This is a genomic window from Kitasatospora sp. NBC_01302, from assembly GCF_035976515.1.
In the GTDB taxonomy this organism is placed as follows: domain Bacteria; phylum Actinomycetota; class Actinomycetes; order Streptomycetales; family Streptomycetaceae; genus Kitasatospora.
In genome coordinates this window covers 113,097-224,933 of the sequence record NZ_CP108404.1, presented here as the reverse complement: position 1 = coordinate 224,933, position 111,837 = coordinate 113,097, and the positions used below count along the sequence as shown (strand labels likewise).

The 111,837-nt window shown below is 71.1% G+C and carries 105 protein-coding genes and 9 pseudogenes (2 of these 114 running past the window's edge); 57 read left to right on the top strand and 57 right to left on the bottom strand.

Features of this window, described 5'->3' with window-relative positions; all coding sequences use genetic code 11:
• Positions 1-469, bottom strand: the 5' end (the start) of a protein-coding gene (locus tag OG294_RS01125) for a helix-turn-helix transcriptional regulator (RefSeq protein ID WP_327064452.1). The gene continues 545 nt to the left of window position 1, outside the view; the window shows 469 of its 1,014 coding nt (coding positions 1-469); the start codon lies at positions 467-469; its stop codon lies beyond the left edge, outside the window.
• Between the two features lie 206 nt (positions 470-675).
• On the opposite strand from OG294_RS01125, the gene OG294_RS01120 reads away from it, so the two are divergent.
• The 3 genes from OG294_RS01120 (at position 676) to OG294_RS01110 (ending at position 1,629) form a co-directional block, all read left to right on the top strand.
• Positions 676-861, top strand: coding sequence for a hypothetical protein (locus tag OG294_RS01120; protein ID WP_327064451.1), 186 nt, complete (start codon positions 676-678; stop codon positions 859-861).
• Between the two features lie 176 nt (positions 862-1,037).
• Positions 1,038-1,397 carry a hypothetical protein gene (locus OG294_RS01115; RefSeq protein WP_327064450.1) on the top strand — a complete coding sequence of 120 codons (360 nt, stop codon included), beginning with the start codon at positions 1,038-1,040 and terminating at the stop codon, positions 1,395-1,397.
• A 97-nt stretch (positions 1,398-1,494) separates the two neighbouring features.
• Complete coding sequence (locus tag OG294_RS01110) at positions 1,495-1,629, top strand: hypothetical protein (RefSeq protein WP_327064449.1); 135 nt, start codon at positions 1,495-1,497, stop codon at positions 1,627-1,629.
• Positions 1,630-1,725: 96 nt separating this feature from the next.
• Here OG294_RS01110 and OG294_RS01105 read toward each other — a convergent pair whose 3' ends face one another.
• On the bottom strand, positions 1,726-2,115 hold the full coding sequence (locus OG294_RS01105; protein WP_327064448.1) for a lytic transglycosylase domain-containing protein: 390 nt from the start codon (positions 2,113-2,115) through the stop codon (positions 1,726-1,728).
• Positions 2,116-2,793: 678 nt separating this feature from the next.
• Positions 2,794-4,143, bottom strand: coding sequence for an APC family permease (locus tag OG294_RS01100; protein WP_327064447.1), 1,350 nt, complete (start codon positions 4,141-4,143; stop codon positions 2,794-2,796).
• Between the two features lie 361 nt (positions 4,144-4,504).
• On the opposite strand from OG294_RS01100, the gene OG294_RS01095 reads away from it, so the two are divergent.
• Together OG294_RS01095 and OG294_RS01090 are read left to right on the top strand one after the other, a co-directional pair.
• Entirely contained in the window at positions 4,505-5,554 is a 1,050-nt protein-coding gene (locus tag OG294_RS01095; RefSeq protein ID WP_327064446.1) for an SPFH domain-containing protein, read from the top strand.
• A complete protein-coding gene (locus tag OG294_RS01090) occupies positions 5,551-6,453 on the top strand; it encodes a hypothetical protein (protein WP_327064445.1) in 903 nt (300 codons plus the stop codon). The genes OG294_RS01095 and OG294_RS01090 overlap by 4 nt, the downstream gene beginning before the upstream one ends.
• 89 nt (positions 6,454-6,542) lie before the next feature.
• On the opposite strand, the gene OG294_RS01085 is transcribed toward OG294_RS01090, so the two are convergent.
• Positions 6,543-7,319 carry a hypothetical protein gene (locus OG294_RS01085; RefSeq protein ID WP_327064444.1) on the bottom strand — a complete coding sequence of 259 codons (777 nt, stop codon included), beginning with the start codon at positions 7,317-7,319 and terminating at the stop codon, positions 6,543-6,545.
• Between the two features lie 298 nt (positions 7,320-7,617).
• Between OG294_RS01085 and OG294_RS01080 the strand changes: the two genes are divergently transcribed.
• Complete coding sequence (locus OG294_RS01080; RefSeq protein WP_327064443.1) at positions 7,618-8,613, top strand: aldo/keto reductase; 996 nt, start codon at positions 7,618-7,620, stop codon at positions 8,611-8,613.
• 137 nt (positions 8,614-8,750) lie between these two features.
• On the top strand, positions 8,751-9,893 hold the full coding sequence (locus OG294_RS01075) for a low temperature requirement protein A (RefSeq protein ID WP_327064442.1): 1,143 nt from the start codon (positions 8,751-8,753) through the stop codon (positions 9,891-9,893).
• A 115-nt stretch (positions 9,894-10,008) separates the two neighbouring features.
• On the opposite strand, the gene OG294_RS01070 is transcribed toward OG294_RS01075, so the two are convergent.
• On the bottom strand, positions 10,009-11,121 hold the full coding sequence (locus tag OG294_RS01070) for an FAD-dependent oxidoreductase (RefSeq protein WP_327064441.1): 1,113 nt from the start codon (positions 11,119-11,121) through the stop codon (positions 10,009-10,011).
• A gap of 123 nt (positions 11,122-11,244) precedes the next feature.
• Between OG294_RS01070 and OG294_RS01065 the strand changes: the two genes are divergently transcribed.
• On the top strand, positions 11,245-11,838 hold the full coding sequence (locus OG294_RS01065) for a TetR/AcrR family transcriptional regulator (protein WP_327064440.1): 594 nt from the start codon (positions 11,245-11,247) through the stop codon (positions 11,836-11,838).
• A gap of 463 nt (positions 11,839-12,301) precedes the next feature.
• Here OG294_RS01065 and OG294_RS01060 read toward each other — a convergent pair whose 3' ends face one another.
• Positions 12,302-13,294, bottom strand: a complete 993-nt coding sequence (locus OG294_RS01060; protein ID WP_327064439.1) for an SDR family oxidoreductase — start codon at positions 13,292-13,294, stop codon at positions 12,302-12,304.
• A 489-nt stretch (positions 13,295-13,783) separates the two neighbouring features.
• Between OG294_RS01060 and OG294_RS01055 the strand changes: the two genes are divergently transcribed.
• The 3 genes and pseudogenes from OG294_RS01055 to OG294_RS01045 all read left to right on the top strand — a co-directional run bounded on the left by OG294_RS01055 (position 13,784) and on the right by OG294_RS01045 (position 15,706).
• A complete protein-coding gene (locus tag OG294_RS01055) occupies positions 13,784-14,590 on the top strand; it encodes a C45 family peptidase (protein ID WP_327071413.1) in 807 nt (268 codons plus the stop codon).
• Positions 14,554-15,219 (top strand): annotated as a pseudogene (locus tag OG294_RS01050) (amidohydrolase family protein); the annotation flags it as partial. The gene OG294_RS01055 and the pseudogene OG294_RS01050, both read left to right, overlap by 37 nt.
• A gap of 13 nt (positions 15,220-15,232) precedes the next feature.
• Positions 15,233-15,706, top strand: a complete 474-nt coding sequence (locus OG294_RS01045) for a DIP1984 family protein (RefSeq protein WP_327064438.1) — start codon at positions 15,233-15,235, stop codon at positions 15,704-15,706.
• A 356-nt stretch (positions 15,707-16,062) separates the two neighbouring features.
• On the opposite strand, the gene OG294_RS01040 is transcribed toward OG294_RS01045, so the two are convergent.
• The 9 genes from OG294_RS01040 to OG294_RS01000 form a co-directional block, all read right to left on the bottom strand.
• Complete coding sequence (locus OG294_RS01040) at positions 16,063-16,812, bottom strand: sulfite exporter TauE/SafE family protein (RefSeq protein ID WP_327064437.1); 750 nt, start codon at positions 16,810-16,812, stop codon at positions 16,063-16,065.
• A 54-nt stretch (positions 16,813-16,866) separates the two neighbouring features.
• Positions 16,867-16,992 (bottom strand): hypothetical protein, encoded by a 126-nt coding sequence (locus tag OG294_RS01035; RefSeq protein WP_327064436.1) that lies wholly within the window; start codon positions 16,990-16,992, stop codon positions 16,867-16,869.
• A gap of 377 nt (positions 16,993-17,369) precedes the next feature.
• Positions 17,370-18,509: a serine hydrolase domain-containing protein gene (locus tag OG294_RS01030; protein WP_327064435.1), complete on the bottom strand. Its 1,140-nt coding sequence runs from the start codon at positions 18,507-18,509 to the stop codon at positions 17,370-17,372.
• A gap of 310 nt (positions 18,510-18,819) precedes the next feature.
• Positions 18,820-19,242 carry a hypothetical protein gene (locus tag OG294_RS01025; RefSeq protein ID WP_327064434.1) on the bottom strand — a complete coding sequence of 141 codons (423 nt, stop codon included), beginning with the start codon at positions 19,240-19,242 and terminating at the stop codon, positions 18,820-18,822.
• 201 nt (positions 19,243-19,443) lie between these two features.
• Positions 19,444-19,869 carry a S26 family signal peptidase gene (locus OG294_RS01020; protein ID WP_327064433.1) on the bottom strand — a complete coding sequence of 142 codons (426 nt, stop codon included), beginning with the start codon at positions 19,867-19,869 and terminating at the stop codon, positions 19,444-19,446.
• Positions 19,866-21,815: an ABC transporter ATP-binding protein gene (locus OG294_RS01015; protein WP_327064432.1), complete on the bottom strand. Its 1,950-nt coding sequence runs from the start codon at positions 21,813-21,815 to the stop codon at positions 19,866-19,868. The genes OG294_RS01020 and OG294_RS01015 overlap by 4 nt, the downstream gene beginning before the upstream one ends.
• Positions 21,816-21,823: 8 nt before the next feature.
• Positions 21,824-22,390 (bottom strand): hypothetical protein, encoded by a 567-nt coding sequence (locus tag OG294_RS01010; RefSeq protein ID WP_327064431.1) that lies wholly within the window; start codon positions 22,388-22,390, stop codon positions 21,824-21,826.
• Positions 22,391-22,404: 14 nt separating this feature from the next.
• Positions 22,405-22,941, bottom strand: coding sequence for a MauE/DoxX family redox-associated membrane protein (locus tag OG294_RS01005; protein WP_327064430.1), 537 nt, complete (start codon positions 22,939-22,941; stop codon positions 22,405-22,407).
• Positions 22,942-23,047: 106 nt separating this feature from the next.
• Positions 23,048-23,263, bottom strand: coding sequence for a hypothetical protein (locus OG294_RS01000; protein WP_327064429.1), 216 nt, complete (start codon positions 23,261-23,263; stop codon positions 23,048-23,050).
• 185 nt (positions 23,264-23,448) lie between these two features.
• On the opposite strand from OG294_RS01000, the gene OG294_RS00995 reads away from it, so the two are divergent.
• Positions 23,449-25,995: an AfsR/SARP family transcriptional regulator gene (locus tag OG294_RS00995; protein ID WP_327064428.1), complete on the top strand. Its 2,547-nt coding sequence runs from the start codon at positions 23,449-23,451 to the stop codon at positions 25,993-25,995.
• A gap of 104 nt (positions 25,996-26,099) precedes the next feature.
• Here OG294_RS00995 and OG294_RS00990 read toward each other — a convergent pair whose 3' ends face one another.
• From OG294_RS00990 to OG294_RS00965, 6 genes are all read right to left on the bottom strand, one after another.
• Entirely contained in the window at positions 26,100-27,227 is a 1,128-nt protein-coding gene (locus tag OG294_RS00990; RefSeq protein ID WP_327064427.1) for an NADH:flavin oxidoreductase, read from the bottom strand.
• A gap of 394 nt (positions 27,228-27,621) precedes the next feature.
• Positions 27,622-28,662, bottom strand: coding sequence for a sugar ABC transporter substrate-binding protein (locus OG294_RS00985; protein WP_327064426.1), 1,041 nt, complete (start codon positions 28,660-28,662; stop codon positions 27,622-27,624).
• 3 nt (positions 28,663-28,665) lie between these two features.
• Entirely contained in the window at positions 28,666-29,445 is a 780-nt protein-coding gene (locus OG294_RS00980; protein WP_327064425.1) for a FadR/GntR family transcriptional regulator, read from the bottom strand.
• Between the two features lie 173 nt (positions 29,446-29,618).
• On the bottom strand, positions 29,619-30,644 hold the full coding sequence (locus OG294_RS00975) for an ABC transporter permease (RefSeq protein WP_327064424.1): 1,026 nt from the start codon (positions 30,642-30,644) through the stop codon (positions 29,619-29,621).
• Positions 30,628-32,199: a sugar ABC transporter ATP-binding protein gene (locus OG294_RS00970; protein ID WP_327064423.1), complete on the bottom strand. Its 1,572-nt coding sequence runs from the start codon at positions 32,197-32,199 to the stop codon at positions 30,628-30,630. Before OG294_RS00970 ends, OG294_RS00975 begins: the two co-directional genes overlap by 17 nt.
• Before the next feature lie 95 nt (positions 32,200-32,294).
• Complete coding sequence (locus OG294_RS00965) at positions 32,295-33,338, bottom strand: sugar ABC transporter substrate-binding protein (RefSeq protein ID WP_327064422.1); 1,044 nt, start codon at positions 33,336-33,338, stop codon at positions 32,295-32,297.
• Positions 33,339-33,843: 505 nt separating this feature from the next.
• On the opposite strand from OG294_RS00965, the gene OG294_RS00960 reads away from it, so the two are divergent.
• The 9 genes from OG294_RS00960 to OG294_RS00920 are packed head-to-tail and all read left to right on the top strand — an operon-like array spanning position 33,844 to position 41,777.
• A complete protein-coding gene (locus OG294_RS00960; protein ID WP_327064421.1) occupies positions 33,844-34,695 on the top strand; it encodes a fumarylacetoacetate hydrolase family protein in 852 nt (283 codons plus the stop codon).
• Between the two features lie 11 nt (positions 34,696-34,706).
• Positions 34,707-36,044 carry an L-fuconate dehydratase gene (locus tag OG294_RS00955; protein WP_327064420.1) on the top strand — a complete coding sequence of 446 codons (1,338 nt, stop codon included), beginning with the start codon at positions 34,707-34,709 and terminating at the stop codon, positions 36,042-36,044.
• Positions 36,041-36,802: an SDR family NAD(P)-dependent oxidoreductase gene (locus tag OG294_RS00950; RefSeq protein ID WP_327064419.1), complete on the top strand. Its 762-nt coding sequence runs from the start codon at positions 36,041-36,043 to the stop codon at positions 36,800-36,802. The genes OG294_RS00955 and OG294_RS00950 overlap by 4 nt, the downstream gene beginning before the upstream one ends.
• Positions 36,799-37,782: an aldo/keto reductase gene (locus OG294_RS00945; protein ID WP_327064418.1), complete on the top strand. Its 984-nt coding sequence runs from the start codon at positions 36,799-36,801 to the stop codon at positions 37,780-37,782. The genes OG294_RS00950 and OG294_RS00945 overlap by 4 nt, the downstream gene beginning before the upstream one ends.
• Entirely contained in the window at positions 37,783-38,523 is a 741-nt protein-coding gene (locus OG294_RS00940; protein ID WP_327064417.1) for a (Fe-S)-binding protein, read from the top strand.
• A complete protein-coding gene (locus tag OG294_RS00935) occupies positions 38,520-39,968 on the top strand; it encodes a LutB/LldF family L-lactate oxidation iron-sulfur protein (RefSeq protein WP_327064416.1) in 1,449 nt (482 codons plus the stop codon). Before OG294_RS00940 ends, OG294_RS00935 begins: the two co-directional genes overlap by 4 nt.
• Entirely contained in the window at positions 39,965-40,612 is a 648-nt protein-coding gene (locus OG294_RS00930; protein ID WP_327064415.1) for a LutC/YkgG family protein, read from the top strand. Before OG294_RS00935 ends, OG294_RS00930 begins: the two co-directional genes overlap by 4 nt.
• A complete protein-coding gene (locus OG294_RS00925; protein WP_327064414.1) occupies positions 40,609-40,920 on the top strand; it encodes an L-rhamnose mutarotase in 312 nt (103 codons plus the stop codon). Before OG294_RS00930 ends, OG294_RS00925 begins: the two co-directional genes overlap by 4 nt.
• Positions 40,917-41,777: an amidohydrolase family protein gene (locus OG294_RS00920; protein WP_327064413.1), complete on the top strand. Its 861-nt coding sequence runs from the start codon at positions 40,917-40,919 to the stop codon at positions 41,775-41,777. The genes OG294_RS00925 and OG294_RS00920 overlap by 4 nt, the downstream gene beginning before the upstream one ends.
• Before the next feature lie 42 nt (positions 41,778-41,819).
• On the opposite strand, the gene OG294_RS00915 is transcribed toward OG294_RS00920, so the two are convergent.
• The 4 genes from OG294_RS00915 to OG294_RS00900 form a co-directional block, all read right to left on the bottom strand.
• Complete coding sequence (locus OG294_RS00915) at positions 41,820-42,494, bottom strand: FadR/GntR family transcriptional regulator (protein WP_327064411.1); 675 nt, start codon at positions 42,492-42,494, stop codon at positions 41,820-41,822.
• 252 nt (positions 42,495-42,746) lie between these two features.
• Positions 42,747-43,229, bottom strand: a complete 483-nt coding sequence (locus OG294_RS00910) for a hypothetical protein (RefSeq protein WP_327064409.1) — start codon at positions 43,227-43,229, stop codon at positions 42,747-42,749.
• Positions 43,230-43,320: 91 nt separating this feature from the next.
• The gene (locus OG294_RS00905) at positions 43,321-44,430 is read right to left on the bottom strand and encodes a glycoside hydrolase family 16 protein (RefSeq protein ID WP_327064408.1); all 1,110 of its coding nucleotides are present in this window, start codon (positions 44,428-44,430) and stop codon (positions 43,321-43,323) included.
• A gap of 251 nt (positions 44,431-44,681) precedes the next feature.
• Positions 44,682-45,923 carry a DUF2254 domain-containing protein gene (locus tag OG294_RS00900; RefSeq protein WP_327064407.1) on the bottom strand — a complete coding sequence of 414 codons (1,242 nt, stop codon included), beginning with the start codon at positions 45,921-45,923 and terminating at the stop codon, positions 44,682-44,684.
• Here OG294_RS00900 and OG294_RS00895 point away from each other — a divergent pair.
• From OG294_RS00895 to OG294_RS00885, 3 genes are all read left to right on the top strand, one after another.
• Positions 45,922-46,590 (top strand): Type 1 glutamine amidotransferase-like domain-containing protein, encoded by a 669-nt coding sequence (locus tag OG294_RS00895; RefSeq protein WP_327064406.1) that lies wholly within the window; start codon positions 45,922-45,924, stop codon positions 46,588-46,590. The two genes, OG294_RS00900 and OG294_RS00895, sit on opposite strands and share 2 nt — an antisense overlap.
• 219 nt (positions 46,591-46,809) lie before the next feature.
• Entirely contained in the window at positions 46,810-48,423 is a 1,614-nt protein-coding gene (locus tag OG294_RS00890) for a flavin-containing monooxygenase (RefSeq protein ID WP_327064405.1), read from the top strand.
• A 1,100-nt stretch (positions 48,424-49,523) separates the two neighbouring features.
• The gene (locus OG294_RS00885; RefSeq protein ID WP_327064403.1) at positions 49,524-49,913 is read left to right on the top strand and encodes a lytic transglycosylase domain-containing protein; all 390 of its coding nucleotides are present in this window, start codon (positions 49,524-49,526) and stop codon (positions 49,911-49,913) included.
• A 140-nt stretch (positions 49,914-50,053) separates the two neighbouring features.
• On the opposite strand, the gene OG294_RS00880 is transcribed toward OG294_RS00885, so the two are convergent.
• Entirely contained in the window at positions 50,054-50,974 is a 921-nt protein-coding gene (locus tag OG294_RS00880) for an SDR family NAD(P)-dependent oxidoreductase (protein WP_327064402.1), read from the bottom strand.
• Positions 50,975-51,005: 31 nt separating this feature from the next.
• A complete protein-coding gene (locus tag OG294_RS00875; RefSeq protein ID WP_327064401.1) occupies positions 51,006-51,572 on the bottom strand; it encodes an SDR family NAD(P)-dependent oxidoreductase in 567 nt (188 codons plus the stop codon).
• Positions 51,573-51,666: 94 nt separating this feature from the next.
• Between OG294_RS00875 and OG294_RS00870 the strand changes: the two genes are divergently transcribed.
• A complete protein-coding gene (locus OG294_RS00870) occupies positions 51,667-52,272 on the top strand; it encodes a TetR/AcrR family transcriptional regulator (RefSeq protein WP_327064400.1) in 606 nt (201 codons plus the stop codon).
• Positions 52,273-52,655: 383 nt separating this feature from the next.
• Here the strand turns inward: OG294_RS00870 and OG294_RS00865 are convergent, their stop codons facing one another.
• Positions 52,656-53,156 (bottom strand): hypothetical protein, encoded by a 501-nt coding sequence (locus OG294_RS00865; RefSeq protein WP_327064399.1) that lies wholly within the window; start codon positions 53,154-53,156, stop codon positions 52,656-52,658.
• A gap of 536 nt (positions 53,157-53,692) precedes the next feature.
• Between OG294_RS00865 and OG294_RS00860 the strand changes: the two genes are divergently transcribed.
• Positions 53,693-54,601: a hypothetical protein gene (locus OG294_RS00860; protein ID WP_327064398.1), complete on the top strand. Its 909-nt coding sequence runs from the start codon at positions 53,693-53,695 to the stop codon at positions 54,599-54,601.
• Between the two features lie 319 nt (positions 54,602-54,920).
• Here OG294_RS00860 and OG294_RS00855 read toward each other — a convergent pair.
• Positions 54,921-55,559: pseudogene (locus tag OG294_RS00855) on the bottom strand (LysR substrate-binding domain-containing protein); the annotation flags it as partial.
• 143 nt (positions 55,560-55,702) lie between these two features.
• A pseudogene (locus tag OG294_RS00850) lies at positions 55,703-55,831 on the bottom strand (helix-turn-helix domain-containing protein); the annotation flags it as partial.
• Between the two features lie 112 nt (positions 55,832-55,943).
• Here OG294_RS00850 and OG294_RS00845 point away from each other — a divergent pair.
• Positions 55,944-56,987, top strand: coding sequence for a zinc-dependent alcohol dehydrogenase family protein (locus OG294_RS00845; protein ID WP_327064397.1), 1,044 nt, complete (start codon positions 55,944-55,946; stop codon positions 56,985-56,987).
• Between the two features lie 63 nt (positions 56,988-57,050).
• On the opposite strand, the gene OG294_RS00840 is transcribed toward OG294_RS00845, so the two are convergent.
• Positions 57,051-58,775: a histidine decarboxylase gene (locus OG294_RS00840; RefSeq protein ID WP_327064396.1), complete on the bottom strand. Its 1,725-nt coding sequence runs from the start codon at positions 58,773-58,775 to the stop codon at positions 57,051-57,053.
• A 182-nt stretch (positions 58,776-58,957) separates the two neighbouring features.
• Between OG294_RS00840 and OG294_RS00835 the strand changes: the two genes are divergently transcribed.
• Positions 58,958-59,449 carry an Lrp/AsnC family transcriptional regulator gene (locus OG294_RS00835; protein ID WP_327064395.1) on the top strand — a complete coding sequence of 164 codons (492 nt, stop codon included), beginning with the start codon at positions 58,958-58,960 and terminating at the stop codon, positions 59,447-59,449.
• A gap of 684 nt (positions 59,450-60,133) precedes the next feature.
• Here the strand turns inward: OG294_RS00835 and OG294_RS00830 are convergent.
• The 3 genes from OG294_RS00830 to OG294_RS00820 all read right to left on the bottom strand — a co-directional run bounded on the left by OG294_RS00830 (position 60,134) and on the right by OG294_RS00820 (position 61,901).
• Positions 60,134-61,273, bottom strand: a complete 1,140-nt coding sequence (locus OG294_RS00830; protein WP_327064394.1) for a methyltransferase domain-containing protein — start codon at positions 61,271-61,273, stop codon at positions 60,134-60,136.
• The gene (locus OG294_RS00825; protein ID WP_327064393.1) at positions 61,273-61,404 is read right to left on the bottom strand and encodes a hypothetical protein; all 132 of its coding nucleotides are present in this window, start codon (positions 61,402-61,404) and stop codon (positions 61,273-61,275) included. The genes OG294_RS00830 and OG294_RS00825 overlap by 1 nt, the downstream gene beginning before the upstream one ends.
• 176 nt (positions 61,405-61,580) lie before the next feature.
• Positions 61,581-61,901 carry a PhzF family phenazine biosynthesis protein gene (locus tag OG294_RS00820; RefSeq protein ID WP_327064392.1) on the bottom strand — a complete coding sequence of 107 codons (321 nt, stop codon included), beginning with the start codon at positions 61,899-61,901 and terminating at the stop codon, positions 61,581-61,583.
• A gap of 123 nt (positions 61,902-62,024) precedes the next feature.
• Here OG294_RS00820 and OG294_RS00815 point away from each other — a divergent pair, with 123 nt between their 5' ends.
• Positions 62,025-62,822 (top strand): thymidylate synthase, encoded by a 798-nt coding sequence (locus OG294_RS00815; RefSeq protein ID WP_327064391.1) that lies wholly within the window; start codon positions 62,025-62,027, stop codon positions 62,820-62,822.
• Entirely contained in the window at positions 62,819-63,349 is a 531-nt protein-coding gene (locus tag OG294_RS00810; RefSeq protein ID WP_327064390.1) for a dihydrofolate reductase, read from the top strand. Before OG294_RS00815 ends, OG294_RS00810 begins: the two co-directional genes overlap by 4 nt.
• Positions 63,350-63,881: 532 nt before the next feature.
• Here OG294_RS00810 and OG294_RS00805 read toward each other — a convergent pair.
• On the bottom strand, positions 63,882-64,289 hold the full coding sequence (locus OG294_RS00805; protein WP_327064389.1) for a hypothetical protein: 408 nt from the start codon (positions 64,287-64,289) through the stop codon (positions 63,882-63,884).
• Between the two features lie 411 nt (positions 64,290-64,700).
• A complete protein-coding gene (locus OG294_RS00800; RefSeq protein ID WP_327064388.1) occupies positions 64,701-65,498 on the bottom strand; it encodes a GAF and ANTAR domain-containing protein in 798 nt (265 codons plus the stop codon).
• 533 nt (positions 65,499-66,031) lie between these two features.
• Here OG294_RS00800 and OG294_RS00795 point away from each other — a divergent pair.
• Both OG294_RS00795 and OG294_RS00790 read left to right on the top strand, forming a co-directional pair.
• On the top strand, positions 66,032-66,955 hold the full coding sequence (locus OG294_RS00795) for a slipin family protein (RefSeq protein ID WP_327064387.1): 924 nt from the start codon (positions 66,032-66,034) through the stop codon (positions 66,953-66,955).
• Between the two features lie 62 nt (positions 66,956-67,017).
• Entirely contained in the window at positions 67,018-67,926 is a 909-nt protein-coding gene (locus tag OG294_RS00790) for a helix-turn-helix domain-containing protein (protein WP_327064386.1), read from the top strand.
• Positions 67,927-68,054: 128 nt separating this feature from the next.
• Here OG294_RS00790 and OG294_RS00785 read toward each other — a convergent pair whose 3' ends face one another.
• Positions 68,055-68,390, bottom strand: coding sequence for a MerR family transcriptional regulator (locus OG294_RS00785; RefSeq protein WP_327071411.1), 336 nt, complete (start codon positions 68,388-68,390; stop codon positions 68,055-68,057).
• Positions 68,391-69,784: 1,394 nt separating this feature from the next.
• Here OG294_RS00785 and OG294_RS00780 point away from each other — a divergent pair.
• Positions 69,785-69,976, top strand: coding sequence for a hypothetical protein (locus OG294_RS00780; RefSeq protein WP_327064385.1), 192 nt, complete (start codon positions 69,785-69,787; stop codon positions 69,974-69,976).
• 206 nt (positions 69,977-70,182) lie between these two features.
• Entirely contained in the window at positions 70,183-70,545 is a 363-nt protein-coding gene (locus tag OG294_RS00775; protein WP_327064384.1) for a hypothetical protein, read from the top strand.
• A 104-nt stretch (positions 70,546-70,649) separates the two neighbouring features.
• Here OG294_RS00775 and OG294_RS00770 read toward each other — a convergent pair whose 3' ends face one another.
• Genes OG294_RS00770 through OG294_RS00760 form a run of 3 tightly spaced genes read right to left on the bottom strand, consistent with a single transcriptional unit; the run spans position 70,650 to position 73,074 of the window.
• Positions 70,650-71,003: an STAS domain-containing protein gene (locus OG294_RS00770; RefSeq protein WP_327064383.1), complete on the bottom strand. Its 354-nt coding sequence runs from the start codon at positions 71,001-71,003 to the stop codon at positions 70,650-70,652.
• Entirely contained in the window at positions 71,000-72,271 is a 1,272-nt protein-coding gene (locus OG294_RS00765; RefSeq protein ID WP_327064382.1) for a PP2C family protein-serine/threonine phosphatase, read from the bottom strand. The genes OG294_RS00770 and OG294_RS00765 overlap by 4 nt, the downstream gene beginning before the upstream one ends.
• Complete coding sequence (locus OG294_RS00760) at positions 72,271-73,074, bottom strand: alpha/beta fold hydrolase (RefSeq protein ID WP_327064381.1); 804 nt, start codon at positions 73,072-73,074, stop codon at positions 72,271-72,273. Before OG294_RS00760 ends, OG294_RS00765 begins: the two co-directional genes overlap by 1 nt.
• Before the next feature lie 435 nt (positions 73,075-73,509).
• Here OG294_RS00760 and OG294_RS00755 point away from each other — a divergent pair, with 435 nt between their 5' ends.
• From OG294_RS00755 to OG294_RS00745, 3 genes are all read left to right on the top strand, one after another.
• Positions 73,510-74,031 (top strand): hypothetical protein, encoded by a 522-nt coding sequence (locus OG294_RS00755; RefSeq protein WP_327064380.1) that lies wholly within the window; start codon positions 73,510-73,512, stop codon positions 74,029-74,031.
• A gap of 352 nt (positions 74,032-74,383) precedes the next feature.
• Positions 74,384-78,976: a HAMP domain-containing protein gene (locus tag OG294_RS00750; protein ID WP_327064379.1), complete on the top strand. Its 4,593-nt coding sequence runs from the start codon at positions 74,384-74,386 to the stop codon at positions 78,974-78,976.
• A gap of 90 nt (positions 78,977-79,066) precedes the next feature.
• Positions 79,067-81,562 (top strand): SpoIIE family protein phosphatase, encoded by a 2,496-nt coding sequence (locus OG294_RS00745; protein ID WP_327064378.1) that lies wholly within the window; start codon positions 79,067-79,069, stop codon positions 81,560-81,562.
• 67 nt (positions 81,563-81,629) lie between these two features.
• Here the strand turns inward: OG294_RS00745 and OG294_RS00740 are convergent, their stop codons facing one another.
• A complete protein-coding gene (locus tag OG294_RS00740; RefSeq protein ID WP_327064377.1) occupies positions 81,630-81,800 on the bottom strand; it encodes a hydrophobic protein in 171 nt (56 codons plus the stop codon).
• Between the two features lie 134 nt (positions 81,801-81,934).
• Between OG294_RS00740 and OG294_RS00735 the strand changes: the two genes are divergently transcribed.
• Together OG294_RS00735 and OG294_RS40985 are read left to right on the top strand one after the other, a co-directional pair.
• On the top strand, positions 81,935-82,108 hold the full coding sequence (locus OG294_RS00735) for a CsbD family protein (RefSeq protein ID WP_327064376.1): 174 nt from the start codon (positions 81,935-81,937) through the stop codon (positions 82,106-82,108).
• A 128-nt stretch (positions 82,109-82,236) separates the two neighbouring features.
• A pseudogene (locus OG294_RS40985) lies at positions 82,237-82,504 on the top strand (DUF4158 domain-containing protein); the annotation flags it as partial.
• 310 nt (positions 82,505-82,814) lie between these two features.
• On the opposite strand, the gene OG294_RS00730 reads toward OG294_RS40985, so the two are convergent.
• The 3 genes from OG294_RS00730 to OG294_RS00720 all read right to left on the bottom strand — a co-directional run bounded on the left by OG294_RS00730 (position 82,815) and on the right by OG294_RS00720 (position 85,071).
• Positions 82,815-83,945 (bottom strand): AI-2E family transporter, encoded by a 1,131-nt coding sequence (locus OG294_RS00730; protein WP_327064375.1) that lies wholly within the window; start codon positions 83,943-83,945, stop codon positions 82,815-82,817.
• 178 nt (positions 83,946-84,123) lie between these two features.
• The gene (locus OG294_RS00725) at positions 84,124-84,594 is read right to left on the bottom strand and encodes an ATP-binding protein (RefSeq protein WP_327064374.1); all 471 of its coding nucleotides are present in this window, start codon (positions 84,592-84,594) and stop codon (positions 84,124-84,126) included.
• Between the two features lie 102 nt (positions 84,595-84,696).
• Positions 84,697-85,071 (bottom strand): STAS domain-containing protein, encoded by a 375-nt coding sequence (locus OG294_RS00720; protein ID WP_327064373.1) that lies wholly within the window; start codon positions 85,069-85,071, stop codon positions 84,697-84,699.
• Between the two features lie 245 nt (positions 85,072-85,316).
• Here OG294_RS00720 and OG294_RS00715 point away from each other — a divergent pair, with 245 nt between their 5' ends.
• From OG294_RS00715 to OG294_RS00705, 3 genes are all read left to right on the top strand, one after another.
• Positions 85,317-86,195: a SigB/SigF/SigG family RNA polymerase sigma factor gene (locus tag OG294_RS00715; RefSeq protein WP_327064372.1), complete on the top strand. Its 879-nt coding sequence runs from the start codon at positions 85,317-85,319 to the stop codon at positions 86,193-86,195.
• Positions 86,196-86,502: 307 nt separating this feature from the next.
• Positions 86,503-87,852, top strand: coding sequence for an alpha/beta hydrolase family protein (locus OG294_RS00710; RefSeq protein ID WP_327064371.1), 1,350 nt, complete (start codon positions 86,503-86,505; stop codon positions 87,850-87,852).
• Between the two features lie 637 nt (positions 87,853-88,489).
• The gene (locus OG294_RS00705) at positions 88,490-89,149 is read left to right on the top strand and encodes a PRC-barrel domain-containing protein (RefSeq protein WP_327064370.1); all 660 of its coding nucleotides are present in this window, start codon (positions 88,490-88,492) and stop codon (positions 89,147-89,149) included.
• Between the two features lie 496 nt (positions 89,150-89,645).
• Here the strand turns inward: OG294_RS00705 and OG294_RS00700 are convergent.
• Positions 89,646-89,816: pseudogene (locus OG294_RS00700) on the bottom strand (DUF4265 domain-containing protein); the annotation flags it as partial.
• A 275-nt stretch (positions 89,817-90,091) separates the two neighbouring features.
• Between OG294_RS00700 and OG294_RS00695 the strand changes: the two are divergent.
• On the top strand, positions 90,092-90,778 hold the full coding sequence (locus OG294_RS00695) for a DUF4158 domain-containing protein (RefSeq protein WP_327064369.1): 687 nt from the start codon (positions 90,092-90,094) through the stop codon (positions 90,776-90,778).
• A 278-nt stretch (positions 90,779-91,056) separates the two neighbouring features.
• On the opposite strand, the gene OG294_RS00690 is transcribed toward OG294_RS00695, so the two are convergent.
• From OG294_RS00690 to OG294_RS40980, 3 genes and pseudogenes are all read right to left on the bottom strand, one after another.
• Entirely contained in the window at positions 91,057-91,758 is a 702-nt protein-coding gene (locus OG294_RS00690) for a poly-gamma-glutamate hydrolase family protein (protein ID WP_327064368.1), read from the bottom strand.
• 217 nt (positions 91,759-91,975) lie between these two features.
• Complete coding sequence (locus OG294_RS00685; protein ID WP_327071410.1) at positions 91,976-94,288, bottom strand: lectin; 2,313 nt, start codon at positions 94,286-94,288, stop codon at positions 91,976-91,978.
• Positions 94,289-94,832: 544 nt separating this feature from the next.
• A pseudogene (locus tag OG294_RS40980) lies at positions 94,833-94,937 on the bottom strand (transposase); the annotation flags it as partial.
• A gap of 242 nt (positions 94,938-95,179) precedes the next feature.
• Here OG294_RS40980 and OG294_RS00675 point away from each other — a divergent pair.
• The 3 genes and pseudogenes from OG294_RS00675 to OG294_RS00665 all read left to right on the top strand — a co-directional run.
• Complete coding sequence (locus tag OG294_RS00675; RefSeq protein ID WP_327064367.1) at positions 95,180-95,641, top strand: RICIN domain-containing protein; 462 nt, start codon at positions 95,180-95,182, stop codon at positions 95,639-95,641.
• 281 nt (positions 95,642-95,922) lie between these two features.
• The gene (locus OG294_RS00670; protein ID WP_327064366.1) at positions 95,923-96,396 is read left to right on the top strand and encodes an RICIN domain-containing protein; all 474 of its coding nucleotides are present in this window, start codon (positions 95,923-95,925) and stop codon (positions 96,394-96,396) included.
• A gap of 125 nt (positions 96,397-96,521) precedes the next feature.
• Positions 96,522-97,210: pseudogene (locus OG294_RS00665) on the top strand (helix-turn-helix domain-containing protein); the annotation flags it as partial.
• Here the strand turns inward: OG294_RS00665 and OG294_RS00660 are convergent.
• Positions 97,177-98,151 (bottom strand): LysR family transcriptional regulator, encoded by a 975-nt coding sequence (locus OG294_RS00660; protein WP_327064365.1) that lies wholly within the window; start codon positions 98,149-98,151, stop codon positions 97,177-97,179. The pseudogene OG294_RS00665 and the gene OG294_RS00660 overlap by 34 nt on opposite strands.
• A gap of 112 nt (positions 98,152-98,263) precedes the next feature.
• Between OG294_RS00660 and OG294_RS00655 the strand changes: the two genes are divergently transcribed.
• On the top strand, positions 98,264-98,557 hold the full coding sequence (locus OG294_RS00655) for a DUF1330 domain-containing protein (RefSeq protein WP_327071408.1): 294 nt from the start codon (positions 98,264-98,266) through the stop codon (positions 98,555-98,557).
• Between the two features lie 121 nt (positions 98,558-98,678).
• A complete protein-coding gene (locus OG294_RS40975) occupies positions 98,679-99,029 on the top strand; it encodes a transposase (protein WP_442789301.1) in 351 nt (116 codons plus the stop codon).
• Here the strand turns inward: OG294_RS40975 and OG294_RS00650 are convergent.
• Positions 98,918-99,604, bottom strand: a complete 687-nt coding sequence (locus OG294_RS00650; protein ID WP_327064364.1) for a hypothetical protein — start codon at positions 99,602-99,604, stop codon at positions 98,918-98,920. The genes OG294_RS40975 and OG294_RS00650 overlap by 112 nt on opposite strands.
• Positions 99,605-99,678: 74 nt before the next feature.
• On the opposite strand from OG294_RS00650, the gene OG294_RS00645 reads away from it, so the two are divergent.
• The 4 genes and pseudogenes from OG294_RS00645 (at position 99,679) to OG294_RS00630 (ending at position 102,651) form a co-directional block, all read left to right on the top strand.
• Positions 99,679-99,813, top strand: coding sequence for a hypothetical protein (locus OG294_RS00645; RefSeq protein ID WP_327064363.1), 135 nt, complete (start codon positions 99,679-99,681; stop codon positions 99,811-99,813).
• Between the two features lie 73 nt (positions 99,814-99,886).
• Positions 99,887-100,810 carry a phosphotransferase family protein gene (locus tag OG294_RS00640; protein WP_327064362.1) on the top strand — a complete coding sequence of 308 codons (924 nt, stop codon included), beginning with the start codon at positions 99,887-99,889 and terminating at the stop codon, positions 100,808-100,810.
• Between the two features lie 198 nt (positions 100,811-101,008).
• A pseudogene (locus OG294_RS00635) lies at positions 101,009-101,464 on the top strand (SRPBCC family protein); the annotation flags it as partial.
• A gap of 767 nt (positions 101,465-102,231) precedes the next feature.
• Positions 102,232-102,651, top strand: coding sequence for a hypothetical protein (locus OG294_RS00630; RefSeq protein ID WP_327064361.1), 420 nt, complete (start codon positions 102,232-102,234; stop codon positions 102,649-102,651).
• 230 nt (positions 102,652-102,881) lie between these two features.
• Here OG294_RS00630 and OG294_RS00625 read toward each other — a convergent pair whose 3' ends face one another.
• The 3 genes from OG294_RS00625 to OG294_RS00615 are packed head-to-tail and all read right to left on the bottom strand — an operon-like array spanning position 102,882 to position 105,484.
• Positions 102,882-103,895 (bottom strand): NAD(P)/FAD-dependent oxidoreductase, encoded by a 1,014-nt coding sequence (locus OG294_RS00625; RefSeq protein ID WP_327064360.1) that lies wholly within the window; start codon positions 103,893-103,895, stop codon positions 102,882-102,884.
• On the bottom strand, positions 103,892-104,413 hold the full coding sequence (locus OG294_RS00620) for an isoprenylcysteine carboxyl methyltransferase family protein (protein WP_327064359.1): 522 nt from the start codon (positions 104,411-104,413) through the stop codon (positions 103,892-103,894). Before OG294_RS00620 ends, OG294_RS00625 begins: the two co-directional genes overlap by 4 nt.
• A 6-nt stretch (positions 104,414-104,419) precedes the next feature.
• On the bottom strand, positions 104,420-105,484 hold the full coding sequence (locus OG294_RS00615) for a type III polyketide synthase (protein ID WP_327064358.1): 1,065 nt from the start codon (positions 105,482-105,484) through the stop codon (positions 104,420-104,422).
• A 133-nt stretch (positions 105,485-105,617) separates the two neighbouring features.
• Between OG294_RS00615 and OG294_RS00610 the strand changes: the two genes are divergently transcribed.
• Together OG294_RS00610 and OG294_RS00605 are read left to right on the top strand one after the other, a co-directional pair.
• The gene (locus OG294_RS00610) at positions 105,618-106,508 is read left to right on the top strand and encodes a UbiA family prenyltransferase (RefSeq protein ID WP_327064357.1); all 891 of its coding nucleotides are present in this window, start codon (positions 105,618-105,620) and stop codon (positions 106,506-106,508) included.
• Positions 106,509-106,615: 107 nt separating this feature from the next.
• Positions 106,616-106,765, top strand: a complete 150-nt coding sequence (locus OG294_RS00605; protein ID WP_327064356.1) for a hypothetical protein — start codon at positions 106,616-106,618, stop codon at positions 106,763-106,765.
• A 187-nt stretch (positions 106,766-106,952) separates the two neighbouring features.
• Here the strand turns inward: OG294_RS00605 and OG294_RS00600 are convergent, their stop codons facing one another.
• From OG294_RS00600 to OG294_RS00590, 3 genes are all read right to left on the bottom strand, one after another.
• Complete coding sequence (locus tag OG294_RS00600; protein ID WP_327064355.1) at positions 106,953-107,615, bottom strand: class I SAM-dependent methyltransferase; 663 nt, start codon at positions 107,613-107,615, stop codon at positions 106,953-106,955.
• A 55-nt stretch (positions 107,616-107,670) separates the two neighbouring features.
• Positions 107,671-108,108: a VOC family protein gene (locus tag OG294_RS00595; protein WP_327064354.1), complete on the bottom strand. Its 438-nt coding sequence runs from the start codon at positions 108,106-108,108 to the stop codon at positions 107,671-107,673.
• A gap of 89 nt (positions 108,109-108,197) precedes the next feature.
• Positions 108,198-108,743 carry a COG4315 family predicted lipoprotein gene (locus tag OG294_RS00590; RefSeq protein WP_327064353.1) on the bottom strand — a complete coding sequence of 182 codons (546 nt, stop codon included), beginning with the start codon at positions 108,741-108,743 and terminating at the stop codon, positions 108,198-108,200.
• A gap of 700 nt (positions 108,744-109,443) precedes the next feature.
• Here OG294_RS00590 and OG294_RS00585 point away from each other — a divergent pair.
• Positions 109,444-109,569: a hypothetical protein gene (locus tag OG294_RS00585; RefSeq protein WP_327064352.1), complete on the top strand. Its 126-nt coding sequence runs from the start codon at positions 109,444-109,446 to the stop codon at positions 109,567-109,569.
• Positions 109,570-109,579: 10 nt separating this feature from the next.
• Here OG294_RS00585 and OG294_RS00580 read toward each other — a convergent pair.
• Positions 109,580-111,187 (bottom strand): annotated as a pseudogene (locus OG294_RS00580) (CYTH and CHAD domain-containing protein).
• Positions 111,188-111,340: 153 nt separating this feature from the next.
• On the opposite strand from OG294_RS00580, the gene OG294_RS00575 reads away from it, so the two are divergent.
• Both OG294_RS00575 and OG294_RS00570 read left to right on the top strand, forming a co-directional pair.
• Positions 111,341-111,511 (top strand): hydrophobic protein, encoded by a 171-nt coding sequence (locus OG294_RS00575; protein ID WP_327064351.1) that lies wholly within the window; start codon positions 111,341-111,343, stop codon positions 111,509-111,511.
• A gap of 108 nt (positions 111,512-111,619) precedes the next feature.
• Positions 111,620-111,837, top strand: partial view of a DUF6479 family protein gene (locus tag OG294_RS00570; RefSeq protein WP_327064350.1) — the 5' portion only. Its footprint extends 64 nt past the window's final position; only the first 218 of its 282 coding nucleotides appear in the window; the start codon lies at positions 111,620-111,622; its stop codon lies off the right edge, out of view.

Below are 111,837 nucleotides of genomic sequence, written 5' to 3'. Positions count from 1 at the left end.
CCGGCGGGCGGCCGCCGCCGGGCTGGCAGGCCATGATCTCCCTCTCGCAGGTCGCGGTCAGGTCCGCGATCAGCGCCCGGACCGCGAACATGTCCGTCAGCACGTCCACTCCGCCCGACCGCTCCAGGTGCAGCGGATCGGCATAGGTGGGCTTCAGCGCCGCCAGGCGGGAGCGCAGCCGCACGGTGCGTTCCCGCTCGGCCGCGAGATCGGCCTCGGCCCGACGGTGCGCGCTCTCCCGCGGGCCCACCAGGGCCGCGATGGCGACCTCCGGGCTCGCGGCGACCACGCCCTGCGCGCCCACCACCAGCACGTGCCGCTCCACCAGTGCCGCCACGGCCGCCCTGGCCGCCTCGTCCCCGCACCCCACCTCACGCCCCACCCGGGTGAGGTCCTGCTCCGAGGGGCGGCGCTGTGCCACCACCCACGCGTAGACGTCCGACACGACGTCCTCGTCGATCAACTCCACTGACGAGCCCCCGAACTTCGCTACGGCTTCACCCGGTTCGGGCGTTTTTGGCAGCCGTCCTGTTGTGCCCCCGTCACATGATGATCCCCCAAGTCCATGGCGGCCGATACCCGTTGCACGGCACTGTGGGGCCGGCCGATCGGTGCGGCCTCCGGGGGCCGGAACGACCGCTCGACCTCACCAAGTCTCAAAGGGGGATCTTCGTCATGCGCAAGCTCGTGTTCCTGGGTCTGGCGGCCGTCGCGCTCTTCGGCGTGACGGCCGGGGTGCAGGGCGGCACCGTCACGGCGTCCCACGCGCACACCGTCCTGGCGGACACCGGCTGGGGCCACCCGTGCACCCGTTCGGGTTCACCGGAGATCAGCTGCGGCGGTCCCCGCGTCAACCACTGAGCGACCGGTGTCCGCACCCGGGCTCGCTGATCGGCGGGGGCCGACGGGGCCCGGGGGAGTTCGACAGAACCACCAGGATCCACAGCCGGCGGCACACGCCGCCACAGCCGAGGTGCCCGGCCGCGAACGCGGCCGGGTCGGCTGACCTCACGACCCACACGAAGGAGAAGATGACCATGGGCAAGAAGACGATCGGGACCGCGGTCGCGGCGGCAGGCATCGTGGCGGCGCTCACGATGGGTGGCGGCACGGCGTTCGCCAACGGCCAGACCGTGGGCACCCCGGGCGACAACGTGCCGAGCCCCACCATCGCCTCCAACACCAGCACCCACTGCCTGAGCTACACCGCCAACGAGCACGACGGCTGGAACTGGGGCGGATTCCGCGTCGTCGACAACGACACCCACGTCCAGGTCGGCGGCGGCAACATCGAGGCGTTCAGCCTGGATGTGACCGGCAACATCTGCGGCCTGTACGGCAAGCACTACTACATCCAGGTCTGGGGCGGCAGCGGCTTCGGCAGCCTCTCCAACTGACGTCCCACCGGACCGACGCCGGGGCCACCGAGGTCCCGGTGCGGGGCGCGCCTGCCACCGCGGGGCAGGCGCGCCCCTCCCGCATGCCGTGCCGCGCGTGACGGCCCGGCCCGGCAGCAGCCGCCCGCACCCCGATCGCCGCCTGGCCGACCGGTGCCGCAACCGGAACCGCAAACCCGCCCCGCGCCCCTTCGCCGACTGGGCCGTGCGCAACATCGCCGCGTTCCGCTGAGACCGCAGACTCTCCGGGAACGCCTGAGGGGCCCGGCGCGCGGGTCGCGTGCTGGGCCCCTCAGGGGTGACCCGCTGGGGGTCGCTGGTCGGGTGATCAGTAGTTGTGGTGGACCTGCCAGTAGGCCCAGGCCTGGTTGGGGCTGCCGTAGCGGCTGTTCATGTAGTCGTAGGTCCACTTGATCTGGGTGGAGGCGTTGGTCTGCCAGTCGGCGCCGGCGGAGGCCATCTTGTTGCCCGGCAGGGCCTGGCCCAGGCCGTAGGCACCCGAGGACGGGTTGGTCGCGGTGACGTTCCAGCCGCTCTCGTGCGAGACGATCTGGTCGAAGGAGGCCAGCTGGTCGGCGGGGACGATGCTGGCGGCGATCTGCTGCGGGGTGGCGGCAGAGGCGGCGGTGGGGGCCACGGCGGCGCCGATGGCGACGATGCCGGCGGCGGAGGCGAGCAGGGCGGCGGACTTGCGCATGCGGGTGGAGATCACGGGCATGTGGAGTTCGACCTCAGATCACTTGGGCACCTGTCCCGCGGCTCGGCGGACCCGGTGGGGCCCGGCGGGCGGGTGTCGGTGCCGGGGCGGTCGCTCTCACAGTGAGCGACCGCCGGACGGGAGTGCGGCAGCGGATCGAACCGCCGCCGCAGCTGGCGACTCAGCCATTGTTAGCGGGCCGGTCGGCCGGCTCCAAGGGGTGCCCGCTACGACGGTGCGTCGTAGCGGTGCCGGGTGAACGTGCCGGTGGGGCGCGGGCGGCTTGGTGTGGTTCGGGCGGTTAAACCTGCTCTGGCGCGGCTTTTTGGGCGATTTGCAACGTTTTGACCTGCAGAAACGGTGCGGACCAGGCCGCAGGCGCGGGAGCGCGGCCATGACGATGTCCGGCCCGGCGGGCCCGGTGGGCGGGAGTGGTGAACGGTCTACGAGGAAGGGTAGGAGGTGCCCCCAGCGCGTGAGGACCATCACGGCCCACCCCCGTCCGGCACCCGCCCCAAGGGGACCCAGCTCACATCATGGTGACTGTCGGCAACCGCTCGATGGCGGCGGTCCGTACCCGGGGGGCTCAAGGAGGTCGGGCCCGCCGGGGTGCGCCGGTGGTTGCGGCTTCGTACAGGGCCCGGGTGGCGGAGCCGACGTAGGCGCTGTAGGACACCTGGGGGTGTTGCCACGGCTTGGTCAGGCATCGAGTTTCAGGTCGACGGAGCGGCCGGTCCGATGCCGGACGATCAGGATCACGATGCCGATGACCAGCCAGCAGGCCCCGCCGATCTGGGCATGGGGGCTGGCCTTGGCCAGCACGTAGCCGATGATCAGGAAACCCAGCAGCGGTACCACCAGGTGCATGCCGTACGTGCGTTGACGCTTGCGGAGCAGGAAGTGGCACGCGACCGACAGGTGCAGCAGCAGGAAGGAGAACAGTGCGCCGAAGTTCACCAGCGACGAGAGCAGCGCTACCTGGCCGACCAGGCTGAGCCCGAGTGCCAGGCTGATCAACGAGACCAGGAGGATGGCCCGTTCGGGGACCTGGCGGTCGGCGTCGACGTGGGACAGGAAGCGCGGCAGGAAGCCGTCCCGGGCCATCGAGAACAGGAGGCGGGAGGTGGCGGCCTGGGCGACGAGCGCGTTGGCCACGGCGGAGGCCAACGCGCTGGTGAGTGCGACGACGTTCTTGAGCCAGACTCCGCCGGCCGTTCTGGCGACGTCGTAGAACGCGGTGTTCTGCGCCGCCTGGTCCGGTAGCGAGGTGCGCCCCGGCAACAGCAGCGCGGCCAGGTAGGACTGCACCACGAAGAGCGCCGCGACGATGCACAGCGAGAGCAGGGTGGCCCTGCCCACCACCCGGGCGCCGCCCTTGACCTCCTCCGCCAGGGTGGAGATGGCGTCGAAGCCGAGGAACGAGAGTACGGCCACCGACAGCGCCGAGAACACCACCGGGACCGAGAAGACCTGTGGGTTGTACAGCGGGTCGAGGCTCCAGTGCGCCCCGTTCACCCCGCGGACGACGGCTGCGGTGCTCAGGGCGACGAACAGCGCCAGCACGATCAGCTCGGCCAGCAGGAACAGCTTGTTCATCCAGGCCGTGGTCCGGATGCCGAGCAGGTTCACCACCGTGTTGAACACCACGAAGACGGTGATCCACAACCACTGGGGGACGCCGTCACCCACCACCGCCTGAAGGGCCACCGCACCCGTCACGTACAGCAGGGTGGGGACCAGCAGGTAGTCCAGCAGGATGGCCCACCCCGCCAGGAATCCGACCTCCGGGCGGATCCCGCGCGCCGCGTAGGCGTAGACCGAACCGGAGATCGGGAACTCGCGGGACATCTCGCGGTAGCCCAGCGCGGTGAAGAGCATGGCGACCAGGCCGACGAGGTAGGTCAGCGCCACCATGCCCCGGGACAGGTCGAAGACCACGCCGAAGATCGCGAACGGGGCGATCGGCACCATGAAGACCAGGCCGTAGACCAGCAGGTCGCGCAGGCGCAGGGTACGACGGAGCTGTGACCGGTATCCGAACCGGGACAACGGGTCCGTGGTGCGGATTCGTCCGGGGCCGCACCGGGTTGATCGGACATGGACGTTCCCTCCGGACTGCCGGCGGCCGAGGCGGTATCCCGTTCGGTCAGTATGCGACATCCGTGGGCTGCTGAGGCCGCAAGGAAGGGGTGCGGGGCCCGGCGGGTCCGCCCGACGGCGACGTTGTCGGCATGCCACGGCGGGCCAGGGTGCGAAGGGCAGGCGAGGGTCCCACCTCATGCGTGCGTGGCGCACGCTATTCGCCGTGCGAGAGCGGTGGTCGCTGGCGTTGCTTTCGTCAGGTTGACGATAAGTCGCAGGTGCAGTTATCGTCAGTGAGACGAGAAGGTGTCTCGGAAATGAGGAACCCATGGCCGACATCACGAAGCGCTTCGGTCTGCTGCACCTGCGGGCCGCCCCCACCGCCCACATCCGCCACCTGCGCGGCGGCACCGTGGCCCACGAGGGCACGGGACTGGCGTTCTGGTTCCGGCCGTTGGCCGCGGCGATCTCCGAAGTGCCGGCCGACGACCGGGAGCTGTCGTTGCTCTGCCATGCGAGAACCGCCGAGTTCCAGGACCTGGCCATCCAGGTGACCCTGACCTACCGCATCACCGATCCCGAACTGGCCGCGACCCGGCTGGACTTCAGCATCGACCCGGAGACCGGGGCATGGCGGGCCGAACCGCTGGAGCAGCTCGGCACGCTGCTGACCGAGACCGCCCAGCAGCACGCCTTGGAACTGATCGCCCGTACCACGCTGGCGGTGGCGCTGGCCGAGGGCGTGCGCACGGTGCGTCGGGCGATCGCCGAGGGGCTGGCGGACGACGCGCGGCTGGCGGAACTCGGCCTGGTGGTGCTCGCGGTCCGGGTGACCGCGCTACGGCCCGAGCCGGAGCTGGAGCGGGCGCTGCGCACCCCGGCCAGGGAGCAGGTGCAGCAGGAGGCCGACCGGGCCACCTACGAGCGGCGAGCGGTCGCGGTCGAGCGGGAACGCAAGATCGCCGAGAACGAACTGGCCAACAGGATCGAACTCGCCCGCCGGGAGCAGGAGCTGATCGGCCATCAGGGCGTCAACGCCTACCGCGAGGCGGAGCAGCAGGCTGCCGCCGACCAGGTCCGGGCCGAGGCGGAGGCGCAGCGCCGTACCCGGTTGGCCACCGCGGAGGCCGAGGCCGCCGTACTCCTGGCCGACGCCCAGGCCGCGGCCGAGCGGGCCCTGAGCGAGGCCAAGGCGGCCGGCCAGGCCGCCTGGCTGGCCGCACACCAGCAGGCCAGCCCCGAGGTGTTGCAGGCCCTCGCGCTCGGCCGGCTGGCCGAGAACCTGCCGAAGATCGACAGCCTCACGCTCAGCCCGGACCTGCTGACCAGCCTGCTCGCCCAGCTGGGCCGCCCGGCACCGGCCGGCGGTGCCCGGTGACCTTGGTCCCGCGCGTGGTGCTGGTCCACCGGCACACCGAGTACCAGGAGTTGCTCGCCCGGCACGGATCGCGGGGCCAGGCCGCCTTCTTCCTGGCCCGTCGCGGCCGGTCGCTGGACGAGGTGGAGCAGCGCCACCGGCGGCTGCAGGCCGCGTTGACGGCGGTGGCCGCCGCGGTGCCGCCGGACTGGCGGCGCAGCCGGATCGAGCGCGGTGATCTGGACCGGTTCCTCTTCGGCCCGGAAGACCTGGTGGTGGTCGTCGGTCAGGACGGACTGGTGGCGAACGTCGCCAAGTACCTGGCCGGCCAGCCGGTGATCGGGATCGACGCCGAGCCGGGCCGTAACCCGGGTGTCCTGGTCCGTCATCACGCCGAGGACGCCGCCGAGTTGCTGCGGCTGGCCGCCTCCACCGCGGTGGACCTGCGGTCGGCCGAGTGCACCATGGTGGAGGCGGTCGCCGACGACACCCAGCGGCTGCTCGCCCTCAACGAGATCTACCTGGGCCAGCGCGGTCACCAGACCGCCCGCTACCGCCTCACTCCGCCCGGCGGCGGCCCCGACGAGGCGCAGGCCTCTTCCGGCGTCCTGGTCGGCACCGGCACCGGGGCCACGGGCTGGTGCCGCTCGGCCTGGCTGGAACGCCGCAGCGAGGTCCCGCTGCCCGCCCCGGGCGCGCCTGCCCTGAGCTGGTTCGTCCGGGAGGCCTGGCCCTCGCCGGTCACCGGGACCACCCAGGTCCAGGGCTGCTGCGGCGTCGGCCAGGAGCTGACGCTGACCGTGGAGTCGGACCAACTGGTCGCCTTCGGCGACGGTGTGGAGTCGGACGCCCTGCAGCTGAGCTGGGGTCAGACCGTGCGGGTGCGAGTGGCACCGGAACGACTGCGGCTGGTGGGGTGAGCGGTCGACTCGCGCTCGGCGTGCGCCGGAGAACCCTTGGACCACTCATCCGCCGCCACCGCCTTGAAGCGCCGAGCTCAGTGACCGTGTCAGGACGGACAGATGAGTGACCCGAGCGGCGGACAGGGAATGACCAGCGTGCTGACGCCAGGGCGCTCGACGAAGGCGCGGGCAGCGGCGGCCTGGCGGCGCTGGGACTCCAGGTCGTCGGCGCGCCAGGCGTCCCGCCGGGCGCGGGCGTTGTCCCAGTTGTAGGAGACGGCGCTGATGGAGGCGTTGCCGGCGGCGCGGCTGATGTCCGCCTTCATGAGGGCGCGTTGGAGCGCGGTCTGGGTGGCGGCGAGGTCGATCCGGGCGATCAGGACCCCGGGGGTGTTCGGCACCCGGGTCGGAACGAGGGCCTGGGGGAGCAGGGAGATCCCGGTGTCGTGGCGGCCGATGTTCTCGGTGGAGGCCCTCGCGGCGTCCCGGGACATGATGTGCATCTCCTGGTGTATCCAGACGAGTTCGTCGAGGTCGGCCATGGTGATGCGGATCCGCTGGTAGATCGCGCGGAAGCGGGGGTCCTCGTGCAGCGGCCGGAGCGCGGCGGCGTGGAGGGCGACGCAGTCGTTGAAGCCGGCCGTGACGGCGGCGTCGAGGTGGAAGAGCGCCTGGTCGATCCGGCGGTGCAGGAAGGCCAGGGCGGCGAGCCCGCTGTGCCCGGCGCCGACCAGCCAGGCCGCGTCCGGGCCGAGCGCGGTGGCGCGCGCGATGACGTCGTGGAAGCCCGTGGCGACGTGGGCGGCCGAGGCCGCTGGACTGGTCAGGTTCGCCACCAGCAGTTCCTGGACACGGGACGCGAGCGAGTTGATGGTGTCGGCCATGGATCTCCTCAGGCAGGGGTGGCGCACGCGGTCGGCACGAACCTACGGCAATGGCCCGACAAGGCCTGGTGCTCCGAACCGCCACCCGCGGTACCGCAGGATCCCGTTTCCGGCCGGCCCGTGAACGCGAGCATCTCGCACGGAGACGCGCTGAAGCACCGGATGCTCCGGGGCGACCGCCAACGCGGCGCGAGAGCCGGGCCAGGGATCGGCGGTCCCCGGATGAACGCTCCGCTCCCGCACGTCGCGGTGCGGGCGCAAGCTGGGTGGTAGAGCGACGACGACGGAGGAGAACGCGATGCAGACACGAACCCTGGGCACCACCGGCCCCACTGTCTCCGCGATGGGTCTGGGCGCGATGGGCATGTCGGGCGTCTACGGGGAGGCCGACCGCGCGGAGAGCATCGCCACCGTGCACGCCGCGCTGGAGCGGGGGGTCACGCTGATCGACACCGGCGACTTCTACGCGATGGGCCACAACGAGCTGCTGATCGCCGAGGCGCTGCGCGGCCGGGACCGGGACGGCTACCAGCTGAGCGTCAAGTTCGGCATGCTGCGGGCGCCCGGCCCGGGGTTCGGCGGGATGGACGGCCGGCCCGAGGCGGTGAAGAACTTCCTCGCCTACTCGCTGACCCGCCTGGGCACCGACCACATCGACATCTACCGCCCCGCCCGGCTGGATCCGGCGGTACCGATCGAGGAGACGGTGGGCGCGATCAAGGAGATGATCGACGCCGGGTACGTGCGGCACCTCGGCCTCTCGGAGGTCGACGCGGCCACGATCCGCCGCGCGCACGCCGTGCACCCGGTCGCCGACCTCCAGATCGAGTACTCGCTGATCTCCCGCGCGGTGGAGGCGGACATCCTGCCCACGCTGCGGGAGCTCGGGATCGGCCTGACGGCGTACGGCGTCCTCAGCCGCGGTCTCATCTCCGGCCACTGGTCCGCCGGCCGCACCGCCGGCCCCGGTGACAGCCGCGGCTTCAACCCGCGGTTCTCGAGCGGGAACGTGGAACACAACCTCGCCCTCGTGGAGGCACTGCGCCGGGTCGCCGACGCGAAGAGGTGCACGGTCGCCCAACTGGCCATCGCCTGGGTGGCCGCCCAGGGCGAGGACATCGTGCCGCTGGTCGGCGCCCGCACCCGCGAGCGGTTGGTCGAGGCACTGCCTGCGATGAAGCTGACCCTCACCGCGCAGGACCTCGCGGAGATCGAGAAGGCGGTGCCGGCGGGTTCGGCGCGCGGCGACCGGTACCCGTCCGCATTCATGTCCGGCCTCGGCACCGGCAACTGAGCCCCCCCGCACCGCACCCCAGCACCGCACCGCACCGCACCCCAGCACCGCCGCCCAGGGCAGGGCGGCACGACCGAACGGACCCGTGGCAGCGTGGTCCGCCGCAGCGGCGGCGCCGTGCTGGAACAATCTCGACCGTGACCGATGAGACAGCCGTCCCAGGTCCCGCGGAGTCGGTGCGGCCGCTGGAGCTCTTCTTCGACCTGGTCTTCGTCTTCACGATCACCCAGGTCGCCTCGCCCCTCACCGTCGCGCCCACGCTGCTCGGCGTGGGCCGGATGGCGGTGCTCCTGATGCTCGTCTGGTGGATGTACGCCGGCTACGCCTGGCTGACCAACGCGCTCGATCTCGACCGCACCGGCCCTCGCCTGCTCCTGCTGACCGCCATGGCGGGGTTCTTCCTGATGTCGATGGCCGTCCCGAAGGCGCCTGGGCACGGTCCCTGGGCGCTCATCCTCGGCGCCGGCTACCTCCTGGTCGTCACGGTCCACCTGGTCGGATTCATCGGGACCTCCGGCCACCGCGGGATCATGCGCATCGGTCCGCTGAACCTGGCCAGCGCCCTTGTGGTGCTGGCGGCGGCGGCCGCACCGCCGCACGCACGACTGTGGTTGTGGACGCTGGCGGCCGCCATGGAGGTGATGACACCGCTGGTCACCAGGGCCAGCGGGTTCGCGGTCGGTGCCGGGCACTTCGTCGAGCGCCACGGACTCGCGGTGATCATCGTGCTGGGCGAGTCGATCACCGAGGTCGGAGCCGTGACCTCGCGGGAGAACAGCGTCACCACGTCCATCCTGGGCGCTTTGCTGGCGCTGGTGCTGAGCGCCGAGATGTGGTGGCTCTACTTCGGGCGGGAAGAACGCGAGAGCGAGGCTCGGCTGGATCGGGTCCCGGCCGGGCACCGATCGCGCGTCGCTGTCTACTCCTTCGGTTACGCCTACTACGTGATCATCTTCGGCATCGTGGTCGCGGCGGTCGGCATGCAGAAGGCCATCGACGAGTTCCTCCGTCCCTCCCACCACCTCGCCGCCCTCCTGCTGCCCCTCGGCACCGCCCTCTACCTGTCCGGCCTCGCCTGTTTCCACCGCGCCCTCGCGGGCAGCTGGCCCCTGCCCCGTATCCTGGCCGCACTCGCCACCGCCGCACTCGTGACGCCCGCCGCGCTCTGGAACAGTGGCGCCGCCGCGCTCGCGACGGCGGTCCTGGCCCTGCTCGTCCTGATCGCGTGGGAGGCCGCCGAGCCCGCGCAGCCGAAACTGGAGGAGGCCCCGCACACCTGACGTTCCCCCAGGAATCCGCCGGTCGGTCCGCCGAGTCCTTGCCCCGCTCTGCTGCTTCTCCTGGAACACGGAAGCGCGGGCGGGCCGCCGCCGCAGGCACCACGGGCGGGTGCGCTCAGGGGGTCGCCGCGGGGACGAGGTGGTCGAGGCCCTGGGCGCTGCCGGTTGCGGCCTCGGCCGAGCGCGGCAGCATGATGCTCTCGTAGGCACGGACGGCGTCGCTGATGCTGGGCTCGGCCATCAGGGCATGGGCGAGGTCGGAGCCGTCGAGCATGGCGAGGTTGGCGCCCAGCCCGACCGGGGGCATCAGGTGCGCGGCATCGCCGAGCAGCGTGACGCCGGGAACGTGCTCCCAGGTGTGCGGGGCGGGCAGCACGAACAGGGACCGGTTGACGAACCCGCTGTCGCCGTTCCGCAGGATGTTGCGCAGGCTCTCGTCCCAGCCCTCGAACATCCTCAACAGCTGTGTCCGCACGGCCTGATGGTCGCCGAGGTCGACACCGGCGGCCACGTGCCAGTCCTCCGGCTCGCGGAGCGCGATGTAGGCACGGATGTGGCCGTTGCTGTTGCGCTGGGCGACCAAGGTCCGTCCGGCGCCCTTCGCCAGCATCGATCCGTTGCCGACCAGCCGGGCGAGGTCGGGGTGGCGGGTGTCGCAGTGGTCGAATCCGGTCTCCATGAAGGTGACACCGGTGTAGCTGGGGGCGGCGTGCGACAGGGCCGGCCGGACGCGCGACCAGGCGCCGTCGGCGCCGACCACCAGGTCGAAGTGTTCGGCGGTGCCGTCGGTGAAGAGCAGTCGGCAGGTGCCGTCCGCCAGCGGGGTGACGGCGCTCACGGCTCGGTTCCATCGCACCGTGCCCTCGGCGATGGACTCCAGGAGCAGACCGCGCAGTTGGCCCCGGTCGATCTCCGGCCGTCCGTCGGCGTCGGGGGAAGGCACCTGGTGCGCCAGGACGCCCGCGGTGGCGAAGTCGAGCACGCGCCACTCGTCCCCTTCGGGGCGGGCGAGGGCGTGGAAGTGGTCGAGGAGCCCCGCCGCGCGCAGCGCGGCCTGGCCGGTGTCGGCGTGCATGTCGAGGCTGCCGCCCTGCGGGCGGGCGTCGGCGGATGCCTCGCGTTCGAAGACGGTGACGGAGCGGCCGTGTCGCTGCAGGACTCGGGCGCAGGTGAGGCCGCCGAGGCCGGCGCCGACGATCGCGATGCGGGGATGACGAGCGGAGTTCATGGAGTGCCCTTCGGGAGGTGGGTGGGTCACCGGGAGGCCCGGCATCACCACGAAAGCACACTCGCTCAATAAGTGCAATGACTACACTTTTGAAGTGAATGCAGTTCGCGATAGAGTGTGCGCGTGACCGAACCGACCGGGCGCCGCGAGCGCAAGAAGGCCCAGACCCGCCAGTCCCTGGCCGACGCCGCACTTGAGCTCTTCCTCGGGCGCGGCTACGACCAGGTCGGCGTCAAGGACGTCGCCGACCTCGCCGACGTCTCGGTGACCACCCTGTTCAAGCACTTCCCCGTCAAGGAAGCCCTGGTCTTCGATCAGGAGGACGACCTGGAAGCCGCACTCGTGGCTGCCGTGCGCGATCGCCCCCCGGGCCAGTCGATCCCGCAGGCGTTGCGCGAGCACCTCCTGCTGAAGCAGACCCAGCTCGCCATCCATGCCGCGGACCCGCGGTTCGCCGACTTCACCCGCCTGGTGCAGGAGACCCCTGCTCTGCGCGACTACGCCCACCACATGTGGACACGCCACGAAGCGGCCCTGGCGAGGGCCGTCGCCGCAGCCGTGGGCGCGCCCGAGGACGACGTCAGCTGCGCCGCCCTGGCCCACTTCGCCCTGGAGGCCCGCAGCCTCGTCCTGCGGCACCCCGAACCGCGCCGGGCCGCCGAGGAGGCCTTCGCGCTGCTCGAACACGGCTGGGCGGCCACCCACCCGGGCAACTGACCAGGCCCGCAAGGAGTCCCGGCGGGCGCGGATGCAGTGCGGGCTCTCGGTCCTGTCCTCGTACGGCTACGGCAACGGACATGTGGCGCGGAGCGCAGCACAGGGACGGGGGCGCAGAGTCCGGACCCGCTGGAGGGCGAGGCCGCGGGAGCCGGCCCGGCTGCAGTACGGCCCGTCAGGGCGTCCCAGCCGCTCCGAGGATGGAGACGATTTCACTTCGTGCAGCTGGACCACGGGAACGTCGCGGGGCAAGGTCACGGGCAGAGCAGCGGAATCGGGCACGCCAACCGAATGGCATGGCCGCAGCCTTGCACGAAGAGGTCCGGCATGATGATGCGCTGCTCGCACTCGTGATGGGGACTGGAAGTCCGGACGGCGCCTCGTCGCTCGTACGGTGCCCTCGGGGCACCTCTCCGGTGCGTCCCTTCCTCGCTGCACGATCGAGGAAGGGACCCTGCCGGTGTCAGTCCGTCAGCATCCGCAGGAGGCGCTGCTCCTCCTGCTCGCCGAGCCCTTCGCGGTCCTGGGGCAGCGCGCCGCGTGCGGTGTCCCAGGCGAGCGTGTCCACCAGGGTCCGCGCGAGCGGACGGAGCGTCAGCCCGGCGGCCAGCGCGCGCGAGACGTCGACCCGGTTGATGGCCTCGCACGCAGGGTCGGCGATCCACATGGGAACGCCCATCCAGGGGTCGACCCCGGCCGCGAGCAGCCGCTCGCTCGGCACCCAGACCGTCTCGGCGCGAGCGCCGGCGAGCGCGCGGCACGCCTCGAAGAACGCGCCGAAGGCGAGCGTCGGGCCGGTCACGTTGAAGACGCCGCCCCGCTCCTCGCCCACGCAGCCGACGATCCAGTCGGCCACATCCCGGACGTCGATGAACTGGGCGGCATCCGCCGGGTCACCGGGAAGCAGCACACGCCCGCCACGGGCGAAGCGGCGCGGCCAGTACGCGAAGCGGTCCGTCGGGTCGTGCGGCCCGACGATCATGCCAGGGCGGACGATGGACGCCCGCTGCGCGAACGCGTCGAGCACCACGCGCTCGCAGGCGGCCTTGCGGGCCCCGTACGCCTCCTCGGGCGGCATGTCCTGACGCAGCACGAGCAGTTCGCCGTCCTCGTTCTGCGGTGTGCTCTGGTCGGCGAGGACGGACAGGGAGGAGACGAAGACGTACCGCCCCACCCGGCCGCGCAGGGCGTCGACCGACAGGCCGACCACCTGCGGGTCGTAGCCGGCCACGTCGACGACCGCGTCCCAGCGCCGGTGGGACAGGGCGGACAGGTCACCGGTGCGGTCGCCGATGACGGTCTCGACCCCGGGGAACAGGCCGGGGTTGGTGCGGCCGCGGTTGAACAGTGTCACCTGGTGACCGTCGGCCAGTACGGCCTCGACGACGGCGCGGCCCAGGAAACGGGTACCGCCGAGAACGAGAAGACTCAGCGGGCGGAAGGTACTGCTGCGCATGGTGTGCGACTCCGGAAAGGGATGCTGGGGTCCGGGCCGCGGCGGCATGACGCCGACTCAGTCGGCGACCCGGATGAGGACATGGCGAAGCTCGCTCACGGCACCCATAACCCCACCTCCCTCGGTCGCGTTCGACACCGGGCACTGTAGCGGCAGGCGTCCACCGCGACCAGGGATTTTCCGTCATCGGCGCAAATGGGCTACGAACCAGGGCGAGGGCACCGACCTGGTACCGGGCGATGAGTCGTCGCCCGTTGGGTGCGGGCGAGGGGCCTTCGATGTTCAACCAGGTAGGGCACCTGACTGTTTCCCGGGGGCCGAAGCTGGTGAAGGGGGCATCCATGTGGCGGGGGCCGAGGCCCGGGGCAGCCCGGCGAGAGTGTGGACGTCCGGTCCGTCCGGTGTGGTGAATCGCCCACGAAACTGGCTAGCTTGACACCGGACCGCCCGGTGTCGAACGAAGGAGCGGCAGCCATGAGCCAGCAGAGGATGACCTTCAGCGCGATCAGGGTCGGTGACGGTGGCGATGGGCAGTGGGCAGCCCACGCGCAGGCGCTGTGGCCGGTGGCGCAGGGGTGGTTGACCGAGGAGGGCCGGTCCCCGCAGGGGGCGGACCGTGCGCGGAGGCTTTTCGAGTCGCACATGCCGGAGCTGGTCCCGGTGCTCGACCGGCTCGGCCGCCAACTCGACCGGCCCGCAGGGGAGACCCTTCTCACCCACGCTGCCCTACGGCCGTTCTTCTCGGGCTGCACCCAGATCGGCGGTGCGGGCACCCTGTTGCGCAACTATGACTTCAATCCCGACGAGTGTGAGGGGGCCATCGTCTCGTCCCATTTCCTGCGCCCGGTGATCGGGACGCAGGAGGCGCTCTGGGGCCTGCTGGACGGGATGAACGACGCCGGCCTCGCGGTCTCGTTGACCTTCGGTGGACGGTTCGTCCACGGCCCCGGCTTCTCCATCCTCATCGTGCTCCGCTACCTGTTGGAGACGTGTGACACCGTGGGGGAGGCGATCGGCAGGCTCCGGTCCCTCCCGATCGCGATTCCGCAGAACGTCACGCTCGTCGACTCCCAGCGCGCGGTGACGGTGTTCGTGGGGCCGGACATGCCGTTGACCGTGGCTGCGGACGCGTGCGCGGCCAACCATCAGCACCTGCCGGTGCCCGAGGAGCAGGAGCGGTTCTCCCGGACCGGGGAGCGGCTGAGCGCCGTACGGGCAGCGGGGACGGATGCGGCGGCGATGCTGAAGCCGCCGCTGTATCACTGGATGAGCTGCACGCCGACGGCGTGGTCCTGATGTCCAACGCCCAAGGCCGCTACCTGGGCGACCCGGCCTTCGAACCCCTGTGGGCCGAACTCGACGCCCGCGCCGCCGTGGTCTTCATCCACCCCACCGAGTCGGCACTGCCGATGCTCCCCGGCATCCCGGCACCGGTCATCGACTTCACCTTCGACACCGCCCGCGCGGCCGTCCAGATGACCTTCAACGGCGTCATGAGCCGCCACACCCGGATGAAGGTGATCCTCTCCCACGCCGGCGGCTTCCTGCCCTACGCAGCCCACCGCGTCGCCCGCCCTGCAGGCCTTCGCCGCCCCCGGCCACATCCTCTACGGCAGCGACTGGCCCTTCGCCACGATCCCCGCCGCCTCCTGCTTCACCACCCACCTGGACAGCTACCAGGACTGGCAGCCCGGCCAACTCCACGCCGTCAACCGCGGCAACGCCGAAGCCCTCTTCCCCCGCCTCGCCCGCGCATGACGCCAGGGACCACGCGTGACGCCAGGAGCACAGCGACGGACCGGTCCGTCGATTCCCGGCGTGCGCACCTGGATGTGCCCGGTCGGGCCGGTTCGGCCGGCCCCACCCCGCGTACCGCTCCGTCAGGCACCGACGTGCATACTTGCCGGACGATCAGCGGGACGTAGAGGTGATGACGCGGTGAAACTGGCTGAAGCGCTCGCGCAGCGCGCGGCTGCGGTGCGGCGGGTGGAGCAGTTGCGGGCGCGCGTCGTCGGCAGCGCCCGCTACCAGGAGGGCGAGGAGCCGGCCGAGAACGCGGCGGAGGTCCTGGCCCAGGCCGGAGAGGTGCTGGACGAGCTGGAGCGGCTGATCCGTCAGATCAACCGGACCAACTCCACCGCGGTCATCGAGGGCGGCGGCACCCTCACCGACGCCCTCGCCCGCCGGGACGTCCTGCGGCTGCGCCACTCGGTGACCACCGCGGCCGCCGACGCGGCCTCCGGACGCGACCAGCGCGGAGCCGTGCGGCAGTTGAGGTCCGAACTCAGGATCCTCTCCGCCCTGCCGGTCGCCGAGCTCCGCGCCCAGGCGGACCTCCTGGCCAAGGAGATCCGCGAGGTGGACACCCTGATCCAGCGCACCAACTGGGAGATCGACCTGATCGAGGACTGACCCCACAAGCTGGGTGTGGGAAGCAGGTAGTCGTCACGGAGGCGTGCACACACCGCGGGTCGGCGGTCTATCCGGCCCATGGCGCGTGAAGAGCAACGCAGGGGGTTCGATTCCCCACCAAACAATGCAGCTCAGCATCGCGTACAGGTGACAGAGCACACCGCACAGCTCACCACCACGTGCAGATCCGGACGACGAGGGCGGGAACGGGGCGCCCCACACCCGGAGCGAGGGCCGTGCAACACGAGCACGGTCCTCGCTCCGTCTCCGCCCCGGCACCACTCGCGGACACCATCGGTGCTTGCCCGTGGACGACGTAGGTTGTGACGACGTACGTCGTCCTGACCGCGCACGGCTCAGGTCACGCCGGCCCACAGGCAGACGGCGAGGCCGAGACCGATGCAGGCACTGGTGATCCGGGCCGCGGCCGGGGGCACCCGGCGGGTCACCGCCGGGCCGAGCGCGCTGCCGAGCAGGATGCCGAGACCCAGCGGGACGGCCGCCGCCCAGTCCACCGGCCAGAACACCAGGAAGACCGCGCAACAGGCCGCGTCGGCTATGCCGAGCACCATGTTCTTGAGCGCGTTGGCCTGGGCGAACCGCAGGCCGGTGGTGATCATCAGCACGCTGAGGGTCATGATGCCCGCCCCGGCGCCCCAGTAGCCGTCGTACAGCGCGCACAGGCCCAGGCCGATCGGCAGTACGCCCCTCGGCGCGCCCGTGCCGTCGCCGCGGGCCAGCCAGGCCGAGATCCGCGGTTGCGCGAGCAGCGCCACCGCCGCCAGGGCCAGCAGGAAGGGGGCGATCCGGTTGAAGGCGGTGGCCGGGGTGACCAGCAGCAGCCCGGCACCGAGCGCGCTGGCCAGGCCGGCCAGCGGCGACCAGCGGCGCAGCCACGGCCCCTGGCCGCTCAGCTCCGGCCGCCCCCCGAGCGCCGAGCCCGGCCAGTTGGCCAGGAACGCCACCGCGCTGGTGACATTCGCGGCCAGCGGTGTGAGCCCGGCCGCCAGCATGGCCGGGTAGGCGATCAGCGAAGTGGTACCGCCCGCCGACCCCACCATGCCGCTGACCGCCCCCGCGACCAGCAGCAGCACGACGCGAAGCATGTCTCCCCCCTCACGGCAGCCAGCAGCATATCCCCAGGACTTCCCCGGGGACGATCAGTTGATGATGTGACCCTGGTGATCGCGTACAGCACGGGCTCCGTGCACCTTGGGCAGGGGTTCGTCGGCGATGTCGTCCAGCGCGACCCGCTCCCGGCCGGCCAGCCGGTGGTCCACCGACACCAGGAGGAGGCGGGGTTCGTCGTAGACCGGGTGATCCGGAGCGCCACCGGCCGGCTCCCCGCCTGGCTTCCCGTGTCGCGCCGGCTCGGTTCGACGGAGGCCCGGGGCGGGGGAGGACGCCTCGCCGGCGAGAGAGCTGACCGGTGGTGTCATCGTGCCCTCGATCGTCGCTCCCGGAGCGTCCGTAATCGTCCGCTTCACCGTATGGCCACGAGGCGGCTGATGTCCTTGAGGCGTCGATGCATGGGTCGGCTTTCTGTGGTTGCCCGATGATTCGTCAGTCGCGTGATCTCGTCGGTCGCGTCGCGCGGGCCTGGGCACGATCCGGGCAGGCCCGCGGCCCTCTGCCGGTCCTCCTCGGGGCACGGGTGCCGGGGTCAGAGCGCGCAGTAGGCGTTGACGAGGGCGGTGCCGGTGTCGATCTGGCCACTCGTGCGAGGGAGCAGGTGGAACTCGTTGTTGGCGTGTGCGACCTGCTTGGTGCCGTCCTCGCTGCTCAACCAGGCGCTGTAGTAGCCGAGTATCTCGCCGTTGTGCCCCCAGGCCCACTGGCCGCAGGGCAGTTGGACGTGCTCGATGCCGAGGCCGTAGGTCGTGGTCCCGGCGCTGTCCACGGGCACCGTGGTCTTGAGCTCGGCCTCCTGGGCAGGCGGCAGCAGCTTGCCGGTCAGCAGCGCCTTGCCGAAGGCGGTGAGGTCGTCCAGGGTCGAGACCATGGCCCCGGCCGAGCCGTAGAGCTGCACGTTGGAGACCGTGACGTCGTTGGTGTAGAAGGTCACGGGGTGCACGTAGCCGTGCAGGTAGTTGCCGTACAGGTTCGGGTCGCTGGTCGGGAAGGTGGTGTTGGTCAGGCCGAGCGGCGCGATGATCCGGTGCTGGATCTCGGTGGCCGGGCTGTTTCCGGTCACCGCGGTGATCACCATGCCCGCCAGTACGTAGTTGGTGTTGGCGTAGCTCCACGTCTGACCGGGCGCGCTGGCCGGCTGCCGCGAGGCCAGGGCGATGTCCACCAGCGACTGCGGCGCAAAGGCCTGGTTCGGGTTGAGGTCGAGGACGTAGGGGCCGGCCACCCCCGCGGTGCCGGCGTAGTCGGGCAGGCCGGAGGTGTGGTTGAGCAACTCCCGGATGGTGATCTTCGTGCCGTCGTAGCCGTTGGCGTCGACCGCTCCAGGCAGCCACTTGGCGACCGTGTCGTCGAGCGAGAGCCGGTGCTCGGCCTCCAGTTGGAGCAGCACGGTGGAGGTGAACGCCTTGGTGTTGCTGCCGATCCGGAACTGCGCCTTCGGGTCGGCGGGCGCGTTGGTGGCGAGGTTGCCCGTGCCCGCCTCGACGTACTGGGTGGTGTCGCCCTGGCGGACCAGGCCGATCACCCCGGGGTACCCGTCGGCGACACCCTCCTGAGCGCCGGCCTGCAGGATGCCGGCAGCGGTCGGCGTGTCCGCATGCGCTGTGCCGACACCGGCGAGGGCGGCGAGCAGCAGTGTCGTGCTGACCGCGGTCAGGCGTAGGGACTTCATCGGACTCCTTCGTCCACGGGTGGTCTGCTTCGTTCCCGCGGGGGCGTCGGGCCCCCTCGGGCGCGGTGGTCAGCGCTCCCGCGCGGGTTGACGCGGCGTCGGGAGCTGCCGACCAGGCACCTCGATGCTGGTCCACGGGCCCGGCAGACGCCCAGGCCAGCACACCGGCCATCCATGGCCGGTCGTCCTGGCCCGGGCATGGCGGGTTCACGGAGCCGCGGCCCATCGATCGGGACGTGGCCGACGGCGAGCGCACGTACGCCCCCGGCGGCCGGCGCTTCCCGCTGATCGCCTTCCACCAACGGAAGGGTTACTTCCCCAAGGCGTACCAGGGGCCCCAGTTGCCGGACGTGTCGTGGACACGGTTCCACCACTGGCCGTCCGTACCCTTCGCCATGATGGCGAAGTTCTCCCCGCTTGCCGGGTTGCCCTGGACCTGAACCTGACTCAACACGTAGCCGCCCAGGGAGTTCCAGTCGCTCATCTGGCTGCCGGAGTCAACCGTCCAGCGTTGCCACACGGCGTGGTCGGTACCGACGACGAAGACCTCTTGGTTCCCGCCCGGCAGGTTGGCGAAGGTCTGCCCGTCGCGGCCGTAGTCTCCCCCGCAGAGAAACTGGCCGCCCCATTGCTTGCTGCCGCAGTTCGCGGGGCTGGCCTCGGCGGGAGCCGCGGTCAGCCCCACGGCGGCGAGGACGCCCGCGATGGCAACGGCGGCCTTGATCTTCTTCACACGCACTCCTGACGTCGTCGATACACCCCCGGCGCTTCCCGAGCGGCCGGCCGGATACCGGACAGCGCCTGGCCGCCGGGCCCGGCAGAGGGTCCAACTCTCGTGACGTCCCGTCATCTCGGAAAGGTTCATCCCCACCCCCCACCCCCCCCACCCCGACCGGGCAGCATCCGGCCGGGTACGGGAAGAGGAATGCGGGGCTCAGCTTCCCGCCGGCCCGCGGCGCAGTGGACGGACCGCCACCCCCACCACCCGGTCCTGCGCCACGTAGCCGAAGTGGCGGGAGTCGAGGCTGAGACCCGGGTTGTCGCCCAGGACCAGGAGCTGGCCCGGTGGCACGGTCGAACCCGGTGGGCAGCCGAGCCGGGTGGCCAGGGGCGGCGGGACCAGGTCACCCGGAGCGGCCGCTATCCGCTTGATGAGCAGTCCGCGCGGCCCCGCGCCCGGGACGCGCCTGGCACCGTCCGGTCCGAGCACCACGATGTGGCCGCGGGACAGGCGGCGCGGGTGCCGGCGCATCACCAGGACGCGGTCGCCGTTGCGCAGGGAGGGCTCCATGCTGGGGCCGGTCACGGTGACGGCGAGCAGGCGGGTGCGCAGCAGGCAATGAACGAGCCGTTCGATCACGACGCCGTCCCGTGCTCGCCGAGGGCGACCCGCACGGCCGGTGCTTCGGGTGACCGCGGTCCGTCGTCCTCGGCGGGTGCGTAGCCGCTGGCCTGGAGGCGGAAGAGCCGGGCGTAGGAGCCGTCGCGACGGACCAGCTCCTGGTGCGGTCCCGCCTCGGTGATCCGACCGTCCTCCAGGACGGCGACGGTGTCCGCGTCGCGCAGGGTGCTGAGGCGGTGTGAGATGAGCAGCCCGGCGCGGCCGGCGCGGTGCCGGCGCAGGCGCCGGTGGACGGCGTACTCGGCTTCCGGGTCCAGGCCGGAGCTGGGTTCGTCGAGGATGAGCAGGTCCGCGTCGGTGCGGACGAGCGAGCGGGCCAGGGCCAGCCGTTGCCACTGGCCGCCGGAGAGCACCAGGCCGGTGTCGGCGTCCTGCTTGTCCTGCTCGCTGAAGAAGATGCGGCTGAGCAGGGTGTCGTAGCCGTTCGGCAGGCGCGCGAGCCGGCCGTGCACGCCGGCGAGCTCGGCCGCCCGTTCGACCCGGGGATCGTCCGCCAGCGCCGTGAGGTCGCCGAGAGCGATGTTCTCGCGTGCCGTGAGGTCGTACTCCATGTAGTCCTGGAAGGTCGCTCCGATCCGTCGGCGCAGTTCGCGCGGGCACAGTTCGCGCAGGTCCGTGCCGTCCCAGAGGATCTGGCCGCGGGTGGGGTCGTAGAACCGGCAGAGCAGCTTCACCAGGGTGGACTTGCCGGCGCCGTTGAGGCCGGCCAGGCCCACGGACCGCCCCGCGGGGATCACCAGGTCGACGCCCTGGAGCACCCAGGGCTGCCCGTCGCCGTAGCGGAACCACACGTCCCGGAACTCCACCGCGTGACGTAGCGGAGGCACGTGGACGGGCCGTGCGGGCAGCGGGAGGTCGGGCGGCGCGCCGGTGACGGCGATGAAGTGGCGGAACATCAGCACGGCCTGGTGGGTGCGGGCCAGTTCGAGCGCGAGGTTGGCGAGTGCCGCCTGTACCGCGGGCAGGGCGGCCACCAGCAGTGTGACGTCCCCGACGGTGACGCGGCCGTAGCGGGCCGCCGTCACGGCCCACAGCAGGCCGGCGCCGGCCACCACGGCCGACAGCAGGGCGAGTGCGGCCTGGACGGTGAGCTCCTGACGGTCCATCCGCGCTTTGGCGGTGTCGGAGGTACGGCGCTCCACCAGCATCCGCTCGCGCAGGAACCGCCCCACGCCGAAGAGCCTGATCTCCTTCGCGGCCCGCAGGTTCGTCAGCAGGGCGCTGTAGAACAGCTCCCTGCGTTCCACCGGGCCGACGGCCCAGGCCACCGCCGCCCGGCGGCGGCTGAGTGCGATCTCGGCGCACAGGACCGGTATGCCGGACGCCAGGACCGCCGCCGCCATCCAGGGCCCGAGCAGGGTGAGTGTCCCGAGGAACCCGGTGAGGGTCACCAGCGCTCCGATGAGCCCGATCCCGCTGCCGGCCGCGTCCACGGGGGCGGAGCCGCCGAACTGCTGGGCCAGCCGCAGCCGGTCCAGGAAGCGCGGGTCCTCGAAGCGGCGCAGTCCCACGAACCGGTCGACCGCCGTGTGCAGTTCCAGCTGGGCCCGCAGCCCCACCGCCCGGCGCAGCCGCGCCTGGACGTACTGCAGCAGTTGGGGGACGACCGCTGCGGCGACGCCGCAGCCGACCAGCGGCAGGGCCAGAGCGGTGAGCTCCGCGGCGCCGGGGCCGGCCCCGATCCCGCTGCCGGCCCCGCTGCCGGCTCCGCTTCCGGCTCCGGCGACGAGGCGGTCGAGCAGGGTCCGCAGGATCCAGGCCGCGGCCACCGGTAGCGCCGAGGCGGCGAGGGTGAGCAGCAGCCAGGTGGTCAGGCCGACCGGCGCGGCGCGGTGCACCAGGCGGATCGCGGCGGCCAGGACGCGCGGCGCTCCGCGGGGGTCCTGCGCATCGCCGTTCGGCACCGGCGCGCTCACAGCGCGGTGGCGACGGCCGCCTGCGGCCAGACGTCGGCCTCGGTCACCACGAGCCGCCCGTCCGCTGTGCGTCCCACCCGCGCACAGGTGGGGAAGGCGCGGACGGCGAACGCCGTGGACACGGGCCCGTCCTGGTCCTCCTGGACGGCGGGCACCGCGGCGGCCAGTGAGGCGAGCATCGGCGCGCAGGCCTCGGCCTCTCCGACGACGACGGCAAGGACGCGGTCCCGCTCCTGCGGCCGGTCCGCGAACCGTGCGACGAAACCGGGCAGCTTGTCCCGGCAGGGCTCGCAGGTAGGGGAGAAGAACGCGACCAGGGTTCCGTCCGCCAGGTCCTCGTGGCCGAGCGCGTCGTCGGCCGTCCCGGTGCTCCCGGTGCGGAAGGTTCCGACCGGGGTTCCGACCGGCGCAACGGCCTGCCCGGGTGCCCCGGCCACGGGCCTGGCGGCGTTCGCCAGCTGTTCGGAGTGCTCGCGCAGCCGCCTGACGATGCCGAGGGCGAAGACGAGGTTGAGCAGGGACAGGGCGCCGACAGCGGCAACGGCGACGGTGAGCGGGCTCACGGTGGGTGTTCCTTTCAGGGCAGCGGCCGGAAGAGTGCGACGAGGTCGTCGAGCACCGAGGCGAGCAGGCCGAGGACACCGCCCGCGAGGAAGGCCGTCGCAGCCGTCGCGGTCGTCGCCGGTGCGGCGTGTCCCGGCCCGGACAGGACCGTGGCGGTCAGGCCGGCCCCGGCCAGGGCGAGCAGTGCGGCGTTGCGCACGGCGTGGACGGTGCCCAGGGGAGTCGACGAGCGGCCGAAGCAGCGGCACGGGGTGCTGCTCCCGGCGCGTGACGCGGTGACGGCCAGCACGGTGAAGGCGGCCAGCAGGACGGCGCAGAGGGCGAGCCCGGCCACGGCGGAGCCCGGCACCGCGAGCGTCACCACGATCGTGGCCTCCGCGGCCACGACCAGGGCGGCGAGCGGCCGCGCCCGGTCGGCGAAGGCCGGGACCAGGGCTCGCACGGACTCGGTGAACTCCTCGAAGGCGCGCCGGCCGCGCACCTTTCCGTGGACGGACAGGGCGAACACCAGCAGCAGGCAGCCCCGGCTGACCCAGGTGACAACGTCCATCGCGTGAAATCCTCTTGGTGCTCGGAGATCCGGCGGGAGGCGGTGCCGGCACCGCCTCCCGCCGGGCTTCTCACCGGCTCGGCGGCTCTGTCAGCGGGCCCTGCCGTCAGCAGTTGGCGCAGTGGGAACTGACGAAACTCGTCGAGCCGTCGGCGCAGTGCAGGTAGGTGAACAGCATCTTGCGGTTGGTGCTGCTGCACGCCTCGGGAGGACCGAAGCTGCACCGCTGCTCGGTCCAGCAGTTGGTGGCGGCGGCGGCCTCCGCCTTCGGGACCAGGCGGTCGACCAGGGAGTCGGAAAGGTTCTGGAGCCACTTGCGCATGGGTCGTCCATTCGTCTCGTTGCGGTACGGGCCGCGCCCGGGGCGTACCCGATCGGGAACGGCACCGCCAGCATGTGGGAACGACCTTGCAGGATTCGTGATCAAACCTAGAATCGGCCGACAGGGCGGCATCCCACGGGGACTCAGCGCGAGACGGGCGGGACACATTGACGATCGGGTTCGCGATGCTCGGAGAGATCCAGGCACACCGGGACGGCATCACCGTGAGCCTGGGGCCGACCCGGCAGCGCACCGTGCTCGCGGCCCTGCTGATGGACGTCAACCGTGTGGTGCCGATCGAGGGGCTGGCCGACCGGGTGTGGGGCGCTCAGGTGCCGCAGCGCGTCGGGCCGGCGCTGTACAGCTATCTGTCCCGGCTCCGGCAGGTGCTGGACGCCGCGCCGGGTGACGCTTCGAGAGGCGCGGCCGCCACGGAGCAGCCGTCCATCGCCCGGCGCCCCGGCGGGTACGCGTTGCTCGCCGACCCGGGCGCCGTGGACGTGCACGTCTTCCACGACCTGGTCACCCGGGCGCGGGCGGCCGACGACGACCGCGCCATCGCCCTGTTCGACCGGGCACTGGGGCTGTGGCGGGGCGAACCGTTCGCCGGCGTGGACAAGCCGTGGTTCAACTCGGCGCGGGGACTGCTGTCCGAGATGCGGCACGCGTGCCGACTCGACCGCAACGACCTGGAGTTGCGCCGCGGTCGCCATGCCGTGCTGCTGGCCGAACTGGCCAACTGCCACGAGGCGCACCCGCTGGACGAACGCCTGGCCGCTCAGTTCATGCTGGCGCTCTACCGCAGCGGTCGCACGGCCGAGGCCCTGCGCTGCTTCGAGCGGGTCCGGTGCGCGCTCGTGGAGGAGCTGGGGAGCGATCCGGGCCCCGAGCTACGGCAGTTGCACCAGCGCGTGCTGGCCGGGGATCCGCTGGTCGACGTGTCGGGCTGGCCGGGCGCGGCGGACGGCGCGACCGCGGTCTGCCTCATGGCCGCCGCGGGTGGTGCGGCGGCAGGTGGTGCGGCGGGTGCGGTGCCGGCCGCCAGTGGTGCGGCGGGTGCGGTGCCCGCCGTCAGCGGTACCGCCGGTGCGGTGCCCGCCGCCAGTGGTACCACGGGTGCCGTGCCCGCCACCGGCCTCGCCATGCTGCGGGAGAGTACGGTCCCTCGCCAACTGCCCGCCACACCGGGGTGGTTCACCGGGCGGTGGCGTGAACTCGCGATACTCGACCAGGCCCTGCAGCAGGCCGGCCGCGGTGGCGGGGCGGTGCCGGTGTGTGTGGTCAGCGGCGGTGGCGGCATCGGGAAGACCTCGCTCGCCCTGCACTGGGCGCACCGGAACACCGACCGCTTCCCCCAGGGGCAGCTCTATGTGGACCTTCGCGGCTTCGACCTCCGGGGGGAGCCGCTGGCGCCCGCCGCCGCGATCCGGGGCTTCCTCGACGCTCTGGGAGTGGACCCGGGCTCGGCACCGGTGGACCCGCAGGCGCTGACCGGGCTGTACCGCAGCCTGGTCGCGGACCGGCGCATGCTGATCGTGCTGGACAACGCCGCGAACGCCGAGCAGGTGGCCGCGCTGCTGCCGGGCGGCGCCGGATCCGCGGTCCTGGTCACCAGCCGCCGGCGGCTCACCGAGCTCGCCGTCACCCACGGGGCGCACCTGCTGCCCCTGGACGTGTTCTCCGCGTCCGAGTCCCGCGATCTGCTCGGCCGTCACCTGGGCGAGGACCGGGTCTGCACCGATCCCGAGGCGGTGGCCGCGATGCTGGAGCACTGCGCGGGCCTGCCGCTGGCGATCAGCATCGCAGCAGCCCGCGCGACGGCCAGGACCGGCTTCCCGCTGGCGGCCTTCGCCGCGGAGCTCCAGGACGAGTCGGCGCGGCTGGACGCGCTGGACGCGGGCAGCCCGTCGGCCGACGTACGGGCGGCCTGCCTGCTGTCGTACCGGACCCTCGGCGCGGGGGCCGCCGAGGCGTTCCGGTTCCTCGCGGTGGCCCCGGGCCCGGAGATCGGGCTCGCCGCGGCCGCGAGCCTGCTGGGCCGTTCACCGGCCGCGACCCGGGCGGCACTGCGGGAGCTGGAGGCGGTCCACCTGCTGGAGCAGCATGCGCCCGGCCGGTACCGCATGAACGACCTGGTCCGCCTGTACGCGGCCGAGTACCGCACGGCGGAGCCGTGCGAGCGCGCGCTGCGGCGGGTCCTGGACTTCTACCTGCAGACCGCGGCCGCCGGTGACCGCGCGCTCGGCCCGTACCGGCGCCGGCAGCTGGAACTCGAACCGCCGCTGGCCGGAGTGACCCCGCAGCCGCTGGCCGACCGCAGGGCCGCCAGGTCGTGGTTCCGCGCCGAGCGCACCTGCCTGCTCGCCGCCCAGCAGCTGGCCGACCGGCAGGGGTGGGACACCCTGGTGTGGCAGCTGGCCCGGGCGCTGGACGGCTTCCTCGAATGGCAGGAGCAGCCGCACGACCAGGCGGCCGTGTGGCGTCGGGGCCTCGCCGCGGCCGAACGCCTCGGCGCCGTCGCCGACCGCGCCTGGGCCCACCGCCGCCTGGCCGATGCCTGCACCCGCACCGGCGACCGGACCGGTGCCCGCCGCCACACCCGCCTGGCTCACATCGCGTCGGCGGAGAGCGCCGGCCTCGCCCGGGGCGGCTGGATCCACGACGTCCTCGCGTGGTCGCCGACCGGGCGGGGGCGCTCCGCCCCGCCCCGGCACCTGCCGTGCCTGGCCTGAGCCCGACCCTGTCGGTCGCTGCTCGACGAACCGGACATCTGCTCAGGACGCGGGGCCTGCACGATCAGGGCGCGGATCGCGAAGACCCCTCGGCACTTCCCGGCTCAGCTCAGCGTCTTGAGCGCCGCCGCGTCGTACGGCCTCATCTCCTCGAACCGCCCGCCCAGGACCTTCGCCGCCCACTGCGGGTCCTGGAGCAGGGCGCGGCCGACGGCGACCAGGTCGAACTCGTCGCGCTCCATGCGCTCCAGGAGGTTGTCGATGCCCCGGACCGGCGCGCCCTCGCCACTGAAGCCGCGGAGGAAGTCCCCGTCGAGGCCGACCGAGCCGACGGTGATGGCGGGCCGCCCGGTGAGCTTCTTGGTCCAGCCCGCCAGGTTCAGTTCCGAGCCCTCGAACTCCGGGAGCCAGTAGCGGCGGGTGGAGGCGTGGAAGGCGTCGACGCCGGCCGCGGCGAGCGGGGCCAGGATCGTCTCCAGCTCCTGCGGGGTCTCGGCGAGCCGCGCGTCGTAGGCCTCCTGCTTCCACTGCGAGTAGCGGAAGATCACCGGGAAGCCGGGCGAGACGCGCTCGCGCACGGCGGCCACGATCTCGGCGGCGAACGTCGTGCGGGCCACCGGGTCTCCGCCGTAGGCGTCGGTGCGGCGGTTCGTCCCCGCCCACAGGAACTGGTCGACGAGGTAGCCGTGGGCGCCGTGCAGTTCCACGCCGTCGAAGCCGATGCGCTCGGCGGCTGCGGCGGCCTCGGCGAAGGCGCCGATGACATCGTCCAGGTCGCGCCGGGTCATCGCCTTGCCGGTGCCCTCGGTGCCGTCCACGCGGATGCCGGAGGGGCCGACGGCGGGGGCGTCGGCATAGGGCGGCTCACCCTGCTTGCGCACCATGCCGATGTGCCACAGCTGCGGCACGATCGTGCCGCCGGCTGCGTGCACGGCCTCGGCGACCTTCGCCCACCCCGCCAGCTGCTCCTCGCCGTGGAACCGCGGCACGCGGTCGCTCTGCCCGGCCGACTCGTGGCCGACGTAGGTGCCCTCGGTGACGATCAGGCCCACGCCGGCGCCGGCACGACGGGCGTAGTACGAGCGCACGTCCTCGCCGGGGACGCCGCCCGGGGAGAACATGCGCGTCATCGGTGCCATCACGATGCGGTTCGGGACGGTCAGGCCGTTGATCGCGAGGGGCCGGGACAGGATCTCGGCCGCGCGGGAGGGGGAAGACGCAGTGACGGTCATAGGGGTGTTCCTCGTAGCTGCCAGACGGTATGTGCACGTGCATTGAAATACATGGAGACCCTACCCCTGAAATATTCAGTTGTCGATGTTTGACAGGCCAAAGCATTTCTCGGCAGAGTCGCTTCCAGCGCGGGCGACAAGCCAGGGTCCGCCCTGCCGTAGTCGCCCCGTGCCCACGCGGGCACCGCGGGCGGAGTCTCACCCCCTCGGGGGCAAGGACTCCGCCCGCGTGACGCTCGTCCCGGCAGGGTCTGAACCCGGCTGACATCCCGGTCGCCGCGACGCCGTCCCCGTGCCGCTCGTCCTGCAGGGCTCGTCCGCCGTGGCCGACGAAGTCACCAGCCTGCTGGGTGTGTTGTTGAAAGCCGGCGTGAGGATGGTGCCGTCCCGGCGGTCAGTTGGTGACGTGGTTGGCCCAGAGCGAGGGATCGTTCACGTTGTCCTTGGTGACGAGAACTGAGGGGAGTTGGTCCTCCATGCCGTTGGGCAGCAGCACGATGGTGGAGCCGTGGTCGGTAGGACCGGCGTGGAAGATCCTGTTCTCGGAGGCCGCCTGGGCGTAGAAGAGGGCGTACTTCGCGTACAGGTCGGCCGGCTGGCTGGCCGTGGCGTCGATCTGGCCCTGGCGGATCGCGTCGAGTTCCTGCGGGATGCCGTCGTTGGAGACGATCGCGATGTGGCCGGGCTGCCCGACCGGCTTGAGCAGGCCCTTCTGCTGCAGCAGTGCGAGGGTGGGCTGCAGGAAGACGCCGCCGGCCTGCATGTAGATGCCGTTCAGGTCGGGGTTGGCGGCCAGCGTGGACTGCAGCTTGGCGGAGGCCACGTCGCCCTTCCAGTCGGTGGCCAGTTCGATCACCTGGATGCCGGGAAACTCGCTGCGCATGCAGAAGGCGAAGGCTTGGGACCGGTCGTAGCCGTTGATCGAGCCGAGCGAGCCCTGGAGCTCGGCCACCTTGCCCTTTCCGCCGAGCTGTTTGCCCAGGTACTCGCAGGACTTGGTGCCGTACGCGCGGTTGTCGGCGCGGACCACCATGTAGGTCTCGCCGCTCTCCGGCACGGTGTCCACGCTGATGGCGCCGATGTGCCGGGCCAGCAGGTCGTCCAGCACCGCCGAGGTGTCCGTGGTGTTCTGTGGGGCCATCACGATCGCCGTGGGCCGCTTGGCGGCGAGCGCTTTGACGTTGGCGGCGAGCTTGGTGTCGTCACCGTCCGACTCGGTGATCGGCAGGACGTTCAGATTCTGCTCGGCGATGTCTGCTCTCAGGTACTGCGCGTACGCCTTCCAGAAGGCGGAGTCGGTCCGCGGGATGTCGATCCCGATGCCCGCCGACGCACTGCGAGTGGTGGGGGAGGCCCCTCCGCAGCCGGTGAGTGATCCGGTCAGCAGCAGGATGGCGCCGCTGACCGCCGCGGAAGGTGCGATGGTTGACTTCACTTGTCAGACCGTTCTGGAGATGGGGTTTTCCCGCCGTGTGGCGGACAGGGGCGGGGCCGAGGCCCTGGCAGGTGGCCAGGGGGTGAGCGTGTCCAGGGCGACGGAGCCGATGGTGGTCCCGGCGGCCAGCCACTCCTCCACCGCGGCGACGTGGACCGCGCTGGCGGCGGCCGCGAGCCCCGCATCGCGGGCGGCCAGGGCTCGCCAGATGGCCTCGTGCTCGCGATGTGCCTGCGCACGGGCGGTCGAGTGGCTGGTGCCGCGGACGATGCGCAGCCGCTGGGTGTGGGTGGAGAGGATGCCCAGCAGGGTGGAGAGGACCGGGTTGCCGACCGAGTCGGCGATGGTGCGGTGGAACTCGATGTCGAGCTCGACGAACTCCTCGATCTCGACATCGCCGGCGCACCGGTCGAGGATGCTCCGCAGCGCTTCGAGCTGCTCCCCGGTCAGCCGGCCGGCGGCGAGGGCGGCGGCCGGCGGTTCCAGCAGGCTTCTGACCTGTAGGAGTTGGCGGGCACTGTGGCCGTGGGAGACGTCGGCGGCGAAGGTCATCGCCTCCAGCAGGAGGTGTGGTTCCAGGCCGGAGACATAGGTGCCGTCGCCCTGCTTGGCGACCAGGATCCGCATGGCGGTGAGGGCTCGGACGGCCTCGCGCAGCGAGCTGCGGGACAGTCCGAGCTGCTCGGAGAGGTCGGCCTCGTTGGGCAGCCGCGTGCCTGGTGGCAGGAGGCCGGAGACGATCATCTCCTTGATCCGCTCGATGGCCTGGTCGGTCACCGCCATGCTGCTCGCACCTCCGTGGTGGATCGGACTTCGAGGGGCCTCTCCCTCCACGACGGATCCCCGGAGGGCCTCAGCGGGCCTCAGTGGGTTCGTGCGGGTTCTCGAAGCGGCGCGACCGGGTGCCCGACCTGTGCGACAGCGCCGCGGTGGCGGCTATCGTGCCTGACCCTTCGTCACTCCTGCTTCTCGCCGGAGGCGAAGCGGGAGATGATCAGGGCGACGATGATGATCGCGCCGTTGAGGAACTGGTTCCACAGCGGCGGTACGCCTGCCAGCGTCATCACGTTGACCACCAGTTGCAGGGTCAGCACGCCGGTGAGGGCGCCGAAGAGGGTACCGCGGCCGCCGTTGAGGCTGACCCCGCCGATGACGGTGGCGGCGAAGACCTGGAAGATCCAGCCGTTGCCCTGGTCGGCGGAGATGGAGCCGTAGTGGCCGGTGTAGAGGATGCCGGCGAAGGCGGCCAGCACGCCGCCGAGGATCAGCACGGTCCAGGTGATCCGGTCGACCCGGATCCCGGCGGCCCGCGCCGCCTCGGCGTTGCCGCCGATCGCGTACAGCGCCCGGCCGTGCCGCAGCCAGGCCAGCGCCGCGCCGCCGACGGCGTACAGGAGCGCGCAGATCCAGATCGCGGCGGGTGCGCCGAACCAGGAGGCGCTGCCGAGGTAGCTGAAGGAGCCGGGCAGGTTGACGATGGACTGGCCCTGGGAGATGGCTACTTGGAGTCCGCGCAGCAGGGTGAGCGCGCCGAGGGTGACGATGAATCCGTTGAGCCGCAGTTTGAGGATGAGGAAGCCGTTGATCGCGCCGATCAGCGCGCCGACCGCCAGGCAGAGCGGGATCGCGGTCCAGCCCGGGAAGAGGCCGATGCCGTTGAATCGGGCGCCGTGGTCGGGTAGGACCAGCCAGACCGCGATCACGGGGGCGACACCGATGGTGGACTCCAGCGAGAGGTCCATCCGGCCGCTGATCAGGATCAGGGCCTCGCCCAGGACCAGCAGGCTGAGCTCGGTGGCCTGTTGGCCGACACCGAGCAGGTTGTCGCTGGTCAGGAAGGCCGGTGAGACGGCGAAGCCGATCACGCCGAGAACCAGCAGGACCGGCAGCAGCGACAGGTCGCGGTAGCGGGCGAGGTCGAAGCGGCGGCCCGCCGCGGTGGCGGCGGCCGGGGGTGCGGCGAGCTCAGTGGTGGGGGCCATGGTCTTCCTTCGTGTCAGTCGTGCCGGCCATGCCCTCCATGGCTGCGACCAGCTGTTCGTCACTCCAACCCGAGGGGAACTGCGCGACGACGCGGCCGTGGAACATGGCCACGACCCGGTCGCAGGCCCGCAGGTCGTCGAGTTCGTCGGAGACGATGACGGCGCTCCGGCCGCTGTCGGCGACCTCCCGGATGGTGCCGAGCAAGGAGTCCTTGGACTTGATGTCCACGCCGTTGGTGGGGCGGATCGCGACCAGCACGTGCGGCTGGGTGGCCAGCGCCCGGGCGATCACCACCTTCTGCTGGTTGCCGCCGGACAGGGCGGAGACTGGCGTCGCCGGTCCGGGGGTCTTGATGTCCAGATCGGTGATCATGCGCTGGGCGAACTCCCGGATGCGGGAGGGCAGTACGGTGCCGTACGGGCCCAACTGGTCGGTCACCGTCAGGGTGGCGTTCTCGGCGACGCTGCGCTGCGGGACCAGGCCCTGGAGGTGCCGGTCCTCGGGGACGAACCCGATCCCCGCGGCCAGCGCCGCCGGCACCCGGCCCGGGCGTACCGGGCGGTCGGCGACCGTGATGGTCCCGGCCTTGGGACGGTGCAGTCCGGCCAGGGTCTCGCCGAGTTGGACGTTGCCACTGGCCGCGGCCCCGGCGAGGCCGACGACTTCGCCGGCCCGGGCGGTCAGCGAGATCCCCTGGTAGGCCCCGGGCAGGTCGAGGTCCGTGACCTTGAGCAGCACGTCGCCCGCGGCGCGGGTTCCTGCGGTGGCCGACCAGGACGGCTCTGCGCCCCGCGAGGCCTCACCGGTCATCGCCTCGACCAGCTCGTGCTGGTCGAGTCCGGCGACCGGGGCGGTGAGGATGTGCCGCGCGTCGCGGTAGACGGTGACGGTGTCGCAGAGATCGTAGACCTCCTGGAGGTGGTGCGAGATGAAGAGGAACGCCACGCCCTGGCACTGGAGTTCGCGCAGCTTGGCGAAGAGCCGCTCGATGCCGCGGGCGTCCAGCCTGGCGGTCGGCTCATCCAGGATGATGAACCGGGCGCCGAACGAGAGTGCCCGGGCGATCTCCACGAACTGGCGCTGTTCGACGGTGAGTTCCTCGGCGCGAGTGCTCGGGTCGACGTCCACGCCGTACTCGGCGAGCAGTTCGGCGGCACGTAGGCGCAGCTGCCGCCAGCTGATCGGACGCAGCGCCCGCGCACCGTGCCGGTCGAGGCCGTGCCTGTTCAGGAACAGGTTCTCCGCGACGGTGAGTGCCCCGATGACCGTGGAGCGCTGGTAGACGCAGGCGACCCGGGAGCGCCAGGCGTCGGTGTCCCCGGGGGCCGGGGCCGGGTCGCCGTTGAAGCGCAGGGTGCCGGTGTCGGCGTTCTGCAGTCCGGTGAGGATGGAGACGAGAGTGGATTTGCCCGCGCCGTTGCGACCCACCAGGGCGTGCGACTCGCCGGGGGCGACCGAGATGCGGGCGTCGCGCAGCGCGACGGTGGCGCCGAAGCGCTTGCTGATCCCGTCGGCCTCGACAACGGGGCCCCGGATGGGGCTGGAGTCCGCCATGGCGGGGATGTCCTTTCCGCAGAAGACCCGAGGGCGGCGGCTTCGAGGGTGGTCGGGTGCCGCCGCACCCGGGGGCATGGGATGACGTGGTCGGGCTACTTGGCGATGTTGTTGGCCCAGAGGGTCTTGTCGTCCACGTTGTCCTTGGTGATCAGCGGGGCGGGCAGTTGGTCCTCCAGTCCGTTGGGCAGCGTGATGATGGTGGACTGGTGGTCGGTGGGGCCGGCCTGGAAGGTCTTGCCCTCGGCGGCGGCCTCGGCGTAGAAGAGCGCGTACTTGGCGTACAGGTCGGCCGGCTGGCTGGCCGTGGCGTCGATCTGGCCCTGGCGGATCGCGTCGAGTTCCTGCGGGATGCCGTCGTTGGAGACGATCGCGATGTGGCCGGGCTGCCCGACCGGCTTGAGCAGGCCCTTCTGCTGCAGCAGTGCGAGGGTGGGCTGCAGGAAGACGCCGCCGGCCTGCATGTAGATGCCGTTCAGGTCGGGGTTGGCGGCCAGCGTGGACTGCAGCTTGGCGGAGGCCACGTCGCCCTTCCAGTCGGTGGCCAGCTCGATCACCTGGATGCCGGGGAACTCGCTCTTCATGCAGGCGGCGAAGGCCTCCGAGCGGTCGCGGCCGTTGATCGAGTCGAGTGCGCCCTGGAGTTCGGCGACCTTGCCCTTACCGCCGAGCTGCTTGCCCAGGAACTCGCAGGCCTTGGTGCCGTACGCCTTGTTGTCCGCGCGGACCACCATGTACACCTGCCCCCTGTCGGGGCGGGTGTCGACGCTGACCACGGGGATCTTCTTGGCGGCGAGCGCGTCCAGCGTGGAGGTGATCGCGCCGGTGTCCTGCGGGGCCATCACCACGGCCTTGGCGCCGGTGCTCTCGAACACCTGGACGTTGGAGACCAGCTTGGTGACGTCGTTCTGCGAGTTGCTGACCGGCAGCGCGTGCAGGCCCTGGTCGGACACGTCGGACTTGATGTACTGCGCGTAGGAGTTCCAGAAGTCGGAGTCGGCCCGCGGCAGGTCGATCCCGATCGCCGGTTTGCCGCCGGCGGCGCTGCTGCTGCTCCGGTTGCAGGCCGTGGCGAACCCCGCCAGCACGACGAGGGTGGCGGCGGTCGCCGCGATTCTGGTGGGGACGCGAGGCTTCATGGTGCTGATCTCCTTGGCTGGGATGCCGGGTGCCCGAAGGGGCAGGGTGGGGACTGGTGTTGTGCGAGACCGCGGGAACCGGCGGCCGTTGTGGTGAGCTTGTTTCCGGAGTTCGACACGTGACCGCCCCCTCGGCCCTCTTCCGAGAGGGGCGGCTGGTGTCGATCTGCGGCGCTCCGCTGGGGCGACGGTGTGAGTCTCCCGCAGTCATCGGATGGATCACGGTACCGAGGACCCTATGAGCCGACAACCTGGCTGGCAAGAGAAGGCCTCTGACGATTCTCAACCGTTATGTCCAGGCTTCCAGCATGTGCCGTGAGATGCGAATGTCCTGCCTGGAGTGCGGTGTTGTCGAACGCCGTGCTCAGTCGAGAAGAGTCATCGGAGGACTTCTTGCAGTCCCGGGCTCTCTGCTCGTATGGTCTGACGGCAGCACAGAGATCCGATGTATTCGGTTGCGCTCGATGGCGGAGGTTCCCACCTCCAGAACGACGGGAGACGAGAGATGAGGCTGCTGCGGCTCGGAAATCCGGGAGCGGAGGCTCCTGCGGTCCGGACCGGGGACGGCCGGACGTTCGCGCTGTCGGGCCTGACCGGCGACATCGACGGGGCGTTCCTCGCTTCGGGCGGGATCGAGCGGGTCCGGCGCGCGCTGGCCGAGGAGGCACTGCCGCTGCTCGATCCGGCCGGGCTGCGCGTCGGCGCCCCGGTCGCCCGCCCGGGCAAGGTGGTCTGCGTCGGGCTCAACTACCGCGACCACGCCGAGGAGACCGGCGCCGCGATCCCGCCGCGCCCGGTGGTCTTCATGAAGGACCCGGCCACCGTGGTCGGCCCCTACGACCGGGTGCTGATCCCCCGGAACTCGGTGAAGACGGACTGGGAGGTGGAGCTCGCCGTGGTGATCGGCCGCGAGGCCCGCTACCTCGGATCCCCCGCCGACGCAGCCGGTGTGATCGCCGGCTACGCGATCAGCAACGACGTCTCCGAGCGGGAGTTCCAGCTCGAATTCTCCGCCCAGTGGGATCTCGGCAAGTCCTGCGAGACCTTCAACCCGCTGGGCCCCTGGCTGGTCACCCCCGACGAGGCCGGCGACCCGCAGCTGCTGGGCCTGCGCCTGGCCGTCAACGGCACCGCACGCCAGGACGGCAACACCAAGAACATGATCTTCGACGTCACCTACCTGGTGTGGTACCTGAGCCAGTACATGGTGCTGAACCCGGGCGACGTCATCAACACCGGCACCCCGGCCGGAGTCGCGCTGGGCCTGCCCGGCACCCCGTACCTGCGCGACGGCGACACCGTCGAGCTGTCCATCGACGCTCTCGGTACCCAGTGCCAGACCTTCGCCAACGCCTGAGAGGCACCGAGTTGTCCGCCCACACCGCACGGATCACCGCCGTCGACACCTACGACATCCGTTTTCCCACCTCGCGCGAGCTGGACGGGTCCGACGCGATGAACCCGGACCCCGACTACTCCGCCGCCTACGTCGTCCTGCGCACCTCCGCGGGCGGCCACGAGGGCCACGGCTTCACCTTCACCATCGGCCGGGGCAACGACGTCCAGGTGGCCGCGATCGACGCTCTGCGCGAGCACATCGTCGGCCGTCCGGTCGCCGAGCTGTGCGCGGACCCCGGATCGCTCAGCCGCGACCTGATCGGCGACAGCCAACTGCGCTGGCTGGGGCCCGAGAAGGGCGTGATGCACATGGCGATCGGCGCCGTCGTCAACGCCGTGTGGGATCTGGCGGCCAAATGCGAGGGAAAGCCGCTGTGGCAGCTGCTCGCGGACGCCGACCCCGCCTGGCTGGTCTCCCAGGTCGACTTCCGCTACATCAGCGACGCCCTGACCCCCGAGGAGGCGCTGGATCTGCTGCGCCGGGGCAAGCAGGGCGCCGACGACCGCGAGGCCGAGCTGCGCCGGCGCGGCTACCCCGGCTACACCACCTCCCCCGGCTGGCTCGGCTACAGCGACGAGAAGCTGACCCGCCTGGCCAAGGAGGCCGTGGCCGCCGGCTTCACCCAGATCAAGCTCAAGGTCGGCGCCGACCTGGCCGACGACATCCGCCGCTGCCGCACCGCCCGCGCGGCGATCGGCCCGGACATCCGGATGGCGATCGACGCCAACCAGCGCTGGAACGTCGCCCAGGCCATCGAGTGGACCAACGCGCTGGCCGGGTTCGACCCGTACTGGATCGAGGAGCCCACCAGCCCCGACGACGTGCTCGGCCACGCCGCCGTCCGTCGCGGCGTCCAGCCGGTCAAGGTCGCCACCGGCGAACACGTCCAGAACCGGGTCGTCTTCAAACAGCTGCTCCAGGCCGGAGCCATCGACGTCCTCCAGCTGGATGCCGCCCGGGTCGGCGGCGTGAACGAGAACCTCGCCATCCTGCTGCTGGCCGCCAAGTTCGGCGTTCCCGTCTGCCCGCACGCCGGCGGCGTGGGCCTGTGCGAACTGGTCCAGCACCTGTCGATGTTCGACTACGTCGCGCTCTGCGGCACCACCGAGAACCGCGTCATCGAGTACGTCGACCATCTCCACCAGCACTTCGTGGACCCCGTGGTGATCCACGACGGCCACTACCAGGCGCCCACCGCCCCCGGTTTCTCCGCCACCATGCACCAGGCCAGCATCGACACCTACACCTACCGCGACGGCGTCTTCTGGGCCGCCGACCGGCTCACCGAGACGGAGCTCAGCGCATGACGAACGATCTGTCAGGTCTGCGCGCCCTGATCACCGGCGGCGCCTCCGGCATCGGACTGGCCACGGCCCGGCTGCTGAGCGAGCGCGGCGCACGGGTGGCGGTGCTCGACCTCGACCCGCGCGGCGCCCGGCCGCCGCTGCTCGGCTTCACCGCCGACCTCGGTGACGACGCGTCGGTGCGCGCGGCCGTCGAGGCGGCCGTCGACGCGCTGGGCGGCCTGGACATCCTGGTCAACAACGCGGGGATCGGCGCGGCCGGCACCGTGGCGGACAACCCGGACGAGCAGTGGCACCAGGTGCTGGACATCAACGTGGTCGGCCTGGTCCGCACCACCCGCGCCGCCCTCCCGCACCTGCGCCGCTCCGCCAACGCGGCCATCGTCAACACCTGTTCGATCGCCGCCACCGCCGGTCTGCCGCAGCGCGCGCTGTACTCGGCGAGCAAGGGCGCCGTCCTCTCGCTGACCCTGGCGATGGCGGCCGACCACGTGCGCGAGGGAATCCGGGTGAACTGCGTCAACCCCGGTACGGTGGACACGCCCTGGGTCGGCCGGCTGCTGGACGCGGCGCCCGACCCGGCAGCCGAGCGGGCCGCACTGAACGGCCGTCAGCCCACCGGTCGGCTGGTCAGCGCGCCGGAGGTGGCCGCCGCGATCGCCTACCTGGCCTCCCCGGCCGCCGGCAGCGTCACCGGAACGGCGCTCGCGGTGGACGGCGGGATGGCCGGCCTGCGGCTGCGACCGGAGCCGCCGCGATGAAGCTCGGATCCAGCCGGGTCGACGTCGGCCCGTTCGCCTTCGGCGCCGCCGCGATCGGCAACCTCTTCACGCCGGTCACCGACGCCCAGGCGGAACAGGCGCTGCAGGCCGCTTGGGAGGTGGGCGTGCGGTACTTCGACACCGCACCGCACTACGGGCTGGGCCTGTCGGAGCGCCGGCTGGGAGCGGCGCTGCGCGGGCGGCCGCGCTCGGAGTTCACCATCTCCACCAAGGTCGGCCGACTGCTGGAACCGCTGCCCGCCCCGGCCGGGGACGACCTGGCCGACGGCTTCGCCGTGCCGGCGACCCACCGGCGGGTCTGGGACTTCAGCGCCGACGGGGTGCGCCGCTCGATCGAGGCCAGCCTGCAGCGCCTGGGCCTGGACCGGATCGACCTCGTCTACCTGCACGACCCGGACGACCACGTCGAGCAGGCCCTGACCGATGCCTACCCCGAGCTGGAGCGGCTACGTGCCGAAGGCGTCGTCGGCGCGATCGGTGTCGGCATGAACCAAGCCGCCGTCCCTGCCCGGTTCGTCCGCGAGACCGACATCGACGCCGTCCTGCTGGCCGGCCGCTACACCCTGCTGGACCAGAGCGGACTGGCCGAACTGCTGCCGCTGGCCGCCGAGCACCGGGTGGCGGTGGTGGTCGGCGGGGTCTTCAACTCCGGCCTGCTCGCGGACCCCAGGCCCGGCGCCACCTTCGACTACACCGCCGCTCCGCCGGAGGTCCTGGCCCGGGCGCTGGGCTTCAAAGCCGTCTGCGAGCGGCACGGCGTGCCGCTACGTGCCGCCGCGCTGCGCTTCCCCTTCGGGCACCCGGCGGTCGCCGGCGTGCTGGTCGGCGTCCGCAGCGCGGCAGAGGTGAGCGACGCCGCCGCCATGCTGCGGCTCACCCTGCCGGCAGCGCTCTGGCAGGACCTGAAGGCGCACGGCCTGCTGGCCCCCGGTGTACCGATGCCCGAGGAGGCGAGCTGAGTGCACATCGCCCTGTTCATCACCTGCTTCAACGACACCCTCTACCCCGGCACCGGCCGGGCGGTCCTGACCGTGCTGGAACGCCTGGGCCACACCGTGGACTTCCCGCAGGAGCAGACCTGCTGCGGTCAGATGCACTTCAACACCGGCTACCGGCCGGACGCCGTCCCGCTGGTCGCCCGGCTCGCCCGCGCCTTCGCCGGCTACGATGCGGTGGTCACTCCCTCGGCCTCCTGCGCCGGCATGGTGCGGGAGAACCACCCGGTGCTCGCCGAGCGGTACGGGTCCGCCTCCCTGCAGCAGCAGGTCGCCGAACTCGTCCCAAGGGTCTACGAGTTCACCGAGTTCCTGACCGACGTCCTCGAGGTCACCGAGGTCGGCGCCCGGTTCCCGCACACGGTCGCCTACCACCCCACCTGCCACTCGCTGCGCGGCCTGCGCCTGGGCGACCGGCCGCTGCGGCTGCTGCGTGCGGTCCAGGACCTCGACCTGGTGGAACTGCCCAGCGCCGACTCCTGCTGCGGCTTCGGCGGCACCTTCGCGGTGAAGAACGCCGACACCTCCAGCGCGATGCTCGCCGACAAGGCGGCCGGGGTGCTGGCGAGCGGTGCCGAGGTGCTCTGCGCCGCCGACAACTCCTGTCTGATGCACATCGGCGGCGGCCTCTCCCGCCAGGGCAGCGGCGTGCGGACCATGCACCTGGCCGAGATCCTGGCCGGCGCCGAAGGGGAGGAGCGATGAGCGACCGCGGTGTGGTCTGGCTCGGCTCGCCGTCCTTTCCCGAGGCGGCCCGCACCGCGCTCGCCGACCAGCAGCTGCGTACCAACCTGCGGCGCGCCACCACCACCATCCGCGACAAGCGCCTGGCCGTCGCCGCGGAACTCGACGACTGGGAGGAGCTGCGCACCGCGGCCGAGGCGATCAAGCGCCGCACGGCCCGTCACCTCGACCGGTACCTGCTGCAGCTGGAGGAGGCGGTCACCGCCGCCGGCGGATCCGTGCACTGGGCGGGCGACGCCGCCGAGGCCAACCGGATCGTCGCCGCTCTCATTCAGGCCACCGGAGAGCGCGAGGTGGTCAAGATCAAGTCGATGGCCACCCAGGAGATCGGCCTCAACGAGGCGCTCACGCGCGAAGGGATCACCGCCTACGAGACCGATCTGGCCGAACTGATCGTGCAGTTGGGCGAGGACCGCCCCTCGCACATCCTGGTACCGGCGATCCACAAGAACCGTACCGAGATCCGCGACCTGTTCGCCGCCGAGATGGCGCACTGGGGCGAGCCGGCCCCCGAGGGCCTGAGCGACGATCCCCGCGAACTCGCCGAGGCGGCCCGGCGCCACCTGCGCAAGAAGTTCCTGGCCGCCAAGGTCGCCGTCTCGGGCGCCAACTTCGCGGTGGCCGACACCGGTACGGTCACGGTGGTGGAGTCGGAGGGGAACGGGCGGATGTGCCTGAGCCTGCCCGAGACGCTGATCACCGTGATGGGCATCGAGAAGGTCGTCCCCACCTGGTCGGACCTGGAGGTCTTCCTGCAGCTGCTGCCGCGTTCCTCCACCGGCGAGCGGATGAACCCGTACACCTCGACCTGGACCGGGGTGACCGAAGGCGACGGCCCGTCGCAGTTCCACCTGGTGCTGCTGGACAACGGACGCACCGACACCCTGGCCGACACCGTCGGACGGCAGGTGCTGGCCTGCATCCGCTGCTCCGCCTGCCTGAACGTCTGCCCCGTCTTCGAGCGCACCGGTGGCCACGCCTACGGCTCGGTCTACCCGGGGCCGATCGGCGCGGTGCTCACCCCGCAGCTGGTAGGAGTCGAGCAGGCCGCCTCACTGCCGTTCGCCTCCACCCTCTGCGGGGCCTGCTACGACGCCTGCCCCGTGAAGATCGACATCCCCGAGGTGCTGGCCCACCTGAGAGCCGAGGTGGTCGAGGCCAAGCGCCACGCGCTGAGCCCGGAAGCCCTCGCGATGAAGGCCGCCGCCACCGTGCTGGACTCACCCCGGCTGCTCTCCGCCGCGCAGAAGGCGGCCTCGCTCGGCGGGCGGGTGCTGGCCCGCGAGGGCAGGATCGGCCGGCTGCCCGGACCGCTGCACGGCTGGTCCGACACCCGCGACAGCCCCGCGCCCCCGGCCGAGTCGTTCCGGACCTGGTGGCGCAAGAACCGAGAGGGAACGCCGTGAGCAGCCGTGAGACCGTCCTGGCCCGGATCCGGGGCGCGCTGGCCGACGTCCCCGCCGAGGAGGGACCCGAGCACGTCGCGGTGGAACGTGCGTACCGGCGCAGCCACCTGGAGCCGGGGCAGGACCCGGTGGAGCTCTTCGCCGAGCGGGTCGCCGACTACCGGGCCACCGTTCACCGGGCCGCCCCCGAGGACGTGCCCGCGGTGATCGCCCGGGCGCTGACCGAGCGCGGCGTCGGCCGGCTGGCACTGCCATCCGGGTTCCCCGCCGAGCTGCTGCCGAGCGGGAGCCGGCAGTGGCAGCCGGAACCCCTGACGGTGCCGGAACTGGACGCGCTGGACGGCTCGGTGACCCTGGCGGCCGTCGGCATCGCGGTGACCGGCACGATCGTGCTGGACGCGGGCCCCGGCCAGGGCCGGCGGGCGCTGAGCCTGGTGCCCGACTACCACCTGTGCGTGATCCGCGCCGAGCAGATCGCCGACGACCTGCCCGACGCGCTCGCCCGGCTCGACCCCGCCCGACCCCTCACCTTCATCTCCGGACCGTCGGCCACCAGCGACATCGAACTCGACCGCGTCGAAGGTGTGCACGGCCCGCGCACCCTGGACGTCGTCATCGTGGAGCAGTCAGTGGAGCAGTCATGAGAATCGCCCTGCACACCCGCGTCCGCCCCGACCGGATCGAGGAGTACGAGGCCGCTCACCGCGCCGTCCCCGCCGAACTCGCCATCGCCATCCGGGCCGCCGGGGTCTCCTCGTGGACCATCTGGCGCAGCGGCACCGAGCTGTTCCACCTGCTGGACTGCGAGGACTACGGCCGACTGCTGGCGCAGTTGGAGCAGCTGCCGGTCAACATCGCGTGGCAGGCCCGGATGGGCGACCTGCTGGACGTGGTGCACGACTACTCCGCCGAGGGCGCCTCGGCCGGACTCCCGGTGGTGTGGAACCTGTGACGCACCACAAGATCGTTGACTCGCACCACCACGTCTGGGACCTGGCAGTCCGTCCGCAGCCATGGATCTCGGGCCCGGCGCTGGCCCCGCTGGCGCGCTCCTTCTCCCTCGCCGACCTGGCACCCGAGGCCCGCGCGGCCGGGGTGAGTGCGGCCGTGGTCGTGCAGACCGTCTGTGTACCCGAGGAGACACCCGAACTGCTCAGACTGGCCGCCGACGACGCGCTGGTGGCGGGCGTGGTGGGCTGGACGGAGCTGACCGCCCCCGACATCGCGGACAGGCTCGCCGAGCTGCGTGAACTTCCCGGTGGCAGGCGACTGGTGAGTATCCGTCACCAAGTACAGGAGGAGCCGGACCCGAACTGGCTGCTGCGCCCCGAGGTCCGGCGCGGTCTGCTCGCCGTCGCCGCCGCCGGGCTCGCCTACGACCTGGTCGTCACGCCGGAGCAACTGCGGGCCGCCACCGCCGCCGCGGCCGCCCTGCCCGGACTCACCTTCGTCCTCGACCATCTGGGCAAACCGCCGATCGCCAGCGGAGCCCTGGGAGCCTGGGCCACCCGGCTGCGCGGCTTCGCCGCCCTGCCCAACACGGTCGCCAAGCTCTCCGGCCTGCTCACCGAGGCCACCCGCGGCGGCTGGACCCTCGACGACCTGCGGCCCGCCGTCGACACCGCCGTCGAGGCCTTCGGCCCGCAGCGCCTGCTGTACGGCTCCGACTGGCCGGTCTCCACCTTGGAGGCGCCCTACAGCCGGGTGCTGGCCGTCACCGAGGAGCTCACCGCCGGCCTCGCCCCCGGCGAGCGGCAAGCCCTCTTCGCGGGCAACGCGATCCGGGTCTACCGGCTCGCCGGGCACTGACGGGGGAGTGGGGGCAGTGCTGCCGCCACTGGCGGTCCCCTCCTACTCCAGGGCGTTCCGCAGCCACTGCTCCACTCCCGCGACGTGCACCGTCGCCCAGGAGCGGGCGACCTCGGGCTGGCGGGCGGCGATCGCGGTGTAGATCGCGCGGTGCTCCTCGGTGGTGCGGGTGACCGCGCCCTCCTCGGTGATGCCGCGCCAGACGCGGGCCCGGGCCGTGGGACCGGAGATGCCCTCGATCAGCGAGCAGAGCACGGTGTTCCCGGCGCCGGCCGCGATCCGGCGGTGGAACTCCAGGTCGTTGGCGATCAACTCCTCGAGCGAGGGCTCGGCGGGCAGGCGCTCCAGGACCTGGGCCAGCTCGGCGACGGCCTCCTCGGACATCGCCGTGGCGGCCATCGCGGCAGCGGCCGGTTCCAGGATGCGGCGCACCTCCAGGAATTCCAGCACCGTGTCGTCCTGGTGGAAGTCGACCACGAAGCCGAGCGCGTCCAGAAGCAGGTGGGGTTCCAGGCTGGTGACGTAGGTGCCGTCGCCCTGGCGCACGTCGAGCACCCGGATCAGCGAGAGCGCCTTGACCGCCTCGCGCAGCGAGTTGCGGGACAGACCCAGCCGCTCGGCGAGGTCGGCCTCCTTCGGCAGGCGGGCCCCGGGGTACAGCTCGCCGCCGACGATCATCGCTTTGATCTTCTCGATCGCCTCGTCAGTGACCGGCACTGGCCCCACCCTCCAACGTCATATGGTCCCTTCCGCTGCCCGCAGACTAGACCACCTCGTAAGAGGTCCCATGTTATCCGCCCTTCGAGGCGGGCAGTCGCCGGATTCCCTGGGGTATCCCTGGGGCTCTTGTCCGACACATCCGATGTATGGGTGGTTCGTGCCCGCGGCCGTGAACGTTGGTCTTCGCAGCGGGTGCTGGTGCCCGGTGCGCGTGTCCGGTGCGGTGGGATTCCTGTGGGGGATCTGGTGTCACGGGGTGACGATGTCGAATTCCACGTCGCGCAGTGGGCTGATGGCGTCGTCGGCGCTGCTGAGGTGGACCCAGCCGCCGGTCAGCTGGCTGTGCGGGGCGGCCGTCGTCGCGATCCGCACCGGAAGCAGGACGGTGGCCGTTCGCAACGCGCGCAGGCCTGGGGGGAATGTGCAGGTGACGACGGTGCCCTGGGCGCTGGTCGTGCAGGTCGAGGGGAAGGTCGCGCCTGGGGTGGTGGCGCCGCCGGGCAGGGTGATCCGCACGCTGTGGGGCGATGCGCTGGTGTCGGGGCCGTTGTTGACGACGAGGACGTTGACGGTCGTCGTCCCGCCCGGGGAAGTGGGTGGGGCGGTGACGCTGACCACGGAGTAGTGCGAGTTGGAGGGTGTGGCGGCCAGGGCCGGTGTTGCGCCGACCGCGCATGCGGCGGCGACCGCCCACAGTGCCGGCTGTCGGCGCGGGTGTGGAGCGCGGGTCATGGACATCACCTTCCTGTCGGAGATTTCAGCTGGGGGGGTGTGTGCGTGCTGCTGCGGGCAGTACCGGGCCCGCCGCCTTGAGGGGGTGCGCTCAGCGGTACACGCGCACGTAGTCGGCGGCCGATGTGATCGGTGTGGTGTTCTGCGGCGCGGGGTGGTAGGTCCCGGCGTCCACCGACAGGTTCAGGATGAGGTAGGCGGAGAACGACGTGCCTACGCCGGTGTTGTCGGAGAAGACCTTGACGCCGTTCACGTACCAGTCGACCGAGCTCGCGCCGTAGACCAGCCCGATCACCACCCAGTCGCCGGGGGCGACCCCGGCGGCGTCGGTGTAGTAGTCCTGGGAGTTCTTGATGTGGTTGGTCAGTTCCAGCAGGTTGGGGTTGTCGGGGTGGTACTCGTACTTGTCGACCTCGGTGTCCCCGTTGCGCCAGCTCCACAGCGCGGGCCAGGCGCCCAGGCCGGAGGGCATCTGGACCCGGGTCTCGATGTAGTCGTTCGTCCGGACCTGGAATCCCTCGGACGAGCCCTCGGTGGTGAGCAGCCCGGTGTCCCACGCCCGCTTGCCGTTCTCCAGGGTGTGGGAGCCGGGCTGGGCGGTGAAGGTGGCGACCCCGCCTGCGACGTTCACCGCGGACTGCTGCAGCCAGTCGAGTTTGTCGTCGTTCGGGTTGTGGTTCCCGTACTGGTAGGCGCTGGTGGTGGTGCCGATCCAGCGTGTTCCGTAGGCGATGGGCTGGTTGAACTCCTCGTCGAAGGTGAGGGTCTTTCCCTGGGCCGGGTTCGAGGGAGCCCCCGATGGCGGAGCCACCGTCAGGGACTGCGAGGACAGGTTGTGGTAGCCGGTGCTGTCCAGGTAGTAGCCGAACTCCGTGTAGGTGCCGGCGAGGAAGGTGCGTGCGCCCGAGGTGTACGTGAACCCGGACGGGCAGATGGTCACGTTGCTGAGCGAGTTCGGGAAGTCGAAATTGCGCCCGGCCGAGTCGCGTACGGCGATTCCGAGTTGTTGCACCGTGGTGCAGCTGGTCGAATGCACCTTCAGGGTGGCGGTGGTGGAGATCCCGGGCGAGGCGCTGGTCGGTGCGAGGCTGTCCTGCGTGATCGTGGTGGCCGCGTGAGCCGGCCCGGGGACGGCGAGGACGATCACGAGGGCTGCCGAGGCGGCTGTCGCGGCAGACCTGATACGGGCGAGTGTGCGCAAGAGGGGCGATCCTTCTTCGGGGAGGCGGGCGCAGGCGCGGTGCGAAACGAGCGCCCCGGGAGGAAGCGCAGTGTGTTCCAGTAGCCGTGCACGGGATACGGAGGCTCCGCCACCGGCACAGGAGGTGACGCACATGCGACGATCGGCTGTATGCGAACTCTAGTCGGATGCCGACTCGGCGTCGGGTAGGCGCGCCAGCGAACCGGCGCGCCCCACGGCAGCGCACTCTCGCCCTGCGGCGCTCTCGGCGCCTACGCCGCCTCCGTCCGTACGTCCGACGCCTGGTGGAGTGCGAGCAGGGCCGTGTAGCGGCGCAGGACGTCCTCACGATCGGCCGGCTCGGGTACCGACGCCTCGCAGGCGCGCCAGATCATGGCGCCCTGGTCGGCCAGGACCTGGCGGCGGCGGGGGATCGTGGTCTGCTCCATGACGCGGCACAGTGCGTCCAGTTGGCGGATCATCACGGCCGGCATGCCGGCCGAGCACTGGCGGATCTTCTCGAAGGCGCGTTGGACCAGGCGGTCGTAGTCCGCCTGACAGGCGATGACGCGGATCCGGCCGGAGCCGTCGCGGTGGACGCGTTGCGGGTGCCAGCCGTGGGTGATCCGGCACAGGCAGTGGCTCAGCCAGTCGATGCAGGTCAGTGCCGTGAACGTGTCGTTGACGGCGGGGGACAGGGCGCGGATGGCGATCTCCACCAGCTGGTCGAAGCCGAAGGAGACGTCCTGGGTCAGGGCGCGGTAGGGGCCGGTCACCTGGACCCGGGACAGTTGGGCGGCCAGGCGGGGCGCGGCGGCGGGCGGCCAGACCACGGCCAGCGGTTGCCCCTGGACCAGGAAGTGCCCCGGTCGGTACGGGAGGTGGAGCACTGCGTCCGCCGTCGTGGCGAGCCGGACCAGCTCGTCGTGCTTGAGGAACTGCAGGTAGCCGGTGGCCGGGGTCGGGATGACCGTCCCCGAGTCGCCGATCCGGCGGAGCAGCTCGTCGGTGTCGGGACCGCAGCCGGAGCGCGCCGACGGGAGCTGGTCGGTGCCGCTCTGGGCCTCGATGGCCGAGGCCAGGTCGTCGGCGATCATGGCGATGACCTGCGGCAGCTGGATCATGGTGGCGATGTGGTGGATGAAGTAGATCAGCACGCCGAGGTCGAGGGTGATGATCCGGCTGTCATGACCTGGATTCCCGGGGCGCGGGCCGGAGCTCGAAAAGGTGCTCGGTGCTGCTGGAGAGGCCGTGAGGAGGCTTGCGCTGCTCCGCGTCGTAGCGAGGTGACGCTCGGTCGGGGCCTCCTGGCCAGGGCCCTCCGGTCGGCGCCGGGCCGTCAGGGGCCGTGCCCGCCGGTTGGTGCGTGCGGTCCGGCAGTGACGGGCAGCCCGGGCTGTCAGAGGTGCGTGGGAGTCTTCGGGGAGCCGTAGGGCGAATCGGGTTGGATCTCTCCCGGACGAGGCGGAATCCCCGCTCTTCGGAGGGGGAGCAGTCAAGCTTGGAGGCACCATGAAGCTTCTTCTCACTTCCGCGGGCGTCAAGAACGCGAGCATCCATGACGCGTTGGTCGATCTCCTGGGCAAACCGATCGCCGAGTCCAACGCCCTGTGCATCCCCACCGCGGGCTACGGGCACCCCACCGGCAGCCCGGCCGGGGCCTGGCGCTTCATCACCGGGCAATCCTCCACCCCGATGTGCGAGTTGGGGTGGAAGTCGCTGGGCGTGCTGGAGCTCACGGCGCTGCCCAGCATCGGTGCCGAGCGCTGGGTGCCCTGGGTCCAGGAGGCGGACGTGCTGCTGGTGAACGGTGGCGATGCGCTGTACCTGTGTCACTGGATGCGGCAGTCCGGGCTGGCGGACCTGCTGCCGTCGCTGCGCGAGTTGGTCTGGGTGGGGCTCAGCGCGGGGAGCATGGTGATGACTCCCCGGATCGGGGCGGACTTCGTGGGGTGGCAGTCGCCCACCGGGAGTGACGGCACGCTGGGGGTTGTCGACTTCTCGATCTTCCCGCATCTGGACCACCCGGCCCTGCCGGAGAACACCATGGCCGATGCGGAGACCTGGGCGGCAGGCCTCTCGAACCCGGCGTACGCGATCGACGACGACACCGCCATCAAGGTGAGCGACGGGGTCGTCGAGATTGTCTCCGAGGGACGCTGGCGGCTGTTCTCCACCTGACCTCTGGTGTGCGGCAGGAACGTGGTGGCAGACCATTCTCGGCATCCGGATGCGGCCACCTGCACGCCGACGACGAGCAGTTCGCCGGCAGTTCGCCGTGCAAGCCTCTCGCTCTTCACCCGTAGTGGTGAATCACCCCCGAGGGGACCGGCAGTCGGCCGGGTCCGGTTCCCGGCACTGCTACGTTCTGTGTGCTGATCGCTACGGGGGGAGAGGGACGTGTTCGACGCTGCTGTGCCCGAGTTCCGGCACGAGGCGGAGGTGGTGGTCGTCGGCGCAGGCCTGTCAGGGCTGGCCGCCGCCGTCACGCTGCGCCGCTCGGGCTTCGAGGACGTCGTTGTACTGGAGAAGTCCGACCGGCTCGGCGGCACTTGGCGCGACAACACCTACCCGGGGTGCGGGTGTGACGTGCCGTCACTGCTGTACGAGTACTCGTTCGCGCCTGGCCCCTGGAAGCGAACCTTCGCCACCCAGCCGGAGATCCTCGCCTACCTCCGCGCCACCACCGCCGAGACCGGCACCGACCGGTCGGTCCGCTACAACGTCGAAGTGCACGGAGCGCGTTGGGACCGGACGAGCGGCCGCTGGCTGCTGGCCACCTCCGCGGGCGGGTATGCCGCCCGTGTCCTCGTCATGGCCACCGGCCCCTGGAACCGGCCCCGTTACCCCGAGTTGACCGGTCTCGCGGACTTCCCCGGCACCGTCTTCCACTCCGCCCGCTGGGACCACACCGCGGACCTGTCCGGCCGCCGCATCGCTGTCATCGGCAACGCCGCCTCCACCGTGCAGTTCCTGCCCGCCCTCCAGCGCCACGCCGCCCGCGTCGACATCTTCCAGAGCACCGCCCCCTGGGTGCTCCCCAAGCCGGACTACGCCCTCCCGGGAGGCCTGCGCCGGCTCCTGCTGCGCCGGCCCGCAGCGCGCCGCGCCGCCCGCGCCGCACACGCAGGGACTCAGGAGGCCATCGGCTTTGCCATGCGCCACCCGCGGCTTCTGCCGCCGCTGGAAGCCATGGCGCGCCAGTACCGGCGCCGCTGTGTCCCCGACCCCGTCCTGCGCCAGGCCCTCACGCCCGACCACCGGCTCGGCGCGCGTCGCATGCTGACCTCCGACACCTACTACCAGGCTGTCAGCCAGTCCAACGTTCACTTGCACCCCACCCGGGCCACCCACATCGACGGGAACGACGTCGTGGGCGCGGACGCTCGACGGGTCGGCGCGGACATCGTCGTTCTGGCCACCGGCTTCCACATCGGCGAACTGGCCATCGCCCCACACCTGTACGGCAGCAACGGTCGGAGCCTTGCCGACACGTGGCGCAGTGGTCGCGACGCCTACCTCGGGACCAGCGTCAGTGGGTACCCCAATCTCTTCCTCCTCCTCGGGCCGAACATCCTCAGCGGCACCAGCGCCGTCCCCGCCGTCCTGGAGGCTCAACTGCGCTATCTCACCGACGCACTCACCCACCTGCGTGCGGGCAACCACACGGCGCTCGATGTGCGCCCGGAGGTGGCCGACACGTACAACCACGCCGTGCAGGAAGCCCTGAAGTCGACCGTGTACGCGGACGACGACTCCGGCTACTACTTCGGCACACCCGGCCGGAACACCTTCTGCTGGCCCTGGTCCACCCGCCGCCTCCGTCGCCGGCTCCACGCCTTCGACCCGAACTCCTACGACTGGCAGCCGTCTCGGCCCATCATCGGCCGCCCGCGCGGCGAAGCGGCCATCGGCCGACCGCACGGCACCGCCGGTGGTGCCGCCGTGCCCGCACCGGTTCAGCCGACGGGCCTCCTTCCGGTTCCACCAGGCAGCAGCGGTCATCCTCGCTGATACCGGGATGCCCGGGACCCGCGACGGGTCGCGTCAGCCGCAGGCGTGCCGCCGCGGGGCACGGCCACCAGGTCGCGTCCACGGCCCGCCCCGGAACCGGATTACCGAGGAGCCGTCGATACGCCACTCCAGCGGATGTGGCCCTACCGATCACCAGGCCCGCGCGGTGGCTCAGGTGCCCTGGTCAATGGTCGTGCGCCCCGCATCGGTGCCGTGCGGGCAGAGGAGAACCTGCAAGGTGGGCTCCCTTCGCCGGCATTGTCCGGATCAGGTGGTGGAGGTCGCCTTCCGGTCTCACAGACCTTCCGGCCTCTCAGCCCGACCGTCGACCAACGTCCCGCGCGGAGCCTCCGCCCATCGCTCAGGACCATCCGGTCGAACTCCCTCGCTCGCCCTGCAGGCTGAATTCCACGATACTCCCGCCGCCATTCAAGGCGCCCGTCCCGCTCCCGCCGCCATTCAAGGCGCCCGTCCCGGCGCCCACGGTGCCCTGCCGCTCCGGGCCGCCGGCAGCCGCGTCCATCGCCAACCGGACCGCGGCCGGACACGCGCCGCCGCCATCGAGCGGTTGCCGACAGTCACCATGATGTGAGCTGGGTCCCCTTGGGGCGGGTGCCGGACGGGGGTGGGCCGTGATGGTCCTCACGCGCTGGGGGCACCTCCTACCCTTCCTCGTAGACCGTTCACCACTCCCGTCCACCGGGCCCGCCCGGCCGGCCGCCACCATGGCCGCGCTCCCGTGCCTGCGGCCTGGTCCGCACCGTTTCCGCAGGTCAAAACGTTGCAAATCGCCCAAAAAGCCGCGCCAGAGCAGGTTTAACCGCCCGAACCACACCCAGCCGCCCGCGCCCCACCGGCACGTTCACCCGGCACCGCTACGACGCACCGTCGTAGCGGGCACCCCTTGGAGCCGGCCGACCGGCCCGCTAACAATGGCTGAGTCGCCAGCTGCGGCGGCGGTTCGATCCGCTGCCGCACTCCCGTCCGGCGGTCGCTCACTGTGAGAGCGACCGCCCCGGCACCGACACCCGCCCGCCGGGCCCCACCGGGTCCGCCGAGCCACGGGACAGGTGCCCAAGTGATCTGAGGTCGAACTCCACATGCCCGTGATCTCCACCCGCATGCGCAAGTCCGCCGCCCTGCTCGCCTCCGCCGCCGGCATCGTCGCCATCGGCGCCGCCGTCGCCCCCACCGCCGCCTCTGCCGCCACCCCGCAGCAGATCGCCGCCAGCATCGTCCCCGCCGACCAGCTGGCCTCCTTCGACCAGATCGTCTCCCACGAGAGCGGCTGGAACATCACCGCCACCAACCCCTCCTCGGGCGCCTACGGCCTGGGCCAGGCCCTGCCGGGCAACAAGATGGCCTCCGCCGGCGCCGACTGGCAGACCAACGCCTCCACCCAGATCAAGTGGACCTACGACTACATGAACAGCCGCTACGGCAGCCCCAACCAGGCCTGGGCCTACTGGCAGGTCCACCACAACTACTGATCACCCGATCAGCGACCCCCAGCGGGTCACCCCGAGGGGCCCGGTGCGCGCACCCCGCGCACCGGGCCCCTCGGTCGCGTCCATGGTCAACCTCATGACCCGCCGACCCATCGGCGAAGCCACCCCCACCTGGCGGGGCACTAGATGATGAAGCGGTGGATGGCCTCGTTGGCGTGGTCCTGAAACGACGGGTTGGCCAGGTCAGGGAAGATGTCCGCTTGGTCGACCAAGGGGCCCTTCAGCTTGTTGGCCGCGCTGGCGTAGAACACGCCGCTGGACAGGGTCGGGTCGGTGACACCGTCGACCAGTCGCTTCGCGCCGACCTCAAGCTTGTGGGAGATCCCTAGGGCGGGCATGACGTACTTGGCCGCCATACGCAGCGGTAGGGCAATGTCGTTGGAGGCTTGGGTGCCGGTGGTCGCGCCGGGGCTCACGGTGATGAAGCGGCGCTCGGGGTGTTGGCGGGCCAGGTAGGCCATCCATAGGGCCCCGATGTACTTGGCCTGCCCGAAGGCGAGGTTGAAGTCAGTCTTTCCGTCGGCGAAGAATCTGCCGTCGATGACGCTGGCGAGTTCATCGGCAGAGGTTGAGGCAAAGGACGGCCGTTTCATCCGCAACATCGGAAGTCCCCTGGCTGCTTCACTTCCGGCGAGGACCGCGACCTCGCCAAGCCGCCCTTCGGCCAAGAGCCCTTCGAGGAGGACGACGTGGCCGAGAACATTTGTCGCGAACACCTTGGTGACCCCGTCGGCGGTCAACTCCATCGACTGCGGGCCAATGACACCAGCGTTCATGACCAACGCGTCGACGGATCCGTCGATGGCCGCAAGGCCGGCTCGGACCGAGCCCGGATCGGCGACATCCATGACCACGATGTCAAAGATGCGCCGGCCGGTAGCGGCTTCGAGCTCGGCCTTTGCCGTTGTCGCCCGATCTCGGTTGCGGCATGCCAAGTAGATGCGGGCCGTCTCCGGTCGCAGAGCCAGTTGGCGGGCCACGTCCTTGCCGATCCCGACGTTGGCGCCCGTAATCATCACGGTCTTTCCTGGGAGTGTGCTCATCGGGATTCCCTCTCATCTTCTGTGGGGCTGTTCAGGTTGGACGACTCTTGCTGCGTCGCGGGGCCGGTGCTCCGTTGACGAGCCATCCGTTCTTGGTCAAGAGTTCGAGGGCCGCTCGGCTCGCGCCGTACATCGCCATGCCGGGCTGTCCGAAACTGGCGACCATCGTGCTGACATTGACGATCGAGCCCCATCCGCGCTCGGCCATCGCAGGTGCCAGGGCCGCGACGAGGAAAAACGGAACCTTGACGTTAAGTGCGAAGGTCTCGTCGAACTCTGTTTCGGTCGCAGCGTCGCTCGGCCCCAGCAAGGCGACTCCAGCATTGTTGACGAGAATGTCGACGTGACCATCGCCGGCCTCAGTGGCCCATCGCGCCAGGTCTTGTGCCGATTCCAGGTCTCCCAGCGTGGTGAGCCTGAACGACGCTCTACCTCCGCCGCCTTCGATCTCGGCCACGACCCGCTCGGCTCTTTCCGCGTTGCGTCCGACAACCAGGACATGAGCGCCGCGGGCAGCGAGAGCCATGGCCGTCGCCTTGCCGATCCCGCTCGTAGACCCGGTGACCAGTGCAGTTCTGTCCTTCAAGTCAGCAGGCATGCGTTGCTTCCTCCTCCTGCTTAAAGTGGGTTGTGTAACTCAGTCTGGCCTGGCTGGACTGGGCTGTCAAACCCAGAATCGCTACTATGGGTGGATGGTGAAGAAGACGAACGATCGGCCGCGGCTGACCCCGAAGGGTGAACGTGTCCGGGCTCGGATCGTGGAAGGGGCTGCGGCCTTGATCCACGAGCGCGGGGTCGCGGGTACCACCTTGGAAGACGTCAAGGTGGCAGCGGAGGTCAGCGGTTCGCAGCTCTACCACTACTTTCCCGACAAGAACGAGCTCCTGCAGGCGGTCATCGGCTACCAAGCCGACACCCTCGTCAATCACAATCGGCAGGCGCTCGGCAGCGAGGACGGAGTCGCAGCCTGGCGGAACATGCTGATCGCCGGGGTGAAGCATGGAGAGGCACAGGGCGGCTGCCCACTCGGTTCGCTCGGCGGTCAACTCGCCGAGAGCGACCCCGAGGCCCGAGCCCTCATCGCCGCCGGATTCGAGCGATGGTCAACCGCCATCAGCGAAGGACTCAGGTCGCTTCATGCCGAGGGGAAGCTCGCACCCGGCATTGACCCGGACGCCCTCGCCACCACGATGCTCGCCACCCTGCAAGGGGGACTTCTGCTCGCCCAGGTGCAACGGAGTACGCGTCCCTTCGAGGTTGCGGTCGATACCCTCCTCGCCCTTGCCATCCAGCCTTGAGACTCAAAGGCCGGTTCCGATATGGGGGGACAACCCCCGGACAGTCCCCGAAGCCACCGGCCGGGGGCCGTCAGTGACACCGCGGACAAGTCACGCCTGGGCGTCCCCACGGCTGCCCCGGCGGCATCCCTCCCCGGAGGGTGCCGGGCGGAACTGCCCGGCAAAGTCGTGAGGCCGGGTGTTCGGCCCGCGGCGATCGGGCTGTACCAGTCCGTGATGCGCCCGCGGTGTATCGGTGGAGTGCTGATCACCGACGGCGACGACTCCTGCGGCCTGCTGCGCATGGTCGACGGCGGGACCGGCGCCTTCGCGGGGCCCGACCTGCGCCGGCGGCTCTCACCCGATGGCGATGCGCCGGCTCGTGTTCGAGGCTCCGGCGCCCGTCAGTGGCGCAGGGCGGCCGCGATCTCGGCGGAGACACTCCCGGACAGGGTGCGGTTGGAGCGGGCCGTGGCGGTCCTGCTCGCACCGGAGTTCACGGCATCGACCGACACCACGACGGCGTCGAGGAGGTTGCCACCCGGATCGCGGAAGCTGACCGCGACCGTGTAGTCCGCGGTGCCGGAACCGTGGTTGGTGACGGTGACCACGGCCGTGGCCCGACCGTCGGCGTCCGTGGCAGCGGCGCCCACCGAGACATCGGACCTGGCATCGACGCCGTTCTTGACCGCGGCCAGTTGGGAGGCCGCCGCCGAACTCGCGGCGGCCACGGCGCTCTGCAGGGCCGAGACCGCGGAGGTGGCCGCGGAACCCGCCGCGGAGATCCCGGCTGACCGCGCTGCAGAGCCGACCGCGGCCGGGACACCACTGCCGCTGCTCGAACACGCCGTCAGCAGCGCTGCGGTGAGGACGCCGCCGAGCACCTGGAACGAGCGGCGCGCCACGGTTCGCCGTCCCGAAGGCCCCGCCAGGCCCGATGCCTGGTGTGGGCGGTGGGCGGGAGCGGTCTTCGCCTCAGTGCCGACGGCAGTGCCGACGGCCCTGTGCTCATCGGCTTCCACGGTGGTCATCACTGTCTCCCGACTCACGACGCTCGGGTCCCACCCTTGAGCCCGAACTTCGTTCCGGCAACTCGGAGAGGTCTCCGAGGAGGGCGCTCGGCCCTCTCCGGGCGGCTGATCCGGCCGGCATCGAGAAGCGGACAACGGCCGTCGTGGCAGTGGTGGGCCGTGCGTCCGGCACACCTCGGTTGCCGGTCGCCGGCGAGCGCTGCTCCGCCAGCCGGGGGCCTTGCCTCGCGGGTGGCGACCGGAACGCCGCCGACCGGCGGAACCCACCTCGACGAGGACACGGACGCCACGGAGCCGACGCGCGTCACGCAGCGGTGAGCTGTCACGCCACGTACGCTCGACCGGATCAGTGGCTCGGAAAAGGCCCGGAGGACCGGACGGCACGCTTCGACCGCGAACACGTCATCAGGGTGCTGACCTTCTGGCTGCGCCCGGCCTTCGCGCTGCGCGTCGTCAACCGGTTCCAGAAGACGGTGGGCTTCGACCGCGCGATGTCCCTGGCCTCCAGCGGACTCACCGCACTGATCCCGCTGGCGATCCTGCTCTCCTCCTTCCTGGACCGGTTCGGGCAGGGCGACCTGGCGGACCGCATCGTCAAACGCTACGGGCTCACCGGCGGCGGTGCCGAGGCGGTCAGGCATCTCTTCTCGTTCCCGGCCGCCGACCCCGGCACCAGCGTGCTGGGCCTCCTGTTCCTGCTGATCTCCGCGCTGAGCTTCTCCCGCGCCGCGCAGCGGCTGTTCGAAACGGCGTGGGACCTCACCCCGCTCAGCGTGCGCAACACCAAGAACGGGCTGCTGTGGAGCCTGTCGCTGGCGGCCTACCTGGTCGTCGTCGGCTGGCTGCACGCGCTGCTCGGCCGTGGGCGCCTGGACCTGGCCGCCGTACTCTGCCAGGTCCCGGTCACCGTGCTCTTCCTGCTGTGGAGCGGGCGGCTGCTGTCCGCACGGCGGATCGACCGGTGGGACCTGGCACCGTTCACGCTCCTCGCGGCCGGCGCGAGTGCGGCCTACTCGGTGGCCGCCACGGTCTACCTGCCCCGCCTGTTCAGTTCCTACGCGACCCGGTTCGGTGCCGTCGGGGCCGTGTTCGCGATGCTCACCGCCCTGTTCGGCCTGATGTTCGTCCTGGTGGGCTCCTGCGCGGTCGGGCGCGAGGTGCGGGACGAAATGGGCCGCATCAAACGCGGCCTGCGACCACCGGACGACGAGGTCCGGCGCCAGTGGGCCGAGCTCGTCGCCCGCATGCGCGAGGGCTGGCAGGCCGCCCGTACGGAGCACCTGGGCCGCCGACCGCCCGGTGACCGTGGCCGATCCTGAGGCGGTCATTGAGGACCGGCTCGGAGTTCTCGCACAGGTCGACCCCGGCTGGGGAGTTCGGTCCGACGGAGCCCCGGGCCACGGCGGCCTCGCCCGCCGGCCGTCTCTGCGGGCCTTCGTGGCCGCGCCACGCGGCTGTGTGCGGCCGCGGCAGGCACGTGCGTGACCCGCCTGATCCGGCAGGCCCGGTTCGTCGCGAGGGATCTTGGCCGGTGTTTCGGATGGGTCGTGTTCGGATGCCGAGCCGCCGCCATGCCGTCTTCCGGTCTGCCTTCCGGCGCCGGTAGAGGTGGTTGGGGGCCGGACGGCCTTCGGGTCTTCATGGTGCTGTCTGCAGGAGCGTCCGGAGGGTGTTGAGGCAGACGGCGATCGCGGGTTCGTGTGCCGTGTCGTGGCGGACGGCGATCTCGATGGTGCGGGCGAGGGTGGTGTCGGTGATCGGTCGCGCGGTGAGTGTGGGCGGGAGGTGAGCGGTGGCCATGCGGGGGATGAGGGTGGCGTGTCCGGTGCTCTCGGTGAGAGCGATCATGGCGGCGAAGTCGGTGCAGGTGTTTCTCACCTGGGGGGTGAAACCGGCGGCGCGGCAGGCTTGGAGGACGGCGTCGCCGCAGGCGGTGTGGGGCGGCGCGATGGTCCACGGGGTGTCTGCGAGGTCGCGCAGGGCGATGGGGGAGTGGGCGGTCAGCGCCGCGGGGTGGTCGCGGGGCAGGACGGCGAGGAGGGGGTCGGTTCGCAGGGTTCGGGTTTCCACCTCGGTGAGTGGGGGTGCGGCGAGGTTGTCGTACCGGTAGACGAGGGCCAGGTCGGCGCGCCGTTGGAGCAGCAGCCGGACCGCGGCCTCGGGTTCGGCCTCGGTGATGCGGAGCTGCACATCCGGGTGGCTGTCCTCCAGGGCTTTGCCGAGGGGTGCGGCCACCGGGGTGAGGGCGCTGGGGAAGCAGGCGAATCGTAGGGGGCCCTGGGGGTGCCGGTCCGGGTGTGCAGCCGGATGCGGGCGCGCTCGAGGGCGGCGAGTACGTGCTCGGTGTCGCTGTTGAGGCGACGGCCTGCGGGCGTGAGGTGGACCGAGCGCCCGGTGCGTTCCAGGAGGCGGGTGCGGGTCTCCTCTTCCAGCAGGCGCAGTTGCTGGGAGACGGCGGAGGGTGTGACGCCGTGGAGTTCGGCGACGGCGGTTACCGTGCCGTGCACTTCCAGGTCACGGAGCAGGACAAGTCGTCGCACATCGAGCATTAGTCCATCTTAAGCATCTGCTGTAGCAGATGTAGCTGGACGCTGGGGCCCTCGGGCGGTGACTCTGGTTGCCGTCAGCCCCGCGTCCTGCGAGAAGTGCCAGGAGTTACTTGTGCGTGCCACCGTGGTCCACGGCCCCCGTGACATCCGGATCGAGGAGGTCCCCGACCCGGTGGTCCAGCGGCCGACCGATGCCGTGGTGCGGGTGGTCAACGCCTGCATCTGCGGCAGTGACCTGTGGGCCTACCGCGGGGTGGCCGCCCGTGAGCCGGGGCAGCGGATCGGGCACGAGTTCCTCGGCATCGTCGAGGAGGTGGGCTCCGAGGTCGGCCGGTTCGAGGCCGGGGACTTCGTGGTCGCACCGTTCGTCTGGTCGGACGGCACCTGTGACTTCTGTCGCGACGGGCTGCAGACGTCCTGTCCGCACGGCGGCTTCTGGGGCAGTGTCGGCTCGGACGGCGGGCAGGGCGAGGCGGTACGGGTTCCGTTCGCCGACGGCACCCTGGTCAAGCTGCCCAAGGACGCGGCCACCGACCAGGCGCTGCTGCCCAGCCTGCTCGCGCTCTCCGACGTGATGGCCACCGGGCACCACGCGGCGGTCTGCGCCAGGGTCCGCCCGGGGTCGACGGTGGCGGTGGTGGGCGACGGCGCGGTGGGCCTGTGCGGGGTGCTGGCCGCGCACCGGCTCGGCGCCGGCCGGATCATCGCGCTGGGCCGCCACGAGATGCGCACCGGGATCGCGCGCAGGTTCGGCGCCACCGACGTGGTGCCGGACCGCGGTGAGGCGGCGGTCGAGAAGGTGCGCGAGCTGACCGGTGGTCAGGGCGCGCACGCGGTGCTGGAGGCGGTGGGCACCGAGGAGTCGATGCGCACCGCGATCTCGATCGCCCGGGACGGCGGCGCCGTCGGCTACGTCGGGGTGCCGCACGGCGGCAGCGCGGGCGTGGACATCGGCCAGATGTTCGACCGGAATGTGACACTGGCGGGCGGCGTGGCACCGGCCCGCGCGTACATCCCCGAACTGCTGCCGGACGTGCTCCGCGGTGCGATCGAGCCCGGCCTGGTCTTCGACCGCACCGTCGACCTCGCCGGAGTGCCGGACGGCTACCGCGCCATGCACGAGCGCGAGGCGCTGAAGGTCCGCATCGCCTTCTGACGGTGCCTCCGGCAGCCTCCCGCTCCGATGGGCGAGATCAGCCTTTCGCGATGCGGGGCGGGATCAGGGGAGCCTCCGTCGAACCAGGGCGGGGTCCTCGGCGAGGTCCGCGAGGAGTGCGTCGAGCTTCGTCCGGTCCACCGAGGGCATCACGAACACGTGGACGTAGGCGCGGCGGGTGGACTCGTCGCCCGGGACCATGACAACGTCCTGCGAGGAGAGCGACCACTTCGCGACGAGCTCCGCGCTGGGCTTGCGGAACCGGACGGTGACGGCGCCCGGGGTGCGTGCCGGCCAGAGTTCGACGCCCGACTCCCGTTCCATCGCCAGCAGGCGCCGCTCCAGGTAGTGGGCCAGCTCCTGGGCGCCGCGGATCCGGTCCACCTGGTCCTGGTAGGAGTACCGGGACAGGTGGTCCCAGAGGACGAGGGGGGAGAACCCGTTGCGGGAGCCCGCGAAGGTGGTGTCGGGCGCGCCTATGTACTCCGGCTGGGACGGCGGCGAGATCTGGTACTTGACCTTCGTCATGTAGATGCCGCACGGCCACGGCGCGCCGGCCCACTTGTGGCCGCTCATCGCAATCGAGGAGACCATGTCGACCTCGCCGAACTCCCTTGTGGGAAGCGTGAGTCCGAAGTCGTACTCGGGCAGCTCGACCTCGGGGGTCCAGCCGTACGCCGGGTCCTGGGCGGCCATCCGCACGAACGGCGCGTAGCCCGCGCCGAGGGCGCCGTCCACGTGGATCCAGAACCCGCGGCGCACGTCGACCAGCGGCTCACCGGTGGCCGGGTCGGTGCCGTGGACCACCTCGCGGTGGACCAGGCCGTGCTCCTCGAAGATCGGCAGCAGCCGTTCGCACACCTGCCGGACGTCGTCGTGGGCTCCCTTGAAGGTGCTGCCGAGGTTGAGGTTGACGAAGATCGGGTGCCCCTTCGCGGCGAAGAACTCGACCAGCGCCGCGAGCGCGTCGATGTCGATCTCGCCCGGGCCGTCCCAGGACAGGCCCGAGGGGCCGGCGGCGGAGGGGACCTCGGTGGGCCATTGGCGACGCCCGGTGACGGGGTCGGGCAGCGGGCACTCGTCCGGGTACAGCTCGGTGCCGACGGCGTGGAAGGTCTCCACGTTGAGCACCCGGACGGCCTTGGCGAAGGAGTAGTGGGTGTCCTCGGAGTAGAACGCCACCGGGCGGTGGGCGTTGGGGTTGGTGCGGTCGGGCCGGGCCCCGACGTAGCGCAGGGCGTCGAACGGCACCGCCGGGGGCTGGATCAGCGCCTTGCCGCTCAGGTAGTCCCGGGCGTTCCAGAGCGCGTACATGTTGCCCTCGGTCGAGCCCATGGACAGCATGTAGCCCCAGTACGACTCGGGGTCGGCCGGGTCGTGCGGTCGCCCGGCGTTCCACAGCGCCGCGTAGTAGTCGAGCACCGCCCGTTCCACGACCTTGGTGTTGGGCTTGTAGCCGCCGCTCTGGAACGGGTCGCCGAGGTTGTTGATGTTGTTCGGCATGAACCGGGCCAGGTCCAGCGCGCAGCCCTGCATGTCCTGGGTGGCCTGGTAGCCGACCAGGTGCCGGCGCTTGCGGGTCAGGTACTCGTCCACCGTGTCCAGTGCGCGCAGCCGCTGTGTGTCGTCCAGCCCGGTGGTGGGCAGTGCGAAGTCGCGACCGTCCAGCTCGGATCCCGGATCCACAACCGGCGCCGCCGCCGGCTCGGCGTCGGCTGCGGCGAGCGTGGCGTCCGCATCGTCCGCGGTTGCGGCTGCTGCGGCGGCGAGGGTGGCGGTCGGGCTCATGGGCGGGGCACTCCGGGATCACTGGATGACCGCTTCGCGGGGCGGTGCGCGGCGCAGGGGTGGTCGCTGCTCGCGGAAAGAATGGAACTTTGCGACGCACGAGGGAAGAGACGCTGAAGAAAATTCGATGATCCGGCCATCCGCTATTGGAATCGTCGCCCACCGGAGCGATCGTGGAGAGCATGCCGAACAATCCGCAGCCCCGCAGAGCGCCCATCGACGAGGTGGACCGGGCGATCATCCGCGCCCTCGCCGACAACGCCCGGATGCCGAACAACGCCCTCGCCGAAGCGGTGGGCATCGCCCCCTCGACCTGCCTGGCCCGCACCCGTGCGCTCCAGCAGCAGGGCGTGATCCGTGGCTTCCGGGCCGAGGTCGACCCCGCTGCGATCGGCCTGCCGCTCCAGGCGATGATTTCGGTGCGCCTGCGTGCCCACACCCGCGAGCAGAACGAGAGTTTCCGCAGCACCGCCCCCGACCTGCCCGGCGTCCTCGCGGTCTTCCACATGGCGGGCTCCGACGACTACCTCCTGCACGTCGGCGTCGCCGGCCCCGAAGCCCTGCGCGACTTCGTGGTGGACCACCTCACCACCCACCCGGCGGTTGCCCAGACCCGCACCAACCTGATCTTCGAGCAGATACCCGGCCGCCGCTACCTGGCCGCGGTGGTGTGACGAAGCCGTGCTCGTTGCGGCGAGGGGGTCTGCTCGCAGGCGCCGCGCCGGCCAGTCGAGTGCGAGGCCGGCGAGCTTGCAGACCCTGTCATGAGCCCGGGAGGCTTGGCCCGGGCAGGGCGCGAGTGTTTGAATTCGCGTCAGTTGTGCTTGCCACAGGGGTGAGTCATGAACACGACGGGCATGATCATGAAATCTGGACGAGCTGGTGGGTTCACCAACGCCGTCGCCGCCGCCGGCCTCGCGGCGGCGGCAGTCCTCGCAGCAGGCGCAGCGACTGCCGGCCACGGGTCCCGGCACGCCGAGGCAGGCCCGCACCCCTTCATCCACGCGGTGCACGTGAGTGCCGGGGTCAGGCCGGCCGACGCTGCCGGGACCGTGTGGCCCAGCGTCGAATCGTGACCTGAGCCGCGGACTTGGAACTCCTGCTCGGGCCCTCTCAGGCCAACCCGACAGAGCGGGATGTCCCGTCCAAGGCTGACAGCGAGGGCCTTCGCCCTGCTCGGGCCGGCTCTACTCCGCGGCCGGCTTGCTCTCGGCCGGTCGGACCACGTAGATCGCCCTGCCGGCGACCATGACACTGCCGTGGGGGCGCAGCCTGCCGTCAGGCCATGGTGTGCGCGGCAGTTGTCGGACGGCGGCGACAGCCTCCGTGTACGTGGGGTTCACCCATCCCTGCACGGGTCACCTCGCCCTTACCGGATTGCCGGGGCGGTCGAGCCAGGGCCGTCCGCCATCCTGATCGATGGTCAGCCCGAATCTCTCGAAGCTCGGGCGCCCCGCACCCGTCCACCACTGGTACGCCGTCTCGATCTCGTCCCACAGCCGGCGTGGGCCGGACTGGCGAACATCGAACTCCGCGTCACCGGGAGTGGAGTCGACCGTCGCCCAGGACGTGACGCCGGTGTCGAACAGCCACCACGTCCAGCCGTCGCCGTTCGGGGTCCGACGGTAGTAGACGTCCGGCAGTTGGAGGCCGATGACGAACTGTGCCAGCCAGTCGTCGCCGATGGCCTCCGGGTCGAGGCTCGTCAGGGAGGCGCCCGCGTCGCCGGGCCACTCGTCGGGCAGGTAGTCGTCCACCGGCGGCGCCTGGTAGCGCTGCTGACGGAGGAGCATGAACGCGGACGAGCCGACGAACGGCCCGCTGGCCGTGCCGTCCGGGCCGACGGTGAGCTTGGCCAGGGCGCCGCCGCCGAAGAGCGTTCCGACCGGGGTGACGATGATCCCTCCGGGTCTGGTCTGTGCGATCCACGCCTGCGGAATGTCGATGACGGAGCACGTCGCCAGGACCCGGTCGTATGGTGCGTCGCCCGGCCAGCCGTGTGCCCCGTCGCCGGTGATGACCTGCGGGTGCAGGTCGGCTTCGGCGAGGGCTTTGCGGGCCTGGTCGGCGACGTCGGGGTCGACCTCGACGGTGACGACGTTCGTTCCGCCCAGACGGTGGGCGAGGAGGCCGGCGTTGTATCCGGTGCCGGTGCCGATCTCCAAGACGGTTCCGCCGGGCTGGACTTCGAGGTGGCGGAGCATCGTGGCGACCATCGTCGGCATGGATGCGGACGAGGTCGGCACCTGTTCCCCGGTGCAGGCGCCGTTGTCCCACTGGGTGACTATGGGCACGTCCTGGTAGGCGTAGCCCATCCAGCCGTGCGGGGTGCTGGTGCGGTCGACCTTGATGTACTCGGTGGTGGTTGCCCAGTACACGTCGGGAAGGAAGAGGTGCCGCGGTACGGCGAGGATCGCGTCGCGCCACTGGGCGTCGAGGGCACCGGCCGCTTCGAGGGTCGCGGCGAGCCGCCGGCGGCCGGTTGACGCGTCGGTCATCACTTGTGCTTCGGGTCGGGGGTCGGGCCCTGGCCGTCCGGGTTGGGCTTGGGCCCGATCGACGGTCCGCCGGGCTTCGCGTGGCCGCCGCCCTTGCCGTCGCTGGCGCCGCCCTTGCTCTGGTCGCCCATGACTGTCCTCCTCGATTGTCACTGACCGGCTACGGTTCATAGTGAGTCAATCGCAAGCTGGTCGGTGCCGGTAGGGCGCGCAGGGTGCGCACGGGGGCGCGTCAGGCCTGGTGCTGCCTCGCCCATCCGGGGCGTGGCCGCGAGATGTGCGCCCTGGCCGACGGGTCGACGCTCGCTCACGCGGCAGGTCGGGAAGTGTCCGCCCCACACACGTGGGGACACACCCCGGTCAGCCCGCACCACCCCCTGGGCCAGTGAGCCGGAGCCTCCGAGGGCCTTTCGGCCTCGGTCACGGGAGTGAACCAGCGCAGGTCCCAGTCGCTCTGCGAGTCGACCGGAGCCGGCTTGCCGAACGCGGTCTCGGAAAGATTCATCTCTGCGGCCACGGCCTGTAGCCAACTCTCCTGCGGCCAGGGGTCGTCCGGAAGCACACAGTCGGCAGCCGGATTGCCCGTGCACGGTTGGTCAGTGAACGCGTCGACGATCCAGATCTTCATCCGTCGACCGTGGACAGCACCCGTTCACGGCAGAAAGTGCCAATGCCGAAGACGTGGACCGTCCGTGGTCCGGTACCGACATACGTCCCGTACATGTCTGGTCGGCCGGTACACTCGACGGCTGTGGCAGACACCCAGTACGAAGACCTCTTGCGCCTGGTGCTCGCCTCCGGGACGGCCAAGGCCGACCGGACGGGCACTGGTACCCGAAGTGTCTTCGGGCACCAACTGCGCTACGACCTCGCGCAGGGATTCCCGCTGGTCACCACCAAGAAGGTGCATCTCAGGTCCGTCGTGTGCGAGTTGCTGTGGTTCCTGCGCGGCGACTCGAACGTCGGCTGGCTGCACGAGCACGGCGTCACCATCTGGGACGAGTGGGCCGATGCGAACGGCGAGCTCGGCCCGGTCTACGGCGTCCAGTGGCGCTCCTGGCCCACCCCCGACGGCCGGCACATCGACCAGATCAGCGAGGTTCTCGACACGCTGCGCCGCGATCCGGACTCCCGCCGGATGATCGTCTCCGCGTGGAACGTCGCCGAGCTGGCCCAGATGGCGCTCGCGCCGTGTCACGCCTTCTTCCAGTTCTACGTCGCCGACGGCAGGCTCTCCTGCCAGCTGTACCAGCGCAGCGCGGACCTGTTCCTCGGTGTCCCGTTCAACATCGCCAGCTACGCCCTGCTCACGCACATGGTGGCGCAGCAAGTCGGCCTCGAGCCGGGCGATTTCATCTGGACCGGTGGTGACTGCCACATCTACGACAACCACGTCGAGCAGGTGACCGAGCAGCTCTCGCGCACCCCGTTCGAGTTCCCCGGGCTGCGTCTGCGCAGGGCCGACTCGCTCTTCGACTACGCCTACTCCGATGTGGAGGTGCTGGGTTACCAGCACCATCCGGCGATCAAGGCACCGGTGGCGGTGTGAATGTCGGGCTGATCTGGGCACAGGCCCTTGACGGTGTGATCGGCGCGGACAACACCATTCCGTGGCGCCTGCCGGAGGACATGGCGCATTTCAAGGCGACAACCCTCGGCCATCCGGTGATCATGGGGCGAAAGACGTGGGACTCGCTGCCGACGCGGTTCCGGCCGCTGCCGGGCAGGCGCAATATCGTGGTGACTCGCGATCCGAGTTGGGCGGCCGAAGGCACCGAGCGTGCCGGTTCCATCGCTGAGGCGCTGAAACTCGCGGCCCGGTCGCCGGAGCCGACCACTCCTGTTGCCGCATGGGTGATCGGTGGCGGTGAGATCTACCGTGCCGCCTTGCCGTACGCCACGATGCTCTCGGTGACCGACATCGACACGGTGGTGGATGGCGACACCTACGCCCCGGCGCCGGGCCCGACGTGGAAAGTCGCCGAGGACCAGGGCTGGCAGTCCTCGGCGCTCGGGTTGCGCTACCGCATCCGCAGGTACACCCGTGACAGTCCGTCCGTTCTGATCGACTTCTGAACAGGCGCTGGCCGGCGGTGTGTTGCCCCGGCAGGCCGACGCGCTCCTGTCGCACCTGCCCGAGTTCGGACGTGCTGTGCAGCGCTGCCGCCACGGTTCGGCTCATGTGGACCTCGTCGAGCCAGGCCGATCGGAGCAGCTCGGCGATGACCTCCTCCCAGTGGTCACCTGCCGGACGGCGTCGTCGTGGTAGACGCGGTGGCAAGAACTGGCAGTGATGCGCGTAGCGGCCCTCCCAGACGATGGCGGGGTCGTGCCGGGCCGCCCAGGCGACGATGCGTTCGGGGCCCTCGTAGTGCAGCCAGAGTTTGAGGAGGCCCTCCTCGGCGTCGGTGACCGCCCGGCGCAGGCCATCGGGCTGGTCGACCCGGCTCACGTTGAGCTCGGGGATCATCCGCTCGACCGGTCGTCGGGTGCCCCGCTCGGTTTGGCTGCTGCTGGCCGTGCCGACCGCCGTCGAGCACGTGACGGTGTCGTTGTCACCGGCCACGGTGGCGGCGATGGTGATCGCCCCGGCTTGGAGGAGGCACGGTCACGCGGTCGTACGGTGGCTGCGGCGCAGGAAGTCGATGGCCAGGCCCAGAGCCGCCAGCGAGGAGGCCGCCGCTTGCTGCTGGGCCAGGCGCTTGCCACCCCAGTAGGGGTTGTTGCGGCTGACCAGGATGCCGAGTTCGTCGGTGGTCAGTGCGACTCCGACGCCGAAGGGCAGACTCAGCCACTGCTCCAGGGTTTCGGCGCGGGTGACCAGGGCGGTGCCGCCGGCAGTGAAGGCGAGGGCCATGCCCGGGAGGAAGTGGTGCACGCGGATGTGGTTGCTGCCGGGAACGAGAAGCCGGCCAAGGCCGCGGAGCCTGGGCATCGAGCGGCGCCGCTCGAGTACGTAGTTCAGGGTCCGGGACGCGGTGATGGTGATGGCGAAGCTCGCGGTCATGCCGAACATGACCCGCTCGGATCCCGGGGAGGCACGGTAACCGACGGCTATCGTCCTCGGCACGGCGACCGGGCCGATCCATCGGAGGCCGGGCCCTCCCACCGCCTCGCCCGAGCTTTCGGCCGGGCAGCCCGGCCGCCCGCCCGCTCCGCCGGCGCTCGCGTCGTGGGGTGGCGGTTCCTTCGCCACCGGGGGCTGCGCACCTGGAGGCATGTCTCCTCCTCGTCCTGATGGACGTCCCAGAAGAAAATCCCAGGCATGTGGTCGCCGACCGGGACAGGTTTCCTCGACATCCAGCCTGCTCCCGCCCGTCTGCTTTCACCAGCGGCGGCCATCGCCTGTTCGACCGCTACGAGGCGGTCATCCACAACGTCGACCCGACGTTCCCCAACACGCAGGCGTGGTGCCCACCGCGGGGCCTCAGCCGGTGCTGTGGCGTGCCTGGGCGCGGGCCACTGCCTCGTCGAGCAGCTGCTGGGCCACCGCGGACGCCTTCAGGTTCTGGGACTGGCTCATCACGCGGAGCTTGTCGAAGGCCTCGGCGGGGGTGCAGCCGCTGCGGCTCATCAGGATGCCCAGGGCCTGGTCGATCACCGCGCGGTGGGTCAGCGCGGACTGCAGCTGGACGGCCAACCGCTTCGCCTGGGCGAGGGCCTGGGCGTTCTCCACCGAGATCGCGGCCGGCACGGCGAACAGCTCGCCGAGTTCCACCGCCCACGCGTCGAAGACGTCCTCGCCACGGGCGTAGACGTTCATCGCCCCCAGCGCCTGGTCGCCGGTCAGCAGCGGCAGGGAGAGCACGCTGTGCACGCCCAGCCGACCGACCTGTGGCCCGAACCGCGGCCACGACGGGTCCTTGCCCAGGGAGGCCGAGTGGACGGTGCGTCGCTCGGCCGCCGCGGTGATGCACGGTCCCTCGCCGATCCGGTACTGGATCGCGTCGACGTCCCGCACGAAGGCCGCGCTGGACACGATCGTGTCGGCCCGGCCGTCCTCCACGAGGGTCAGGCCCACTCCGTCCGCGCCCGGGATCGCGTGCATCGCGAAGTCGGCGACGTGGGTCAGCAGGGACCGCAGGTCCAACTGCCCGCTGGCCAGCCTCGACAGGCCGGCCAGGCTCTCCCGCAGATCCGCGTCGTCGGCCGGGGTCCGGCTGGCAGCAGCACCCGACACCGGGGCGTCGCTGCCCCCGGGCGCTCGCGCGGTTGGCTCCGCCATGGTGATCTCCTCAGCCGAACCGGCGGCCGACCGCCCGCACCGTGGGCCGGGCAGGCGGATCCGTGCCCCTGCCGCCCATTGTCCGCCCGACCGCGCCTGACCGCGCCCGAACGGCGTCCGCCGGGCGCACCACGTGGCCGGAGAGTGTGGCGGGAGAGTACTGTCGGTAGTGGTTGAGTCAGCAGCCAGTCCGGAGACGAAGGCCCACCTCGCGTCGGCCTCGGGAGCGCTCAGCTCACAACCGGGCCCATTCGGTGACCTCCTCAGATGAGGCTCACCATGTTCATGCAGTTGCTTCCCTCGGCCGTTGGACCCGTTCCCGTAGCGCGCCCGTCCTACCTTGTCGATCGGGCCGCCGAAGAACCACTGACGTCCCCTGCCGACGCGGCGCATTCCGTCGGCTGCTCGCCGCGTCCGGACGGCCTGGTGGCCAATCCCGGCCGGACACGCTGCTGTGCCGGCGTGGCCACTCGCACGTGGATCGTGCCGTTGGCACCGGACGCGCTCTCACGACAACTGAACAGAGGCACGCCATGAGAATCCTGATCGTCGCCGTCGTCATCGTCGTCCTGCTGGTGCTGGCCGGCTTCCTGCTCTCCGCGAGAATCGTCAAGCAGTACGAGCAGGGAGTGCTGTTCCGCCTGGGCCGGGTGCGCGGCCCGAAGAAGCCGGGCTTCACCCTGATCGTTCCGATCATCGACGTCCTGCACCGGGTGTCACTGCGGATCGTGACGATGCCGATCCAGTCCCAGGGCATCATCACCCGCGACAACGTCAGCGTCGACGTCTCTGCGGTTGCCTACTTCCGTGTGGTCGACGCGGTGAAATCCGTGGTGGCGATCGAGAACGTCTACGCCGCGATCGACCAGATCGCCCAGACCACGCTGCGCAAGGTCGTGGGCCAGCACACGCTGGACGAGACGCTCTCCGAGACCGACACCATCAACCTGGACATCCGCGAGATCCTGGACGTCGCCACCGTGGCATGGGGCGTCGAGGTGACGCTGGTGGAGCTGAAGGACATCCAGCTGCCCGAGAGCATGAAGCGCGCCATGGCCCGCCAGGCCGAGGCGGAGCGGGAGAAGAGAGCCAAGATCATCAATGCGCAGGGCGAGTCGCTGGCCGCAGCGGCACTGGGCGAGGCCTCGGACTCCATGATGGCCCACCCGCTGGCCCTGCAACTGCGCAACCTGCAGAGCCTGGTGGAGATCGGCGTGGACAAGAACACCACCGTCGTCTTCCCCGCCCCGCTGATGAGCACCATCGGCGAGCTCGGCTCCTTCCTCGCCCGCGAGAAGGCCGCGGCTGCCGGCTCGTCGGCCGTACCGACGACCCGACCCCCGGTGGCGCCCGGGCCGATCACGGAAGCCGGTCCGTCGTTCGTCAAGCAGCCGGTGGTGGTGCTGCCGGAGCGGGAGATACCGCTCAACGGCGGACGAGCCGTCCCCCAGCGCTGACACCCGGAGTCGACGCCGCGCACACATTCGCCGAGGCAGGAGCCGAGTCAGGAGGAGAGACGATGTCCCAGAAGGAACCAGGACGGTTCATGGGCGACGAGATGCAACAAGTGGCGTCGTGCGCGGTGGAGTTCATGACCCGGGACAGGATGCCCAGGGTCGCCGCGATCGAGGCGGCCCGCCGGGCCGTGCCGCACGGCACCGACCACGATACGCGCTCGATCGAGCCGTGGGTCGACGCCGAGCTCCCGGCCACGGACACCGGCGGGCCCGCGGTCGGCCCGCCACCCGCGCACGCCCCGCGGCCGCACCCGCCCGCGCGGGCGGGCGCGGCCGACCCCGGCGACCTCGGCCGGCGCGTGGCCCTGCGGCGCGAGCACCTCGGGCTCAGCCGGGACCAGGTCGCCGAGCGGGCCGGCATGGCCCCGGGCTACCTGGAGTACCTGGAGACCCGGCCCGCTGTCATCGGTGCCGCCGGCCTGCTGCGACTGGCGGCGGCACTGGACACCACGGGGTCGGAGCTGCTCGGTGCCGGCGGCCGGCAACTCCCGCCGGGCCGGACCCCGGCCGCCGCCCGGCCACGGCTCGAGGAACTCGACGACGCCGACTGCTGGGCCCACCTGTCGGACCACGGCATCGGTCGCCTCGCGTACTCCACCCAGCAGGGCCCGGTCGTCCTGCCGGTGAACTACCGGGTCCGCGACGGGGCCCTGCTCTACCGCACGGCGGCGGACAGCGCTCCCTCCCGGGCGATCGGACGGCAGATCGCCTTCGAGGCCGACCACGTGGACGAGGCCCTGAGCCGGGGCTGGAGCGTACTCGTCCTCGGCTCGGCCGAGCAGGTCTTCGACCCTGCGGAAACCGACGGCCCGAGCACCGGCACAGGTCCGACCCCCTGGGCCGGCGGAACGCGGGACATCTGGATCCGCGTCGACCCCGAGCGGACCAGCGGCCGCGCGATCCGTACCTGAAACCGGCACAGCCGCCGTGACCGGACGTGCCGCGCCGCCCGTACCTGTGTCCCGTCTCACCGAAGGCTGCGCGTTGTCCTGGCTGGCGCACCACGGGCCGGTCCCGGCGGCTGAGCGCGGCGGGGAGGTCAGCTGTCTGCTGGGGGTCGTGGGTCGCCGGCGCTCTGGCGGAGTTGTTCGTTGATGCGCAGGGCTTCTTCGAGTTGGTCTTCGAGGATGATGATGCGGCAGGCGGCGTCGATGGCGGTGCCCTGGTCGACGAGGTCGCGGGCGCGCATCGCGATGCGCAGTTGGTAGCGGGAGTAGCGGCGGTGGCCGCCCTCGGAGCGAAGTGGGGTGATGAGGCCCTGTTCGCCCAGGGAGCGTAGGAAGCCGGGGGTGGTGCCGGTCATCTCGGCGGCGCGGCCCATGGTGTAGGCGGGGTAGTCGTCGTCGTCGAGATTGTCGGGGGTGTGCGGTCGCATGGTTGCCGTGGTCACTGCACCTCTTCTGTGTTGGTTCGGGGACGCGTCGAGGGGCCCCGGCGCCATAGCGGCTCCGGGGCCCCGAAGGGGAACAACACCATCTACCGGCCTGGGCCGGGTTCCTTGTTCCGCAACTCCCCGGGGGTGGGGATGTGCGGGGATCGCGTATGCGTGACCGGAAACCACCGTCCTCGTACTCAAAAGGGGGTCTGCGGTGTCCGCCCGGGTGAATTCCTCACGGGCCGGGCGATCCTGATGGCGCTCTGTCCCTCCGTTCATCCTCTGTACTGACTGGAACTGCGAACTGCGGTACTGCCAACTACCTGTTTCCTGCTACGACCCTCCCGGGTCGCCTTGGTCCGACAGCCAGCCCCGTCGCCCGTCCTGCTCACCTGCTTGGCTTGGAACCCCACTGCCGAACTCCCAGCACGCGCGCCCGCAGTCCTGGCGCCTTTGCTGAGATACCGCGTACTGCGACTGCTGGTACCGCTCAACTCAACTTCACCTGCTCGAACTGCACTTTCACGTACCGCGGTACCACTCGGTGGCGGCCCCTGATACCTACGGGCCGCCGGCCCGGCCGCCGATTCCGTCGCCGTCCTGCAACTGCCCTGGCTTCGGGATCCCGCGACCGTGCTCACCTGCGAACTTCTGCACTGCTGCCCACCAGTTCGTGTCTGGTGGGTACTGCTTGACCGCGTTTACGAGAGAAACACTAACCACGGCACCGCCCGATGTCTACTCCGGGCAGCATAGATTTTTGCGCGCCCGCGAGGGAGGCAGTCGGTCTCCGTGCTGCACGTGACCTCCGCCGGGCCCCGCGGGCACAGTCCTGCAACAAGGAGCCGCATCGGCGGTGAGAGGGCGGAGAGGGGTCCGTGCGGCGCCGACCGGGTGCCCCCGACGGTGTTCCTCTGCGCCAGGTACATGTGCCCGCGTGGCCGCGCCACGAGGTGCAGATCCGCCGACACCTGCCCCAGCCCGCCTCGCCACCTGCACGGGAGGTCGGAGGCGGTGCTGCCGCCGAGGTGGTGCGGGAGGAGGATCCCCCTCCCGCCTTCTGTCCGCCCCGGCCTCTCGCCGCGGTCGGGGCTGGGGTGCGCGGGGTCCCGTTGGCGGGCCAGGCGGGAGGGCCGTCCGCTCAGGCGGCCAGGCAAAAATCTATCGTGGCGGCAGTAGACATGCGCGCACAGGGTGGTTAATCTTTCTCCTGCTTCTGGGAGGCTTCAATGTGAGGAGCACCGGCGTGACGTCCCTAACCCCAGGGTTCCGGTGATGCTGATGCGAGAGACCTTCGATGGTCATGAAGAGGTATCGGCTCCTGGCCACCGCCTCGCCCGTACTCCCCGGCGGGCGTCATGCCCGCTCGGCGGCGGCCGGGGAGCTGAGCGGCCGTGACCCTCACCGTGTCCGCCGTGCTGTTCGTCGGCATCCTCCTGGTGGTCCTCGTCCGCAACCGGCAGTCCACCTGGTCCACCGCCTGTGTCGCGGTCACCTTCGGATTCCTCCTCGCCTCCACCAACCTGGCTCCCGACATTCATGACCTCCTGTTCAGCGTCGCCGCCACGCTGAATCAGCTCGGCTGACCGGCCTCTGCCAACCGCCACCCTTGTCAGTTGTCGGTGTTTCGCCGCCGAGCAACGCCACCGGACAGCTGGCGAGTTGCGTCGGCCGATGGTGTCGTGACCCTTTGCGAGCACGGGCCCTTCGACGGGCAGCTGACCGACGTCGCCACTGAAGTCCGGGGGACCGGGCGCCCGCACTCCTGCCCCGGTGTTCTAACCTGGGGTCCATGTCGAACCCTGACGGGTTGCTCGTCGACATCGCCGCAATGGTCGAGTCCGAGCACAGCAACCAGATGTCCTTGACCGTGGTGGTCCCCGGCGCGGTGATCACCGGCAGGCTCGCGCCGGTGTCCCTGTGGTGGGAACGGGTGGCGGAGGTCCTCCAGGCCTCGGATCACCTGAAGCCGTTCGCCGCCCTCTTCGCTCCGCCCGACGAGGGCACGCCCGTGCGGCCCACTCACCTCCACCTGCACCGCGCTCGCATCCTGCAGGGCGACTTCGGACTGCCCCACACGGGCGGCATGTACCGCATCGCCATCGAGGACGTCAGCAGCTGGACGATCGGGGACCTCAGCTACTCCGACAGCTGATCCGACAGCTGAACGGCGCGTGGGGGCCAGGTCCGTTCCGGGTTGGCGCCGGGGTGCGCCCAACTGGAGCGCGCGGCCCGGCGTCGCCGGCACGCTCCTTGCGATCAGAGTGTCGTGGGGCTGGGGGTGGTGGCTGCCGAGATGTCGGGGTGGAGGGTGAAGACCCGGTCCAGTCCGACGATGTGCAGGATCCTGATGGTGTTGGCCGGGACCGCGGCCAGGGCCATGTCGGCGCCCTGTTCGGCGGCCAGGTTGCGGGCGGCCAACAGGGCGGTGATGCCGCTGGAGTCGCAGAACTCCAGCTGCGTCAGGTCCAGGACCAGCCGTTGTCCGGTTGTCAGGGTGAGGTTCTCCACGGCCTTGCGAAGTCCGGGTGCGGTCGCGTAGTCGAGGTCGCCGGTGATCTCCAGTACGGGACCGGTTGCGGCGTCTCGGCAGGTGATGGTCAGCGGGTTCATCTCAGGTCTTCACTCGCGGGACTGGTGAGCGCGGCGGGCGCGCCGAGGGCAAGCAGTGCCGTGTCATCGTCGAGGCCGTCGCCGAAGCCGGCGAGCAGCCCGGCCAGGGCGGTGATCAGGGCCTTCGGGCCTGCTGGGGGTTGGGCCGTGGTGAAGGCCTGCAGGGCCTCCTCTCCGTACAACTGGCGCCTGGGCCCGGTGCGGGCCTCGGTCAGGCCGTCGGTGTAGAGGAGGAGGGTGTCACCGGGCAGCAGCCGGGTGCGGGCCGCGGTGAACTCGGCCTGGGGCAGGACGCCGATGAGCATCCCGCCGGGGGTCGGCAGGTAGTGCACGGTGCCGTCCGCGCGCTGGATCAGCGCGGACGGGTGGCCACCGGAGGCCAGCTGCAGGTGGACGGGGCCGCCGTCAGGCTGCAGAACACCGAAGATGGCGGTGCAGTAGCGGGTGTCGCCGCTGGTGTACCGCTCGTGCAGCACGGTGTTCAAGGTGGTGAGCACGGTGACGGGGTCGGGGTCGTGCAGGGCCGCTGCCCGCAGGGTGTAGCGGGTGAGTGAGGTGATCGCGGCGGCCTGGGGGCCTTTGCCGCACACGTCGCCGAGGAAGAACGCCCACCGATTCGTGCCGAGGGGGAACAGATCGTAGAAGTCTCCGCCGAGCAGGTCGGGGGAGGCGGTGTGGTAGTAGGAACTGGCTTCGAGGCCGGGGACCTGGGGCAGCTCGGCAGGCAGCAGGCTCTGCTGGAGCACGGCAAGGGCTTCCTGCAGCCGTTCGCGGTCGGCCTCGGCCTGCCGGCGCGCTTCCTCGGCCACCTGGCGGCTTCGCAGCAGCTCCTTCTCGTAGGCGCGGCGGTCGCGGGCGTCGAAGACGGACGTACGGATCAGCAACGGTTCACCGTGGTCGCTGGTCTTCACCTTGGAGGTGACCAGGACCGGCATCCGCGTCCCGTCGACACTCTTGATGTCCAGGGCGATGCCGCCGATCTCGCCCTTCATCTGCAACAACGGGGCGAAGTGCGTCTCGTGGTAGAGCTTGCCGCCCACGGTGAGCAGGTCGGTGAACCGCATCCGGCCCACGACCCGGGAGCGGTCCAGTCCCAGCCAGTTCAGCAGAGTGGTGTTGATCTTGGCGATGGTGCCGTCCATCAGCGTCGACAGGTAACCGCACGGAGCGTGCTCGTACAGTTCCTCCGCGCTGTCCTCCAGCAGGGCGGTGAAGGCCGCGGCGGTTGCGTCCTGCTCCCGGTCCGGGTCCTGCTCGGTGCGGCACATCACCGCAGCGTTCCCAGGAAGTCGAGGATCGCGCCGCTGGTGGCCTGCGGGGCGCTCAGCTGCGGGCAGTGCCCCGTCGCCTCCAGGGTGACCAGGCGGCTGCCGGGGATCGCGGCGTGCACGTAGGCGCCGACCTCGCGGGGCGCGATCACGTCCTGCCTGCACTCCAGGACCAGAGTCGGTACCGCCACCGTCTTGAGGTCTTCGCGGCTGTCGGACAGGAACGTCGTACGGGCGAAGACCCGGGCCATGTCCGGGTCGGTGGCACAGAACGAGGTCGTCAGCTCCTGGCCGAGTTCCGGGCGGTCCTCGTTGCCCATGATCACTGGAGCCATCGCCGCCGACCAGCCGAGGTAGTTCGACTCCAGCGACTCCAGCAGTTCAGTGATGTCCTCGGCGCTGAATCCGCCACGGTAGCCGTCATCGTCGATGTAACGGGGCGAGGGTGCCACCATCACCAGGTGGGAGAACCGCTGTGGAGCCCGGGCCGCCGCCAGCACCCCGACCATCGCGCTGACCGAGTGCCCGATGAAGGTCACGTCCCGCAGGTCCAGCTCCTCGCAGACCTCCAGGACGTCCAGGGCGTAGCCCTCCAGTGAGCTGTAGCGCTTCTCGTTCCAGGCCGAGTGGTCGGAGCGGCCGGAGCCCACGTAGTCGAAAAGCACCACCTGGAAGTCCTCGGCCAGGCTGGGGAGTGCCAGACGCCACATGTTCTGGTCGCATCCGAACCCGTGGGCCAGCAGGAGCACCGGTCCGTCCGCGCGGCCGGTGACGGTGACGTTGTTCCTGCGACGGATATCCATGCCCACAGTCTGCCATCCCCGTTCCGCCCCCGACGGTAGAGCTTTGCCCGGCCCGGGCCACGGTACGGCGGGGCTCGGGCCTGAAGGGTCGCCTGGGTGAGCCTTCGCGCCGGAGGAACGGCTTCCAAGCCGGGTCGCTGACATCCTGTCACGGACCTGCCGCCACGTTCGCTGCCACCGGGACCAGGAGGAGGGAGCGGCCGTGGGACAGCCTGGCGGGGTCGCCTTCGTCTGCCCCGACCACGCGGAGCCATGCCTACGCCTTCGGTCGGATCGGCAACACCGGCGCACCGCTGCGCTGGTGTGAAGCTCCCGGAGCGGGGAAGCCGAGCAGCCTGACCCGAAGACCAGGGTCCAGGGCGTCATGGACGCGAGAACGGCGGCCGGCCGGGTGCCGGACGAAGCCCAGCCCCCGGCGGCGGATTCCGTGGCCCGATGAGTCTGCAAGTCTTCAGCCACCAGGAAAGGGCGGACTACATGAACCGCACACATTCGTTGCACCACCTCGCGGCGGAGACCGGCAGGTCCCTGGCCGTGGACGCGGCACGCGCCAAGCGGGCCACGACTCGATCCGGCGAGCAGGCACTGCGCCGCCTGTCACCTCGGGTCGAGGCAGCAGCGGCCGACTGGAGTTCCGCTGCCCGGCATGTGACGGACCGTGCGCGGCGCCCTCGTCGACGCATGCCGTGGCACGGGACACTCACGGCTGCGCCCGCCAGGGCAAGTCGACTCCGCGCGGTGGTGATCGCCTGCGCAGGTCTCCTCGGGTTGACCGCACTGGCCTGGCGGTGGCGGGTGGCCGGCGGGGCCGAGCGATGGTTCCCGACGCCGGTCGACCGTTCCGAGGCGGCGCAGCAGCCGAGCGAGGCGGTGGCTGCGGTTTCCGCCCGAGGCATCGCGGCTGCGGAAGCCGTCGAGGAGAGCACCTTGACGACCGGGACCACCGGGGCGGAGTGAGCGAGGCGGTGCACATGCCCGCGCGTTGTCGGTGCGCGCCCCACCGAGGGCCGGGGACGGCAGCGGGCGGGCAGCCTCCCGGTCCTTGTGATGCCCGCCACAGGCGAGCCACGTACTGATCGGCCTTGGTGCATCTCTTGCGGCGGGCAGCTCTGACGCCGGTTTCCGCTGGTGATGGGAACCGGTTTCGGCTCAGTGGTCCGTGCCTGCCCAAGCCGTGGGGTAGCCTCCTGCCGGTGTGTTGACGTGCCGGGAGGCGCGGGGGCGGCCGTCGCGACGATGCGATGGGCGCCGCACGGGGTGACCTGTCAGACAGCCGAAGGGCCCAGGCGTTCTACGGAGGCGACTCTCGATGGCAGGCTCGACGAAGTCCAGCACTGTTCCTCAGCGGCGCGGCGCGCCCGGTTCCGGTCCGGCGCAGGTCGGTGAGCCGGAGCTGCGCCAGTTGCTGGCGGGTCTGACAGCGGTGCGCGACGGCGACTTCGGTACCCGGCTGCCGGGTGACGCGGACGGCCTGTTGGGTGAGATCGCCACCGTCTTCAACGGGATGGTGGATCAGCTGTCGCTGTTCACCTCCGAGGTGACGCGGGTGGCCCGGGAGGTCGGCACCGAGGGCCAGCTGGGCGGCCAGGCGGAGGTGCCGGGGGTCTCGGGCACCTGGAAGGACCTGACCGACTCGGTCAACGCCATGGCGGGCAACCTCACCAGCCAGGTTCGGGACATCGCCCAGGTGGCCACGGCGGTCGCCAAGGGCGACCTGTCCCAGAAGATCGATGTCGCGGCCCGGGGCGAGATCCTGGAGCTGAAGAACACCGTCAACACGATGGTCGACCAGCTCTCGTCGTTCGCCGACGAGGTGACCCGGGTGGCCCGCGAGGTCGGCAGCGAGGGACGTCTGGGCGGGCAGGCGCAGGTCCCCGGCGTCGGCGGCACCTGGCGGGACCTGACCGACTCGGTCAACTTCATGGCCGGCAACCTGACCGACCAGGTCCGCAACATCGCCCAGGTCACCACCGCCGTAGCCAAGGGCGACCTGTCCCAGAAGATCACCGTGGACGCGCGTGGGGAGATCCTGGAGCTGAAGAACACCGTCAACACGATGGTCGACCAGCTGAGCGCGTTCGCCGACGAAGTCACGCGGATGGCCCGCGAGGTGGGCACCGAGGGCATCCTGGGTGGTCAGGCCGACGTCAAGGGCGTCTCGGGGACCTGGCGCGACCTCACCGACTCGGTCAACTTCATGGCCGGCAACCTCACCGCGCAGGTCCGCTCGATCGCCCAGGTGGCCACCGCGGTCGCCAAGGGGGACCTCTCCCAGAAGATCAACGTCACCGCGCGCGGGGAGATCCTGGAGCTGAAGGACACCATCAACACGATGGTCGACCAGCTGGGCGCGTTTGCCGGCGAGGTGACGAGGGTGGCCCGCGAGGTGGGCACCGAGGGACGTCTCGGCGGACAGGCCGACGTCCGCGACGTCTCGGGGACCTGGCGCGACCTGACCGAATCGGTCAACGTCATGGCCGACAACCTCACCGCCCAGGTCCGCTCGATCGCGGAAGTGACGACCGCGGTCGCCAAGGGCGACCTGTCGCAGAAGATCCGGGTGGACGCCCGCGGCGAGATCCTGGAGCTGAAGGAGACCATCAACACGATGGTCGACCAACTCTCCGCGTTCGCCGACGAGGTGACGAGGGTGGCCCGCGAGGTCGGCACCGAGGGCAACCTCGGTGGGCAGGCCACCGTCCGCGGCGCCTCCGGCACCTGGAAGGACCTGACCGACAACGTCAACGTGATGGCCTCCAACCTCACCGGCCAGGTCCGCTCGATCGCCCAGGTCGCCACCGCGGTCGCCAAGGGCGACCTCTCCCAGAAGATCAACGTCGAGGCCAAGGGCGAGGTCGCCGCGCTGGCCGGTGTCATCAACACGATGGTCGACACGCTCTCCGCCTTCGCGGACGAGGTGACCCGGGTGGCCCGCGAGGTGGGCACCGAGGGCACGCTCGGCGGTCAGGCCCGGGTGCCGAACGTGGCCGGCACCTGGAAGGACCTCACCGACAACGTCAACTTCATGGCGCACAACCTGACCAGCCAGGTCCGCAACATCGCCCAGGTCACCACCGCGGTCGCCAACGGCGACCTCACCCGCAAGATCGACGTGGATGCGCGCGGCGAGATCCTGGAACTCAAGACCACCATCAACACCATGGTCGACCAGCTCAGTTCGTTCGCCGCCGAGGTCACCCGGGTGGCCCGCGAGGTCGGCAGCGAGGGCCGACTCGGTGGTCAGGCCGAGGTCGAGGGCGTCTCCGGCACCTGGAAGCGGCTGACCGAGAACGTCAACGAACTCGCGGGCAACCTCACCCGCCAGGTCCGTGCGATCGCCGAGGTCACCGGCGCCGTCGCCGAGGGCGACCTGACCCGCTCGATCACCGTGGACGCCTCCGGCGAGGTCGCCGACCTCAAGGACAACATCAACTTCATGGTGGAGTCGCTGCGCGAGACCACCCGCGCCAACGAGGAGCAGGACTGGCTCAAGTCCAACCTGGCCAGGATCTCCGGCCTGATGCAGGGCCGCCGCGACCTTCCGGTGGTCGCCGAGCTGATCATGGACGAGCTCACGCCGCTCGTCTCGGCGCAGTACGGGGCCTTCTACCTCGCCGAAGAGACCAATGAGGCGACCTACCTCAACCTCGTCGGCTCCTACGCCCATCCGGACGAGGCCACGGGAACCCGCTTCAAGCTGGGCCAGTCCTTCGTCGGTCAGGCAGCGCGCAGCAAGCGCACCATCGCCGTCGACGACCTGCCGCCCGGCTACGTCACCGTCACCTCGGGGCTGGGGCGCACCGAGCCGGTCTCCCTGCTCGTTCTGCCGATCGTGGTGGAGGAGCAGGTGCTGGGCGTCATCGAACTCGCCACCGTGCACGCCTTCACACCAGTGCACCGCGCGTTCCTGGAACAGCTGATGGAAACCGTCGGCGTCAACGTCAACACCATCATCGCCAACGCCCGCACCGACGAGCTGCTCGGCGAGTCCCAGCGCCTGACCGCCGAACTCCAGACCCGTTCCGAGGAACTCCAGGCCCGCCAGGAGGAGCTGCAGTCCTCCAACGCCGAACTGGAGGACAAGGCCGAGCTGCTGGCCGCGCAGAACCGCGACATCGAGACCAAGAACCTGGAGATCGAGCAGGCCCGCCAGGAGCTGGAGGACCGCGCCCACCAGCTCTCGCTCGCCTCGAAGTACAAGTCGGAGTTCCTGGCCAACATGAGCCACGAGCTGCGCACCCCGCTCAACAGCCTGCTCATCCTGGCCCAGTTGCTCGCCCAGAACCCCACCCGCAACCTGACGGCCAAGCAGGTCGAGTACGCAGGCATCATCCACTCGGCCGGCTCCGACCTGCTCCAGCTGATCAACGACATCCTCGACCTGTCCAAGGTCGAGGCCGGCAAGATGGACGTCAACCCCGAGCGGATCCAACTGCGCAAGCTGCTGGACTACGTCGAAGCGACCTTCCAGCCGCTGACCAGCCAGAAGAGCCTGGCCTTCACGGTCAAGACGGCCCCCTCGGTGCCGGCGGAGCTGCTCACCGACGACTACCGGCTGCGCCAGGTGCTGCGCAACCTGCTCTCCAACGCGGTCAAGTTCACCGAGAAGGGCAGCGTCGAACTGCGGATCGAGATGATCGAGGAGTCGCGGGCGCCCGAGGTGGCCAGGCGCGGCGGCCCGGTCATCGCCTTCCACGTGGTGGACACCGGCATCGGGATCGCCCCCCAGCACCTGGAGACCGTCTTCGGCGCCTTCCAGCAGGCCGACGGCACGACCAGCCGCAAGTACGGCGGCACCGGCCTGGGCCTGTCGATCAGCCGTGAGATCGCCTACCTGCTCGGCGGCGTCATCACCGCCGAGAGCGCCCCGGGCCAGGGCAGCACCTTCACCCTCTACCTGCCCGCCGCCAGGCCCGACTTCGCTGAGATGAGCGCCCACAGCGCGCAAGGGGCACTGGAGCCCGCCCTGTCCGAAGCGCTCTCGGCCGCCCCCGCCGAGCGCGACCCGCACCTTGCCTCAGCAACCGCACCCGAGCCGGTGCAGCCCAAGCGGCTGCTCGTCATCGAGGAGCGGCCACGCGGCCTGCTCTCGCTGGTCGCGGAGAGCGCCGTGGCGGACCTGGCCGGCCACCCGAACCTCGGAGACCCGCGCGAGCTGGTCGAAATCATCACCACCATCGGCGCGCAGGAGGCGGCCACCGCCCTGGCCACCACCCCCTGCCACTGCGTGGTGCTGGAGATCGACCTGCCGGACGGCGCCGCTCTCAGCTTCCTGGAGGAGATGGCGCGCGACGCAGCGCTGCACGGCGTGCCGGTCCTGGCGCACAACAACCGCCGCCTGGGTACCGAGCAGGAACAGCAACTGCAGCAACGCGCCGCCACCCAGCCGCTGGAGCTCATCTCCAGCCTCGACGAACTGCGCGAACGCATCGCCCTGCACCTGAGCGCCGAACAGCCCGGCGACGTGCTCCCGCTGGTCCGCACCGAGGAGCAGGCCACGCCCCTGAGCCCGGACGTCGACGGCACGCTCGGGGGGCGCACCGTGCTGGTCGTCGACGACGACGACCGCAACCTCTACGCCATCACCGGCATCCTCGAACTCCACGGGATGCGCGTGCTCCAGGCGGAGAACGGCCGCGCGGCCATCGACGCCCTCGCCGGGCACCCCGAGATCGACGTGATCCTGATGGACGTCATGATGCCCGAGATGGACGGGTACGCGGCCACCTCGGCGATCCGCGCGATGCCCGCCCACACCGCCCTGCCGATCATCGCCGTCACGGCCAAGGCGATGATCGGGGACCGGGAGAAGAGCCTGGCCTCCGGAGCCTCCGACTACGTCACCAAGCCGGTGGATGCGCACGATCTGATCGCCCGGATCAAGCGGCAACTGGCCTCCTAGCCGCCGCCCGAGGTCCACCAGCCGCCACCAGCGTGAGGAGCCACCATGGTGCCCAGCCCCCAACAGCCCGGGGAAACGGAACGCCAGACCATGCGTGAGGTGAGCGGGCGGGTCCTCTCCACGCAACCGGTCTCCTCGACGGCGCAGGCGGGAGCGCCGGCCACCGAAGAGTGGCAGTACCCCGGTGAGGCGGCTGCCGCCACCGCGCCGGCCGAGGCCGCCACGGCGCAGCGGGGCACCTTGCCCGCCTCCGCGGCCGTGGGACGGTTGGCGGACGCCGTCGATCGGCTGCGCCGCGAACTCCGGCAGGCGCACGCCGAGGCGGACGGCCGGGCGCTGATCGACCTGGCCAAGGGGATCCTGGTCGAACGGCTGGGCTGCAGCCCGACGGAGGCGGCCGGGCAGCTGAGGGGCCTGGCCGACCAGGCGGGCGTGGTGCCCCTCGAGCTGGCCGCCGACCTGGTCAACCAGGCCTCGCGCGACCGGATCGCCGACATCGCCCGGGATTTCGTCGCCGCGACGTCCGACGCCTCGTCCCTCTCGGTGGGAGTGCGGCTGCGCAGTGCCGAGGCGGGCGCCGCGTCGGGCGGTGACGCCCGGGCCGTGGCGCATTCGATCCTGGAACACGCGTTGAGGCCGCTCGACGCCAAGGCCGTCGCCATCTGGGCCGCCCACGCCGACCAGTCCCTGACGCTGGTCGGCAGCGCAGGCTTCGGCGAGGAGGAACCGAACCGGTGGCGGCACGTGCCACCGGGCGTCCCCACTCCGGCTCGCCAGGCCCTGGACAACCGGACCACCACGGCCTACGACGTCCTCGCGGACGCCGGCCTGCCCTCGATCGGGCAGCGTGAGGTGACCGGTGGCCGCCTCGCCGTCCCCACCGGCACCGGTGGGCGGATCACGGGCGTGCTGGAGATCTGCTGGGCCGGCCCACTTCCCCCTCAACCGCAGTCGCTGCAGAGGCAGTTCGAGGCACTCGCCACCCTGTGCGCCACCACGCTGGAGGCCGTGCCCACGTCCGCCGGCGCCGCGGCGGATCCGGTCGCGGATCCCCGACTCGCCGAACTGCTCGAACTCATCGACGGGATCGACGACCCGTGCCTGGTGCTGCAGGCAGTCCTCGACGAGTCGCAGATCCCGGTCGACTTCGTGATCCGACACGTCAATCCCAGGTTCGTGGACTTCGCCGGGCGCCCGCGCAACACCATCGCCGGCGCCCGCCTGCTGAACGCCTACCCGCTGGCCGCCGAACCCGGCGGTCTGTACGAGAAGGTCGAACACGTCCTCGCCAGCGGTGAGCCGTTCCGGGCGGACCGGATGCGGCTCGCGGCGCTGGTCGACGGCGTAGCGCTGACGACCCAGGCCAAGGTGAGCATCAGCCGGTCGGGCAACGACGTTGTGGTCATCTGGAAACTGGAGGACGGCATGCCCAAGGTGGCCAGCCTCCTGCAGCACGCCCAACGCCTGGGCCGGATCGGCGGCTTCGAGGAGAACCTGCTCACCCAGGAGATCGCCTGGAACGACACCCTCTTCGAGCTGCACGGCCTGCCGCCCACGGCCAAGCCCATCGCCTTGGAGCAACTGCCCGCCTGCGCCCACCCGGACGACGAACACGCGATCGGCCGCTTCCTGCGCACCCTGCTGCACCATCAGCGCCCCGCCTCGACCGCGTTCCGGCTCCAGCGCCCCGACGGCATAGCCCGCCACATCCGGGTCGTCGCCGAACCGGTCCTGGACGACGACTCCCGGATCACCTCCGTCCGCGGCGCCTACCAGGACGTCTCCGCGCAGCACTGGACCGAGGTTGCCCTCGCCGCCACCCGCGACCAGCTCGCGCAGAGCGAGCAGCAGGCCGCCGAGCGCACCCGCCTCGCCCTCCAGCTCCAGCACGCCATCATGCCGCCCAGCCGCGGCCCGCTGGACCTGCACGACCTGCGCGTCGCCGTCCGCTACCGTCCCGCGGAGAAGGACCACCTGGTCGGCGGCGACTGGTACGACACGGTGGCGCTCCCCAACGGCCAGGTGCTGCTGTGCGTCGGCGACGTGGCCGGCCACGGCATCCAGGCGGCCACCGGCATGGTCGCCCTGCGCAACGCCCTGCGCGGCCTGGCCGCCACCGGCGCGGGCCCGGCCCAACTGCTGGCGTGGCTCAACACCGTCACCCACCACCTGACCGACAGCGTCACCGCCACCGCCATCTGCGGACTCTACGAACCCCGGACCCGCCGGCTCCGGTGGGCCCGGGCCGGCCACCTCCCACCCGTCCTGCTGCGCGACGGCCACGCGACCACGCTGCCCGACCTCCGCGGCATCCTGCTCGGCGCCATCGACCAGGCCGACTACGAAGAGGGCCAGGCCCAGCTGAAGGCCGGCGACACACTGATGATGTACACCGACGGCCTGATCGAGCGCCGGGACCGCTCGGTGGGGGAGTCCCTCGACGACCTGCTCGCCGTCGCAGGCGCCCCGCTGCCCGGCCCCGTCGGCGAGCCGACCGACCTCGAGCACCGCCTCGACCACCTGCTGCGGTACACCAACGCGGACACCGACGACGACACCTGCCTCATCGGGGTCAGGGTCTGCTGACCGCGCGTGCCGAGGCGGGGTGCACGCTGTCGCGTGCACCCCGCCTCGGGTCCGGCCCCGGCCGCTCCTACCAGCGGTACCAGCGGTGGCGGCGGCCGGAGGGGTGCGTGCCGCGAGCGATGAACCCCGCGAGCCAGACCACCAGCACGACGACGGCGACCCACCAGAGGATCTTCACCGCGAACCCGATACCGAAGAGAAGCAGCGCCAGCAGCAGTACGAGCAGAAGGGGAACCATGGTGACCTCCAGTGTCAGTGTCGAGAGACCGGATGCCCTGGCCTGGCGACCATATTCGTAGGAATCTTCCAGCGGAGGGCGGGCAAGCGACCCGACGTCAGGTAGCACGGCGCGCCGACGGTGAGGAGAGTGCGATGAGCTTGGGCGACAAGATCGAGAACACCGGCGAGAAGATCAAGGGCATGGTCGAGGAGACCGTCGGCAAGGCGCTCGGCAACGAGCGGCTTGAGGCCGAGGGCAAGGCCGACCGGGTCAAGGGTGATGTCAAGCAGGCCGGCGAGCACGTCAAGGACGCCTTCCGACGCTGACCGTCAGGGGACGGCCGAGCCGGCTGCTGCGGCGCGGCTGTGACGGATGCCGGTTGTCGTGACCGCACGAGGTCCGACAGCCGGCATCGCCGTATTCGGCCCCGGAAGCACGGGCGACGGGGTGTAGCGTGGCGCCGCCCCGCACTGAGCTGGAGCGATTTTTTCCTGTCTGACGCGGGCCGGGAGCTCATCGAGTCCAAGAAGCGGGCCCACAACCGGCTCGGCTTCGCGGTGCAGCCGACCACAGCGCCGAAGGTGGCCACCCTGGACGCGATGTGGGAGCAGATCGAGGCGGTCGTCCCCCGCGAGGAGCCGGCCGCCGCGATCTCCGCGCTGTTCGAGCTGACACCGCCGCTGGACTCGGACGCGGACTCGGACGAGGCGTGGCGGGCGATGGCCTGCCGGAAGGTGCGGGTGAGCACCTGTCGGCGTGTGCCGCGCTGCTGGACGGCACATACCAGGAGGTCGCCTCCCGGCTGCCGGCGAACGCGCCGAGCCGGCAGCAGCGATGGACCCCGGCACCGTGAACCGCAGGTGCCGGCCGGCCGGGGTCGGCCTTCCCGCCGTCGCCCCGGGGCGGTGACGTCAATCGACCTGAGTGCCCTGCGCGTTCACGAGAGCCCAGTCCGTTCCCTGCCGAACCGGCTCGGAGACGAATACATGGGTGCAGCGGCTGGCGCTGGACAGCGCGCTCGTCGGGTGAATGTCAGGTGCTGTCCGTGCGAGGGAAGACGTACGCGTCGAGGACGAGGCCGAGCGCGATCGCGGCCGGGACCGCGACCAGTGCGCCGACCAGGCCGAGCAGTGCGCCTCCGAGCAGGACCGCGACCACGGTGACGATCGGATGGACGTCCACCGCGAACTTCATGGCCCTGGGCATGATCAGGTAGTCCTCGAGGAGGCGGAAGGCGATGTAGAAGCCGGCGGTGGCGATGGCGGTCGGCAGCGAGACCGACAGGGCGACGAGGCTGACGACGATTCCTCCGATCGTCGAGCCGACCATGGGGACCAGGTCCATCAAGGCGACGAAGACCCCGAGGGCACCCGCGTAGGGAACCCCGGTGGCAAGGCACCAGACGAAGGTCGCCAGCCCGGCGATCGCGGAGGTCAGCACGTTGCCGAGCATGTACCGGCCGGTCCGGTTGAGGATCTCCTCGGTGATCGCCTCGACACGGTTGCGGCGGCTGCGCGGGACGAAGCGGTAGCAGAACGCCTTGATGTCCGGCAGGGCGGCCATGACGTAGAGGGTGACGCTCATGACGATCACGGTCGCTGTCACGGTGTTCAGCAGGAGCTGACCCGCGCCGAGGACGCCGCCCAGCACTCCGGAGGACGAGCCGGCGGAGCCGAGCTGCGCCTTCACCCTCTCGACCACGTGATAGTGGTCCTCGAGTCGCCCGAGCGTCGACTGGTGGTCGTGCAGCTGTTGCAACCAGCCCGGGACCGCGTTGACCAGTGCGGTCGTTTCGTCACTGACCGGCGGGATGACGATCGCGAGAAGGCCGGTCAGGCCGACGACCAGGGCGGACACGACCACCGCTACCGACCAGGCCCGCCGCAGGCCCCGGCGGACCAGCCACGCGACCACCGGCTCCAGGCTGACCGCGATGAACACGGCGAGCAGCAGAAGCGTCAGGAGCGAGGTGAGTTGGACGACCGCGTCCACCACGTGCCAGGCGAGCAGCGCTCCCACACTGAGTGCGAAACCCGCGCCGAACCAGGACTTCACCAGGGGCGGCCGGCGCTGCGGGTTCGGAATCCGGGTGCGCGGTCCGCCGCCGCGCCTGGCCGGTGGCAGATCATGCGTGGCTTTCGCCGCGGGCGCGTCCGGCTCCACAGCCCCTCCTCGACCTTCGACCTTCGACCGTCGGCAGCCGTGCGGGCCGCCGGTGACCGTCTTCCCCGCGAACCCCCTGCCGAACGCCCGAACGCGGCGCCGGTTCCCCCGGCGCATCGGAGGGCGGCCGGCGGGAGGGCCGACCGCTCCCGCGCTCCGGAGGCCGGTCGTCGACGGTTCAGCCTGCCGGGAGGTCGATCTCGATCCAGACGGACTTGCCGGGGCCGTCGCTGCGCGCCGTGGTGCCCCAGCGGCTGGCGAGGAGGGCGACGGTGTGCAGGCCGTGCCCGCCCGGCTGGCCCGGGCGGTGCGGCACACGGCGCTGCGGGGGCGCGGCCACTCCGTCCAGCACGTCGATCCGCAGCTGCCGCCCGGTGGCGTGCAGGATCAGCTGGTCGGGGCCGTTGGCGTGGCGGCAGGCGTTGGTGACCAGTTCGGAGACGAGCAGCAGGATGTCGTCCGCACGCGCCTGCTGGTCCGGGTCGTCGGTGGGCAGCCAGCCCCAGTCGAGCAGCGCCTGGCGGGTGTGGTCGCGGCAGCGGCCCACGACGCCGGCGGTGCCGGTCAGAGCGAGTCGGCGCACCTGGCCGTGAGCGGGCAGCGAGGGCAGCACCGGCCGGCCGGTGGTCCGGGAATCGGTCGCGCTCATCTTTCCTCACTCTGACGATGCGAATAGGCGATGTGAACAGCGGGATTCGAGTGCGTTGCTGGGTACTCGGCTGCCCGCCGGACAGGGTGGCACACCTGGCGTCTACGTCAGGGCGGAGTCCACGTCGGGCCGGATGTCGAACACGGCGTCGGTGCCGGTGACCTGGAAGACCCGGGCCACCGCCGGCCGCAGACCGACGACGATCAGCGGGCGGCCGGCCTCCTGCGCCGCGCGACGGGCCGCCAGCAGGGAGTTGAGGCCGGTGGAGTCGCAGAATCCCAGCTCCCGGCAGTCCACCACGACGCGGTCCGCGGCGGGCTGGGCCAGTGCTTCCTGCAGTCGCTCGCGCAGCAGACCGACGCTGTCCAGGTCCAACTCGCCGTTCATCGCGACGATGACGCTCCGATCGCGGGTCTGTGCCCGCACCGTCAGGCGAGTTGTCGCGTCGCCGCTCCCGTCGACGGCACTGCTGTGCATGGTGCTCCTTCGAACAAGCCGGGGGTGCTCTGGCGACAGTCTGCCACGGGGACGCCGCCGGGTCACCGAGGAGGTCGGGACCCTGGGAAGTCCCGGGGGACCACCCGGCATGAAGGTGAAGGTTTCCTGGAGAAAATGGAGATCTGGTGTGGAACGGGATTGCGCGGGCGGATCGCGGGCAGCCGGTTCGCGGTTAGTCTGCCTGGAGCACCAGGTTCGAACAGCAACGACGAGGAGCGAGAGAGATGCCGGCCACAGTGTCAGTTGAGGCGCCCACCACCGCACGGATCGCGAGTGCTCCCGAGCTCCGGTCGGTGGCGGCAGGGCTGGGCGTCGATCTTGAGGACCCGGCGAAGGTCTGCCCGGCGGACGCGCGCGAGCTGTCCAGGATCCTCTTCGCCCGGCTGCGCGCGGTAGCAGAGGAGAGCGCGGAGTACTCCTACATCCGCAGCACCCTGATCGAGCTGAACATGACGCTGGTGCGGTTCGCCGCGAGCCGGTTCGGACACCGGCGCGAGCCGGTGGAGGACATCCTCCAGGTGGGCACCGTCGGCCTGATCAAGGCGATCGACCGCTTCGACCCCTCCTACGAGGTGGAGTTCTCCACCTTCGCGATCCCCACCATCACCGGCGAGATCAAGCGGTTCTTCCGCGACACCACCTGGATGGTGCACGTGCCGCGCCGCCTGCAGGAGCTGCGGCTGACCCTCGCCAAGGCCTCGGACGCGATGGAACAGGTCCTCGACCGGGCTCCCACCGCCGCCGAGCTGGCGGCACACCTGGAACTGACCGAGGCGGAGGTGCTGGAGGGCCTGACCGCCTCCCAGGCCCAGAGCGCCCGCTCGCTCGACGCCCCGGCTTCCGAGGAGGACAGCAGCACCGCCCCGGCCCTCGCCGCCAGCCTGGCCTTCGAGGAGCCCGCCTACGAGCGACTGCTGGCCCTGGAGGCCATCAAGCCCCTGATCGCGGAGCTCCCCGCACGCGAGAGGCGCATCCTCGCGCTCCGCTTCTCCGCCGACCTGACCCAGGCCCAGATCGGCCAGGAACTCGGCATCTCCCAGATGCACGTCTCCCGGCTTCTCAACCGCACGCTGAGCAAGCTACGCACCGCCCTGACCGCGTAGCGCCGCGCGCTTCCCGCCACGGTGTGGGGCCGTGTTCCTGGGGCCGGCCCCACACCTGCGACGACCCGCCTGTCGTCCTCCGCGCCGGCCGGCCCCGGCCTGCCCTGTGGCCGGCAAGTCCGTCTCTCCTGCGCTGCCCGGCCGCGTCGGTGTGGTCGACCGCCTGAAGCGGGGCGCTTCGCTGGTGCAGCGCCGCGTTGATCCTTCGGTGGTTCATGCGGCTTTGAGCGGGCTGCCGGGTCGTAGGTCCAGCGGTAGGGCTTGGCGTCGTGTTCGTCGTAGGCCAGGACGAAGGTGGCGCTCGACGATGCCGGTGAAGGGAACCCCGCGCCGCACGACGTACTCCCGGCGGGTTACTCCGGTACCTCGCGGAGGCTACGAACGACACCAGAATGCTTACATCGACGGGCTGATTCGATACGGAGCTGCGGAACCTAGCGTCGATCCCATGAAACGCAATCGCCGTATCAGCGCTGTCGCGGCGCTGGCGCTCGCCGCCCTCGTCACCGGAACCGGCGCCGGGTTCGCCGCCACGACCACACCGTCGGCCACACCGGTTGCCACGCACGCGTCCGACACCGCGCCGGCCACGGCCACGGCCACCACGCCCACGCCGTCCTTCCAAGGCACGCTCCCCGCGCCGACCGGCCCCTACGCCGCCGGTGAGGACGTCATCCACCTCACCGACGCGAGCCGTCCCGACCCGTGGGTGCCGTCATCCGGCCCCCGCCAACTGACCGTCACGATGGTCTACCCGGCCGTCCCCGGGACCGGGACGCTGGCCCCTTACATGACCCTCGCCGAGGCAGCCGGACACATCCAGCAAGGGAAGATACCGGCGAGTTCCGGCATCACCCCGCAGAACCTTTCCAGCGTCACCACGCACGCCTTCGACGGCGCGCGGCCGCAGAGGGGCAAGTATCCGCTGGTGGTCCTGTCACCCGGGTTCGGGGACCCGCGCATGGTGCTCACCTCGCTCGCGACCGACCTGGCCAGTCACGGCTACGTCGTCGCGCTCGTCGGCCACACCTACGAGGACAGCGGCGAGACGCTGGCGAACGGCCAGACGCCGCCGTGCGCGATCTGCGACGACCCGGCGTTCGACTTCGACTCCGTCACTGCCAGCCGCGCACTGGACGTGTCCTTCGTGATCGACCAGTTGACGCATGGCACTACCGCGTGGCGCCTGGCACACCTCATCGACAAGCACGAGATCGGCATGGCCGGACACTCCATCGGCGGAGCGGCGGCCGCCACCACGATGATCGCCGACCCGCGAGTACGGGCCGGAGTGAACATGGACGGCACCTTCCACCCGGCCCCGATGCCCGGCCAGATCAACCGGCCGTTCCTCATGCTGGGTGCGGCCGCCTACCACTCGGCCGGCGGCGGCGACAACTGGGGGCAGGCCTGGGCCGCCCTCGGCGGCTACAAGAAGTGGCTGGCGGTCACCGGCGCCAACCACCCCAGCTTCACCGACGTGGACCTGCTCGAGGAGGAGGCCGGGTTCCCGACGCCGCCCCTCGACCCCGAACGTGGAATCGTGATCACGCGTGAGTACGTGACGGCGTTCTTCGACCAGACGCTGAAGGGGATCCACAGTCCGCTGCTGGACGGCCCCTCGCCGAACAATCCGGAAGTGCTCTTCCAGCCCTGATGCAGCGCCGCGTTGATCCTTCGGGGGTTCATGCGGCTTTGAGCGGGCTGCCGTCGCAGGTCCAGCGGTAGGGCTTGGCGTCGTGTTCGTCGTAGGCCAGGACGAAGGTGTCGATGGCCGCGGCCAGTTCGTCGCGGGAGGCGAACTGGCCGCGGCGTAGGAGACGTCGGGTCAGGGTGGAGAAGAACAGCTCGACTTGGTTGAGCCAGCTGGCGTGTTCGGGTGTGTGGTGGATGTTGAAGCGGGGGACGGGTGGCCGGCCAGGCCTCGGCGACCCCGCCGGCTGACCGGCAACCCCGAAGGATCAACGCGGCCCGCTGCACTGGTTCCGCCGTGCCTGTCAGCGGCTGAGGCCACGCACGACCAGAACGATGATCACGATAAGGACGATGGTGCCGAGTCCTATGTACATGTGAGTTGTTCCTCTCCAGCCTGTACTGCGACGGCAAGTTGTCGGATTGCAGAGCGGCTTCCCCGATTCCGTCGCGTCATGCCGGAGACGGACGAGACCTGTCGTCCGGGCGCCCGTTGTCCTCACTCGTGTCACGGCGGGAGGTGTTGAACCGCCGGCGGAGGGCAGACGGGCGGCGACCGGGTCCGCTGAACACGAACCCGCAGAACGACAGGAGGAACCCAGGTGAGTGCACCAGTGCAGTACGCGATCGGCGCCGATGTCCACTGCCCGGACGGCACCTACGGCCACCTGAAGCGGGTGGTGATCGAACCGCAGTCGGCGCGGGTCACCCACCTGGTGATCGGTGGCCGTGACGCCACCGACCGGCTGGTTCCCGTCGACATCGTCGATGAGACGGCCGGCGACGCCGAGAACATCAGGCTCTTTCGCGACACGGCGGCCGTCGCCCAGCTCGACGCAGCCGAGGAGACGGAGTTCCTGCCCGGCAGCGAGGAGCACCTGGGCTACGAGCCGGGGCAGTGGCTCACCGTACCGGCCGCCGGCGTCAGCGGGGGCGGCGCCGTCCCCATGCCACTGCTTCTCGACGCGGGTGCGCCGCACGCGGTCGTCCACGAGCGGGTCCCGGGTGACGAGGTCCAGATCCGCCACGGTGACCGCGTCGAGGCCGCCGACGGCGAGATCGGCCACGTCCAGGGGCTGCTCGTCGACCCGCGCGACCACGGCACTACCCACGTGCTCCTCAAGGAGGGCCACCTGTGGGGCAGGAAGACCGTCGCCATCCCGATCAACGAGGTGTCCTGGCAGGGCGGGACCGTCACCACACGGCTCAGCAAGGCACAGCTGGGCGAGCTACCGCCGGTCCGGATCGACAGCCGCCCCTGACCCCCGGCCGGCAGTCCAGCAGCCTGCCGGGTGCGGACCGATCAAGCATCGCCCCGAGGCGGGATGCCGGTGCGGGAGCGAAAGAGGAGCACGACCCTCAGGAACCCTTGACGGCGGTTGTGCGGTCGGGACGTCCTGACGGCCCATCGGCCCCTCGGGGAAGCCGCCCGGTGCGTGAGCCGGGCGAGGGCGAGGGGCCGATGGACTCGTTCTGCCGGCGCGTGCTCTGCGGCGCTCGGCTGCCGGGTCGTGCAGGAACGGGGCGTGGGTCGTTACTGCGCGGGGCGCACGCCGACCTGTCGACGTAGGCCTGCTGCAGCACCGACTCCGCACTGATGACGGTGCCCTTCGGGCCGATCCGGGAGTCCGAGGTGGTCTCCCAGTTGAGCCCGAGGTACTGCAGGCTGTCCTTGTCGAAGACCCACAGGTTCTGCGCCCCGCCGTCCACCAGCCGTTCGCACTGCCTTCCGTCGAGATCAGCCCGGTCTTGCTGCCGTCGACCGACTCCCAGATGCCGACCCTCGGTGTCCGTGGTGAATCGGACGACATCGCCCTCGGCCACCCCCTCCTGGAGCAGCGGGACGTTCTGCACCCGCGCGGTGTCCTCGCTGAGCAAGGCGGCCCACAGTCCCTCGGTGTCCTGAGGGAGCCAGCCTTCGCGCGGCACGAACCGGAACCGCCCACCGGCGTGACGTCGTCACCGGCCTCAACGACAACGAGCACTTTCTCGCTTCCAGCGAATGGTCCTGGCCGCGCCGAGCCTGCGGCTGCGGGTCCTGGAGCAGACGACCCGCACGGTGGACGCACTCGCCGCCCGCCCGCCCGCCGGTCCTGGCTTGGGGGCTTCTGACTCCCCGTTTGATGGTCTCTGGTCAAGATGCCCGCGCGGGTGTGGGTCCGCCGTGGTCATGTTGGCATCGGGGTTGGGTGGGGCGACGGGAAATGACGTCGATCGAGCGGACGGCGTATCCGCGGTTCAAGCGACTGATCACCGCGCGTGAGCTGCATCTGTTCTTCTCGCCGAGCCGTGAGGAGGTGCTGTGGTCCCGGGAGCGGGCGGACAGCGAGGACCGTCAGCTGTCGCTTCTGCTGCTCAAGTCCTACCAGCGGATGGCTCGGTTCCCGAAGCGGGACGAGGTGCCCGAGATGGTGGTCGACTTCGTCCGCAAGGCGGTGGAGTTGCCGGAGGGGGACCGTGGCGGGGCGGTACGCCTCGGCCCGCACGACGGGGTCGACGGGCTCGGCGCCACCGGCGCGTGGCTGGAGGGCCTGGCGGTGGCGAAGATCGCGGACTTCGCCGGCGAGGCGGAGGCGGCGGACGTGGGCGTGATGCAGGACTACGCCGAGGCCAAGCGGATCACGCTGATGGCGTGTCTGGTCCACAAGGCCCGGATGCGGGTGCGCGACGACCTGACGACGATGTTCTGCAAGCGGGTGGCCATCAAGGTGAAGAGGGCCCGCAGCGAGCTGGAGGAGGTCCGCCTCCAGCAGCAGTCCAAGGACCTCGACGCTCGATTGCTCAGCGGGCCGGGTGGTGGGCGCAACCGGCCGGCGCTCCACCGGGAGTGGTCCTCGCGGGACCACCCCCGATCGTTTGCAGCCGGCATCGGCCAGATCCGCGACGCATGATGCCCTGCCGACTCGGCCGGCGGGGCATCGGCTGATGCTGGGGCAACTCTGTTGTGCTGTCGAGCTTCGGCGGCCCGGGTGCCGGCGGCTTGGCTCTGGCCCACCGCCTCCGCCTGCGTGCTGCTGGTCCCGCCGACGCCGCCTTCACGCCCAGGCCGGCCGCTACGAGCGGCTGCCCGAACACCTCCGAGGCCCACCTGGACCGGGTCCGGCGGCCTCGCGGGTGTTCTCCGGCTGTCCGGTTGCCGACTCCCTCGACGGGTACGGGCCGGTCCTGATCACCCGGCGGCCGGGGGACCCGGGACGGCCGGCGCGGGGGCGAGAGCGCTCAGGACCGCGGCGCTGTAGGCGTAGAACGCGGGAGTTCGAAAGCGCGGGTCGTTGATCCGATCGCGCCCGAGGTCGCCGTCCTTGAGGAACTTCCGGCGCTGTCCCTCGCTGATCTCCAGCTGGACGCCTTCTCCCCGCTGGTCGCGGTTGGCGATGTTGCAGGGCTGGACGCCGGCGAGGGCGCCGGGATTGCGGGCCGCGACGGGGAAGCCTCGGGTGCGAAGGGCGGCGGCCACCCGCCGGGCCGCGTGGATGTCCAGGCCACCCACATACGTGAGCGGTTCGACGCCGGCCGCGCCGTGCCAGGACACGGTGTACCGCGCCGTCTCGACCAGCGCGAGGGCCCGGGGGTCGTCGAAGTGCGTGGCCGTGACGTGGAGATCACGTTCGTCCCCGTTCCCGAGGCCCTCGAGGGAGTAGAACGAGCTGCCGGTCATCCTCGCGCTGTAGTCGGCGAGCTGGGTGGTGGGAGGCTCGATCCCGCCCCCGTGAATCGCCAGTTGAACCACCCGCGCCCCCTCGCCGACACCGCGACGTGCGGTGACCCGGTAGTCGGTTCCCTCCCTCTCGTGTGCGGCCAGATCGGCGAAGTCGACGTAGCGGTCCCTACCGGCGGAGCCGGCCGGGGTGCAATCGCGGGCTGGCGCCACGGGAGTGACCGTGCGGTGCGCAGCCGCCGTGGCGGCCGGCTGCGGGAACAGGACGAGCAAGGCTGATGCGAGCGCGAGTCGCACCTGTCGAGCGGTCAACCTGGGCTCCTCGATTGGGGTGGGAGTGGGAGTGCGGGCGTGACGAGCCCGGCTCTCCCGCAGTGTCGGAGTGCCGCGGCGAAGCAGCGCCTCGGGCCGACGACAGCCGGCGCGGAGATCAGTGGCCCGCGCCGGGGTACGAGCGCGGTGCGGAAGTGGGGGATGCGGCCCAGGCGGTGTTCGCGTTGGTACCGAGGGTGTAGTCGAGTGTTCCGCCGCTGCTGATCGCCTCGGCGGGGGCGTAGGCGTTGTTCCACGGGATGCCGTTCCAGCGGGCCTTCTGGACGTAGGGGGCGTTGTCGGCGGCGCCGTCGGCCTTGATGGTCAGGGTGTGGCCGGAGGGGAGGGTGACGAGCGCGCGGGTGAACAGGGGGCTGCCCAGTGCCAGGTCCGCGGTGCCCGGCGTTTCGGGGTACATGCCCAGGGCGGACCACACGTACCACGAGCTCATCTCGCCCAGGTCGTCGTTGCCGGCCAGTCCGGAGGGGCTGTCGGTCCAGATCTGGTCCTGGATGCGGCGCACGGTCTGCTGGGTCTGGTAGGGCCGGCCGATGTAGTCGTACTCCCACGGGATGTCCAGGCTCGGCTCGTTGCCGAGGTCGGTGTGGCCGCCCGCGCCGGTGAACGAGGACAGGTCGGTGTCCAGGAAGGCGGCCATCGCCGCGTTGCCGCCCATCGCGGTGGCCAGCCCGTGCAGGTTGAACGGCACCATCGGCGTGTACTTCCATGAGTCGCCCTCGACGAAGTTCTTGCCCGAGGTCGGGTCGAATCCCTGTGTCCATGAGCCCGAGGTGTCACGGGGTTGGATGAAGCCGCTGGCGGGGTTGAAGAGGTTGCGCCAGTCCTGGGCCCGGTCGGCGAACGAGGCCTGGTGCGCGGTGTCACCCAGGGTGCCTGCCAGGGCGGAAATGGCGAAGTCGGCGGTGTCGTATTCCAGGGTGGTGGCGGCCGGACCGTAGAAGTTGCAGCAGCCGTAGGTCCCGTCGCTGGGGAGGTAGCCGAGCTGTCGGAGGTAGTTCAGGCCCGGACGGTTGCTGTTGGCGTCGGTGCCCTCCTTGATCATGCCGGCCAGGGCCGCTGCGCTGTCGAAGTGTGTGGCGCCGAACGCGTAGTAGTCGGCGAGGATCGCATCGGCCGGGTCACCGACCATGATGTGGCTCTCGCCGTTGTTCTCGGACCACTTGGGGAACTGGCCGGTCTGGTCGTCGTCGTCGAGCATCGACTGCGCGGTGTCCGAGGCGGCCTGCGGGTCGACCAGGGCTTCGAGCTGGGCCTGGGAGCGGTAGATGTCCCAGCCCGAGTAGTTCGCGTAGGCGGCGCGGTGGCCCCGGTCCACGGTATGGGTGGTTCCGTCGAAGCCGGGGTACTGGCGGTTGCTGTCGCTGATCAGGTTGGGGTGCAGCAAGGAGTGGTAGAGCGCGGTGTAGAAGACCGTCCGCCTGGCGGGGGTTCCGCCGGCGATGCGGACGCGACCCAGTGCGGAGTCCCACGCGTGCAGCGCGGCGTTGCGCACGCTCGTGAGGTTCCAGCCGGGGTTCTCGGTGGCGCGGTTCGCCGCCGCGTTGGCGACGGACACGTAGGAGAGGCCGACCTTGGCCTGTACGACGTGGGACCTGGTGGTGTCGAAGGTGACGTGGCCGTCGTTCAGCGCGCCTCGCGCGGCGGGGGCGGACTGGGAGGGGGTGGGCTCGGTGCCGTGGAGCCTGAGGGGATTCGCCGCGTCGGGGGCGCCGGGCGGTGTGCTGGGCGCGGGCGTTGCCGGTCGATGTGCTGCCGTGGCGGCGTCGGTGCCGTGGGAGGTGAACGGCCGGTCGAAGACCATGTCGAAGTACACCGTGTAGGTGTTGCTCGCCTTGCAGAACCCGCCGCTGGTGACCTGCCCGCTGACCTCGGTGTCGCTGACGGCGGTGAACGCGGTCCGGCTGTCACCCGCTTGGCTGCCGGACAGCTTGAAGAGCAGGTTGGCCGCAGTGGTGGAGGGGAAGGTGAACCGGGCCATGCCGCTGCGGGGTGTGGCGGTCAGTTCGGTCGTCACTCCGTTGTCCAGGGTCACCGCGTAGGAGCCCGGTGAGGCGGACTCGTGGGTGTGGGAGAAACCCTCGGTCGCGCTGGTGTCCACGGCGCCGATGGTCGGCAGGACCGGGATGTCGCCTGCGCCGTCGCAGCCCGGGCCGGAGAGGTGGGTCAGGCTGAACCCGGTGATCGCGGAGTCGCGGTACTCGTAGCCGCCGCCGTGCGGCCGGGACGGGGTGTCGGGGCTCCACTGCACCATGCCGAAGGGCAGGTCGGCACCGGGGAAGTCGTTCGCCCAGTTGGAGGTCCCGATGAACGGGTCGACCAGCGAGGCCGGTGCGGTGACCAAGGCGGCTTCGGAAGTCCTGGCAGACCTGGGGGCCGCCCCGACGCACGCCGCCAGCAGGCCGGCGAGCACAGTCACCCGCCGGACGAATCCACGCCCACGACCCCGCCGGACCAGCCACGCGCACTTCCCTCGTGGCACAGGTGACCGGAGCGGAACAGCCGAGGGAGCGCCGGACCGTGACTCATCGTCCGTTCCAGCCCGCCCGACAGCCAGGGGCGCAGCGGCTGTCGCCGACCTCGCTCCGGACCGAGGTACGCGGCCGGGCACCAGGACACGCAGGGTGCCCACCGCCGACGCGAGCGGAGCTCGAAGCCTCGATGAGGTCACTCCTGCCCGTGCCCGGTCATCACGGCGCAGACGACGGCGACGGCACACGATGCCGGACCAGAGGGAGCTGATCGAGAGAAGAAAGGTAGGCACCCCTCCATCCCATCTCACCCGGGCAGTGACAGAGCGTCATGCACCCGACCCAGGGCGCGTCGCGGTGGCGGAGCACAGGGACCCGGCTCGGCCGCGCATCGACGGCTCCGTGCCCGCAGAGGAGCCGCGCGTACTTGACGCTCCCTCGCTCAGCCATCGAGCCTTCGAGCGCAGCGGCCAAGGACTCCGATCTCAGGGCGACCACGGCGAGGTCGGCGATCCTGCGTTTGACGTGTGCCCAGACCCGTTCGACGGGGTTGAGGTCGGGTGAGTGGGCGGGGAGGAGGAAGACCGTCAGCTACCCGGGGGCGCGATGCACGTGCCGAGCTCGCTGGCTATCCGCAGGCGTGGGTCGGTGGTGTGCAGAAGCGGATAGCGGCGCGATCGCCGTTCCAGGGAGGCTGTACCGCGATGCGAGGAGCTGCCGTGTCGCAGCGGGCGCCACGCGACGCCCACCGCCCGAGCGCCAGACTCCGAGCAGCACAAGCCGCGGGCCCGCGGTCCGCGGCCGATTCCGCACTGACCCAGGTAAGGAAGAACATGTCGTTCAAGAAGATCTCCAAGGTTGCCGGAGCCCTCTCCGCTGCCGCGGCTCTCGCTTTCACCGCCGCGCCTTCGGCGTCGGCCGCCTCTGGCAACCAGTTGCAGAACCAGAACGGCGTGTGCCTCGGCAGCCAGAACGGTGCCAACGATACCCACGCGATCGTATGGGGCTGCAACGGCAACCCCGACCAGACCTGGCACGGGGTCTACGTGGGCGGGGCCATCAATATCGTCAACGGGAATGGCCAGTGTCTCGGAGTCAACGACTCGGACCAGGCCATGGTCTGGGACTGCAACGGAAATTCGGACCAGCGATGGACCTGGGGCCCGGCAAACGCCTGGGGCACCGTGATCAACGCGAACGGCGCCTGCCTGGGCACCCAGGGCGGTGTCTCGGCCCCGGGCACGTACGCGATCATCTGGGGCTGCAACGGCAACCCCGACCAGGAATGGGGCTGACCTGCGGAAGGATGGCAGACCTTCGGAGTCGCCCGTCAGCTACCCGGGGGCGCGATGCACGTGCCGAGCTCGCTGGCTATCCGCAGGCGTGGGTCGGTGGTGTGCAGAAGCGGATAGCGGCGCGATCGCCGTTCCAGGGAGGCTGTACCGCGATGCGAGGAGCTGCCGTGTCGCAGCGGGCGCCACGCGACGCCCACCGCCCGAGCGCCAGACTCCGAGCAGCACAAGCCGCGGGCCCGCGGTCCGCGGCCGATTCCGCACTGACCCAGGTAAGGAAGAACATGTCGTTCAAGAAGATCTCCAAGGTTGCCGGAGCCCTCTCCGCTGCCGCAGCTCTCGCTTTCACCGCCGCGCCTTCGGCGTCGGCCGCCTCTGGCAACCAGTTGCAGAACCAGAACGGCGTGTGCCTCGGCAGCCAGAACGGTGCCAACGACACCCACGCGATCGTATGGGGCTGCAACGGCAACCCCGACCAGACCTGGCACGCGGTCTTCAAGGGGTATGACTACACCATCGTCAACGGGAATGGCCAGTGCCTCGGAGTCAACTCCGGGGGCCAGGCCATGGTCTGGGACTGCAACGGAAATCTGGACCAGCAGTGGGGTGTGAGGGCGGGAAGCAACGGCTGGAACGCCTTGGTCAACGCGAACGACGGCACCTGCCTGGGCACCCAGGGCGGTCTGTCGGCCCCGGGCACGTACGCGATCACTTGGGGCTGCAACGGCAACCCTGACCAGCAATGGTCCTCTCTCTGACACCACCGCTGACGCTCATTGGTGCTCAGCGTCGGGACAGACCTGTTTACTGACTTCGGGCTCGTCGGGGTGATCCCTCTTGAGGCGCCTGATAGGGCCGGGGCGTGGGCTGTATCCCGTGTTGTATGAGACAGGCGGACGGGGGCGGGCTGACCGCCGCGGGACGACTGCGCCGTGAGTCGGTGCGGGTGCAGGCAGCCGAGTTGTTCGAGGAGGTTGTCAAGCCGCCGGAGGTGGCTCGGCGTCTGCGAGTGAGTCCGAAGTCGGCTTACCGGTGGCACCAGTTGTGGCGCGAGGGCGGGGCCGAGGCGTTGGCGTCGCGCGGCCCGAGTGGGTCGCGGTGCCGGCTGTCGCCGCGCTGCCTGGAGAAGCTGGCCGTGTACCTGGAGCAGGGCCCGGCCGCGCACGGCTGGGACCAGGACCAGGTGTGGACCGCTGCGCGGGTGGCCACCCTGATCGGGCGGAAGTCCCACGTCTCGTACAGCGTCTCGGGCGCCACGAGGATGATGCACCGGCTCGGGTTCTCCCCGCAGATCCCCGCACGTAGGGCGGCCGAACGCGACGAGCAGGCTGTGAAGGTATGGAAGGAGGCAACCCGGCGGAGGTAAAAGCGCCCGGGCGGCCTGCGGGGGCTGCATCTGCTTCGAGGACGAGGCAGGCTCCACCCGGCGGTCGGACATTCAGCAAGACCGCCGTCGTCGTCATCACCGCGAAGTCCGCCGGGCGCAGGGTCTTCGGCCTCGCCATAGCAGGCGTCCGTCCCGCTCGACCTCTTGCGCGTCAGTCCGGCAGCCAGTGCAGCTCGTGCGCCAGGGCTTTGGCGACGGCACGGATACGGCGGTGCAGTGGTGACTGCTCGCGTGGGAGGACCAGGTGGATCGTCAAGCTGGGCGCGCCTCGCAGTGGTCGCCAGGTGAGACCGGCCGGTTGTGCCGTGGCCGCGGCTTCTCCGGCCGGGGCCACGGTGACCCCGTCGCGCAGGTCGCGCTGAGACATGTCGAAGGAGACTGCGGGCGTGTGGAATCGGGGGTGTGGTCGGATGTCTCGGAACAGTGCGGACAGCTGATCGTGGATCACGGGGTTGGCCGCACGGTCCGGGAGTCGCAGCGGATACGCGGCCGCGTCGGCGATCTCGATCTCCGGGTGTCCGGCCAGCGGATGGTGCTGCGCCAGCTGGACCCCGATGCGCGCACGCCGCAGCAGGAACCGGCGCACGCCACGGCCCGGCTGTTCACCGCGGGTGATCCCGGCATCGATGCGGCCGTCGGCGACCGCGGGGGAGATCTCCGGTGTCGCCATCGGGACCGCGCCGACCTCAAGTCCGCCGTTGCCGCGAACCAGCCTGTCCAGCAGGGCCGGTGCCGTCTCGGCCCCGGTGCTGAGGCTGTATCCGATGCGCAGCGTGCCCAGTTCACCGGCCGCCGCGCTCCGGGCGGTGTCCCATGCCCGGTTCAGCGCCGCCAGCGCGGGCGGCGCGGACTCCGCCAAAGCCGCACCGGCCGCGGTCAATACGACGCTACGCGTGTTGCGGACCAGCAGGGCCGTACCGAGTTCCGCCTCCAATCGGCGCATCCGGGCGCTGAGTGCGGGCTGTGCGACACCGATCCGTGCGGCCGCGCGGGTGAAGTTCAACTCCTGCGCCAGCACCAGGAAGTACCGCAGGCTCACCGTATCCGGCGCCACGTGCCCTCCCCGCCGATTGATAACGATCCGTTCTGAGCCTATCCCGTACCGGTCTTTCCCTCGACCGCACATCAAGCCCTAACCTGCGCATATGACGATCCCACTGACCGCAGTACCCGTCACCGGGATCGATCTGAGTGTCAATTCGACGTCGGACGTGTCCGGCCGAACACAGGAGGTTTCCATGGCCAAGGGCTACTGGGCCAGTGTCTACCCTGCCATTTCGGACCCTGAGAGACTGACTGCCTACGAGAAGCTGGCCGGTCCGGCTGTCCGGGCTGGGGGCGGGCGCCTCCTGTCCCGTGGCGGCCGAGTCGTCGCCCACGAGGCCGGAATCACGCAACGCGTCGTTCTGATCGAGTTCGACAGCTTTGAACAGGCCGTCGCGGCATACGAGAGCGAGGCATACCAGAAGGCGCTGGTGGCCCTCCCCGACGGCGTCGAGCGCGACTTCCGCATCATCGAAGGCATCGACTGACCGGCGGGCCCAGCCATCGCTGAGCATCCGTCACCTGATACGCACACGGTGCTGAACGACGACTCACGAGACGAGTTCGAAGCGATGCCTCACGGACCTCGTCCGCAGCCGCCGAGGCCAACTGCTGCCCGCCTGGATCCGCCAGGCCGAACAGTCCGACGTTCTCCCGGTCGCCAAGTTCGCCTCGCTCCTCCGCCAGGACTTCGACGCTGTCACCGCCGCTATCGCCGACGAATGGAGCTCAGGCAAGGCCGAGGGCCATGTCAATCGCGTGAAAACGATCAGGAGAGCCATGTGCGGCCGAGCCGGCTCCCGGCTACTACGAACCCGAATCCTCACCCGCACATCGTCGTGGACCGGTCACAACATCCAACCGGCCACCACCCGCTCGGCCACCGAGAAGTCGGTCCCGCAGTCCGGGCAGGCGGCCCGCCCGAACAGGGAACGGACGCCATGCGCCAGACCCTCCTGACCGTCCGCCAAGGCCCGCGTGAACAGCCTCCGCGGCAGCCCTTCCAGCTCCTGCGTTCGCGCTGGTTGGAGGGGTGACTTCCGCACTTCCTGCAGCGCGTAGTCGTCAGTGCGGCAGAAGGAGTCGTCCTGCCCGATGACGATGAACATGTCGACGCCGCAGTAGGGGCAGTCGACCTCGTACTCCCCGGTCTGCAGGCCGTCCAGGCAGCGATCCCAGATCGCGACGCCCTCGAAGGAGAGCAGGGCCTGCAGCAGGTTCACGTACTCCTCGGCGTCGGTCGGCTGGCTCAGGCGGCGATCGGTGAGGTTACGCAGAACCGCAATCGGAGCCGAGAAGACCGTCAGAGGGCTGTCGGCATCGGACAACCCGGGCGAACAGGAAGCGATTGCTCCCGCCGCCAGAAGCACCCAGCCCACGGTCTCCGGCCTGCTCGCAGTCGCGATCTCGGCCAAGCGCGGAAGTGCTGCGAAGCCTGCGGTGAAGGCGATGTCCAGCTGCGGACACAGATGGTCCATCAGCTCGGACCACACACCGCTCGGATCGGCCTCGAACCGGTCCAGGAGAGCAGGCACATGCTCTGCCGAACCGTGAACAGTGCCTGCGCCTGTGGCGGGAACTGCTCGACGCAGGAGTCTTCACCGCCCCCATGACCCACCCCGCCGTCCGGGCAGGCCACGAGGTCCTGCGCATCACCCTGACGGCCGCCCACACGGACCGGCACCTGACCCGGGTGCTGGCCGCATTCGAGGAAACGGGCCGCAAGGCGGGCCTCATCCCGTGACCATCCCTCGGCCGGGCAACCTGGACGACGAAAGTCCGGTGCATCGATGAAGCGCCACCCCTAGCATGCACGGGTGAACCTCTCGCATCTCGGCGCGCCGAACAGGCCGATGATCCGCGTCCACGGCGGGTTCGCCAACCGGATGTACCGGCTCGACACCGACCAAGGGTCCTTCGCGGTGAAGGAGTTGAACCTCCTCGACCGCCGCTGGACCTACCACGCCGAGGACGTGTTCAGGTTCGAGCAGTCGGCCTTCGCCGCCGGCATCCCGATGCCGGAGCCGATCTCGGCCGGCCACCACATGCTCGTCCACCGATGGGTCGAGGGAGAACCGCTGCGCGAAGCACCGGTGTCGGCGGCGTACGCGTTCGAGATCGGTGAGATCGTCGCGCGCATCCACGCGCTCGACGTCGCGTGGACCCACGTGCCGATCGAGGAGCCGACGCCACGGGACTGGCCCGAGCTGGCCGAGCGGGCGGCGGCGACCGGACAGCCGTGGGCCGGCGAACTCGTTTCCCACGTCGGGGCGTTCCTCGCGATGGCCCACTTCGTCGACACCTGCGAACGGCCGGGCCCCGTCGTGCTGACCCAAAAGGACATCCAACCGTGGAACCTGCTCGCTCGAGAGGGCCGGCCGGTGCTGCTCGACTGGGAGCTCTCGGGGATGCTCGACCTGGCCGGTGAGCTCGGCTCGACCGCGCTGAGCCTCGCGAAGGGACCCGGCTTCGACGACATCAGGCCCGCCGTCTTCCGCTCGGTCCTCGACGGCTACGTCGCCGGGGGCGGAGCGCTGCCGCCCTCGGGTCCGAGTTGGTTCGTGTTCATGATCGGCGGCTGGCTGGGGCACACGAGGTGGAACATCCTCCGCTGCCTCGCCGGCGTCGAGGCGAGCACCGGCCCCGACCTCGCGCTGTCGCACGAGTCCGTGCGCAACGGCCTGCGCGGCCTCCCCGACCTGTTCGGCCGACTTCCCGAGCTCGAGGCGCTGCTCGTGTGACAGCGACCCGCGTCCGTGCCCGCAGAAGACCGGACCCCGTGGGATCCCCGGCTCCACCCCTCCCGGGCCCGGCGCGGCGGACGCCGCCGGATCACACTGCTGAGCCGTGCACCGGTCGGGGTGATTGAAGCCGGGGTGGGCGGGCAGGCGCCCGTCGGTCCGGATCGTCCGGATCGGCCAGACGAAGGGAGTGCCCTGATGAGCAGGGTTCAGGAAACGATCGACGTCGATGTCCCGGTGCACAGCGCGTACAACCAGTGGACGCAGTTCGAGGAGTTCCCGAGGTTCATGGACGGCGTGGAGGAGATCCGGCAGATCGACGACCGCCGCTCCCACTGGCGCACGAAGGTGGGCGGCGCCCACCGCGAGTTCGACACCGAGATCGTCGACCAGCTGCCGGACGAGCGGATCTCGTGGCGCACGGTGAGCGGCGACGTCCGACAGATGGGCGTCGTGACGTTCCGGTCGCTGGACGAGCGCCACACCCGGGTCAGTCTCGCGATGGAGTTCGAGCCGCAGGGCATCGGTGAGAAGGCCGGTGCGATGCTCGGCGTCCTGGACCGTCAGGTCAAGGGCGACCTCAAGCGCTTCAAGGGCTTCATCGAGGAGCGCGGCCACGAGAGCGGCGGCTGGCGCGGCCGGATCACCCCGGGCGGCGCCGCCGCGGGAACCGCCGGCCACCCCGCCGACGCACCGCCCCGCGAGACCCCGCAGGCCCGGATGACCGGCGAAGGGGCGCCCCCGGCCGACCAGGGGCTGTCCGAGGGGATGCAGGGCGGCACCGGTCCGGCCTCCGCCATGCCGCCGGACCCGGACGACATGCGGCACGGCTGACCCCGCGACTCGCGCTGTCCACCGCCCGGGCCCCGACCGCCCCACCGCGGTCGGGGCCCGGGCCTGGGCGACTGACGCGGCCCGACTCCTCCCTTCGGGGGACCGGCGGCGTGCCAGCCAGGGGTTCGGCCGGCCCGGCACCGGGTTTCGGGGCCGGCCGGCCGAACCCTCGGCCGACGAGACCCCGCCGCTCGACCTCGGCGAGCAACATCCTGGCCACTCCCTGGAGCGGGCCCCGCCCGCCATCCGCCGCGTCTTCCCGTCGGTGGCCGGCGCGACCGCATGGGACCACCACGACCACGACCACGCACCCGGTACCCGCTTCGCACGCGAGATCTCCGACCACGCGGGACCAGAGGCCCCCCTCGCGCTGAACGACGTCCCGCGCACCCGCGCGGCGCCTTCCAACGGCCCGTGAAGCACACCATCCCAAGGCGTGCTCCGGCGCAATCCGCGGGCGTCCGTGGGGGAGGATCGCTCCGGCCGAAGGGATGATCTGTGTCCGTTCAATTGACGGTCCCTTGGCCGAGCCAGGAATCTGGGAGACAGGACTTCAAGGGGATTTCGATCGCACTCGGGAGGGCACGATGAGAAATGACCACCGATCACGTGAGCGCCGGATGGTTGTGGCTGTGGCCAGTGCCGGCGCGCTGCTCCTCGGCGGTGCGGTGGCCCTTCCCGCCGGTGCTGCTGCCCCCATGTCGGCAGCCAGCCGTTGCACCGGAAGCTACAAGGACGTGTACAGCGCGGAATCCTTCAATTCCTCCGGCACCCAATCGGTGGCCGTCTGGCTCCAGTACAACCCGACGTGCAGGAGTGTGCGTGCCCAGGTCGCCAGATGGTCGGACACGGGCTGGGAGATCTGGGTGTACAACGAGGACACCAAGGAATCGGCCACCCAGTACAGTCCGGGTCAGACCACGAGCTGGCTCGACGACGCGGGAACGCACTCCCACGCCTGCGTCCAGCAGTACGGCTCCGCGAAGGCGTGTACGCCCTCCTACTGATGGCGTTCCTTCCAGAAGGAGAGGCCCCGTCCTGTGACGGGGCCTCCGGGCGGTGCCCGGCCGACCGTTCCGTCGCCGGCCCCGCGGTACACGGGCCTGCGGCGGTTTCATCGCGGCTCCGGCGGACGAACTGAGTCCGTACGTGGACGAGGCCCAGCGCCCGGTGCGGATGTCAGCTTCTCGGCACGCTCGTCCGGACCGGTGGCTGCAGGCGGCCGAAGTCGTCATGGTCAGGTGAGTTGGTTGACCAGCGCGGTGAACACCGCAGGAGCGCGGGCGGCCAGCGGGACGATCCCCGGGGCCAGCAAGGAGCTGGCGCGGATGCGGACCAGCGTGTCGGTGAGCAGGCGGTGGCGCCGGGTGGCACGCCGCCAGGCCTGCTCGTACTCCTGAGGCCGGCCGGCGCGCAGGCAGCGCACCAGGTGGGCGGCGCCGGTGAGGGCGAGGGAGATGCCTTCGCCGGTGAGGGCGTCGATGTAGCCGGCCGCATCGCCGACCAGCAGGACCCGCCCGGCCACCCGCGCCCGGACCTGCCGGCGCATCGGTCCGGCGCCGCGCACGCTGGTGGCGGACCGCAGGGGCAGGCGGTGGCGGAGGGCGGGGAACGCGGTCAGCAACTCGTCGAACGGCAGGCGCTCGCCGGTGAGGACGGCCACGCCGATCAACTCGGGGGCCAGCGGGGTGACGTATGCCTCGCCGAGCGCGGACCAGTGGACCTCCACGCAGGTGGTCCAGGGCGCCACGGCGAAGTGCCGCCGCAGCCCGAACCGTGCCCGTCGGGGGTCGGGGCGTTCCAGGCCCAGCTGCCGCCTGATGGGGGAGTGCAGGCCGTCGGCTGCGACCAGGTAGCGGGCGGTGAGGCCGGCGGCGGTGACGCTGTCGCCGTCCTGGCGGATCCCGGTGGCCTTCCTGGCCAGCATGGGCACGCCGAGGTCGGCCGCCCGGCGGAACAGTGCGGCGTGCAGGACGGTGCGCCGCACGCCCATGCCCGCCTCCTGCCGGAACCTGCCCTCGGCGAGGCAGCGCCCGTCCAGGTAGCGGATGCCGTGGATCGGGTGCCCGTCGAGCGTGACGCCCAGCTCGGCCAGGGCGCGGACGGCCCCGGGCATCAGGCCCTCGCCGCACGCCTTGTCGATCGGTGCCGGCCGTGGTTCGAGGACCACCGCGTCAAGCCCGGCCCGGGCGGCGTGGATCGCGGTGGCCAGACCGGCGGGTCCGCCGCCGGCGATCAGCAGGTCGATCACGCCGGCACCGGCGCGCAGCGGGTCAGGGCGGCGTTCTCGCAGCGCAGTCGGGTGGCGAGCAGGGGCAGGTTGAGCAGGGTGAAGCCGGCCGCGGTGAGCCAGGCGCCGTGGACGAGGGGCAGTGCGGCGCCTTCGAGGACGACGGCGAGGTAGTTGGGGTGGCTGAGCAGCCGGTACGGTCCGGCGGTGACCAGGGGCAGATCGGGCACCACGATGACCCGGGTGTTCCAGCGCGGCCCGAGCGTGCGGATGCACCACCAGCGCAGCGCCTGGGCGGCGAGCACGAGGGCGAGCATCGGCCAGCCGAGGGCGGGCAGGAACGGGCGGGCGGCGAGCTGGACCTCGGCCAGGCACCCGGCCAGCAGCCCGGTGTGCAGCAGGACCATCACGGGGTAGTGGCCGCGGCCGTACTCGACGCCGCCGCGCGCCATGCTCCAGGCGGCGTTGCGGCGCGCGACGGCGAGTTCGGCGAGGCGTTCGGCGGCCACCAGCACGATCAGCAGGGTGTAGGGAGACACGTGGACCTACCAGCGCAGCAGGACGAGTTCGGAGCAGAAGCCGGGCCCCATGGCGAGCATCAGGCCCGGCGTGCCGGGCGGCGGCGGGCGCAGGGCGAGGGTGTCGCGCAGGATGTGCAGCACCGAGGCGGAGGAGAGGTTGCCGACCCGGGCCAGCGAACGCCGCGTCAACTCCAGTGCTTGGGAGGGCAGTCCGAGCGACTCGGCCAGCGCGTCCAGGACCTTGGGGCCGCCCGGGTGGGCGACCCAGCCGGCGATGTCCGGTGGTTTCAGGTCGTGTTCGGCGAGGAAGGAGCGGACGTCCTCGCCGACGTGCAGGCGGACCAGTTCGGGCAGTTCGGCGCCGAGCACGATCTTGAAGCCGCTGTCGCCGATGTCCCAGCCCAGCGCCCGTTCGGTGCCGGGGTACAGCCGGCTGTGGGTGGCCACCACCTGCGGGCCCGGGAACTCCCCGCACCGGGGATGCTCCCGGCCGACGGCCACCAGGGCCGCGGCGCCGTCGCCGAAGAGCGCGCCGGCCACCATGTTCTGCACCGACGGGTCGGTGCGCTGCAGGGTGAGCGAGCACAGTTCGACCGAGAGCAGGACCGCGACCTGCCCGGGATGGCCCTCAAGGTAGTCGTGCAACCGGGCGAGGCCCGCGGCCCCGGCGACGCAGCCGAGACCGAAGACCGGCACCCGCTTCACGTCCGGCCGCAGGCCCACGCGCCTTGCCAGCCGCGCCTCCAGCGAGGGCGCCGCGATGCCCGTCACGGAGGTGGAGATCACCAGGTCCACGTCCTCGGCCGCCAGCCCGGCCGCCGCCAGGGCGCCGGTCAGCGCCTGCTCGGCCAGTCGCACCCCGGCTTCGATGAACAGGTCGTTGGCCTGCCCGAAGCCGCTCAACTCGCGGTAGCGATCCAGCGGCAGGGCCAGGTGGCGGGAGCCGACCGTGGAGGTGGCGTGCAGCCGCTCCAGGACCCCGCGCTCGGCGTCCTGCTGCGGGCACATCACCGCGAGCGCCTCGGTGATCTCGCCTTGCTCGTACCGGTGCGGCGCGAGCACACCGTGGACAGCCGCGACTGTGGTCATCGGGCCAGAATAGGTTCCAGCTGACCATTCATCACCACATGACCGGTATTCGGCGGTTCGACCGATCCAGTGCCGCGTCAGGCAACTGTCGCGACGGGGCGAAGGTTGCCTGACGCGGCACTAGCATGAGGGCGTGCACACCGCCGGAGCCCAGCCCGCGCCCGCAGCCACCGCCGGAGCGTCACCTCCCGGCGCGGGCAGGCCCCTGCGGGGGCTGCTGGCCGCCTCTCACGCCGCCCCTTCGGTCGCCGTCACCGCTGTGATCACCGCGCTGGCCGCCGCCTCGGGGCGGGGAGCTGCGGGAAGCGCGCTGGTGGCCTCGGCGGTGCTGGCGGGACAGCTCTCGGTGGGCTGGTGCAACGACCGGCTCGATCTGCGCCGGGACCTCGCCACCGGCCGGAGCGACAAGCCCCTGGCGGCAGGTGCGGTGCGCCCGCACACCGTGGCGATCGCCGCCGGGTGCGCGCTCGCGCTCTGCGTTCCGCTGTCGCTGGCCAACGGGCTTGCGGCCGGTACGGCCCACCTGGTCGGGGTCGCCGCGGCCTGGTCGTACAACCTGGGCGTCAAGCGCACCGTGCTCTCCTGGCTGCCCTACGCCGTGGCCTTCGGACTGCTGCCCGCCTTCGTCACCCTCGCACTGCCCGGCCACCCCTGGCCGGCTGGATGGGTGATGGCTGCCGGCGCACTGCTCGGCACCGGCGCCCACGCCACCAACGTCCTGCCCGACATCGACGGCGACCTGCGAACGGGCGTGCGCGGCCTGCCCCAGCGGCTCGGCCCGCGACGCGCGCGGATCCTGGCCGCCGCCCTGCTGCTCGCCGGGGCGATCGTCCTCGTCCTGGGACCGCCGGGGCGGATCACCGTCGCCGGCTGGGTGTCGCTCGCCGTCACCGGCGCGCTGGCCCTCGGCATCGCGGTTCCGACCCGCGCCGACCCGCGAAGCCGGTTGCCATTCCTGGCCACCCTCGCCCTGGCGGCCCTCGACGTCGCCCTGCTCCTGCTGCGCGGTGCTGCCCTGGCCTGACAGGGTGTGCACAGACGTCTGGGAGCGGGGCCCGGCTGCGCAGGCGAGTACCGGGAGAGCTGCAGCTCGATCTTGTGGTCGGCGGTGCGGTTGGCGGAGTTGAGCCAGTGATCGCCTTCGTTGGCGGCGAAGTCCGGTACGAAGCCGATCCGCGACCGCTGGAGCGCATGAGGCAGTGGATGGACACGCTCGCCACTGCCTGGGAACACCGCCTCAGCGCGATCAAGGACCTGGCGGAAGGAAGCAGCACGCCCTGAACCGGTGACGGTGCTTCACGAGGTCCGCACAGAGCGCAGCCCCCTCCAGCAGATGAGTACGCACCCGAGGGGAGGAGAACCTCGCGGGTGTCGTCGCGGATCTCCCAGCAGGTACGTAGGCGACGAACGGTCGGGGGCGGCATCCGCTCGCCAGTCGATCACCGGTGTGGCGGCGGGCGCGTGCCGGTCAGCGGGGCAGGCTCTGGGTGACGCGCCACAGGCGCCGCGGCAGGCCGCCCTCTTCGAAGGGGTGGACCTCGGCGGGGGACCAGCCGTCGGCGAGGGCATCGACCAGGTCTGGGGGGAAGAAGTGGACGGCGAAGCCGCCGTGCTCCCAGATGTCGTCGCCGTGCCCGGTGCCGGCTCCATAATGGGCGTCGCCGGTGTGGCGGACGGTGTAGACGAAGGTGCCGCCGGGCCGCAGGACCCGGCGGACCTCGGCGACCAGGGCGTGGATCTCCCCGGTGGACAGGGCCATGCACAGCAGCATGTGGGCGAAGACGGCGTCCACGCGGGCGTCACCGAGCGGCAGCGGGTCGCGCACGTCGTGCACAGCGGTGGCGACCCGCCCGGCCAGTCCCTCGGCCGTCGCCGCTTCGCGCAGTTGGTCCAGGCCCACCGGGCTGAAGTCAGCGGCCAGCACGGTGAATCCCGAGCGGGCGAAGTACAGCGCATCACGGCCGTGGCCGGCGCCGAGCTCCAGCACACTGCCGGCGCCGGCGGCGCGGAAGATCGCGGCGGCGTGGACGGCCGCGTCGGAAGGCCGGGCGCCGTACATGCCGGGGTGGGTTCCGTACGTCTGCTGCCAGTGCTCGCGCTGCACCTCGGCCAGGTCCTGGTCCTCGCGCATCGCAACTCCTCCCGCTGTCCCGGCCCGCCCAGGCTGCTGCCAGCGTAGGCCGGGCTCACCCGGGGTGCTGATCGTCCGGCGAGTCGTGCAAGGAGGGGGCGTAGGAGATCCCGACGATCAAGCCGTCCGCGGTGAGAAGTCTGGCCACCGTCTGGTCCCACGGCTCGGTGCGGGCCTGGTGCACCAGTTGGAAGCCCAGGCGCTGAAGCTCGGCACCGGCGGCAGTGACGGCTTCCGCGTCCGCCACCTCGAACTCGATCGATGCCTGCGGAACCACCCGGTCGGCGGGCCACTGGGTGGTGCCGAAGCATGCCTCGGCTGCCTGCGAGAGCGGCCACAGGCCGAAGTGCTTGCTACCGGGGACGCTACCGCTGGAGTAGTAGCCGTTGCCCTCCCCCTGCAGGGGGAGCCCAAGAGCCTCGATGAACAGCTTGCGGCTCAGCGGGGGGTCGGCGACGACGACCGCCACGCTCGTGATGAAGAGAACGTCCATGCTGATGCACTCCTGCTGCGATGGACCGCGAGGGCCGGAGATCCAGCTCGAAGCCGTTGGGCGGGAGGGGATGTGGCCGGCTTCCGGTGTCAGTAGCCGCCGCCTGACGTGCTGCTCGGTGTGGAGGCAGGGGTGGTGGCCGCGGTGGTGATCGCATCGCCGCTGGGGCTGATGACGTACCACTTCCCGCCGAACGCCGTGACACCCTGACCATTGATCTCACCGGCCTTGGAGTCGTCGGTGAAGGTGTACAGCGGGTGGCCCTTGTACGTGACCTGGGTCGTGTGGTCCGTCCTCACGCTGGTGCCGACCAGGGAGGCCGTGAGTCCGCTGGAGTTCGGCGTTCCGCTCGTGACGACCGGCGGCCACGCCGCAGCGCACGCACCGTTGCAGGTCGAGGTCGAGCTGGTGTCCGACTCGAACACGTACAGTGTCCGGCCGGCCCCGTCGACCAGGATCTTCCCTTCGGGCGAACCGGCGGTCTTCAGAGTGGCAGCCCCACCGGCCGGCGCGGAGGCGGAGCTTGATGCGGACGCGGAGCCGGAGCCGGTGCTCGATCCTGAGCTGCTGGAACAGCCGACCAGCAGGGCCGCCAGGGCGGCAGCCCCCGCAGTTGCGGCGAGAACAGGCTTCATGACGGACTTCCTCCGCTGGAATCGTCGCAGCGCCTGATGCACCACGGCCAGTCCGCAGACCCACCGAAAGCGGGCCCGCAAAAAAATGCCGGCTCCGCGGGCACACCGGCAGCGGTCCACCCAGGGTGACGGGCACACGACCAGTGTCAGCGTCCACATCCACACCCACCACCCGATGCGGTGCCCGGCGCCGCCGGGCGGAGCACCGGGAAGGCTGGTGGCGCTGTACAAGCGGCCGCTGGACGGGCCGGAACCACGATCCCGGGACGGCGCACCGGCTTTGGGGCATCCGGGTGTCGGAGGCGCCGGCGAGGGCGACGGGCAGCCGGCGGTGGTGGGCGACGGGTGGCGCCGGGGCCTCGAGCTGGGGATACCAGTCGTCGGAGCCCTCGGAGCCCTCGGAGCCCTCGGAGCCCTCGGAGCCCTCGGAGCCCTCGGAGCCGGCGCCGACGGTCTCGCCGGGGTCGAAGGGCAGCTCGCCGGTGGCAGCCTCGTAGAGGTGACGCCGATGCCCCGGACGTCGGTGGCCGCAGTGCGGCTGACGGGGACGTCCTCGCGGCTCGGGAACTCGCCGACCACCGTGTGATCGAGGTGTTGCTGCGCGGCCTGGAGAAGCGGTCGTCGGCGGAGCCCGGCTTCAACCGGGGCGCAGGGCGCCTGGTCGAAGAGGTGACCGAACACCTTGGGGAGGGGGCTTCGGGTGAACGTGATGACCGGGCGGCGGTGGAACCCGGACGACGGGGGAGGAGCTGGGCCGCTGGCGATCACCGGGTGGTCGGCGCTCTGCGTGGTCGTCCTTCTGCTCGCCCGCACCTTCGCATGGTGAGGCAGGCCGGTCAGAGGCTGGTCAGCTTCCGTCGTGCCGCGCGTCGGCGCAGCCTTGGCAGGCGACGCACAGCGCGTTCGGCGGCCTGTCGCTGACCTTCGTGCAGGACGCCGTAGGCGAAGGCATCGTGCTTGGCCCGGTCGGTGCTCTCCGTGCTCCCGGCGTCCAGCGTGAGCAGCGCCTGCCGGGTCACCACGCTGTCCTGGTGGACGCCGAGGACCTTGTGGAGCCTCTTCATCCGCGCGCCGTACTTCGCCGTCCGCTTCGCTGCGTGCCGCGGGAGCCCCGAGCCTGCCGCCTCCGCGGTGTAGCGGGCGCGCTTGGCCGCCTTGCGGGCGCGGTGCAGCGCGCCGTCGCGCTGTGGGCCCCGCGCCGTGCGAAGCGCGCGGTCGAGCCGCTTCAGCATCCGGCGCTGCTCCTGCCGCAGCACGTCGGCGCAGTAGCCGACGGCGGCCGCGCCGGCCCGGCCGCGCAGCGGAGGGCGGGCCGCGAAGTCGTCCAGCCGGTCGAGCAGCGTGAAGTAGCGGGGACTGGCGAGTTCGCGGACCGCCTGCCGCCAGGCGCGCCGGTAGGCGTGAGCGTACCGCTCGGTGATCCGGCCGCGGAGCGCGTGCCGGCGCACCTGCGCGGGCACCGCGTCCAGACCGGCCACCAGGTGCTCACCAAGGACCTCCTGGTCCCGGGCCTCGCCCAACACCCGCCCGATCCACTAGAGTTCGGCGGCCAGCGGATCGGACCGGCGACGGTCGAAGAGCCGGTGGTGGGCCTTGAGCAGGCTCCGCAGGCGCCGCGCGGTCACCCGCATCCGGTGCACCGAGTCCGCCTCCCCGCGGCGCACGGCTGCGTCGAGCGTCAGCAGTTCCCCGACCAGTGCCCGGTAGGCCGTCATGACGACGGCGCCGGCGGTTCCGGGCTGTTCGGCGCGAGCGGCGGTCAGCTGCCCGTCCGCGGGCCCCAGCTTCCTGTCTGCGGGCCCCTGCTCCCCGTCTGCGGGCCCGGCGGTGGTGCCGACGGCCCGGGCGAGCTTCGAGGGCCACGCGGAGCGGGCCAGGCCCGCCTCGGTGAAGGCGGTGTCGATCCGGTCGAGCAGCTTCGGCGTCCCGTCTGCCAGCTCGACCTCGAATTCGGTCCAACCGCTGATCTCGGTGCTCGTGCCGCTGCTCGCCTGCCCGGGGTCGAGGAGCTGGGCTGCCACGCGGTCCTCGGTGACCTCCGCGAGGGTGGCGCCTTCCTCGTCCTGGAGCAGTCGACGGGCCCGGTGGGTGCGCAGGTGCGCCACCGGCAGCAGGGTGGCGTCCCGGGTGAAGGCCGCCACCCGAGCGGTGAGTTCCGCCGGGACTCTGCGCTTGCTCCCGGCCGCCAGCGGCAGCTGGATCTCCGCTCGCGCGTCGTCCGCGAGCGGCAGTTTGAGATGCCAGCCGGCGTCGTCGCCGCCGGTCCGCCGGCGTAGCGTGATCCGGCGGCGCAACAGGCGCAGGTCCGGCGAGTCGTAGTAGACGGCGTCGAGGTCCTGCTGGTCCACCCACTGCGCTGTCGCCACGCCCGGCACGCTGTCGAGGCTGCTCGGCAGCGCGGTTCCCTCGTACTTCCGCTCGGTCTCCACATGCTTCCTGGCCATGCTCGGCGCCTGCCCGGCCTCGTCCTCGTCATGCATTCGCGCTCCTGTCCGCCACGCACAGCCGCGCGGGGAGCCCTGCGGTGCGCATGAACCGTGGAAACCGGGACAGCCGGTGGATGTCCCGGTCACCGCTCGAAGAAAGATGAGGCAACCATGGCCGCCCTCTTGCTGGTTCTGCTCCTCGCTGTTGTGCTCTTCGGTCTCGGTTTCGCCGTGAAGGTGCTCTGGTGGGTGGCGCTCGTCGTTCTCGCCCTGTGGCTGATCGGCTTCGTCGCGCGTGCCACGGACGGCGCCGGCGGGCGGAGCCGCTGGTACCGCTGGTGAGGCGCGCCGCCGTCCGTCCGGACACTGCCCGGCGGAACACCGGCCGGCGGAACACCGGCCGGCCGAACTCCGTCCGGCGTTCGGCCGGCCATGATCGTGGAGGTTCGCATGACGTCAGCTGTGCGGCTGATCGCCGCCGACGTGAGCCAGGCGCTGCTGGTGATGGTGGTGCCGACGCTGATCATCTTCGGGGCCCTGATCGGTGCGTTCGTTTGGGGGAGCCGTCGTCGCGCTCGCCACCAGCCCCCGCCGACCCGGCCGGTTGACGCCGCGGGGCCGGAGCCCGGCTCCTGGCAGACGCCGGGGGCGGGCCCCGACCCGGCGGT

What these genes read in the sequence shown, in the direction of transcription:
- OG294_RS01120 (WP_327064451.1), top strand. Translation starts at nt 676, where the DNA reads ATGCGCAAGCTCGTGTTCCTGGGTCTGGCGGCCGTCGCGCTCTTCGGC.
- OG294_RS01115 (WP_327064450.1), top strand. Translation starts at nt 1,038, where the DNA reads ATGGGCAAGAAGACGATCGGGACCGCGGTCGCGGCGGCAGGCATCGTG.
- OG294_RS01105 (WP_327064448.1), bottom strand. Translation starts at nt 2,115, where the DNA reads ATGCCCGTGATCTCCACCCGCATGCGCAAGTCCGCCGCCCTGCTCGCC.
- OG294_RS01095 (WP_327064446.1), top strand. Translation starts at nt 4,505, where the DNA reads ATGGCCGACATCACGAAGCGCTTCGGTCTGCTGCACCTGCGGGCCGCC.
- OG294_RS01085 (WP_327064444.1), bottom strand. Translation starts at nt 7,319, where the DNA reads ATGGCCGACACCATCAACTCGCTCGCGTCCCGTGTCCAGGAACTGCTG.
- OG294_RS01080 (WP_327064443.1), top strand. Translation starts at nt 7,618, where the DNA reads ATGCAGACACGAACCCTGGGCACCACCGGCCCCACTGTCTCCGCGATG.
- OG294_RS01070 (WP_327064441.1), bottom strand. Translation starts at nt 11,121, where the DNA reads ATGAACTCCGCTCGTCATCCCCGCATCGCGATCGTCGGCGCCGGCCTC.
- OG294_RS01060 (WP_327064439.1), bottom strand. Translation starts at nt 13,294, where the DNA reads ATGCGCAGCAGTACCTTCCGCCCGCTGAGTCTTCTCGTTCTCGGCGGT.
- OG294_RS01055 (WP_327071413.1), top strand. Translation starts at nt 13,784, where the DNA reads ATGACCTTCAGCGCGATCAGGGTCGGTGACGGTGGCGATGGGCAGTGG.
- OG294_RS01040 (WP_327064437.1), bottom strand. Translation starts at nt 16,812, where the DNA reads ATGCTTCGCGTCGTGCTGCTGCTGGTCGCGGGGGCGGTCAGCGGCATG.
- OG294_RS01030 (WP_327064435.1), bottom strand. Translation starts at nt 18,509, where the DNA reads ATGAAGTCCCTACGCCTGACCGCGGTCAGCACGACACTGCTGCTCGCC.
- OG294_RS01005 (WP_327064430.1), bottom strand. Translation starts at nt 22,941, where the DNA reads ATGGACGTTGTCACCTGGGTCAGCCGGGGCTGCCTGCTGCTGGTGTTC.
- OG294_RS01000 (WP_327064429.1), bottom strand. Translation starts at nt 23,263, where the DNA reads ATGCGCAAGTGGCTCCAGAACCTTTCCGACTCCCTGGTCGACCGCCTG.
- OG294_RS00995 (WP_327064428.1), top strand. Translation starts at nt 23,449, where the DNA reads ATGCTCGGAGAGATCCAGGCACACCGGGACGGCATCACCGTGAGCCTG.
- OG294_RS00990 (WP_327064427.1), bottom strand. Translation starts at nt 27,227, where the DNA reads ATGACCGTCACTGCGTCTTCCCCCTCCCGCGCGGCCGAGATCCTGTCC.
- OG294_RS00980 (WP_327064425.1), bottom strand. Translation starts at nt 29,445, where the DNA reads ATGGCGGTGACCGACCAGGCCATCGAGCGGATCAAGGAGATGATCGTC.
- OG294_RS00975 (WP_327064424.1), bottom strand. Translation starts at nt 30,644, where the DNA reads ATGGCCCCCACCACTGAGCTCGCCGCACCCCCGGCCGCCGCCACCGCG.
- OG294_RS00970 (WP_327064423.1), bottom strand. Translation starts at nt 32,199, where the DNA reads ATGGCGGACTCCAGCCCCATCCGGGGCCCCGTTGTCGAGGCCGACGGG.
- OG294_RS00965 (WP_327064422.1), bottom strand. Translation starts at nt 33,338, where the DNA reads ATGAAGCCTCGCGTCCCCACCAGAATCGCGGCGACCGCCGCCACCCTC.
- OG294_RS00960 (WP_327064421.1), top strand. Translation starts at nt 33,844, where the DNA reads ATGAGGCTGCTGCGGCTCGGAAATCCGGGAGCGGAGGCTCCTGCGGTC.
- OG294_RS00950 (WP_327064419.1), top strand. Translation starts at nt 36,041, where the DNA reads ATGACGAACGATCTGTCAGGTCTGCGCGCCCTGATCACCGGCGGCGCC.
- OG294_RS00945 (WP_327064418.1), top strand. Translation starts at nt 36,799, where the DNA reads ATGAAGCTCGGATCCAGCCGGGTCGACGTCGGCCCGTTCGCCTTCGGC.
- OG294_RS00935 (WP_327064416.1), top strand. Translation starts at nt 38,520, where the DNA reads ATGAGCGACCGCGGTGTGGTCTGGCTCGGCTCGCCGTCCTTTCCCGAG.
- OG294_RS00925 (WP_327064414.1), top strand. Translation starts at nt 40,609, where the DNA reads ATGAGAATCGCCCTGCACACCCGCGTCCGCCCCGACCGGATCGAGGAG.
- OG294_RS00910 (WP_327064409.1), bottom strand. Translation starts at nt 43,229, where the DNA reads ATGACCCGCGCTCCACACCCGCGCCGACAGCCGGCACTGTGGGCGGTC.
- OG294_RS00895 (WP_327064406.1), top strand. Translation starts at nt 45,922, where the DNA reads ATGAAGCTTCTTCTCACTTCCGCGGGCGTCAAGAACGCGAGCATCCAT.
- OG294_RS00900 (WP_327064407.1), bottom strand. Translation starts at nt 45,923, where the DNA reads ATGGTGCCTCCAAGCTTGACTGCTCCCCCTCCGAAGAGCGGGGATTCC.
- OG294_RS00885 (WP_327064403.1), top strand. Translation starts at nt 49,524, where the DNA reads ATGCCCGTGATCTCCACCCGCATGCGCAAGTCCGCCGCCCTGCTCGCC.
- OG294_RS00880 (WP_327064402.1), bottom strand. Translation starts at nt 50,974, where the DNA reads ATGAGCACACTCCCAGGAAAGACCGTGATGATTACGGGCGCCAACGTC.
- OG294_RS00875 (WP_327064401.1), bottom strand. Translation starts at nt 51,572, where the DNA reads ATGCCTGCTGACTTGAAGGACAGAACTGCACTGGTCACCGGGTCTACG.
- OG294_RS00870 (WP_327064400.1), top strand. Translation starts at nt 51,667, where the DNA reads ATGGTGAAGAAGACGAACGATCGGCCGCGGCTGACCCCGAAGGGTGAA.
- OG294_RS00840 (WP_327064396.1), bottom strand. Translation starts at nt 58,775, where the DNA reads ATGAGCCCGACCGCCACCCTCGCCGCCGCAGCAGCCGCAACCGCGGAC.
- OG294_RS00835 (WP_327064395.1), top strand. Translation starts at nt 58,958, where the DNA reads ATGCCGAACAATCCGCAGCCCCGCAGAGCGCCCATCGACGAGGTGGAC.
- OG294_RS00830 (WP_327064394.1), bottom strand. Translation starts at nt 61,273, where the DNA reads ATGACCGACGCGTCAACCGGCCGCCGGCGGCTCGCCGCGACCCTCGAA.
- OG294_RS00825 (WP_327064393.1), bottom strand. Translation starts at nt 61,404, where the DNA reads ATGGGCGACCAGAGCAAGGGCGGCGCCAGCGACGGCAAGGGCGGCGGC.
- OG294_RS00820 (WP_327064392.1), bottom strand. Translation starts at nt 61,901, where the DNA reads ATGAAGATCTGGATCGTCGACGCGTTCACTGACCAACCGTGCACGGGC.
- OG294_RS00805 (WP_327064389.1), bottom strand. Translation starts at nt 64,289, where the DNA reads ATGTTCGGCATGACCGCGAGCTTCGCCATCACCATCACCGCGTCCCGG.
- OG294_RS00800 (WP_327064388.1), bottom strand. Translation starts at nt 65,498, where the DNA reads ATGGCGGAGCCAACCGCGCGAGCGCCCGGGGGCAGCGACGCCCCGGTG.
- OG294_RS00795 (WP_327064387.1), top strand. Translation starts at nt 66,032, where the DNA reads ATGAGAATCCTGATCGTCGCCGTCGTCATCGTCGTCCTGCTGGTGCTG.
- OG294_RS00790 (WP_327064386.1), top strand. Translation starts at nt 67,018, where the DNA reads ATGTCCCAGAAGGAACCAGGACGGTTCATGGGCGACGAGATGCAACAA.
- OG294_RS00785 (WP_327071411.1), bottom strand. Translation starts at nt 68,390, where the DNA reads ATGCGACCGCACACCCCCGACAATCTCGACGACGACGACTACCCCGCC.
- OG294_RS00775 (WP_327064384.1), top strand. Translation starts at nt 70,183, where the DNA reads ATGTCGAACCCTGACGGGTTGCTCGTCGACATCGCCGCAATGGTCGAG.
- OG294_RS00770 (WP_327064383.1), bottom strand. Translation starts at nt 71,003, where the DNA reads ATGAACCCGCTGACCATCACCTGCCGAGACGCCGCAACCGGTCCCGTA.
- OG294_RS00765 (WP_327064382.1), bottom strand. Translation starts at nt 72,271, where the DNA reads ATGTGCCGCACCGAGCAGGACCCGGACCGGGAGCAGGACGCAACCGCC.
- OG294_RS00760 (WP_327064381.1), bottom strand. Translation starts at nt 73,074, where the DNA reads ATGGATATCCGTCGCAGGAACAACGTCACCGTCACCGGCCGCGCGGAC.
- OG294_RS00755 (WP_327064380.1), top strand. Translation starts at nt 73,510, where the DNA reads ATGAGTCTGCAAGTCTTCAGCCACCAGGAAAGGGCGGACTACATGAAC.
- OG294_RS00750 (WP_327064379.1), top strand. Translation starts at nt 74,384, where the DNA reads ATGGCAGGCTCGACGAAGTCCAGCACTGTTCCTCAGCGGCGCGGCGCG.
- OG294_RS00745 (WP_327064378.1), top strand. Translation starts at nt 79,067, where the DNA reads ATGCGTGAGGTGAGCGGGCGGGTCCTCTCCACGCAACCGGTCTCCTCG.
- OG294_RS00740 (WP_327064377.1), bottom strand. Translation starts at nt 81,800, where the DNA reads ATGGTTCCCCTTCTGCTCGTACTGCTGCTGGCGCTGCTTCTCTTCGGT.
- OG294_RS00735 (WP_327064376.1), top strand. Translation starts at nt 81,935, where the DNA reads ATGAGCTTGGGCGACAAGATCGAGAACACCGGCGAGAAGATCAAGGGC.
- OG294_RS00725 (WP_327064374.1), bottom strand. Translation starts at nt 84,594, where the DNA reads ATGAGCGCGACCGATTCCCGGACCACCGGCCGGCCGGTGCTGCCCTCG.
- OG294_RS00720 (WP_327064373.1), bottom strand. Translation starts at nt 85,071, where the DNA reads ATGCACAGCAGTGCCGTCGACGGGAGCGGCGACGCGACAACTCGCCTG.
- OG294_RS00715 (WP_327064372.1), top strand. Translation starts at nt 85,317, where the DNA reads ATGCCGGCCACAGTGTCAGTTGAGGCGCCCACCACCGCACGGATCGCG.
- OG294_RS00710 (WP_327064371.1), top strand. Translation starts at nt 86,503, where the DNA reads ATGCCGGTGAAGGGAACCCCGCGCCGCACGACGTACTCCCGGCGGGTT.
- OG294_RS00695 (WP_327064369.1), top strand. Translation starts at nt 90,092, where the DNA reads ATGACGTCGATCGAGCGGACGGCGTATCCGCGGTTCAAGCGACTGATC.
- OG294_RS00675 (WP_327064367.1), top strand. Translation starts at nt 95,180, where the DNA reads ATGTCGTTCAAGAAGATCTCCAAGGTTGCCGGAGCCCTCTCCGCTGCC.
- OG294_RS00670 (WP_327064366.1), top strand. Translation starts at nt 95,923, where the DNA reads ATGTCGTTCAAGAAGATCTCCAAGGTTGCCGGAGCCCTCTCCGCTGCC.
- OG294_RS00660 (WP_327064365.1), bottom strand. Translation starts at nt 98,151, where the DNA reads ATGTGCGGTCGAGGGAAAGACCGGTACGGGATAGGCTCAGAACGGATC.
- OG294_RS00655 (WP_327071408.1), top strand. Translation starts at nt 98,264, where the DNA reads ATGGCCAAGGGCTACTGGGCCAGTGTCTACCCTGCCATTTCGGACCCT.
- OG294_RS00645 (WP_327064363.1), top strand. Translation starts at nt 99,679, where the DNA reads ATGACCCACCCCGCCGTCCGGGCAGGCCACGAGGTCCTGCGCATCACC.
- OG294_RS00630 (WP_327064361.1), top strand. Translation starts at nt 102,232, where the DNA reads ATGAGAAATGACCACCGATCACGTGAGCGCCGGATGGTTGTGGCTGTG.
- OG294_RS00615 (WP_327064358.1), bottom strand. Translation starts at nt 105,484, where the DNA reads ATGACCACAGTCGCGGCTGTCCACGGTGTGCTCGCGCCGCACCGGTAC.
- OG294_RS00600 (WP_327064355.1), bottom strand. Translation starts at nt 107,615, where the DNA reads ATGCGCGAGGACCAGGACCTGGCCGAGGTGCAGCGCGAGCACTGGCAG.
- OG294_RS00595 (WP_327064354.1), bottom strand. Translation starts at nt 108,108, where the DNA reads ATGGACGTTCTCTTCATCACGAGCGTGGCGGTCGTCGTCGCCGACCCC.
- OG294_RS00590 (WP_327064353.1), bottom strand. Translation starts at nt 108,743, where the DNA reads ATGAAGCCTGTTCTCGCCGCAACTGCGGGGGCTGCCGCCCTGGCGGCC.
- OG294_RS00575 (WP_327064351.1), top strand. Translation starts at nt 111,341, where the DNA reads ATGGCCGCCCTCTTGCTGGTTCTGCTCCTCGCTGTTGTGCTCTTCGGT.